This window comes from Eggerthella sp. AM16-19 (assembly GCF_003474385.1).
GTDB lineage: Bacteria > Actinomycetota > Coriobacteriia > Coriobacteriales > Eggerthellaceae > Senegalimassilia.
The window spans coordinates 1,480-87,636 of sequence record NZ_QUCY01000009.1 but is presented as its reverse complement, the minus strand read 5'-3'; the positions used below and the strand labels follow the sequence as shown (position 1 = coordinate 87,636).

Here is an 86,157-nt window from a genome sequence, read left to right as displayed (position 1 = left end):
CTTTCGCTCAAGCGCTTTCGTGCTTGGCGCAAGATTGAATAATACGCTCCTCCCCGGGCCGTGTCTAGGACTATTTCGCGTTCGGCGTCATCTTCACATTCTGCACATATCTGGGGTTCGGGAGGGGTTCGGGAGGGGTTCGAGGGCGCGTTGCGGCCTTTCCTATATATGGACGGCCCACGGCGCCCTGGGCAGGGTACGTTGCACTGTGCATCCGCAAGCCGTGACGGCGGGAGACGGAACGCGAGGCACGCGGCCTTCCCCGCACCTGGACGGCCTATACGCGGATGCGCTGCGGCGCGGCACGCGATCTCGCTGCTCTCCGCGGGCATATCGACGGGCAGTGGAGCTTGGACCAGAAGGTGTTGGGTCGAGCCGCGGCGACGGGAGCGCGGGGCTCTGCCCGACATGGCAGCGTTCGCAGCGGCGGGACACAGAGCGTTGGGCAGCATGGGGGCGGATCCCGGCGAAACGATTTGCCGCTTCGCGCTCTGCCTCCCTGCGATTCGATGGCCTATATATAGATGCGTCGCGGAGCAATCCCCGGACTCCCAGTGCGCCCTTATGGCGAATCGACAGACTGCGGGACTTTAGAGCAGAAAGCGTAGCCAAGCCATCGCGACATCTCATGGCAGCGAAGACGAGCGATTTGACGGGGGCAGAGAGCCCGGCGCTTCCCGCATTTGCGATATGCGTTCTCTTCGACCGTGTCGAGGATGCAAAGGGATATTCGGCCGGGCACAGCAAGGCTTCATAGATCCGAGCATAGAAGGTTGCGCGAACCTTTTCGCCTATACGCACAAAGAATGGAACTGAATCACCGACCCCCGATTCCGCTCGGTTCACGGTATATCGGCAAGCCCCCTTGCTCCATTCCCGAACCGCCTCTTGTTTTTTGAACACAAGAAACAAGAGGCGGTTCAAATGGGCAAGGGGGCGGTTTTAATATGACTAGCTTTAGAGGAGCGCCCTTAAGGCATTGCGAGGCCGAGCTCTTTCGCTCGCGCTGGATTCGCTCGTTCGGCCGAACAGCGTTCGATGCCGCGATATAGATATACAGACATATAGAAGAGGTTCGCCTCATGCTACCGCTGCTCTTGCGCTTGGTTCTCTTCCTATGCCCGTTTATCGCTGCCCGAACGTGCTTGCTTGTCGGCGCTCGAACTATGTTTCCTTACCTGAACGGCTAACCCCCTGAAAAAGAAGAGGCCCGCGAGAAGGGGGCTCGCGGGCCATGGAGGAGATTCGGAAGCGACGCTTAGTGAGGGGGATCGCCTGCGCGTTATGGGGATGCGCTCGACCGGAGGGGGTTGGTCGAGCGGCGTTGCGAGCTTCCGCGGATGTGCTATCGATTGTCAACGCTCCATCTCTTTCGTCGCATGAGCGCAAGCCGCAAACAGTTGGCGAAACGGCCTCGATTGAAATAGCATCCAGCCAAGGCCAAGGTGCAGCTTCGCTCTCGACAACATGGATAGTACGCCGGGTTAGGCAGCAACGCGCCACCCTTTGGTGGTTATCTTCGACTCGCTACACGGTTTTCTTTACTTACCCGAAAGGGGTGTCTCGGGTATTTCCGCTGGTCAGATTGTTATGCTTCTTTTTCTTGGGGAGCAAGCTCATTGTTAACCGCGTATGCTACCATTCCCCTGAGAGAAGGGGCGAAATGAAAACCGCAGCATCAGCGAAACTGGAGTCGAACCATAAACCTGCCGGCGACAAGCCGCGCTTTAGCGCCAAGATGACCGCGTTTGCATCAACGGGCATAGCGTGTCCGCTGGCTTGGGGCTTTTTAATCAACGCATTCGGAGGAGTCAGCCCCTCCGCCCAGCTTCCCTGGACGTTTTCCTATCTTCTGTTGGCAGTGGCCGTTTTGCTGTTCGCCGCCGTTTCACGCAAAGCACCAACGTTTTTCACCTCTGGGATTTCCGCAGCGGTTGTCGGCGCGTCCGGCGCGCTAGGAGCGCTGCTGCTCGCGCTTACGCTTACCGCAATCTCCTCGATTCCGCTCCAATCTGCCGCCATGGCCCTATGCGCATGCGTTCTTGGCTGGCTATACCTGCAGTGGGGCACGTTCTACGCGAAGCTCGATTTGCGCCATGCGGTGGTTTACCTGCTGCTGGCCAACATCGGGGGGGGGTCGACGCTGAAAGCGCTCACGCATTTCGTCCCCGTTGAGGCCCAATGCGTGTTCGCCATGCTGCTACCCGTCGCCTCGGTGTGGATGTGCCGCGTCGCGCTCACCGGCGTGGAGAACGCCAGCGCAGAAAAGGCCGTCATTCGCTTTGACTCCCACAACATGCGAGGGCTTTGGAAGGTAGCTGTGACCATTGCCGCGTTCAGCTTCGTGACCGCGTTCCTGGTGAGCAGATTCTCGGGAAACCAATCCCAAGTGCCTGCTGTCGACTTCTTGCTTGGGCGTCTGCTGGAAATGGTTATCTCGGGCATCGTGCTGTTCGTAGTGGTGAAGTTGAACAAACCGTTTAACTTCTCGCAATTGTGGCGCATCGCCCTTCTGGTGCTGGCGCTGGATATGCTCAGCCAGACTATGTTCCCTGAAATCACCGTGCTGCGTTGCGTGGAAAGCAGCGCTTGGGACCTTATCGTTCTGTTCGCCTGGCTTACCTTGTCCGACGTAGCGCAGCATTCGAAGCTTCCCGCCCCGTGGGTCTTCGGCATAGGCTGGGCCTGCTATACGGCGCCGTTCGCCATCGGATCGATGATGTCCCCTGCGTATTCAGGCGGCGAACACGATGCCGTGATCGTGGTCGCGTTGATGTTCGTGCTGCTGTTGGTGTCCTCGTTCTGCTTGGAAATGCGCGACCAGGATACGAAGTGGCTGTTCGCGGAATTGCGCGGCGAGCCGGTGAGCGCGCCGGCGGATTATCGAAGCCTTGAAGAACGCTGCGATGAGGTTGGCAAGCAGCACAAGCTGACGCCGCGCGAGCTTGAGATCATGCAGCTGCTGTGCAAGGGACGCACGAAGACGTATATCGCCGAGACGCTTTACCTGACCGAGAACACCGTGAAGGGCCACACGAAGCATATCTACTCGAAGCTAGATGTGCACAGCAAGCAAGAGCTGCTTGACCTGGTAGAGCGCTAAGCCCTGCGCCGCTGATGCGGCCGAAGGGCCGATGACGAGAAACGATGACCTCGCATGCAAACGAAGAGCGCCTGCCGAGATAGAACTCGGCAGGCGCTCTTTTTCGTTACACGCTTGCAGCTGCGCCGCGATAACCGCAACGCACGGCAGCTTGGCTAGTCGACCGGTACGGCGTCAAGCTCCAGCGGCGGCTCGACGCGGCACACGTATTCGTCAGTCGCCTCGTCGATGTCGATGAGCACATGGCTGCGATCGGGCAGCTTGCCCTCGACGATCTTCTGCGCGATGCGATCGACGATCTCGCGCTGCACCAAGCGCTTGCAGGGACGCGCGCCATACACCGGATCGAAGCCGTCGATGGACAGATGATCCATGGCAGCGGGCGTGACGTCGAGCGTGACGCGGCGATCGGCCAGGCGCTGCCGCACATCGTTGAGCTGCAGCTCGACGATGGGCTCCATGTTGGCGATGGACAGCGCATGGAACGTGATGACCTCATCGATACGGTTGAGGAACTCGGGGCGGAAGGTGTTGCGAAGCGCATCGTTGATCTTGTTGGACAGCTCCGCCAAGCTCTTCGCCGCCGTTTCCACATCGCCCTTCATGACGTTTTCCATGACGTCGCCCATGGTCTCCTTCTGAGCGTTCGCGCTTTCGTATTCGCGAATTGCCTGGGAGCCGATGTTGCTGGTCATGATGATGATGGCGTTCTTAAACGACACCAAGCGACCCTGGCCGTCTGTCAAGCGGCCGTCATCGAGCACCTGCAGCAAGATATTGAAGACGTCGGGGTGAGCCTTCTCCACCTCATCGAGCAGGATGACGCTGTACGGACGACGACGCACGGCTTCGGTAAGCTGACCGCCCTCGTCGTAACCGACGTATCCCGGAGGGGCGCCGATCAGGCGCTGCACGCTGAACTTCTCCATGTACTCGGACATGTCGATGCGCACCATGGCCTTCTCGCTGTCGAACAGGTATTCCGCCAGCGCCTTCGCCAGCTCGGTTTTGCCCACGCCAGTGGGGCCGAGGAACAGGAAGCTGCCGATGGGCTTGTTCGGGTCGGACAGGCCCGCACGGTTGCGGCGGATGGCGCCGGCAACCGCCGAGACGGCCTCATCCTGACCGATGACGCGCTCATGCAGCTTGTCCTCGAGATCGACGAGCTTCTCCATCTCGCCCTGCATCATCTTGGACACGGGAATGCCGGTCCAGGTGGACACCACCTCGGCGATCTCCTCCTGCGACACCTCCTCCTTAAGGATGGCACCGTCTTCCTGCTTGTCGTTCAGCGCCTGCTCGGCCTGCTCCAGCTTACGCTGCAGCTCGGGGATGCGGCCGTAGCGGATCTCGGAGGCCTTCACCAGGTCGCCTTCGCGGGTTGCGCGCTCCTCTTCGGTTTGCGCAGCTTCGAGGTCGGCCTTGAGCGTTTGGACGTCCTCGATGACGTCCTTTTCGTTCTGCCACTCGGCCTTGCGCTTCGACAAGGAGTCTTTCGCGTCGGCGATTTCCTTGCGCAGATGCTCAAGGCGTTCGCGGCTGACCTCGTCCGTCTCCTTCATAAGCGCCTGCTCCTCGATCTGCATCTGGGTGAGCTTACGCTCCGCCAGATCGACCTCCTCGGGCATGCTGTCGATCTCGATGCGCAGACGGCTGGCGGCCTCGTCCATGAGGTCGATGGCCTTGTCGGGCAGGAAACGATCGGAGATGTAGCGGTTCGACAGCTCCGCGCAGGCGACGATGGCGGCATCGGTGATGCGCACGCCATGATGGATCTCGTACTTCTCCTTCAGGCCGCGAAGGATGGCGATGGTGTCCTCGACCGTGGGCTCGCTGACCATGACCGTCTGGAAACGACGCTCAAGGGCGGCATCCTTTTCGATGTACTTGCGATACTCGTCGAGCGTGGTTGCGCCGATGGCATGCAGCTCGCCACGCGCCAGGGCAGGCTTGAGCATGTTGCCCGCATCCATGGAGCTATCGCCCGTGGAACCGGCGCCAACGATGGTGTGCAGCTCGTCGATGAACAGGATGATCTGGCCGTTCGACTCCTTGACCTCGCGCAGAACCGCCTTCAAGCGGTCCTCGAACTCGCCGCGGTACTTAGCGCCTGCGACCATGGCGCCCAGGTCGAGCGCAATGACGTCGTGATCCTTCAAGCCGGACGGGACATCGCCGGCGACGATGCGCTGCGCCAGGCCTTCGACGATGGCGGTTTTGCCGACGCCGGGCTCGCCGATGAGCACGGGGTTGTTCTTCGTACGGCGGCTGAGCACCTGGATGGTGCGGCGAATCTCCTCGGAACGGCCGATGACCGGGTCGAGCTTGCCTTCACGCGCCTTCTGCGTGAGGTTCTGGCCGTACTGGTTCAAGGCGTCGAGCTCAGGCTTGCTTTGCTGATCGGTGACGCGGGTGGAACCGCGCAGGGAGCTGTACGCCTCCTCAACGGTTTTCCCCGTGATGCCGAGGCCGTTGAGCACGCGGCCGGCGTCGCCCTTGTCCTGAGCCAATGCGATGAGCAGGTGCTCGGTGGTTGCGTAGCTGTCGCCCATGCGCTCCGCCGCCTTCACGGCATTGTCGATGACCTTCATAAGGTTGTTGCTGGGCATGGCCATAGGCATGGTGGAGCCGCTGGCCTTCGGCATGGCGGCGATGGCGGCGTCGACGTTTTGCGACAGCTGCGCCGGATCGGCGCCGATACGCTTGATGATGGCGGACAGATTGTTCTCCGATGCGTCCAGCATGGCCTTGAGCAAGTGAATGGGCTCGATGGTGCTGGATTGCGCATCGCCGGCAACGCCCATCGAAGCCTGGAAGGCCTCTTGAGCGGTAACGGCAAGTTTATCTAATCTCATGCGAACCTCCTTTGAATCGGTTCAACGCATTTGTTTACAAAAGCGAGCTGGGACGACGAACGACGATCGCCGTAGGCGACCGCACGAGGGAGTTCACGCTTTCGCGCGTTTCCAGCTCGTGCACGCGATCGGCAAGGCGGCGAACCCGTTTGTGCAGGTCGTCGATCTCCTGATCGCGATCGACCAGACGGCCCCGCAGATCGAGGATGCGGATGACCCCGGCAAGGTTGATGCCCTCGCCGGTGAGCTCGTTGATAAGGGACAAGCGCTCGATATCCGCCTGCGAGTACATGCGGGTATTGCCGCTGGTGCGCTGGGGCGTAACCAAGCCCTTCTGCTCGTATGCTCGAAGGGTTTGAGGATGCACGCCTGCCAGCTCGGCCGCTACACCGATCATGTACAGGGGCCGGTTGCGATCGTTCCATTCGGGCATGCTTACCAGCTCCTCACGTCATCGGGCGACGCCTCCAAGAACGCCTCCATGGCCTTTTGCTGCTGCGGGTTCATGGACTTGGGAACCTGCACTTTGATAGTGATCTTCAGGTCGCCGTTGCCGGAGCCCTTCACCTTCGGCGCCCCCTTGCCACGAACCGACATGACCGTTTGGTCTTGGGTTCCGGCAGGCACCTTCACGCGCACCTTCGTGCCGTCGGGAGCAGGCACGACCACGCTGGCACCCAACGCGGCTTCCGCCACGTTGACGGGCACATCGATGAGCACATCGGCCCCATCCCGCTTAAAGTACGGATGGTTCTGGATGCGGGTGGTGACCAGCAAATCGCCAGCTTCACCGCCCGACTCGCCGGGCGCGCCCTTGCCGCGGAAGCGCAAACGTCCGCCGTCGACAGCGCCCGCAGGAACCTTGACGGTGAGCATTTCCGAATCGGCGCGACCGGGCACGCGAACGGTGACGCGCTTTTCCGTACCGGAAAACGCCTCTTCGAACGTGACATTCAGCGTGACGTTCATGTCCTGACCCTTGCGCGGACGCGGCTGGCGCCCTGCAAAGCCGCTGGCGCCGGCACCGTTGAAATCCCAGTTCGAGCCGAACGCGCCCTCACCGCGGCGGATGCTTTCGAGGATATCGGCCCAGCTGCCGAAACCGCCTGCACCGGCGCCGCCGAAGATGTCCTCGACGTTCACGGAGCCACCGCCCCATCCTCGGGGAATCTGATTCTCGTTCGCCGTGCCATATTGGTCGTACAGCTTGCGCTTCTTATCGTCTGACAAGACCTCGTAAGCTTCGTTGATCTCCTTGAACTTGGCCTCGCTGCCACCCGCATCGGGGTGGTACTTGCGCGCTAGTTTGCGGAACGCCTTCTTGATCTCGTCGGTGGTCGCCGTGCGCGGAACGCCCAGCGTTTTATAGTAATCCGGAGTAGCCGGCATGCGCTCCACCTTCCTTTCTTAAGTAAGCACGAGGGCGGACCATACCGCCCGCCCTCGCAAAAGCTATCTATTCGTCTTCGCTCTCGGGCTTGGGCCTCTTCGGACCGCCCGTGGTGACGGTGACCATTGCGGCTCGGAGAACCTTCGTCCCCATCTTGTAGCCCTTCTGGTACACCTCATGCACCGTCTCGTCCGGCACGGACGCATCGTCGACCGTGGCGACCGCCTGGCACTCAAGCGCATCGAAAGCCTGGCCGGCAGGGTTGATGACCTGCACGCCACCGGTTTCCAGCACGTTCACGAACTTGCTGTGCACGGCCTTCACGCCGTCGATCAAGCCGGCCTCGCCGTTCTTCTCGGCGTAGTCGATGGTGCGCTCGAAATCGTCGATGACGGGCAGCAGCTTCTCGACCAGCTTCTCACCGGCGCGGAGGCGCTCCTGCTCGCGCTGCTCCGCCGTACGACGACGGTACGTATCCCATTCGGCATGCAGGCGCAAATACTTGTCCTGCCAGTCCTTCGCCTCGGCCTGGGCCTTCTCCACCAGCTCGTCGTTGGTGGGAGCCTCTTCGGCCTGGGCCTCGAGCACTTCCTCGGCCTCCGCGACCGTATCGGATGCGGTGGGATCCGCCTCGGGGGCGGCGCCGCCCTGCTGGGCGGCGCCTTCCTGCTTCACGTCGGACGCTTCGTCCTGGATGGGAATCTGGGTGCCCTGATCCTGCGTTGCGCGCTCAGGCTCGGGCGTGCTCTGCATCGTCATGGCGCTTACTTCCCTTCTTTGTCGTCGACGACCTCGTAGTCGGCCTCGATGGGGCCGTCATCGGACTGAGCGCCCGCTGCGGCACCGGCCGCCTGATCGGCGCCCTGCTGGCTATATGCGACCTCGGCCAGCTTGTAACCCGCCTGCTGCAGCTTCTCGGTGGCAGCCTTGATGGCCTCGATATCGGAGCCGGCCAGAGCCGTCTTCGCCTCGTTGATGGCCTCCTCGGCGGCGGACTTGGAGTCCGCAGGCACCTTGTCGCCCAACTCGTTCAGGGTCTGCTCGGTGGCGTTGACCAGCGCATCGCAGTTGTTGCGGGTCTCGACCTCTTCCTTGTGCTTCTTGTCCTCCTCGGCATGAGCCTCGGCATCCTTGACCATGCGGTCGACTTCCTCGTCGTTCAGAGCCGTGGAGCCGCTGATGGTGATCTGCTGCTGCTTGCCGGTGCCCAGGTCCTTAGCGGAAACGTTCACGATGCCGTTGGCGTCGATGTCGAACGTGACCTCGATCTGCGGCACGCCGCGGCGGGCAGCCGGGATGCCGGTCAGCTGGAACTTGCCCAGCGTCTTGTTATCCTTGGCCATCTGTCGCTCGCCCTGCAGCACGTGGATCTCAACGGAGGTCTGGTTGTCAGCTGCGGTGGAGTACACCTCAGTCTTGCGGGTGGGGATGGTGGTGTTGCGGTCGATCATCTTCGTCATGATGCCGCCCATGGTCTCCACGCCCAGGGACAGGGGCGTGACGTCCAGCAGCAGGATGCCCTCGACGTCGCCGGCGAGCACGCCGCCCTGAACGGCAGCGCCCATGGCCACGACCTCATCGGGGTTCACGGACATGTTCGGCTGCTTGCCGGTCATGCGCTTCACCAGCTCCTGCACGGCGGGCATACGGGTGGAGCCGCCGACGAGGATGACCTCGTCGATGTCGCCCTGGGACATGCCGGCATCGCGCAGCGCCTGCTCAACAGGCTTGCGGCAACGGTCCAGAAGGTCCTTGGTGATGGACTCGAACTCAGCGCGGGTAAGCGTGTAGTCCAGGTGCTTCGGGCCGGTGGCGTCAGCGGTGATGAACGGCAGGTTGATGTTGGCCTGCGTGGTGCTGGACAGCTCCATCTTGGCCTTCTCGGCAGCTTCCTTCAGACGCTGCAGGGCCATCTTGTCCTTGCGCAGGTCGATGCCGCCGTTATCCTTTGCGAACTTGTCAGCCAGCCAATCGATGACGCGATGATCCCAGTCATCGCCGCCCAGCTGGTTGTCACCTGCGGTAGCGGCAACCTCGAAGACGCCGTCGCCGAGCTCCAGGATGGACACGTCGAACGTGCCGCCGCCCAGGTCGAACACGAGGATCTTCTCATCCTTGTTCGTCTTGTCGAGGCCGTATGCCAGAGCAGCTGCCGTAGGCTCGTTGATGATGCGCAGGACCTCGAGGCCGGCGATCTTGCCAGCGTCCTTGGTGGCCTGACGCTGAGCGTCGTTGAAGTATGCCGGGACGGTGATGACGGCCTGCGTGATGGGCGAGCCGACCTGCTTCTCGGCATCGTTCTTCAACTTCTGCAGGACCATTGCGGAGATTTCCTCGGGCGTGTAGTCCTTACCGTCGATGTCGACGACGGTGCGGCCGTCCTTGCCTGCCTGCACCTTGTAGCTGACCTTCGCCTGCTCTGCCTGGGTTTCGGCGAAGGAGCGGCCGATGAAGCGCTTGACGGAGGAGACGGTGTTCTCAGGGTTGGTGACGGCCTGGTTCTTAGCGGCCTTGCCGACCACGCGCTCGCCGTCCTTGCGGAAGCCCTCGACGGACGGAGTGGTGCGGTCGCCCTCGGCGTTCACGAGGATCTCGGGCTCGGATCCCTCCATGACGGCCATGGCGGAGTTGGTGGTGCCAAGGTCGATACCCAGAATCTTGCTCATATGATTGCTTCCTCTCACTTGGAGTTATGTAACCGAAATCAGGTACTGCGGCTAGGCTCTAAGGGCTTAGCCTTTTTCCAACGATTCGTACTATAAAATCTAAGTCTGAGCATGTCAAGTTATTTACGAAATATAACTTTACGTTTTGTCAACACCAAAATGTCAGATGGGTTGATATTTCTCTATCAAGCTTTTGAACTGGGAAAACAATATCCTCTTCCGAAAAATGGCGCCCATACCGGCACAGAATCGCGGCTTGATCGCGAATGTAATGCAACTTGCAAGATCTCAGTCGCTATGCAATAGATTCCCAAAGGGCGTTTGGCACAAGACCCCCACGCCCGCTCAAACGCAGGCGCCGGAGACGCCCTTCCGTCTTCGCAACGCACGTTTCGGCCGTCGGACGCAGAAGGTCGAGCCCGCCTTGCAGCTCGGCCCAACCCTCCCGTATCGAACCCCCATACGCAACGAGGCCCTTGCCTATATATAGGCAAGGGCCTCGTTCAGTGCGATCAACGACAGAGGTTACTCTTCGACGACCTCGGGGATGGCGCCCATGGGGCACTCCTCGACGCAGTCGCCGCAAGCGATGCAGTTCTCCTCGTTCACAGCCTCGACAACGCCACCGTTGACCTCCAGGACCTCCTGCGGGCAGGCGTCAACGCAAATGCCGCAGCCGATGCACTCGTCAGCCACAATAACCGGATGTGCCATGGTAACTCCTTCTCGTCTATAAGCCCCGGCGAAATGCTACCGGGTCATACCCCAATTAAGCAATGCAGGCACAATACCACTACTGCCGATGATTGCAATACGAATCAGGAAAATACCCGGGGAGCGGTTACGACGGCGCTTTCGCAACGACGTTTAACCCGTGCGTCGCATCAAGCTTGACGCCTAATCCGCCAACCGAACACGCAAAAAGCCCCACTTCCCGAGGAGAAGCGGGGCCAAGCCGACCGGTTGTCGTCCAGACGCGTCTAGCAGATGCGCGGCAGCTGCTCGCCCACCAGCATATCCAGGATGCGCGTTCCACCGAAGGCCGTGCGCAGGAAGACCTTCGAGCCGCGCTCAGGCTGCGCTTCGGACACTTCGCCGATGATAGCGGCATCAGCGCCGTACTTGTTCGCGCGCATGGCCGCAAGCGCCGCGTCGGCGTCCTCGGGGGCGACGACGCATACCATCTTGCCCTCGTTGGCCACCTGCAGCACATCATAGCCGAGCATGTCGCACGCGCCTTGCACGGCGGGCTTCACGGGGACGGCATCCTCCTCTACCGTGATGTCGGTACCGGATTGCGCCGCCAACTCGTTGAGCGTGGAGGCAAGGCCGCCGCGCGTGGGATCGCGGAAGCAACGCGCGCCCGGTGCCGCCGCCAGCACCTCGGCGATGAGGTGGTTCAGGGGCGCAGCGTCGCTTTGCAGATCGGCTTTGAACGACAGCGACTCGCGGCAGCTCATGATGGTGATGCCGTGATCGCCCAGCGTGCCGCTGACCAGCACCTTGTCGCCCGGCTTGCACTGCGCACCGCCCAGGTTCACCCCCTCGCGCAGCGTGCCGATGCCCGCGGTGTTGATGTACACGCCGTCGCCATGCCCGCGGTTTACCACCTTGGTATCGCCCGTGACCAGATGCACGCCGGCCTCCTTGGCCACTTCGGCCATGCTAGCGCAAATGCGCTTGAGGTCCTCGATGGGGAAGCCCTCTTCCAACACGAAGCCGCAGCTCAGGTAGCGCGGGGTGGCGCCGCTGGTAGCGACGTCGTTCACCGTGCCGCATACGGCCAAACGGCCGATATCGCCGCCCGGGAAGAAGTGCGGCGTGACCACGAAGCTGTCCGTGGAAAACGCCAGGCGCTCGCCTTGCGCCGGTGCGGGCAGCACTGCCGCGTCATCGCCGCGCAAAAGCTCTTCTCCTGCATAGGCGGCGAAGAACACCTCGTCGATGATGCGCTTCATCATAGTGCCGCCGCTGCCATGGCCGAGCATGACCGTAGTATCCATTGCATTGCTCCTTATAAATGTGAACGGCCGCACGGCGTTCGATCCGCACGGCCGATGATCGCTTAATGGTGTTCGTGGTGATGTTCGGCGACGGTGAGCACGAGCTTGCCGTTTTGCACGCCCTTGGTTCCGAGGATCAAGTTCGCGATGCTCTGGACCAGCTCCGTATGGCCGCGCAGCACGATGACCTCCAAGCACATGTGCTCATCCAGATGCACGTGCATGGACGACACGATGTTGCCGAAGTACTCGTGCTGGATGGCATGCAGCTTTTCCTGCAGGTCGTTTGCGTGGTGGTCGAACACGATGGTCAACGACCCCGCAACCTCGACGCCGGGCATCGAGCACTCGTCCTCGACCAGCGCATCGCGGACCAGGTCGCGCACCACTTCGCTGCGGTTCTTCGCCAGCCCCCGTCGCGATACCAGGCGATCGAAGCTTACCAGCAGGTCCTCAGGCATGGCGACCGAGAACCGCATCAGGTCGTTCGCCATACCGGGCTACACCAGCTCGACCGTAACGCCGCCGGCGGCCTCCGCATCGTCTTCCAGCGCATCCTTCGCCTCGTCGAGCAGCGCGCGCACATCGTCGATGAGCGCCTGCGCCTCGTGCAGCTTCTTGGAAACATTCTCATAGCCGGCGTCGCCCGCCTTGTGACCCAGCGTGTGGGCCCAACGGCGCTCGAGCTTCAAATGGTCGTCGATCTGCTCGATCATCATCTCGAACTGACCGGTGTTGATGCCGTTAGTGCACATAACGTCCTCCTTTGTTTCCGCGACGATGGCTCCACACCGTTCGCGGCTATTTGCGTTCTTGGTATGATTCGGTTATACGGCGAACGCGTTTCAAGGGCAAGAGTGGGTGTGAAAAAAACCATGAGCGGTAACAAATACGAGGTCGCATTGGACGAAACCTGGGAGCTGTTCGGTCAGCACATGAGCGGCACCCGCGCCGGGCTGTGCTGCGTCATCAGCTCCGAACCGCTTTCGGAGGCTGCTGAAAAAGCGCTGAACAGTTCATTGGCAGCTTTGGGGTACGGGCATGACGCGTGCACATTCGTCGCGCCCGGCGACCTTGACCAGCAGGCCCTGTTCGTTCTGATCGAGGGCTTGGACCCGATCTGCATCGTAGCCGCGGACGGCAAAAGCGCCGCGCTCCTCGGGCAAGCGTACCACCTTGTCGTTCCCTCCGGGAAGGCAACCCGCCTGCTTGGCCGCACCGCCGTATCCTTCCTAGACTTCGGGTCCCTTTTACAAACGCCCCAGGATAAGCAAATCGCCTGGGCTTTGCTGAAAAAGCTGCCGAAATTCGGGGACAAGCGGGGATGATCGCGCCAGGTGATTGCGCAAACCGCAAATCAATGGTCGCCTAGCATTTACTTCATCGGAGCCTCGGAACGCAGCCGGCACCCCCCGCTTCGATATCCCCAAGAATGACGAAAGGCCGCGGGGGAGGCGGCCTTTCGTCAGACGAGCGAAACGAGGGGGAGGAGATATCGAGAAGCGTTATCTCCAACTGAGAACAGAATAGCGGCATATTTGTTCTAGGTCAAGAATAATCTTTGAACTCGTTCTGAACGGCGGCTTATCAGCCACGAGCGCTGCCGCTGTCTTCGACACGCTCATACGCGCGTGTTGCTTTCGAACTCTTTACCCGTAAGAGACCGCCGGACTGCTACCATGAAGCACATGAGAACGCGCTTGCGCGTACAGGGAAGACCTGCTCAAAGGATAAGGAGCTTTCATGGCAAACAAAGGACTGGCGAAAGACCAGAAGGACCTGAGCATCCTGGTCACGGGCGGTGCCGGATTCATCGGCAGCCATACCTGCGTCGAACTGATCCAGCGAGGCTACAGCGTGGTCATCGTGGACGACCTGAGCAATTCCAGCCAGATCGCCGTCGACCGCATCCGCAAGATCTGCGGCATCGACGCCGACGACGCCCAGCTGCGTTTCTACAAGCAGAACATCTTGGACCGAGAAGCGCTTGACGCCATCTTCGCCGAAAACGACGTTGACGCCATCATCCACTTCGCCGGCTTCAAGGCGGTTGGCGAAAGCGTGCAGAAGCCGCTGGAGTACTACTGGAACAACATCGCCGGCACGCTGGTTCTGTGCGATGTGGCGCGTAACCACGGCGTGAAGAACATCGTGTTCTCCAGCAGCGCGACGGTGTACGGCGAGCCCGAGTTCATCCCGATCACCGAGGAGTGCCCCAAGCACGACTGCACCAACCCCTACGGATGGACCAAGAGCATGCTCGAGCAGGTGCTCACCGACCTGTACGTGGGCGACAACGAGTGGAACGTCGTGCTGCTGCGTTACTTCAACCCCATCGGCGCGCATGAGAGCGGCCTGATCGGCGAGGACCCGAAGGGCATCCCGAACAACCTGCTGCCCTACGTCGCGCAGGTTGCCGTGGGCAAGCTGGAGTGCGTCGGCGTGTTCGGCGACGACTACGACACCCCGGACGGCACGGGCGTGCGCGACTACATCCACGTGGTCGACCTGGCCCGCGGACATGTGGCAGCGCTTGAATGGATGGGCGGCAAAGTGGGCACCGGCAAGGCGCTGGGCCTTGGGTCGCTGGAAGGTGAAGCAGCCGCCGACGGCAGCCGCCGCGGCGTGGGCATCTTCAACCTTGGCACCGGCAAGGGCTCGAGCGTGCTCGATGTCGTGCACGCGTTCGAGAAAGCCTGCGGCCACGAGATCCCCTACCAGATCAAGCCGCGCCGCGCCGGCGACGTTGCCACCAACTACGCCGCTTGCGACAAGGCGCGCACCGAGCTGGGCTGGGTCGCCGAGTACGACCTTGACCGCATGTGCGCCGACAGCTGGCGTTGGCAGTCCATGAACCCCGACGGATACGCCACCGAGCAGTAACCCGTTATCCATTGTTGAACGCACAAGGGCTCGCAATCCCATTTGGATTGCGAGCCCTTTTCGTTGAGAAGAAAAAGGGACACGGCTTTAAGTCGCGTCCCTTTGAAGATCATAGAAAGCGCTAGTAGGCAGAGCCCACGCCGGTTCCCGCTGCATAGCCGCCGGTTCCTGCACCTGTTGCGTAGCCGCCCGTGCTGGACGAGCCAGCAGAACCGCCGGTGGATGCCGCTCCGGAATAGCCCGTTTCGGCACCGTATGCGTTGGAGGATGCATCGGCATAGCCGCCCGTGGCGCCGCCCGTTGCACCGCCGTAGTAGGACGAAGAGCCGGTTCCACTTGCGGAGTAGCCGCTGCTATAGGCGGATGCGCCGCCCGTATCGTAGTCGTTGCCGGCATACATCCCGCTACCCGTAGCGGTACCGCCCGTGGAGGAGCCGCCCGCAGAGGACCCAGCGCCATATTTCTGCGCAAGCTTGCTGGTGGAGCCGGTGATGCCGCTGGGATCGCCGCCCTGGTCGACGACCTTCATCATCTCGGTGACCTTGTCCTCATCGGCGAACACATAGGAAACGCCGTCGACATAACCGGTGATAGAGGGCAACATGGCGGAATACATGAGCAGATCGCCGTCATCTTTGAACTGCTGCGCCAGCGAGATGATGTCGTTGACCTTCATGTCGGTGGTAACGCACTTCGCCGCAGCCTGGATAACGCCGGGCAGCTCGGTGACGGGCAGGGCCAGCACCTTGTCCACAAGAGCCTGGATAAGCTTGCGCTGGTTAGCCGTACGCGTGAAGTCGCCGTCGACGTAGGCGCGGCTACGCGCGAACACCAGGGCCTGCTCACCGTTAAGGTGCTGCTCGCCAGCCTCGATGATGATGCGCGGGTTCTCGGGATGATCGGTGGTATTGTCGGCATCGGTATCATCGATGCGCTCATCGACCATGACGTCGACGCCTCCAACGGCGTCGACCAGGCTGACCAGCTCCTCGAAGTTAACTTCGGCATAATGCGAGATGCTGACGCCGGTGAGCTGGGTTGCCTCGCGGATGGTCGCTGCAGCGCCGCCGTAGTTGTACGCGGCGTTGAACTTGTTCGTGCCATAGCCATCGATATCGATCATGGTGTCGCGGGGAATGGACACGAGCGTTGCCTGGTTGGAAGTCGGGTCGACGCGCACGACGATATTCGTGTCGGAACGTGCGCCGCCTTCGTCATCGCCCTCGCGCTTATCCGATCCGATCAGCATCATGTAGAACGGCTCGTTGAAGCTGGAGTTAACCAACTGCTCGTTGATGCTCTCCAACTCCTCGGACGTTTTACCGCCCGTATTCAGCTGGCTGTTCACGTTGTTGTACCAAACGGCGAACGCGGTTCCGCATCCGATAAGGGCGACGATCAGCGCGCAGCACACGCCAAGGGCGATCTTCTTGCCCTTGGAAGACTTGCGCGAACGCTGCGCCGAATACTGCGGGTTCGAACGCGAATACTGCGACGCGCCCGCCTGATTGCGAAACGCGTTGTTTGCGCCAGGACCTTGGGAGCCGGGAGTGAACGCCGGACGGTAGCCGGCGGGCACCTGGGAAGCTAGCGGATCGTTCGCTTGGGGACGGCGGTTCTTTTTGAATGCCATGCAAGATCTCCTCACAGCAGTCCGTTCGGGCCTGCGTTACCTTCTTCCGCACCGCACAGATTCCATGCGGCTCCCCACCGGCATGGTGCCTACGCTACCCGATTTCAACTTTCCTTCAGCGGCTTGGCGAACGCTCACAACCGTGCACCAGGCCCCAATTAATCATCGTGCATTGTATCATCCCAGATTGGCAACCATAAAAATGGCATGCGACGGAAACAGGGTGTTCACGGGAGCTCGCCCTATCCCGCTCCTATATTTAGGTTGCAGCGCGGCTTTTCTTGAAAAATACCCCCGGAACGTAACCGCTGGGTTACGGCATTGCGTAATCATGCCGTTACGCTCGATGCATGCAGACTTCCGTCCCACATATCGATGAGCTGGCGACTACACCGAACGACGAGCCGAAGATGGCCGTCACACTCGGACGTAACGTGAAGCGTCTTCGTGAACGGGGCCGAATCAACAAGACCTGCTTCGCGGCCATGGTCGGCATCGGCCGGCCGCAGCTCAACAAGATCGAGAAAGGCACGGCGAACGTTCGCCTTTCGATGGTCGAGGAGCTTGCGGATGCGCTTGAGACCACGCCGGAGAAGCTGCTGTTCGAGCAGTTCGATCCGACAAGCATCGCCATCCCGCGCAAAGCCCCCGATTGGCAGTTCGATCCGTATTCATGAACCAACGCGATCGCATTCATAATGCCTAGGTGTGGGGAATTTCGCATGCGTTCACCATTCCCTACCCCCATTCGCGCGTTTTAGGCTATAATGCCGACACGGTATAGCAGGAGCGCCTACCAAGCATGCGGGTGTCGCCAAGTGGTAAGGCACGAGCTTCCCAAGCTGGTATCACGGTGAAGCATTGCGAAACACGTGAAATGTGCTTTCGCTAAATCCCCAGTTCAGAATATGCTTTTTTGAAACCTCTGAACGTCTTCGATTTCCTTCTCGATTTCTGCAACCCCGAATTTTCCAGTACGCTTCCAGTATTTGCGAAACGTACGACTCATTCGCACATTCATTGAATGGGTTGCCTGACCTCCACGACGTGGCACATGCCACAAGAATGGAGGCGCATCATGACGTGCAAAACAATAGCGGTAGCGAATCAAAAAGGAGGGACAGGAAAGACCGCCACAACGCTCAGTCTCGGCATTGCTTTAGCTAAGCTCGATAAGCGTGTGTTGCTGGTGGACACGGATCCCCAAGGAGATCTGACCAAATCGCTCGGCTGGTCAAACCCCGATTCTTTAGAGATCACCGTCGCCAATCACATCCAGGCGGTTATTGACGGCATAGATCTGCAGGCCAAGGAAGGAATACTCAGCCACAAAGAGGGCATCGACCTAATGCCTGCCAACATCGATCTTGCCAGCATGGAGATGGGCATCTTCATGGCGATGTCGCGTGAGCAGATTCTCAACACCTGGCTTTCCTGCATCAAGGATAGCTACGATTACGTCCTTATCGATTGCGCGCCGACGCTCGGCATCTTGCCCGTGAATGCGTTCGTCGCATCAGACAGCGTGCTCATTCCGGTCTCGGCTGAATTCTTACCGGCATCCGCTATGACCGAGCTCCTGAAGACAATCAACAGGGTGAAGCGGCAGATCAACCCCTCTCTTGATGTCGAAGGGATACTGATCACGCTCTTCGACACCAGAAACAACCTTGCCCGCGAGGTGGAACAGACCATCCGCAGCCAATACGGGGATACCTATCGCGTATTCGATTCAATCATCCCCCGAGCCGTATCAGCCGCAGAAACACCTGCCGTCGGCGTAAGCATCTTCGCTTATGACAAACGAGGCAAAGTTGCTACCGCCTTCACCAGCCTTGCGGATGAGGTGGTCTGCAATGGCTAAGAAGAGAGTGAACATTAGCCTTCCATCAGTAGACGAGCTCTTCACCTCGCAGGTCGAGCGAGACTCGAAGGGAAGCAGCGTCATCCAATTGCTGCCGGTCGCCTCGATCATACCTTTTCCCAACCATCCCTTCGGCGTGCGTGACGATCAGGATATGGAACAGCTCGTCGAGAGCATTCAGGAGCACGGCATCCTATCGCCCCTGACTGTGCGAGCTGCAAGCGATGGGGCGTTCGAACTCATAAGCGGTCACAGAAGAAAGCATGCAGCCGAGATAGCGGGGCTGGTCGATGTGCCGTGCATCGTAAAGGACCTCACCGACGATGAGGCCGTCATCGCAATGGTGGATTCGAATCTGCAAAGGGAGACCATCCTGCCGAGCGAACGGGCATTCGCTTATTCGATGCGCCTTGAGGCTATGAAGCATCAAGGGAAACGCTCCGATTTAACTTCTGCGCAAGTTGCGCAGAAGTTGGACGGCAGGTGGTCACGGGATATCCTCGCTGAAGAGCTGGGCGTTAGCAAGGATATGATCCGGCGCTACATCCGCCTTACCAATCTTATTCCAGAACTGCTTGCTCTCGTAGATGCGGGTCGCATGAAGATGCAGCCCGCGATAGCGATCAGCTACCTCAAAGAAGACGAGCAGCAATGGCTCCTCGAAGCGATAGGCTCTCAAGCCTGCACGCCGTCCCATGCCCAAGCAGTCAAGATGCGCCGCTATTCCGAAGACGGAACCCTAACGGCAGCGCTTGTCCACTCCATTATGGAAGAGGAAAAACCCAATCAGGTCGAGCAGTTCAAGATCCCAAGGAAGAGCATCTCGCGCTTCTTCAAAGAAGGCATGAGCAATATGGAGATGAGCGCGCGCATCATCAAAGCCTTGGAGCTACTTGAAGCAGCCGAGGCAAAGCGCGACTGGCTGGCCGAGGAAGAGGTGCATGATGGGTAACATGATGCACCGTGGGAAAGGATCGTTTACCCACGTCGAGAACACGGTCTTCTTCGATCACGCCCTGAGCCTCAAGGCCAAGGGAATCTACTGTCAGATTCGCTCACTTGAGAACAATCCGGAATGGGTCTTCACCATTCGCGGCTTCGCAACGCTCGTTAAGGATGGAGTGGACGCCGTGACAGCCGGGCTCAAGGAGCTGGAAAGCGCAGGTTACATAATCAGAGCGAGGCGACGAAGCGAGAACGGACGCTTCCTCAAGGCCGAGGAGGCCACATGGATCACGCTCGATGACCCGGCAATGTATGCGAACGTAGCCGCCGAATTGAAGGAGGAAGGATACGCGATCCTCTCTGACTTCAAGCGCGATCCTGCCACCAACGTGGAGTTCGAGTTGGAAAACGATTTTCCTTCTGGAGGTACGGATGGCCCCAAGAATTCCCAGCTCGGCACCAGAACGGGAAAATCCGTATCTGGAAATCCCATATCTGGGAAAACCATATCTGGGAAATCGGACCCAATAAATTACTTATCCGATAAACAGACTGATGAAGATAAACCCCTCTCTTGTCCCCCCGAGACAGAACCAGGATCAGACCGCGAAGAAGAGAAGGGTGATTTTGAAGCTTTCAGAAAGGGAGAGTTCACGGAGCCTTTCGAGGAGCTGTGCAAGATGTCCATCAAGCCGGTCTCCTCGCTCAAGTTCAAGCGCGATTGCTTCGAGGCATGGAAGCGGAAGGTCGCAGACGGCTACACACCAGAACAGATAATCCGCGCTTACGATGCCTATGCAAAGTCCTACTGGATGCGAAACGCAGATGACAAGAAGCTCGCGAAGAACCTCATTCGCTGGCTCGAAGGAGAGGGAGGGCTCGGAGCTTTTGCTGACGAGCCGATACCGCCGAGTCTTCTCGGGCATGACGGCAAGCCGCTCACCATGGAGGAGCTTGCCGATGCCGACCCGGATTTCGCACCTCTCTGGAACAAGCTCAAGAGCGCCCGCTGCGTCGTGCTCTCGCTCATGATCGCCGACACGGAAGAGCGGCCTTCACAAGAGGAGCTGGATGAGGCCTGCGACAAAGACAGACAATTCCAGCGATGCCTGGCAAAGTGCAAGGAGCGATACGAAAGGTACTTGAAGCTCTTCGAGCTATTCAACGAGAAGGGTCAGGATAGTGATTAATCGATGTTTTCGACTTCCATATAGCCATGCTTTCCGTGTCGCTTGGTGCACCCGAAGCGCATCGGCAAGCCAATCGGGAATATAATTGAGGGGTCACGCTAACTGAATACGTACACCAAATACCGGACAGAGGGGCATCTGCCGTATTGGGTATTTGGTGTACATTTCCCAACAGCGTGACAACTGAGGTGGATGCCTCTCTTTTTGAAGACAACGGCTACCATCTTTTCCAATGGTTGGAGGGAAGAAAAGGGTACATCTAGATGGCAACCGAGAAAGACTATTCGATATCCGCCAGTGCGGTCAACGCTGTGGTCGAGTCAGCCGAGAAGATAGAGGGTGCAGCCTCGTTGCTCCTTTTGCTGGAGGAGAAAGCCGGGGATGATGGCACCGTCACATCTTCGGAGCTGGCAGCCATAAGAAGCATCCTTGAAAGCTGCGCCAAAGACCTCAATAGCGCTTTCCAGGAAGTTTGATCGCTCGGCCGATCAGCCCAAACCAAGCTGATCGGCTTCTCTTCTCTTAGAACTTCCTTTTCCAGGCGTCGTATTCCTCCTGGGTGATCTCGCCAGTGATAAGGCGGTGACGGATTTCGCCCCACGCGCTTATGGCCTCAACCGCTTTCCGAAAAACCGAATACAGGAAGACCTGATCTGTTCGCCAGATCTTTCGTTCCAACGAACCCGACGCTATGCTGCGCACGCGTTAACGCAACATAGAATCTTGCCCGGGTTATTGGCTTCAAGTCTTCCGTGCGATTTAGGAGCCATTTTCGGATTGAATCGGTTGGGTATATAAGAACTCTACCGTACGTTCTTCCCTTGGATGCTCCAAAGTTTTGAGTCAAGTACTCCTCAGGAACATGAGTTTGCGCGCTATTGCGCAATACAACGGGTCGCCACCTTTCAACATATCTCCGCACATCTTCGCTCGGCACAATATGAACAGGCGGAAGCACGCTATCCTCGTCACTCAATTCTCTAATCGAACTAGCTTTTGCAAGATTAGGGTACAGACTGTTAGCGATATCAAGTATTTGCTGATTGCACCTATGACATCCTGCTAATGATTGATTATCAATACCGCATAGGCCTATCAGTCTTCGATCCTCAAGAAAACGACCTAATCCTAAATCGCGATATTTACCGTTTTTGCTGGAGTTGTTTGTATGATATGTGGCTTGGCGCTGGTCGGCAGCCATAGTAAGGCTCATGCCAGATCGGAGCATTGCCTCGACCAGCTCAAGATCATAGCCGCTAAGGTCCTGCGCTTCGTCAATGAAAAAGCTATCGTAAATGCTGCCGAGACGCGCAATGACCGCACCATGCGTTCTTTCATTAATATACAGAGCCAGCTCGGCCAATTTATCTGTATACACCCGTCCATCTGGAGTCAGATAGTGCCCAACGCTTTCCTTTTTTGTGCGCGGTGCGGATTGCTTGCTTACCAGATATATTCCAGAAACAGAATCCAATCCGAAACCCGCATGCCAAAGAAATGGCTTAACGCAATGTCGAAGCAGAAACGTAAACCAAGGCATCAGATCGATATTCTTAGGCGGCGATCCATTCATTCGCAGCAACGAAGCGCCTATTTCCTCCGTATTTTCATCCGTGTATGTCGTAAAGAGAGCTCTTCTCCCCAGCGAAGCAAGTGCACGCTTGGCAAGCATTGTGGTTTTGCCGGAACCAGCTGCAGCCTCAAACAATATGCTCTTATTGCCCCGTGTCACCGCAAACCTTCTCAATGAAATCGAGCGCTTCTTCGATATAGGGCGGAATGACAAATTGGCCTCTATACTCGAAAAAGCGCATAGCGCATTCGACTTTGTTGTTTTTCATGTGTCGCAGAGCCTCATCCCTGTCCTTGAAAGACTTGCCAAGAATTTGGTTGACTCCCTCAAGATTGTTCGCATCAAACAGCTCAGGCTCTAAAGTGTTGTAGCTGTAATTGTCGATATCCCCCTTTGGGAGGATATGCCGGGGAAAGCTCACTGCGATATCGCTCGGATATGCGACCGCGCTTTCAGGAGCAATGCTCTTATCGCCAAGGGCACGATAGCCCTCGTATTTTCTCTCGACAGACTCCAGGTCACCGTCGTTGTCGGTTACGGCGACAACTGGCTTGCCCATCGTTTCGGCAAGTTCGAAGAAGCGGAGGAAGGAGGTGCCTACAGAAACCACCTCGATTCCATCTTGTATGGGAAGCCTGCCATCGTGTTTGTCCATATACGCTTTCTGCACAACCAGCTCGTCCGAATCGCCTTCAACGAGGATGGCTCCACGGGAAAAGAGAAGCCTCAACGTGTCATAGCCGGCAATTTTGCTGAAGAACCGAGAGGTATCATCGGAAAGGCTTTTGAGTTCGCTTGTTTCGCCTTCATTGATCCAGATCAACCTATTTAGCATGAGCTTGTTGGCCACATAGCTACTGTGGGTGCTAACCAAGATCTGGTTATTGCCAGTTTTGTCCTCTATGTCCGCCAACAGCATGTTTAACCTAGCATGCGATAGGTGCCCTTCCGGTTCTTCGAGAAGAATGACATTGCTCTTCTCGCTGTCCACCTTACGAAGAGCGAGCTCAATAGCGATAATATTCTGCGAACCTGCACCCGCATTACAGAGAGGGATATCGTCCAAGTGCGCTTCTATGGAGTTTTCCCAGGCGTCTTTAGTGCCTTTGGACGCCGCAAACGAGACGCTCTTCTGCGTCAGGCTTTTCACCTTCTCACCCATTAGCCTATTTGCCTCTACGACATTCTCGTCGGCATTGAACGTACGGCGCGCTTTTCTGTGGGATTGGGCAAGGGCGATCAATTGCTCGTCTGGCAACACCTCACGCGCTGATCTCGAAATGTACGCTCTCGAACCCTGGCGCATTTGCTGGCCAGACGAGTCTATAAATGAAGATCGAAGAGGGATCTTGCGCTGAAAAACAGTGCTTCTATCGAAGCGATATCGAGTTACTTTGAAGTACTCGACTGGAAGTTCGTCCGCCTCGCTAGATCTAACATAAGACCAGAAGTCCTCCGCATACTCATCTGCATTAAGTTCAATGGCGAGACCAAGGCCGCTTTCGTTTGCGTGTAGCAGATTGAAATCACCTTGATACTCTGCAGTAGTTCCTGGTCCATCGAAAACTGCTTCAATCACGATTCTGGGAGGCTCGGGCAACCCGCCTTCACCAACCTCCTTGAAAAATTCTTGGACGCACTCTCTATTGAACAGCTCCTCGCTGATCTCCGCAGCAATTGATCGCCCTCTGTACAACGCAGTCAAGACGAGGTGGATCGCTTCTAGCAAGGTGCTCTTACCAACATCATTGTCCCCTGCGAGGATATTCAAGCCATCCCCTAACTGGAGTTCAAAGCGTCTGAATACCTTGAATTCGCGAATCCTTATCTTTGATACATACATAGCATTACCCTTTCAAAGGCCCATGATTATTGATCTCCGATTCAAGTTCGGATATTCCCAGCATCAAATCACCGAAGTCGGGAGCATCACCGAAGATCATGTTTCGCATGGATGCGTAATCCTGCTCGACCAGGGGCATGGAATCCTTTGGGGGCATGAGTTTCAATGTCCCGAGGACACATAGGTCGTATCGGGCGGCGTTCGACCGCCAGAAGGTCATCTTGAAGTCGACCACGCTCTTGAGGAGGCTCGCGTCGTTTAGCGCTCTCGTCTTGATATCGGAATGCGCCAGCTTGTAAAGATCGTAGTAGTGGCGGGAATACCTAGACGGAAACTTCCCGTTCATGCGGAATGCTTCCTTGTGCAAGATGGTCGCCTTCTCCCAGAACGTCCTCTCGGGAGACACTGTCAGCACGGATGTCTCCGGCTGAGCGAAGGCTTCTGGGAACTCCTCGGCAATGTAGGGGCTGATGTGCGCCACGGTCGTGGGCGTCCATGCTGCGAGCGCTCCAGTCTCCAACCGGATTTCCTGCAGAATGGAATCATCAGAGAAGGATTGCGGGTAGAAGAATCTGAGTGTTTGGGGATCATCCTCGTCGATTCGCAGCGAGGCGTTGGCAATATGCTGGCCGCCGAGATATGCCTGCATTTCCGGCATCAGCTCTTCGCGCAGAAACGACGCGGCATCCTCGTTGATCTGCCTTACGAACGCGTCCTGCTTCGTATTGCTCCTCTTCTCCCAGGGCTTATCGATTCCGTATCCCAAAAGCCTCCAGTCAAAAATGAGGTCGATGTCTTCCGAGAAGCGCTCGATGAGATTGAAACCCTTCGACAGGCTCGTCCCTCCCTTGAATGCGAACGAGTCCTTGAATGCGGATTCACCGAAGAGGTAATCGAGCGTCCAGCAGACCCAGAAATCCTTCTCGACGATAGCCGGGTGCATCCCCTTCTCTCGCGCCGCGACAATCAGCGCATCCGAGCGGTCTTTCTGCGGCAACGTCGCGAATTCACGCATGCTGTACCTTCCTTCTCTGCATATCCCTAACCGCTTCTCTTACCCATGACGTTGAGTTGCGGGTCTCCGACGCGAGCCTCTCCATCTGCGAATCGTCGAGCCGGGAGGAGATGATGTCGAGCGCGTCTTCCGTTACGCCGTCTTTGCCGAGTGCCTTCAACGCCTGGACGACGGTGGCCGCAACGGGGTTCAGCCTCGACAGGTCGCGATTGGCTGTATGCCTGAACTCGATCGTATAGGGGCCGTACTGATAGGTCCGGTACGGCCCGTCGCTCACGTAGCGCACGACCGAAGGAACTTGGGAGTCCACGCCCAGTCGATTGAGGGCCGTGTCCCCGTAGGGCGCGATGCGCCACTCGAATTTGCGGGCAAGGGCCTCCGCAATCTCATCGGGACTCGCGGGAACCGCTTTGTCCAAGAAGGCGCTTCGTCGTGGCTTGCGGTAGAGCCCCCGCATCGGACGTTCCAGCTCCCCGGCTTCCACCATCCGGGACAGCGCCTTGCGAACGGCGTCTGCCGATCCCGCCTCGGCGAAGTCGCTCGGAACGAAGACCGCTCCCGGCTTTGCCTCGGAAACCATTTCCACTATGGCTCTTTGCTCGCTCACCTAGTTGTCCTTTCTTGTCACAAGAACTATATCATTTTTGTGACATAAAGACTAGTGGTTGCTTATATCAGTTTGCATAGCCGGTGAAGAGATGGGCTTCATGCTTGAGAACGGATAACGCCCTTTGCCCAAGGGGCCAGTACTTGGTAAGGTTTAACCGGACATTTCAGAGAATTTGTGTTGCTACACAGACACGCCCCAAGGGGGTTCATTCTTTCCTTTGCCGGACGACCTTTTCTCCCACGAGGCGAACAGAAATTTATCGAACTCGAAAAACTCTGTTTCTCTATAGGGATATTGTCTGTCGTAGTTCCCTATGTTTGTTATCAAAGGATTGTTTGCTGTCCTTAAGTCGTATTCTTTGTATTTCAATGATGGAAGCAGCTGTTTGAATACGAAATAGTTCAAGGGGTCATCCATCTTTATGTGCTTGATAAGTGAAGAATACTCACCATCAAAATTAACGAATAGGGCAAGGTCGATAGCGCAATAAGCAAACGCCTTGTCTGACACTCTTCTGGAAAAATACGCAACGCCATCGTATCCCACCCTTTTGCAAGCCATCATTACCGACTGGGAGATGATGTATTCGGACTTGAATGCTCTCTTATCCTCATTGACCCGATACGACGTAGCGATCATCAGCATGAGCAGCTTGAGCCAGCAATGAACCCTGCTCTCTTCGAACTCATCTAATGAACCGAAATTTCTTATCGAAACCGCTAAGTTGAAAATCTTCTGTGTTCCATCCAGTACGATAGGGGCAACATTGAATTCGATATCAGAAGGACAACCAGTTTCAATCCAGCATCCATATGACGAGTTTGTACAGTAACACGGTTCTCCGCTTTTCGTCTGGCAGGGAGTGCATAGCGTCAGCCAACAGTTTAGCGGTAATTTTCAAGCCGCCCGCGCAAAAGGTTTCTTCGTCCTCGTTGGCAAAATACTTGTCAACGGTATAAAGCTGTTTTTCCTCTTGTGGGGTTAAGGCTGAAAAGCTAACTTCGTTGCGTTCACGCTTTTTGCTTTCCCGTAGAGCGTCAATCAGTTCATTGCGCAAAGTATGTTTACAGTACGCATTAAACTCACATCTCGTTTGCCATTCAAATTGTGCAGGGTTCATTTTCTCACCCCCTTTCGTTCCCGGGGGCGGGTTGGTGTTCCCCTTTCGGCTGCCCTCCACGGAAGCGCCGAAATTTTGCCAACTCAAACAGCAAACTTTTTTCAAATTTTTTTGAGGACAGCAAAATGCGCCCGTCTGCAAAATGCAAACGGACGCAAAGGAATTAAAAAATGTATTTATATGATTATACAGTTCATATTCATGGGTAGAAATTTCCCCGGCGGTGGTCGGGCTTTTTTTGATATGTCAATGACCGTCGGATTTTGTCGATAGGGTATGTGCTTCATGGCGGCTACCTCCTTTTAGCCGCCGCTTTTAACAGTGATACCGCGTCATTTCATTAGAAGATAAAAAGAAACGGCGGCTTTGGTTTTTCAAAGCTGCTGCGGAAATCAAAGAACGACAAGCAACAGTTCTGATTTTGCTCCAATATGGTTATTGGGGGCACAAATTAAATCAAAAAAGAGCCGATAACAGCAGTATTTCAAATTGCATATTATCGGCTCTGCGTCTGTGCGTCTGGCTCTTTTAATTAAATTATTTTTGTTGTTTTTTGGCTTTATTATATGTATTAGCTAACTGTCCACAAGCTGCTTTAATCTCTCTACCATGAGAAACTCTCATGGTAACTTCAAGTCCTGTTTGCTCTAATTGATGTTTGAACGCAACCATTTCTTGTTTTTGTGGTGCTCTAATTTTTGAATTACTCGTCGGGTTGTATTGCAGCACGTTAATCATAACATTTTTGCCCTTAAACCATTTTGCAAGTTGCTTTATATCTGAGGAACGGTCATTTATACCTGGTAAAAGCAAATACGCAAATACCACTTTTCGATTATGCCTTTGTGAATAGGACAATGCTTGCTTAACAACATCTTCAATAGCGTACATGTGCATATGAGGAATGATGCAGTTTCTCGCAGCCTGTGTTGCTGCATGTAAAGATATTGTCAACTGAATTTTTAGATGTTCTTCGCGCAATTTTTTTAATTGATTAACTGGACCAACTGTTGATACGGTAATGCCGTCGGTTGGAAAGTTAAGTCCATTTCTATCTCGAAGAATATGGATTGCTGCAATCAAGTTGTCGTAATTGAATAAAGGTTCTCCCATTCCCATAAAAACGATACGATTTACTTTTTGACGTATCAATATGACCTGCTGCACAATTTCAGATGGTGTTAGATTACGAACGAAACCATTGCGTCCGGACTCACAAAAAATACAGCCAACAGAACAACCAACTTGCGTACTTACGCAAACAGTCCCACCATCTCGCCGTTTAATAAAAACCGTTTCGATATACCTGTTGTCTTTCAATTCATAAACATACTTTTCAGTATCGCTACTTTTATAGACTTTTTTGTTGATATTGATAGATTTTTTTTGTGAAATGGCTGTTTATACAATTCCGCATATAAGGCTCTTGCTTTATCCTCTCCAATTACTTCCGACATTTCTTTGTAAGTAAATCCGTATGGGTCATTCAATATTTCCGTAAGTGTACTTTTAGGTAAGTGTTTCATTTAATATCCTTCCTTTTGTTTTTCAGAGTTTTTGATTATGATTTCTAATTTTTCAACATCAATGATATGTGTTAATTTACATTTAGGGCAGAAAAGAGGAAAATTTCTTAATACCGTATTATAAAATACTTGAACCCTCGTCTTTCCGTTACAAATTGGACATTTTATCCAATATTTTTGGGATTAAAATTTATGGTGAATTTAGATTATCTCTTTAGAAGTTCTTATATGTCGGTATAGCCCGTATTTCCGGGCTTTCCCGGCATTTTAGATATGGGGAGAAGTTCACATATACCTTTATAACTTCTTAGGTTTTCCCTCTCAATGGTAGTAAAAGAAGTAGTAAATCCGTCTGTGGCTATGCTGCAATCAGCCTTTCCATTTCAGCCTTTGCGGAAGCGAAAGTTGCGTGTGCGTAATAGTTCAGCGTCATGGTAATGTTGGAATGTCCCATGATATACTGTAACGCTTTCGGGTTCATGCCCGCATTGGCTAAGTTGGTGCAGAACGTATGGCGCAGGGTGTGGGGTGTCATTACTTTGGGTAAGGCTTCCTCATGGCACTTGTTGTACTTCTTCGCAAGCCCCCGGAACATGGTCGCGTAGTTCACATTTGTTTTCGGGCAGCCGTCCCGGTTGAGGAAAAGGAAATGGCTGTAACCGTCAATGGTGATCTGCTTCGCTCCCTTGCGGTTCTCCAACACGCGCCCCAACGCTTCATACACTTTTTCACTCATTGGAATTTGTCTGATACCGCTCTGCGTTTTGGGCTTCTCTATGTAGTAACCTGTTTCCGCGCTCCGTAAAAGCTGGTGGTCTACATTGATTACCCGGTTTTCAAAGTCAAGGTCGGTTTCAGTCAGTCCGCAGAGTTCGGAAATCCTAAGCCCCGTCCCCAGCAGTATGATAACCTCGTCACGGTATTTCTGATAGACGCTATCACTCTGCATAAAGGATAAAAGGCTTTCTTCCTGTTCTCCTGTGAGGGGTACTTTCGGCTCTGTGTCATCCTCGATCACGGTGTTTAGCTGGAAGTCAAAGGGGTTCTTCCTTATACAGTCGTCCTGTATCGCTGTGTAAAAAGCAGCTTTCAGAGAACGCTTGTCGTTGCTTATGGTCTTATAGGATATTCCCTTTTCTTTCATGCGCAACGCCCATTCTTTCGCGTCGGACAGCTTCACACTGTCAATGGGGCAGGAACCAAGTTTGTCCGCTTCCAGCAGCTTCATCAGCCGTTCGCGCCCCTTTGTGGTGTTGTGCCTTACATTCCCCCGGTGGCGGTTCTGCTTCGCGTAAAGCTCGCAGACGGTCATTTTCTTTCCGATTGTGTCTATCCCGTCGTCAAGGTCTTTCTGTATCTCTTTTTTCTTTTCTCTAAGGGATATGTCGTCACGCTTCCCGGCAGGGGTCTTGTCCGTAGGCACTAACTTCCAAGCATAGACAAATTGCACTTTACCAAAAGTATCGGTATATTTGTAAGCATATCTCCCGTCTTTTCTCTGGCTCTCTCCCGAACGCAAAATGCGGTTTTTATTATCACGTCTTTTCTCCGACATTGTTTTTGCTCCTTTCCGTGTCGGAAAGAGCCTTGATATGCCTACATTTATTATAGCATATTCAAGGCTCTTTTTCACTATCTTTTTCGCTAAATCGCGTCCAGTGTGTCAATGATCTTTTCAAACTGTTTCCTCTTGATCTGAATACGGTTGCCGTTTAGGAATATCCAGCCCGCCGTGGGGTTTTCCTCTGCAAGTTTGCGCAGCTTGTTTTCCCCAATGCGGAAATATTTTGACGCTTCCTCAATGGTAAGCGTGTACTTTTCCCAAATAGGCACATCAGCATTGTTCATTTCTATAAATCCCCCTTTCAAAAATGGGTAAAAGGTTAATGGTGAAAAGGGGCTGTGATCGGACGGTTAATAGCGTAACCTCACGGGAATTTCACCCCTGCATGGTTCTCATGCAGCCCTACCCATTGCCTGCGACGCTTTGAACGCTCGGACTGTGGCGGTAAGGGAGTATCATTATATATTCTGCGCTGTCGTCGCCCGCAAGCTGCTAAACTTGCTCCCCGGCGTGGTGTTGGTCGCTCGGCTGTCCCGGCGGGGAAAAGAAAACCCCGCCGGGATAGTGTCATGGCGCACCCGCCGTGTGGCTCGGCGCAAAAGGGACGTATCCGATCTGCCCTATGCTGCGCCGCCGTTATCTTGCGCCGCTTTCTTTGTCAAGGTTCAAGGACAAGAGCCAATAAGCCGCGCAAAGCAGAAAGGGGAGAATACTTTGCGCCAATGGCTTAATTGATCTTAAAATTAAGGATAGCCCGCATGAGCTTCGCTTGCAGCCGTTCCCGTAAATCCTCGTCTATGCCCCAAAAGGTGTTACCGCTTGTATCGCGGATTTTCCGCATAGACAGGTGGGCTATGTAGCTTTGATAATGCTGCAAGACAACTTTCATAGCGTCGGGGTCGCCCTTTGTCGCGGCTAAAATGACCGGGAAAGGTAATAAGCCGCGCTCGTCGTCATTAAAATTCTTCCCATTCATCAGCGCGTTCCTCCAAAAATCTTTTTAGCAGTTCAAAAGAGCTTGTCCGTCGATACCGTACTGTGCTTCGCGGTATCTTCATCAGCTCCGCGATTTCAGCGTCAGTCATTTCAAAGAAATAGCAAGGTAAAAGCTTGGATTGCCGGGAATACTGAACCTATAATTGCCGGTTTTTGCCCTTTGGCTTTTCGGCAAATGAAGCATGCTCTTTTTCGAATAAGCACAGGATGGATTACCAACCCTTCCCCTGAAGAATTGGACCTCGCTGCCAAGCGTTCCGGGGAAAGCCCTTGATCGATTTACTTTATCGACTGCAAGGGGGTTATCGCCAATATCTTGGATTAGCTCTTCTATTATTGCGTTGCATTGCGCGATATCTGCCTCGTAGTATTTTTCAAGCGCCCCAAGAATCATCTCCCTGTATTCATCTATTATGTCGATGCTCTTCTTATCTGCTCCAGCCCCTTGCGCCTGTTTAAAAAGGATGTCATACCGGCTGGATAGATCCTGCAGGTACTCGCTGTCTTTTTCAACGGCAAACGGTGCGTAAAGCTTTTTTGTGATGAAGCCGCTGTTATTAAGCCAATTCAATTTCATGCTCATATCCTTATTCTTTTGCGTCTAGAACTTCATCTTCCAGGCATCGTATTCCTCCTGGGTGATCTCGCCCGTGATGAGGCGGTGGCGCATCGCACCCCAGGCCTTTATCACGGCATCCGTCTTCTGGGCGTTCTTCGCCTTCGGGTCGATCCATAGGCCGCCGTCGCACATGTCTGGGACGAGCCCGAACTCGTCTTCGAGCTGGAGTAGTGTTCCCACCAAGTCTCTGGCGCTCTCGATCTTATGGTCTTCGAGCATCTTCGGTGACACGTCGAGGGCTCGGGCGATCTTCTTCAGCTGCTCTTCACCGGGCGTGCGTATCCCGCTCTCGTAGTGGCGGATCGCGCCCTCGGTCATGCCGACCTTCTCCGCGAGCCCCACGATGCTCAGGCCCTGCGCCTTTCGGTGCTTCCTTATGTTCTCGCCGACAGTCGCCATGCGCATCCGTCCCCTTCAAGTCTTGCCGTATCTGCCCATTATCGTACAAATCCGTACCGAACGCTGTCACAAAAGGCAGCGCGTCTCCAGCACTCGCCGAACCGCCATAATGGCTGCCCGCTCCTTCTTCCTCGTTTTCGATAGCCTACTTCCCATGCCTCCTCGCCTTGCACGATCGCCCCGCCCCGCCTCTCATCCAGGCACTCTCGCACGGAACCCGCCGTGTGCGCCGCAAGGCGCGTCCTTCCTGCGCAAAACCCGCACAAGCAGATTTCCCTTCGCAAACCTCTCGTGCAGGTTGCGGGCATGCGCCCTTTGCGAAGAAGCCCGCTTTACTCCTTGCACCGCAGGCGGAACCCGCGCACGACCCCGGATCACGAGGCGGTGGCACAGGGCGACCGCCGAAAGATTAGGAGGTCATCATGGGAAATCGGGCAGTCATCACCACGAAGGAGCGAAAGATCGGGCTGTACCTGCACTGGAACGGCGGTCGGGATACCGTCGAACCGCTTCTCAAGTACTGCGAGCTTCAAGGCTACCGTCCCCCGAGCCAGGACTGCTACGGCTGGGCGCGCATGTGCCAGGTGATGGGGAACTTCTTCGGTGGCTCCTTGTCCCTCGGCATCGGTGCCTACACCACGGATCGGCAGATGGATCCCGGAGACAACGGCGTCTACGTCATCGAGGACTGGCGCATCGCCGACCACCTGCGAACGGAGTACGACGCAGACTGGAACCCCATCGGGATGCGCTCCTTCGAGCCTTCCGAAGAGGAGGACTGGCACAAGTTCAACGAGATGCTCCACGCCTTCGACGAGGCGATGCCCGAGGGCCTGAGGCTCGGCGACTTCCTCGATGCGCCCGAGATCCCCACGTCCGAGGTTCGTTTGGGCGATAAGGTCTGGATGCGCGAGTACGAATCCGGATACGAGCTCTTCGAGGTCGTCGGCTCCGGCGCGGACGACGCGCCCAGGGGACTTGTGGGCGCTCCCTTCGTGAACCGCTACGAGCACGACGGCGATTACTCCTGGAACGGCAACAACTACATCGACTCGGACACCTGCCGGATCGCTCCCCGCGAGTGACCGGCCTTTTCGCTGCCAGCCCTGCGTGGGCTGGCAGCCGCCGCTCCGCATACAACACCACCAGAAAGGATCGCGAACATGGGATACAGAAGCGAAGTGAAGATAGTCACGACCCGCGAGGGCTACGACCAGATGTGCGAGCGCGTGGATACGCTCAGCGAGGGCTTGGGGACATCTCCCCTCATGGGCTCTTGCCGCAAGCCGGATTTCTTCGAGGAAAGCGACGGATGCGTGGTCTTCGGCTGGGACTACATCAAGTGGTACGAGGGCCTTTTCGCCGACGTGAGCAATGTCGCAGACGCGCTCAGCGAGATCGACGAGTGCGGGCTTCCCTACGAGTTCTGCCGCATCGGCGAGAGCTGGGACGACATTGAATTCCGGACGTCTTGCAACAACGACGAGCTCGCGCTGCATGTCGAGCCGTCGGTCGCCATCGAAATCGTGTGAGCGCATCGCTGGTGAGGCGTGCATGGCCCGATCGAGATTTCCCCGATGCCCTCCTGCGCGCCTCGCCCTTTCCTGCCTTATCACACGCACGCTCGCACGGAACCGCTCAGGGCTTTGGCAAGGGCCGCGATACTTTTCCCATTTCTTTTCTCGGTAGAGGCATTCTCCCAATCCTCCGAAAACAAATGCGAAAACTAGTGCGGCGAAGAACAGCCTTCGACGTGCCGCTTCGCTTTCCCCCTTGCAAAGCGCGCGAACCCGTGCGCCTCCCGTGTCACAAGGCAAGGCAAAGGGCCGAGCCTAAGACAATCAGGAGGTCATCATGAAAGAATTCATCGAGAAGTCGAACCAGGCAGCGGCAGCGTACCTTAACCGTCGTGGCTACGAGATCGTCGAGCAGCCTTGGGAGGACGACATCGACTCGCCCGTAAGCATCGTGGCGCAAGACGAAGACGCCCTCGTTTTCGTATCCGTCGCAGCCCGCAGGGACTCGGACTCGTTCCCGCCGGAGCACGTAAACGAAGAGGCACTCGAAGGGTTCGCCATCAGCTGGCTGAAGGACAGCCGTGACCACGCCACCTGCACCATCCGCTTCGACCACATCGGCCTGCTCCTCATCAGCCCGGACAGGGCGCTCATCAAGCACCACATCAACGTGATGTCCTGCAGCGATATCCCGGAGGAGGAATAGCCGACCTCCTTTCCTCCTCTTGAGGAGTCCCGCATGCGTCGCCGGGCCGATGGGCTCGGCGGCCTTCGGGGAACAATCCGCCAACCATCAGAAAGGATCACCACCATGGGACTCGATATGTATCTGACGAAGCGCAGCGCCGCCGCGAAAAACGAGCAAGACGAAATGGTCGCCTGCTGGCGCAAGGCCAACCACATCCACGGCTGGTTCGAGCGCAACGTTGCCTACGGCGAGCTTGAGAACTGCGAGCTCTACCCCGTGAGCTTCGAACAGCTGATGTCGCTCGGGATCACGTGCCAGCTCGTGAAGGCGAACCCAGAGAGCGCACCGGTGCTGCTGCCGCGCCAGGAGGGCTTCTTCTTCGGGAGCAGCGAGTACGATGACGACTACTTCATGGATGTTGACGACACTCTCGAAATCATCCGCAAAGTCTACGATGCGCTCCAGGACGGCGACGAGCTCTTCTACCACGCCTGGTGGTAGAAGAGCGTTTCCTGCCTATTCTACAGGTACGCTGTCTTACAATTTTTCTATCAGATGGTTCAAAGGGAACGGAAGACGATGATCATCTTAATCACGGGCGCAAGCCACACGGGCAAGACGCTTTTGGCCCAGAAGCTAATGGAGCGCTACCGCTACCCCGTGCTTTCGATCGACTTGCTGAAAATGGGGCTCATTCGCAGCGGTCAGACGCAGCTGACGCCCGAGGATGACGAGCTGCTCACTCCCTATCTATGGGGAATCGTCAGCGAGATGATAAAGACAGCCATCGAGAACAAGCAGAATCTCATCGTTGAAGGATGCTACATCCCCTTCGATTGGAGAGCGGACTTTGAGTCCGAATACCTTGCGGAAATCGAATTCTGCTGCCTTGTCATGACGAGCAATTACTTGAAAAATCACGTTGATGACATCCGGCACTTCTCAAATGTAATCGAGAATCGGCTATCAGATGAGATAGACGTCGATGCCCTCGTCGAGGAGAACGAAGGCAATCTGACGACATGTCGCGAACAAGGGCTCCACTGCCATTTGATAGATGCGGCTTACGATTCCGAAGGCTACGAAATTGGACCTTTGCTCAACGAAGACTTCACTAGGGCAGCCAAGCTCTTCTTTGACACAGTTCATACGATCAACATTCACGACTACACCCAAGAACAACTCGACGCATGGGCTCCTCACTGCGATGAGCATCGTGAAGGAATCGTCCGAAAACTATCCGGTCAACAGACGGTTGGCATCAAAGAATGCGGAATCCTAATTGGATTCGGAAGTCTTGACAATAAGGGCAATGTCGACATGCTCTATGTTCATAAGGATCGCCAAAGCCAAGGTATAGGTAAGATTATCCTAATGGAGCTGGAGCGTCTTGCGAGCGAACGCGGATCTCGGTCTATAGCCCTTTTTTCTTCGATCACCGCAAGATCATTTTTCGAAAGTGCGGGATACGTAGCAGACCGCAAAAACACAGTTGTCAGGAATGGGATTCCGCTGACCAACTATCATATGAGCAAGCAGATCTCATAGTCGTAATAAGTTTTACCTCGCGCAGCTGTCTTTTCCTTCCTTCTCAGGAATGTGCGAAGGACTTGAGATTCACGTTTTAACGTCTTAGCTCTTCTTTCGAAACAATTTCTCTCATGCAAAACCGTACATATCTGTACGGTTTTGGTATATAATGGGAATGTAATACAAACCAAGCCGCATCTCATTCCACCATTCGGAGGTGCAGCGAAGACGCAAGAAACGAGGCGATTTCATGCTCGCACATGAATCCCAACGCCCTTCCTCCAGCACGGCGGCTAAGCGCCCCGAATGCAATTCCCAGGATAAATACCCAACTTGGATGTCATAGGCGCTTAGACGCCGAATCCAGCAAGTATCGCATGGCGTATTACATCTTCGATTCCTTGCGCCATGCAACTTGTCCCCGGGAGGCGTTCGAACGGTTATGTCGCCGAGCAGTTTGCGGGCTCGGCTCCGGTGAGTCCCGGGGAGCGCAGCTTGGCGACATCCGGCTCAGAGCCGAATGGGCACAAGCTGGCGGGGGATCCCCCGCGCCCCTAGGGAAAAGCAAACACGTCAGGAGGAAACGATGAGCAAAACCAACAAAGTTCGGACACTGAGCTTCCGCCTTGCCGAAGACGATTACCAGAAACTAGTGAAGCGCTGCTGCAAGGCCGAGCTCTCCAAGTCAATGTACCTTCGCTACCTCATCCGCATTCCGATCGTCTGCGATGAGGTAACCGAGGAATCCGCGCCCTGCATTGTCCTGGACAAGAAATCGATCCGTGACATCTCACGCGAGCTCACTCGCTGGGGCTACCACTACAACCAGGCGGTGCATGCGATGAACTCCATCAACTATTACATCGCTCACGGGAAGAGCGACTCGCGCCTGTTGGACGAGAAGGCAGAGTGCATCGAGGTCGAGCTCGCCACCGTGAACCGCAATGCGGAGCGCATCGTCTACGAGATCGCGAAGCTTCAGGACAAGATGATCGTCGAGGCCCGATGATGCCGATCCTGAAGGCCATAGCGGGGCACGGAGGAACGGCTGGCATACGCCGATATCTTGAGAAGGGGAACCGGGCGCTCGCACGGGACGTGATGAATCTTCCCATGGAGGAATGGGTCGGCGAAGCGCCTGGCGAGCATTCGATCTTCGTTGATTGGGACGTCGAGATGGACAGGACGCGCGAAGCCTACGGGACGAACACCCCCTGGCGCGGCCTGGATGCCAGGACGTTCGAGCATTTCGTCATCTCGCCCGACCCCGAAGACGGCATCGACCTGAATGCGCTGCGCCGACTATCCCGCGCTTGGACAGAGAGACACTTCAAGGACTTTGAGGTGGCGATCGTCTACCACGACGACAACGAGAGGGGAATCCCGCATGCGCACGTCGTCGTCAACAACGCGAATCTCAAGACCGGATACCGCTGCCACATAAGCAAGCCAGAGACCCTCAACCAAGAACTTCAGGACATGGCTCGGGAAATGGGGTTGTCGGGTCTTTCCAACGTCATGCCGAAGCGGGGCAGCAAGGAGCGGAAGCTAGAGCCGAGAAGCCGCCAGGCAGTTTACTTCGGACGCGCAGAAAGGGAGATCATGCGCTCAGGCGGCTATTCGTGGGTTGGAGATATCAGGGCGCGAGTCGCCCTTGCTAAGAACACCTGCAGAACCGAAGGCGAGTTCAGGACTGCCCTCGCGAAGCTCGGCATCTCGATTGAGGACAACTCCGAGAAGGCGCGCCGCGAAGATTGGATATTCGCGCTGGCCGACGATCCGACCAAGCGCGTGTCAGGAGAGCGTCTCGGCTTCACCTACGGGAAACAGATGCTGCGCAACCGCTTCGAGCGCCAAGGGGCGTACATCCCCGAAGCCCGCACTGCTTCACAGATTCGCCAGAGAGCTGCAAGCGCAGTGGCGCTAAACGACCTCGCCGACCTGTCAAGGCTCTCCGCCGTGCTGGAAACGTGCGCGAAGTTCAACGTGAAGAATCTGGACGATTTCGATCGGAGGCTCTCGACCCTGCAGCGTCGCGGAAACGAGGGCGGCGAGGGCTACAGGAGGCTGATAGAGGCGCGGTCGTACGTAACGGAGAAAGGCCCTCATGCAGCGCGATAGCGATCCGGCTGCCGTTGCGACGAGGATGCGCGGGAACCAGGGTTCCAGCCAGCGAGTCCGCGAGCAGGAAGCGGAACGCGCAAGGGCGAGGGAAAGGGGTGGCAGATGATAGTGAAGATCACCTACGACGACCAGAGGCTCGACGTGTTCGACACATCCGCGTTCACGGCAGGACTTCCCCTCGGCAAAGCCAACATGCTCACGAACTTCGAGGTTCGCTTCGATCGCTTGGGAGAGGGAGGACTCTGGCTTGCCGCCCACAGCTATCAGGCATGCGGCGAACACGAGGATGAAGGCGACGAGATTCCGGTCGCAAGGCGGACGAAAGGATGGCGTTTTCTCCTTTCCTCGGCCGAGGAGCTTGAGCATGTTGAGCTCGTGGTGGTCGATGGCGAGGCGATCATCAAGCGGGTGCTCGGCCACCTGATAGACCTCCAGAGCTTTGACGAGGCAGCTTACGAATGCACGGGAACGTCATCTGCCGGGCTGCATGCTCGGATAGCAGAGCTCTACGAATACATGCAGGTTATAAGCGGGGAAGAATCGCCGGACATTCCGGGCGTGGATAGGGAGACGGTTTCCGCGTGCGTGAGCGCGCATGCGAAAGCGCAGGCCGAAAGCGATAAAGAGTGCGAGCAGGATTGGGGAGATATCGATGAAGTTGGTTGGTAGCTTCGTGCGTTGGCTTATCAAAGCGGTATTCCGCTTCATGTAGGAAGGTGATGCAGATGAAGGTCAAAGAGATGGTTAGAGACAATAAGGTCAAGTGGGCGATAGCATGCGTCATTATCGGCTTGGTGTTTGCTGTCGGCATCACGCTCGTGTCATGCTCGGGCATCGCCAGCGTTGGAGGAATAGGCGCGAACCAGGCGGTCGCCGATGCGGCTGACGGCGTGGTCGAGAACGTTGACTTGCCAGAAGCCGAAACAGAGTCTATTGGGCAAGAGGCGGATGACGAGACGGGGACAGAGAAGGCCGAGAGCATATCCGGCGACGAAGCAACAGCCCAGGGTAAAGCTGCGCCTTCCCAGGGTTCTGCCGAGGATGCACAACATCAAAGGTCTACGGGCGAACCAAAAGGAAACTCAGCAGTTCCGTCCCAGAGCGCCTCACAGAAGAAATGGGTGGAGGACACAGAGCGCGTATGGGTCGTTGACAGGGAAGCCTGGACTGAAAGCGTTCCCATTTATAGCACGGTGGAGGTCTCCATCTGCAACATCTGCGGAACCGACATTACCGGCAACACCTCCGCCCATGCGAAAGAGCACATGAAGGCCGGTGAAGGATCAGGGCATCATAGCGAAATCCGTCAAATAGTCACCGGCTACAACACAGTTAGCCATAAGGAAGAGGGACATTGGGAAACGAAAGTCGTTGGTGGTCATTGGGAGTGAATTAGAGAGCTTGCTATGAGCGATGCTGCCTGTTCAAATAACCATACGGGCAGCATCGCCTTATTATCCGTCAGGCTACCTGGTGTTTGCTGAAGCAACGCCTAGATAGCAGAGTTCCTATCACGAACAGCGCCGCGTAGAAGATCGCCAGCACAACGGGGTATTCAATGACCAGAGGTCCGATTGAATAGGAAACCATGTCGAAGAAGTTATTCGCATCGAGCGCCAGGAACGGGAATAGGAACAGCACATGGTTCGCGATGTTGTTGTGCAAGTTGGACATCATCATCGGCACGATCACGATGGCGGCGATGATGGCAAGTATCCCCATGGAAGAGCGCATCTTAGAGGAGAGCAGCAGGGTGATCCCGAGCAACCCCAGCATAACGAGGTAGCCGACAACGCATAAGGCCAGCACCGCAGCGCCTAAGCTTAAGTCGTAGGTATTGCAAAGCTCTCGCAGTTGCAGGGGGAGGCCCGCGCCCTCTGCTCCGAAGAATACGAGCGGCACTCCGAGCAAGACCGCGAGCATAATGATGTACACAACGCTTGCCACAATGATCGAAGCGATCGCCTTGGCGGCACCCAGCTTCGATTTACCGAGCTTCGTCGAAAGCAGAACCGCATCTGTCTTCTCGCGATATTCAATGTTGAACACGCTCGCACAGGCGATGGCGCACACGATGAGCGCGAAGATAAGGAAAGCCGAAATGTCGAAGAAATCGAGCCAGCCGCCCGCATATCCGTACTCAACGGGAGTCTGAACATTACTTGCCTTCTCCTTCCAAAAGGCCCGTTCTGCCTCCGAGTAAGCGAAGGCTTGGTTTCCGCCTGCCAGCTCCGAGGCCGCTTTTTGGCGCGCTTGTCCGTATAGGTCAAGCGTTACGTTCGTGTCGATGCGCGAGGCCACGGATACCGGCATCTCGAAACCCTGCATCCAGGGACCTACGATGAGCGAGAGGTAGTTCGTACGCGGCGCGTAAAAGTCCCAATAGGCCTCTGCATCCGTCCCCATGGTCGAGCCGCCCCATTGGTATTGCGCAGCTATCTCGTCTCCCTCCATGAAGGTCTTCCATTCTCGTATGGCATCGGTTGCTGCCTCGTTGGTGATGGGTCCTGTGAGCGCGTCCGCATTCTCCTTCTGTTGAGCGATGGCGGAAGTGCCCTCGAATTCTGATCCGACAGCATTGGGATCAAGGGCGAACTGCGAGGTGATATTAAACGTGGTGACCCACGCAAGAAGGGCTGCGATGGCTAAGACCGCCACCTGCGTTACGCGCTGCGAACATATCTTCTTGAGCTCGAATCTGATAAGGCTACCCACGGCGTCCTCCTCTTCTCGCGCTGCGTGGATTTGTGTGGCTTCTGGGTCGGGCGAAATCGCCGGATGCGTCTTCTGAACCTTCTTGGAAGATGTAGAGATACACATCCTCTAGCGTCGGCTCGACGAGGCGGCCGCTTTCATGTGGCGGCACATCCGAGACGATCCGCACGACCGCCATGCCGTTGTGGTCGTACCTTACGTTGCCGACGGCCATGCGGGCAGACATGGCATCCGCCTCGCGCGGAGTGACTGCGCATTCCCACACAACGCCGGATACCTGCGCGAGTATCTCTTCGACGGTTCCCGTTGCGACGATCTGCCCTGCGCGCATGATGAGGATTTCATCTGCTATGTACTCGACATCGGAGACGATGTGTGTGGAAAGGATGACCACCTTGTCCTGAGCGAGCGCCGATATTAGGTTTCGAAAACGAACGCGCTCCTTAGGATCAAGCCCCGCAGTGGGTTCGTCAAGAACGAGCACTTGCGGGTCGTTTATGACCGCCTGCGCGATGCCGAGGCGCTGCTTCATCCCTCCGGAAAACGTCTTCACCTTGCGCTTAGCCACCCCTGCAAGTCCGACGAGATCAAGTAATTCCATCGACCTTCGCTTAGCGGCTTTCGAATCCAATCCTTTCAGCGCGGAGAGGTACAGCATGAAGTCGAGCGCCGTGAAATCAGGGTAGTATCCGAAGTCCTGGGGAAGGTATCCAAGCACGCTGCGGTAGCGCTCGCCCAATCGCTCGATGGGCACGCCGTTCCAGACGACGCTTCCAGAAGTCGGCTTCAATACATCGCATATCATGCGCATGAGCGTGGTCTTGCCTGCCCCGTTCGCGCCTAGAAGACCGTAAACGCCCGGCGTGAGGGTCGCGCTCAAACGGTCGACAGCGATTGCTGAGCCGAACTGTTTGGTCAGTCGGTCAAGTTTCAGTTCCATATGATCCCTTTCGATTGTTGTTTGTGTTTACTTGCAGAAATGTGGATGTTGAGGTCATCGAACGCTATGAGCGCAGCTCGGAGCTATGGCGAAGCTCATATCGCCAATGAGTCGGCGAAGCTCGAACGCGGCAAGGGCAATGGAGAGGACGAGGGCTATCATCCAGGTGCCCCATGAGAGCTCGCTATACCAGTGCGGGAACAAGCCTATTGACTGCCAGAGCACGACAACCAAGACCGTTGCTGCAGCAATTGCCGCTCTTGTCACGTGTCTGTTTGCAATGCGTGCTAAGTAGAAGCACAGAGCACAGAACAAGAAGAACGGCGTAGATGCGTAGAGGAAGATGCTGAAGGGATCGCTTGTCGCAAACGATGGCATTGCCGCGATGATGATTGAGAACCAAAGCACGTCTGCGAGCCCGAAGATGATGAGCCTCGACGCGAGCACTTGAGCGCTATTGAATCTACAAGCGAGCTCCAGTTCCGCAGTTTTGCTTTCGAAGCTCTTGAATGCAGATGGGATGGCTATCACAACTGTGAGCATCGCGAATGTCATGACGAGAGGAGCCTGGATCTCTGAGGCCTTGTAAATGTCACCTGTGATCAGCACGCATGCGATAAGCGCGATCTGCAAGATCCAGCATATGGGATTGATGAAACGGACCTGCGTGAGCACGAACCTCCGAAAAGAAATCGATTCAGCGGTTGGCGCGCTGCTGTCTTTCTGCGACGCTCGTGCCACCATCTCCACGACCCGATGCTTTTCATCAGGATCGATAGGCGGTGTGTTCTCTGCGTAGAATCTTTTGAGCTCGTCTTCTATATTCGTCATGTCAATCATCTCCAATTGCAAGCCTCAGCGACCGCAAGGCTCGCTTGCAGCTTCGATAGACCGTAAACCGTGACACGCCTAGAACCTGGGCGATATCCGCCACGCTCAGGTCTTGCCCGTAGCGAAGCTCGATGACTTCCCTCTCCTCCGGCGCAAGGCTCGCAACGGCTTCCGCTAGGCTCATGCATTGAGAACCGTCCTTAGTGGATGGGTCAGGCACGTCTTCCCATTCGATATCCGTTCGAAGATCGCCGGGGACGCCTTTTCGGTAGAAATCGGCACAAACGTTACGTGCGCACGTGTAGAGGTAAGCGAGTGGCTTGTCATTGCTCTCGTAAAGAGCACGGCTCCTCACAAGGCGGAGGAATACCTCCTGCGTTGCATCCTGGGCATCCTCTTTGGTGGGAAGACGCCTTGCGCAATAGCGGAATACCTCGTCGTAATGATCTTCCGCGAACTTTTCCGCCAAAATAGATGCATTTGTTTTGACGTTGACTTGGTTAGCGCTGCTGCAATCTTCGTTATCTTGCTGAGTTTCGCCTTGTGACATTCCCCGAATCTCACCTCCTATTACGCATAACGTGAAAAGCGCACTCTATGTGCGACTCTTTTCAAATTATTTTAGGCAAGGTGACTTTTTCGAGAACATAGAGTAGAAACGCAGGCGAAAGTTCTATGCGTTTACTCGAACTTCTATACGTGGAACAGAAGGCTCATCCGCCGAGGGCAAGCAATAATCCTGCAAGAAGCAGCCCAATCGCCGCGCCACCGAGGAGCTTTACCACAACGCCAAGAGCCGGATGCTTGCGCGCAAGCCCTTCCGAATCTGGCTCTTCTCCAATCTCCCCCTTGAGGAACCTGTCTATCTCACGATAAGTGACGATGTCGTGCTTCTTCTTCAGGCGGTCGATGGCGATGGCCATGCCGAACCCGATGGCGTAGAGCACGATGAATGTGACCCCGCCTGCGATATTGCCCTTGCTCATGCGGGCAAAGCTGGAAGGTTCCGGCCAAGCGAGCGAGAAACCTAGCAGGAAAAGGAAGGCCAGCAAAGAAAAGCCGATCATCCCGTACGACAGAAGCCTCATCTTGCGTGAATCCCGTTCGACGACCTGCTGGATCCTCCCAGCGTCCCCTCTCACAAGCTCGTCTATGGAGGTGTCGTACAGCTGGCTTAGCAGAAGCAGACTTTGCACGTCTGGGTAGGTCTTGTCTGTCTCCCAATTCGAAATGGTCTGGCGCGATACGAATATCGCCTTCGCCACCTCGTCTTGGGAAAGCCCCTGCTCTTCTCTCCTGGTTTTCAGTTGTCGTGATAGTTCCATCTGTCCATGTCTCTCAATGCTCTTTGCAGCGCCGTTAAGCATGCGCTGATTCAAATGATAGTCCACGTGTCAGTAGAAAGGTTTTAACACGCTTGTCAAAAGGCTTTGACAAGGCCTCTGAACAGGCGTTCTGTGAAACCGTCGTGCTTGCATGCGAATGTGTGGTCTAGGAAGATTATTCAAGCCGCTCATACGCAGGCAAGTCTTGCGGGCCAATGTGGCAGCGAACAATCCCCGTCATTTCAACTATAGAGAGAAAGGTTTTCCCATGAAGGCAACCAACGACCGTTTCATCGAGACCTACAAGCAGCAGGATGCTCAGAATCGCACCTATGTCCTTGTCGATCGCGAGACAGGCGTCAACTACCTGCTCACAGGATTCATGGCATCCTCCGGCGTCAGCTGTACAGGCATGACCGTGCTTCAAGACGCGGACGGCAATCCCATTGTCACTCCCGTTGAAGAATAGATAAAGCGCTTCTGATGAAAGGAGAATAGTTATGGCGCGTGAGGAAAAGGTTTGGGAATATGCGATAGAAGCAGGATATGAACCCCTGGAAGATAGGTGCATCATCGTCAAAGGCGCAGCGGGGGATCTGAGCGAAAAGATCGTCCGCTTTTTCGAAACATGGGATGTGGCGGTTCTCCAGATGTGCGAGAACGAGCTCATCCTGCTTCCATTCGAGTCCTTTTGGGGAACGTTGGAACGGGACGTCTCACTCGTTGTTCCCTATGCAGACATTGAATCCGTGAAGCTTACCAACGACCTGCTCAATGTGATCATCGACATCGAAACGAGCGGCGGCAGCGTCCGTCTTACCTCACAGCAGAAGGGGCTGAGCGACAGCCGTCTTTCTGGTATTTATGCCTCGCAGTATGCAGGTGGGTACAAGAACTGGCATGCCGAGAACGTGGACGCGACCCTAAAGGCGCTCAGCGAGCTCGGAAGTGCAGCATAAGGTTATGCGTGAGAAACGACGGTATTAAGGAATGCTTGCTTGAATACCCAAACGCATCACAGGTGCTTCAGGTTCGTGCGATAGAGGCGCAGCTTGTCCTCTCCGATTTCTTCTATCACACGGTCGAGGGTTGCAACGATTTGCGCACGTTGCTTGAGCAATCTGCCTTGTAACATCACGGGATTCGATGCACCGAGCATGGCGAATTCCACGGGAATTTCCAGACCTTCGACGAGAGCTTTGATTTCCTGATACTTCTCGATCTCCGTTTCTTCCTCCCAGTTGCCAGCCAGAATCTCCTGGTAAAGCTCGGAGTTTTTGTAGATGGTGAGCATGTTCGCTCCGATGAGGGAGGGGCGCGTTTGATTGCAGACTGCCGCCGTGAGCCGCGCGCCCTCGATACCACGTCCTTTCCCTGAGATTCCCGCGAGATAAAAGAAGGCATAGGCGATGTCCGCCGCATCCAGGCGTGCACACTGCGCAATGATGTCTTGCGCTGCGTAACCTTTGTTCATGAAGGCAAGGGCGGCATCATCTCCCGTCTCTATCCCGATGGTGAGGCCGGTGTATCCCGCTTCGCGAAGGGCTGCAAGCTCCTCGCCTGTTTTCGAGGCGACATCTGTCACGCGCGCGAAACAGCCGATTGTCCTACACCACGGAAAATACTTGCGAACGAGATCGGCAATCTCGAGCAGACGCTTCGCCTTAAGGGCAAACGGGTTAGCACCTGCAAGAAAGACGCGGCAACGTTTGGATGTTGGAAGGCTGAAAAGGCGCGTCTCAATCTTCGACAGCGGATCGTGGAACCATGTCTGCGCCTCAAGGAGGTCGGATTCTATCGTGGATAGTTCCGATGCTTTAAATTTGAAGGGAAGCTCGTCGTAGAGCGTGCAGAATTTGCAAGCACGATGTGTGCATCCCGCAGTCGCTTCCAAGATGAGGGAATCGGCCTCATAGGGCGGCCTCCAGATTGTTCCCGTGTAATGCATGATGTGCTCCTTGCTTCGGATCCTCATATGAGGATTAGGCTTGTCGCATCCATCATGCAAATGAAGCTCTAGAATTGGAAGTACTGATATTTTTTGTAGTACATAGGAGTTGGGTTTATGGCAAGGAGGCAGGGCGAGGAGATAGAGCGCTGCAAGTCGGTTTCCATGCTTCAACGCATGATTGGCGGCAAATGGAAGATCGAGATACTCTTCTACATTGCGCTCAAAGATGTGAGGCATTTCGGGCAGCTTAGGCGTTGCATCGGCAACATATCCGAATCCACGCTCTCAAAGCAGCTCAAGGAACTCGTGGATGATGGTTTCCTCGTGCGCACCGACTTCGGCGAGGTGCCTCCACGCGTCGAGTACACGCTAACGGAGCAGGGCGAGAGCTTCATTCCCATCCTGCTCGCCATGAAGCAATGGGGAGAAGAGGAGTTGGGACTCTAAGATGGCGGCTGAACCAAGAGAATTCGACGAGCTCGAAAACGTCGATATCGCGCATACGCGGGAAGAATTTCGTTGCTGGCTCGAAAACAATCATGGCAGCGAGCGCGAATGCTGGCTCAAGCTGAAGCGCGGTAGACCCACAGAGGATGCCTTCGCCTATTTGGATGCTGTGGAAGAGGCTCTCTGCTTCGGATGGATAGATGGACATCTGAAGTCCTTCGAAGGCTGCGGCGCGCTTCAGCGCTTTACGCCACGCTCGCGAGGAAGCTCGTGGTCGGAGCTCAACAAGGAGCGGGTACGGCGTCTTGAGCGATTAGGCAAGATGACAGATGTTGGGCGCGCCTGCCTTCCCGCGATGGGCCCGCGCAGCTTCCGCATCTACGAAGGCATAGAAGGGGAGCTCAAGAAAGCCCGTTTGTGGACGCGCTTCAAGAGCTTTCCGCCACTTTATCAGCGCGTCCGGGCCGACAATATCCAACGAGTACGATCACGGCCCGATGAATACCGAAAACGACTCGATCGTCTCATCGAAGCAACGCGCCAAGGAAAGCTTTACGGCGAGTGGGACGATTTCGGGCGTTTGAGCATGCAATAGGAAGGATGATCCATGACCATCGAAAGAGCCAAAGAGCACCTGCGCAAATATGAGTGAGCAAAAAAAAGGGGGGGGGTGAGCAAAAGGGGCGTTCAAGAGGCAATGAGCATTTTGGAACGCCCCTTTTGCTCACTCAATACACAACTTCACGAATGAGCCATTGTCTATCTTGCCTAGCGCATCCAGTCTTTCTGGCTCGATGACGAACAGCATCGTTTTAATAAGGAAGGCATGGGTCACGACCAATATGTTCGAGTCGCTCCCATGTAGCTCAGCGGCATCTTTCAGGAACCCCATTGCCCTATTGGCTATTGATTGAAACGATTCGGCAGTGCGGGTTTCGTCATGCGCCCTTAACGCCTCGGCGATCTCCGGCAGTCTTCGGTTCATGTCGTCCATAGAGTTCGGAGGTCCGATCCATTCCGAAACCCGTCTTGCGAATACGTCGTTGGATTCGGCCTCCATCGAGCCCAAGCACCATTCCCTCAGGCGGGCGTCTTCGACGACGGGGCAAAACCCCTGACCAGCAGCTTCAAGGCAAATCCGTGCCGTCTGGACCGCCCGCATAGTGTCGCTTGCATAAGCGGCATGCAGCGGAACAGTTTTGAGCGAGCTGCCTAAGCCCGCTGCGGCATCTTCGCCTTCCGTAGTTAATGGAGAGTCACACCAACCTTGCGCTCTTCCAAGCACGTTCAGCAACGTCTGTCCATGTCGCGCGACATAGAATGTGGCCATGATCACCTACCTATTTGCTGGATGCATTATTCTATGCCAAGAAAACGCCTAATGGCATGCCAGAAGCTCTCCAACAGGTATTCTCTCGGTCGCGTGTCGGTCGGGAGATTTTGCGGGCTCGTCACTGTAGCCGATGGCAAGCACGTTTATCGGCTCAAAGGTTTCGGGAAGGCCGAACTCGTGGGCGACGACTTCGGGGTCGAACCAGCATATCCACACGCTCCCAAGCCCGAGGCTTGTTGCCTCCATCATCATGTGGTCGGTGGCGATTGACGCATCGATGTCAACAGTGCTCTTGCCGTCAGCTGGGCGCTTCCAAGCTTTCGCGTGGTCCGCGCACACGATGATGGCGAGAGGCGCGCTGTAGACATTTGCCGCACGGCTGAGCTTTTCCATTCCCTCCGCGTTGTCGATGACGACAAGGCGTGTCGGCTGTAGGTTGGCAGCCGACGGGGCCACCCGCGCTGCTTCCAAGATGCAGGCGACCTTCTCCTCTTCTACAGGCGTTTTCTTATATGACCGTACCGAATACCGTTTCTTTGCTAGATCTAGGAAATCCATGGAAAGCTCCTCTCTTCGACAGGTTTCTGCATCCAAGGATAGCTTCCGATTTCACGTTGGGAAGAATGTACTATTTGGGTATATACTTCCCAAATAGATAGTAAGGAGGATGCATGGGCGTTCATGCGAAGCGGGAGTTCAACTGCCCGGTGGATGCGACCATCTCGCTCATCGGCGGGAAGTACAAGGCCGTGATACTCTGGCACCTCAAGGGGAACACGCTGAGATACAGCGAGCTGCATCGGCGCATCCCGAAGGCGACCGACAAGATGCTGGCTCAGCAGCTTCGCGAGCTTGAGCAAGACGGCCTCATAAAGCGTGTGGTCTACCCCGTTGTACCGCCGAAGACCGAATACTCCCTCACGCCGGAAGGCGAGACGCTCTATCCAGTGCTTGATGCCATGTGCGATTGGGGCGCGAAGCACATGGATCAATGAGTCAAGAGAACCGACCCCTTGACTCCTGATTCTTTGCATTAATATCTGTTCAATGAAATGTTTTCCGATTCGGGCAGTTTCGCGCTTCGATTGAATTAACCAGCACGGCGGCAAATACCTACATCGAGAGATGCTTTTTAGCATCCGAAGCACCGCTTCTCTTCTTGCATCTTAATTATACCGTGATTTATCCCCGAAAAAACAGGCTGCATTTTTCGAGATTGCTTGTATATCCTCGACGATGGTCTTTTATTCGCCGATGGGTTTTTCTTTCGTTTAAACGAAAGCTTTTGGGCCAAGAGCGCATACGAGGCCGATTTGTCGTTCGTGCGAGAGGAGAGCAATGGTGCGTTCAAGCGATCCCGTATTCGATTCCGAGCAGAAGCACTTGAGGGAGGTGCATTCCGATCTCTCGAAGACCAATGAGGCAATTACGCATAGGATCGAAAAGATCGAATCCAATGCGAGGTCAGATAGGTCTTCCATGATGGAAGACATCAGGCCAGATTTCACCGACGCATCGGCCACCATTGAGACGCTTGCCGCATACGAGGCCGCCAACTCCATAATCAAGCAACATGAAAACGAACGGCGGATAAACATCGAAAAAGCCAAAGCCATTTCCCTTCTGCTGAAAAGGCCATACTTCGCGAAGCTGATCTTGCGGTTTCCCAACCGAAGCAAGCCTCGGGAGATATATCTTGGAGCCGTCGGCTTTTCGGACAAGGAGAAAGGGCAGCTGGTCTACGACTGGAGATCTCCCGTTGCCGAGGTGTATTACAGCCAGTCGCAGGGAAGGGTTTCCTATGAGGCCAACGGGAAGACGATCGAGGCGGATCTTGACCTTCGGCGGCAATTCAAGATAGACGGCAGCGAGCTCATCGCGTACTTCGACACAGACATCGCCTTGCAGGATGACCTGCTCATTGAGTCGTTGTCACGGGCCCGCTCTTCGCGCATGGAAGAAATCACGGCGACAATCCAGAAGGAGCAGAACGCGATCGTGCGCGCTCCCGACGCGTCTGCGATCCTGGTGTCGGGCGTTGCCGGCAGCGGAAAGACCTCGGTTATGCTTCAACGCTTGGCGTACCTGTTCTTCCAGAACCGCGGCAGCCTGAAACCAGAGAACGTGGTGCTTATAACACCGAATGTCATGTTTCAGGAATACATCGAGAACGTGCTCCCGGAGCTTGGCGAGAAGAACCCGCGCATGCATACGTGGAATAGCTTGAAGGAAGAGATATCGGGGCTTTCGGCAGTCGAAGGCGCATCGCTTATGCCTGACGAGATGCTTGATCTTGTCAAGAGCGAGTTGGGAAAGGAGGAACCGGCCGAGGCGTGCCTGGAAGCCGAGAACATAAGGTACGTGCTCATAGACGAGGTTCAAGATTACACCCTTGAACAGCTTAACGTCATCGCCTCGTACTATTGTCGCGCTCGCTTTCTGCTCTTAGGGGATCCGAATCAGGCTCTTTCCGAAGGATTGGCTTCCTTCGATGAGATACGGGAACTGTTCGCAAAGCACAAGGGGTCAGTCAGCGAGGCGCATCTCGCTATAAGCTATCGGTCAACAGTGGAGATTACGCGACTGTTCGCATCATTTGCCGATCTCAACGAACATCTTCGCATCGAATCGATCCAAAGAAATGGCTCTGAGCCACGAATCTTGGAATGCAAGGATAACGACTCCTACAGAGAAGCACTCGCATCTGAGATCGAGAGAATCGTTGCGGGTGAATACGCCACAGAGTCAGCGGCTATCATCACGCTTCAAACAGAAGAATTGGAGCGCGTCCAGTTGAAAATTGCTGAGTATCGCGAATACGCAAGCGTGAAGCCTTTGGATGATATCAGGGTACTGACGCTTGAAGAGGCTAAAGGGCTCGAATTCGACCATGTGATTTTAGTCGACGTCTCGAAGACGGCTCTTGGTGAAACAGATTTGTGGAGAAGGCGGCTTTACACCGCAATATCGCGTGCAACCAAGTCATTCGTAGCGCTGAGTCGAGGCCCTGTGTCGCCACTTCTTGCACAACAGCAATGTGCTCTCTGCTCATTCGAGAGTTAGGTTGCAAAGCTTTTTTCGGCTTTGTATTCAGTAGGGCTGTTTGCGCGCTCCATCGCATTGTCATGAAATCATCTTGAACGTTGACGTGCGCTCCGATGACATCTCGATTCAGTTGATTCTAATATGAGCGGGGATGAAGCGTGACCTTGGCATCGAGCTGCCACGCATCGCTCAGCGACATCCCATGAACGCGTCGGAAGGCCTTCGAGAACGCCCTCGGTGACTCGTAGCCATAGCGCAGGGCGATGTCGATCACCTTCTCGTGGGTTCCGAGAAGGTCCTGGGCGACACGAGTCATGGCACGACATCGGACGTATTCCGAGAGCGTGATTTCCGCAAGACAGGGAAACATCCGCTTCAGCTGGTAAGCAGAGCAAGCTGCAATGCGGGCTGCCTCGTCCGTATCGAGAGTTCCGTCCAGATGGTCCTCGATGTACGCAAGCGCGTCGTTCAGGTGTTCCAGTTGGTTCAATTCGCGCTTCCTTACGAAATGTAAAATACAAAGAAAAAGAGCTGCCGTCCTCGTAGTAAAGGTGCAAGTTCTGCATAGTCGTATTTTGCCATCTCCATATGCCGTCTTGGTCTGACATATGGAGATGGCGCGGGACGGGATGACGGGATGCAAAGGAGTCAAGGGACGTTCTAGGCCGGGCAGGATTGGAGTAGAGGTCGTGCTCGTCGTCAACGTGCTACGCTAGATGTGCATGCGTAAACAACGGTTCTGCTGTTCCAGGTTTGATAAGAGCAGGTTGCGAATGCGAAGAGTTGTCCATCGCTGCTTGCTTCTGCTAGCTTTAGATCCACTGATTTAAGAAGAGATGCAACCTCCGTTTCTTGGTCTATTACAAGGCTCTCCTGGCTAGCGCTCACGATATTCACCGCAATGGGCTTGAGATTAAGAATCTCCCCTGAGCGTTTGTAGACGATGATTTCATCATGCTCTTGCGCATAACCTTCATCTATGAAGCTCGCGAAGCCTGCGAACACGGAACCATCGGACATGTGGTGGCCGTAGACCATGACGAAGCGAGAATCTATCGAGCATTCGCAGTCAATGTAAGGCGTGCCGTATGCCCCCTCGCCGAACACGTCTTTGTAGAGGTATGCGTCCGGAGAGTTGGGAGATGCTTGGACGATGGGCTCGTCTATGCTCGTGCCAGGCACCTCGACCCAAGCGACTACCTCTTTCGGGAGATTATCCCAATCAATCTGTCTTTCCAGGTCACTTTGACCATCCAGGCTTTCCATCATCTCAGCCAGTTCTGTCCAATCTTCCTCTGGTGAGCATAGTGCGGTGACAACAAGCGCTGTGAGTATGGCGATGACGATTACACTCGTGGCCTTCGCCGCCTTTCGTATTCTCTCCATCTTTTGCTCCTTGTATCGAAAAAGGGTGGGACGCATGTCGAGCGCCCCACCCTGTCGCTCAATTGCCATCAGCTATTGCTTCTCTGCACGGGCAAAGAGTCGGATTTAATCCTCGTCGGCTCCAGCCAATACTCCCTCTTCCATCTCGGCGATGGCGTCGGTCTGCTTGCGGGAGCGGCGTACAAAGGCGTAGGTCGCACCTGCGATGCCGCAGAGCAGGATCACTGCGACACTGGCCGTGACGGGATCGACCTCGGCTAAAGCGCCGGTCTTCGGGTATCCCTTGCCTGGGTTTTCGGGTTCGGTGAGGGGTTCAGGGAAGCTCACTGTCTGCCCCTCGTCCTCGATGTCCTCATGCGTTGCGATGATATTCTCTTCCGCATCGGAGAGCTTCTCGAAGAACACAATGTCGTGCCCCGTTAACTCGCGCGAATCAGTCTCAACCTCTACGTCGATGGTGCCATCGAGCGTTTCGGGCACGAACTCGGTCGTTCCCACGATGGGCAGGCCGTCATCGCCCGTAAGCGGGTTTCCGGTAGCCTTGTCCATGAGCATGGTGAACAGCTTGTAGGAGCTGCCCGGCGCGAGTCCGGTGTAGGCAACCGCGTCGATGAGCTTCACGCGCTCACCGATGGTGCCAACATTCGTGCCGGTCTCGGCATCGCGCGCATTGGTGGCGATGTCCACGATGGCGACCGCTTGTTCCACGTCGTCGATGTCCGCGTGCACCATGTACTCCGCGCCACCGAACTCCATGGTCTCAAATGCGACGAGCGACTTGCCTGCGAGATTCACTCCCGCGAAGGTGAAGGTCACGTCTACCGTGCCGCAGGATTCCTCTGCGGTGAAGGTGGTGGACGCCGTGATCTCGTCGCCCTCGTCATCGAGCGCGGGCTCGCCGGTGGCCTTGTCCATGAGGGTTCCGCTCACGGTGTACTCATTGCCGGGGATGAGGCCGGTGTATTCGATGGTGTCCACGATAGTGAGCTCATCGCGCGCCTGGCCCTCGTGCGTCCCGCTCTCTGAGTCGGTCGCTGTGGTCTTCATGGTCTTGGGCATGTTCTCAAGCGTGAACTCGTGTTGGGCGGCCATGGCGCCAGTCTCGTCCCACTCGATCATGCCCTGGTCGTTGACTACAAAGTCGGTCACGGTCGGCTTGCCCTCGTCGTCGAGGTCTGCGATAACGTAGCCTTCAGGTGCTTCGACCTCTTGGATGTGGTAGGTTCCGTGCTTCGCGTAGGCGAGGGATATGACGCCGTTCTCGTCGGTGGCCATCTCCTCGTCGAAGGCGCCCTCGTCGTTCCAGACGTGGAACTTGGCACCTGCTACTGCCTTCTCAGGGTCGAGCGCGTCCATCTTCTTGATCGAAGGGGTCGTGGGCTCGTCGGTCACGGCCTCCTCGTGGTCATACAACGCCACGTCCTGCCCCGCGTATTCGAGCGTGACAGTCTTCTCGGCAATGTCGAGCGCGTAGCCGTCTTTTGCCTTGGCCTCGTATACCGTGTAGGTGCCGAGGTAGAGCTCAGGCGTCGTCGCCTTGCCGTCCTCGCCCGTTGTGAGCGTTGCCACGATCTCGCCCTCATGGGCGCGTATCGTGCCGTCAGGCGTCTGGATCGTCTCTGCCGCCTTCACGATGTAGACGGATTCATCGACCGGATCTCCCGTTAACGCATCAGTCTTCGCCACGGTGATGGTCGCCTTCTGGGGCATGTTCGAAAACTCGATCACGAGTGGGTCGTCCCAGCCGTTGTAGTCGGCGTCCACATGGAAGGCCTTGCCCTCAAGCTCCTTCACGTAACCGTAGGGCGCCTCTACCTCTTTGAGCGTGTAGTCGCCCTCTTCCAACAGCATCGGAAGCGTGAGCTCCCCGCGCTCGTTGGCCGTCCAGGTGTCGATGGTATCGGTTGCGGGGTAGTGGGAGGTATAGGTGACGAGGTTGCCGCTCGCGTCCTCAAGCTGGAAGCTCACGGGAAGCGGGACCTGCCTGCCGGTCTCGGTGTCGACCTTGACCACCTTGAGAGGGGTCTGCGGGATGTGGTCGTTCACGAGCTGCGGCGGGTCGTATTGCCCCTCCTCGCGGATCGTGGTTTTCCAGTCCTCCACGGGAAGGAGCGTCTTTCCCCACTTGGCCTTGAAGGCGTCTGCTACGTCTTGCGGAATCACCTCATGGATGCGGTAGGTGCCGTACGCAAGCGCGCCTGTCCAGTCGGAAGGCTTGCTCCAGCCGTTTACGTTGGCGTTGTCGTCTTTCGTGGTGGCAAGTCCGTTCTCATTGACGGTGATGGTGCACACGCGGTTGCCGGGTTCGACGAGCTTGCCCGACTCGGGCGAGAGCACGGCGCTCTCCGAGTCGTTGTAGAGCTCGAACTTGACCCCTGGGACGAGCACGCGCACGACCTCCTGTGGCATGTCGCCGCTAGGAGAGTCGTAGATTTCCACGGGCACTTCCTTCACGAGGCGGAAGTCGCCGCGTTTCACAGTGTCGGGCACCTTGGGCGAGTTGTAGGTGTAGACGGACTCGCCGACCGCGCCGCCTTGCGTGATCCGCACGCAGAACACCTTCGGATCCCTGCCGTGCCCATCGTCGAGGTTGTAGCCCTGGGGCGCGCGGGTCTCCTGGATCAGCACCGTTCCCAGGGGAATCGATGCGTCGCCGTTGGTTTGGTAGTAGAGGGGATCTCCCGAGTGCTTGTACTCGTCAGCCAGGTAGGCGAATCCATCGGCATCCGTCTCGAACACCCAGGTGCGCGCAGGCGCGCCGGACGCCTCGGCCGATGCCGCGTCGGCGTAGTCGCCCGCGTAGTAGCGGGCGGTGAAGAGTGCGCCTTCGAGCGTCGCATCGCCTTCGGGCTCGCTCTCGTTGGTATCGGCGTCAACCTTGCCGACGAGCATGCCCACGGGGTCTGACTGCGGGATGTCGGATACGGTCTTGCCGTTCACCCGCGTGGTCTCGTCCGACCTCACCTCGACCGGATACACGGTCGGGTCGAGCGCATGCCCCGGTGCCTGCTTGGTCTCCTTTACCCAGTAGCTGCCCGGCTCAAGCTCCTCCAATATGCCGTAGCCGTCCCTGTCGGTTGTGATGGAGCCCGCGACATCCGTGAGCCCCGAGTTGCTGTACACGGTGTAGACCGCGCCTTCCACGGAGTAGAGCGGATTACCCTCGCACATCTCCTCGTTGGCGGTGACCTTCTTAAGGTCGATCTTTCCGTAGGGAGTGTACTTGAACGAGAGGATCAGCTGGTTTCCCGCGCCCGTGTAGAGCATGAAAGCCTCGAAGTTCGAGGGAACCTCGCCCTGCATGCGCGAGATCTTTCGACCAGTCGCATCGTCGTTGCACATCGTGCCCGACGAGTCGAAGCCGATGACGTAGTAGCGGCACCACTCCTTGAAGGACTCGTTACATCCGTAGAGCGCGTAGCTGCCATTGCTGGAGAACGTGTCCGAGAGCAGGATGTGCGCGAGCGCCGCATAGCGCGCATCCGTCATGGCCGTACCGTCATACCACGTGCCTGGCCAGAGACTCGCATCGAACCCCGGACTCCCATAGCTGAACCAGAGGTCCGCTATGGTCTCCGCATCGCGCCCCGAGGTCGAGTTGATGGCGCTCTTGGTGTAGGTGCCTGCAGGTGGCGTTGCCGCAGAGGGGTTCCCGCAATAGGCCATCTCTCCGTCGGCGTACATCCATGTGGTCGTGTAGCCCGCATAAGGAATCTTGCCCCCGATGCTCAACGAGGCGGTCTCTGCGGCGAATGCGCTTTGCCCCGAGACCGCAAGAGAGCCTATGACCGAGCTCAGGGCGATAAGCGCTGCGAGCAGGCAGCGCAGGGCCTTCGAGCCGGAAGCGCCAATCGTTGTAACTTCCATGTCGCACCGCCTATCGGGAGACGGGCTCGGCCTGTCGGGCCTCGCGGGTCTGGTTGGCCGATGCCTCACGGGCCTCCTTGGCCTTGTCGTCGAGCGATGCGAGGTAGGCCGCCCTTCCCTTGTCGATGCCCTCCTTGAGCGCAGCGGGCATCACCTTGATGACCTCGCGCACCTGCTTGCCATCCTCGTCGAGGGTGGGGCTGCCGTCCGGCTCAAGCACGCTCTTCTTCAGCCATACCTCCTTCTCGGTCAGAAGGGGGATGTCTCGGTAGTTCTCGCCCTTGAATCGGGACGGGTTCACGAAGAGGGGGCTGAACTGGCTGTAGCTCACATCCTGTCCGTTGACCACGGTGCCCTTGGGCAGCGTCACCGAGTTGAAGGTCTTGGTCTCGCCGGTCTTCCTGTCCTCGTACTCGATGCCCTCGTGCACGAAGTTCTTGTGCAGGGTGATGTAGACGTTTTTCTTGTCGTCCATTTTGCTTTCTCCTTTGCGTCTTGTGTCTTCTTGGGGTCGATTGGTGGAATGCCCCTGTGGGTGCCTCGTCAGCCCATAGGCACCACCTCCTCTCTTGCTGGCATGCACCTAGAACCCGCTCACGATGTCTCGTGCCCAGGCTCCGCTCTTCACGAGCGACAGCACGAGCAGGATGCACATGGCGAGGTACTGGAGCGCGTAGGTGAGTCCGTTGGCGATCGCGTCTATGGGCGTTCCGGTTCCCGGGTTCACGGCGACGATGCCGCCCAGGATCACGGGGAAGCTGATGAGCAGGATCAGGATGATGAGGCCTGCTATGCATACGGCCCCGAAGCTCTTCAGGTACCCGAGCCCGATTTGGCGCGTCTGGTCGAATCCGAGGAACGCCAGCGGTATCGGGGAGAAAGCCGCCATGACGTAGAGCTGTATCGCTCGCGCCCAGCAGACGACGAGCGCCACGATGTATGCGACGAGCACGACGAGCCAGCTGATGACCGCGACGACGAGCAGCGCGAGCAGTGCTGAGAGATCGTCATCGCCCGTTACGATGGATACCGCCGTCATGTCCAGCGCGCCGCCAGTGCCGAAAAGTCCCTCCACACGGTCTATCGCAAGGCCTATGACCTCGTAGATGGCCGCCATGAGGTCGAAGGAGTGCTGGATCAGGAAAAGGAATACCGCGAAGAACACGAGGAGGAACACCACTTCCTTCACGCCCGGGAAGGATTGGTTGCCGTCCATGCGCTGTGATATCTCGATGAGCTTCAAGGTGAAGACGAGCCCGAGCACGCCGCAACCGATGGGCAGCACCGCGACCTGCCAGACACCGCGCGCGATGGCGTACATGGAGACATCTCCCGCGCTTGCGAGCATGGTCTCGAACGGTGCCGATAGCACGCCGTTAGCGCCAAGCGAGCGCATCACGTCGGTCTGAGCCGCAAAGATCCAGTTGCACCAGTCGCGGAGCACTCCGCAAAGCCATGCATTGATGTCGTCCGCAATCGAGCCCCAAGCGAACTGCGAGGGAATGAACAGCGTGGCGAGAAGCGCGAATGTAGCAGCGAACGCCACTATGAATCGTCTGTTTGAGACGAGGCTTTTGACTTTGCCCATCCTTATCAGAGCGCCTCGATTGTGCCGTCGGATGAGCGCGTGACCGAGATCATGGTAGATGCCCCATCGTCGAGCGTGAAAGTTGTCGTAGCCGCGTTGTTGGCATAATCTATCCACGCCTCCGCATCCCAGATGGCACGGGTCGCACTCGGGGACACGGCAGCTGCACGCGTCGAAACAGCGGCCTCGATCTTCGCGGCATCGATCCCCATAGCCTCTTCGAGCTTGGAAGTGACGCCGGTGAAGTGAAGCGACCTGTCCCCGACCTGTACCTGCCTGTATGCGCAGGCGAGGGCGTCCGATCGAAGCACGGTGTCCGCGCCCTCGCTGCTCACGGAGACGAGAATGGGGTTCGCGGCATCGGTCATCGACTTCGAGGCGAGCACGGTGGCCTCTATGCCGGATGAGAGCGGCTCCTCGCTGTCAAGTGTCCAGTAGGTCACCTCCGTGCTGCCGTCCTTGGTCTCGACGAAAGCTCCCTTGACGATGGACAGCGAGCGCGTTGCGTCGTCCACGCCCACCCACGAGGTTCCGATGAGCGATTCGATGTCAGAGTTCGCTTCGCCGTTTGCAGCGTCGGTCTCGGACTGAGGGTTTTCAACTGCTGCCTCCTCTGCCGATTCGACAGCAGCTCGACCTTCAATCGTCCCGTTTTGGACGATCGTGCATCTGGCTACGCCCGAGCCCACGAGGAGCACTGCTGCCACGATAGCCGCAGCGAGCATGATCTTGTTCTTTCTGGTCATGTTTCCGTCCTTCCTATCTGATCTTGATGGCGCTCGCGAAGTGCGACGCGCCGCTTGCAATCGTGCAGGCCGCACCCGAATGCGGCTCATGAATGTAGCGATCGTCCCCGATGTAGATGGCCACGTGCCCGGGCCTCCAGAGGATGTCGCCGGGCGAAGCCTCAGACACCGGCACTTTTCTCCCGAATGCGGCCTGATCTTCGGAGTTTCGTGGGATGGCGATGCCCGCCTGTCGGTAGCAGTACTGTGTGAGTCCCGAGCAGTCGAGGCCCACGCCTGGCGTGTTGCCGCCCCACACGTAGGGCACGCCGAGCTGACTGTAGGCGGCGGCGATGATCGCGTCGGCCGAGAGCGCCCCGCTCTCAAGGTCCTCGACCGTCATCGAGTCGAAGCGGCGCAGGTTGTAGGTATCCATGGCGGACTTGAGTGAGTCCACATAGGCCGAGCTCGTTGCCCATCCCGCATCCTTGAGACCCTCCGCCATCTTGTCAGAGGAGTGCTCTGCGATGGCCTGTTTGATGAGGGAGTTGTTGCGGTAGTGGGATGCCTGCAGGAACACGCGGCTTCGGAAGCGAATGCACTCCACATCCCCCTTGAACACCGTGAAATACGCCGTGATGGTCGTGAATGTGCCAGGTGTGTACTCCTCCTGCGTGCTCCATCCCGCCTTTCCGACGACTTCCGGAGCCGAGGCGAAAGACGACGCCCATTTCATCCCGAACAGGTTGTGGTCGCGCGTGGCGAGCTGACTCATGGAATCTCCCTGTCCCGACTCGCAGATGATCTGCGCGATGGTGCACCCGGCGGGATGCCCGTACTCCTGCTGGCAGCGGACGGCCTCTTCGACCATCTCGTAGGTGATGTAGGGGGGAAGCCCCTCCATGGAGCGTTTCTTGTCCTCTGCGTCCCAGAACCCGAACAAGGCCGAGATTATCTGGCCTATGACGAGCGCAACTAGCACGAAGGCGATGACCCCGCAGAGCACCCCACCGCCTGCCGCAAGCCCGCTTCCGCCGACCGTGCCAGCGAGGGCCGCGTTGCCGGACGACGAGGCAGCCGTCTTCGCGGCGGTTCCCGCCGCCTGGGCGGCGTGGCTCGCTTGCGCCTGGCTGACTCCTCGGGCGCTTGTTGTCTTCGCCTTCTTCGCGCCCTGCGCGCTCGTGCTCTTGGTGGCCTTTGCGTTCGCGCTCGATCCCTTGTAGCCGCCCGATGCGGAGTGGGCTCCTTTTGCTTTCCTGTCCCGCACGGTAGCAATCGCTCGCTTGGTGCCCTGCCCGGCGTCATAGGCGCTACCCGCGCCCTCGAACTCGTCAGTGTCGTCGAGCTCGGAGATGGCCTCGCGCTCCAGGAACTGGCGAACCTTGAGCCGCTCGCTCGGGGCGTTTGCCTTCTCGGTTCCCGCAGATGCATCCCCGGCACCCGATGCGCCATCAGAATCGGCATTCACCGCACCCACACCTTGCGACTTGCGCATGCGTTCCTTGGAAGGGCTTGCATTGTGCGTTGTCCTCTTGCCGAGCGCGGATTCCTTCTCGCTTAGGGCAGAGAGGCTTTGGCTCTCGTCGTCCTTCACGATCCCCGCGCTCACAGCATCGAGCTTATCGGCGGTGACGATGTCCGCGATCGAGGCGCTCGTGTTGTCGAGGCTTCTCGGGTCCATCTAGCCCTGGCTCCTCTTCGCGTTCTTCTCGAAGGCATGGGCTCGCTTCAGTTGCGCGATCTCCTCGGGCTTGGTGTTCCAGAGGTCGTAGAGCGCGCCCTTGGGGAAGTCGTCCCGGATGGGCACGCGTGCCCCTCCCGCGACGAGTAGGCCCTCTCCGGCCTTGATGGACTCGTCGATGTACTCGCGCTCGGCACCGGAGAGCGAGAGCATCTCCGACCACGCGGCGAGGTCCTGGCTCGCCTGCTTGTGGAGCAGCATGAAGTCCGAGTTCAGGACCATGGTGCGGGCGCGCTCGTGAGTGAGCATGTGCGAGGTGTTCTGGGAGATGCCGGTGCAAATCAAGTTAAACTTCCTTCCTTCCGCCCAGAACTTCGCGAAGTAATCGATGATGGTGGGGTGGCCGAAGAGCGACTGGACCTCATCGATGTAGAGCCAGGTGGTAACGCCCCGATCGAAGTTTGCATACATCCGGTTGCGCACGGCCTCTAACGCGATGAGCATGCCGAACACGCGCATGTTGGTGGAGAGGTCGTGAAGGTCTATGTTGGTGATGCGGTTGTCGAAGCCGACGTTGGACTGTCGGTTGAAGAACGACAGCGCACCGGTGACGTATCGCTCGTAGCGAAGAGCTATGTCGCGCGCCTCCGCCTCAGGCTGCTCGACGAGTATCTCGTGGAAATCGGAAAGCGTCGGCATTCCCTCGCCACGCGAGCATCTCGCGTAGGCCGCCTCGACGCATCTTGTGATGATCGACTTGTCCGCCTCGGGAAGGCCTTCGGAGGACTCCGCCATCATCGCGCTCGAAAGGGCCAGGAAGGCATCGATCTTGAAGGCGAGCTGCGCGGCGTCGGCGCGCCCCTCCACATCGGCCAAATCGAAGGGGTTGAGCGCGGTGTCCGCATCGGGCGCGAGCCGGACGTTCACGCCGCCGAGGGCCTCGATGAGATTTCCGTACTCGCCAGCGGGGTCGAAGATGATGATCTCGTCCTCCGGATAGGCGAGCACTGTATTGGTGATCTCGCGTTTCACAGAGAAGGACTTCCCGGAACCGGGCTTGCCGCAGACGAACCCCATGGGACTTGCGAGCTTCTTGCGGTTGCAGATAACGAGGTTGCCCGACTGCTTCGACTGCCCGTAATAGCCCCCGCCCTCCTGGTTGAGCTCTAACGATGCGAAGGGCATCTGCATGGCTATCTGGCCTGTAGTGAGGTAGCGGGTGACATCGACGTGGTTCATGCCGAGCGGCAACACCGAGTTCAGAGCCTGGCGCTGGCGGTAGTAGAGCGGCTCGATGCCGAGCGAGTTTCCCTGCCCGACGGAGATGATCTGCTCGACCTGGCGCTCAAGCGCATCAACAGTATCGGCGTAGGTGTAGATGAGGCCGGTGTAGGTGAAGAGGCGCTCGTTCTTGTTTCGAAGGAAGTCGAGGAGCTCCTCCGCCTCCTCCTTGGAGTAGCGCAGCTCCGGAGGCAGGATCGTATAGTCGTAGCCCTTCTTCATGGCGCTCATCTGCTCGTCGATTATCTCCTTGTCCATCCAGTCGAGCTGTCGCTTCACGAGCGCGAGGGCGTCCGATTGCGCGATGGGCTGGATGTGCAGGTTCACCGACAGGGGCATGGGAAGGTCGATGATGTTCGCTAGGTAGTAGTCCTCAAGCATCGATCCGAACGTGCGGATGGAGAGCACGCAGCCGTACATTTCGTCGATCCTGAAGATGTCTGAGCGTCCGCTGGGCTTGAAGTCCACGAGCGCGGGGGCGATCAGGTCGCGTGTCCTCGTGTTCGAGCAGGGATTCACCTTGTCCCATGTGAACGTGAACGCTGCCTTCGGACGAAGCTGGGAGCGGATCGCGCTCAAGCGCTCGATGCCGTTTAGGGCATGCGCCTCGCAGCGGATGCGCGAGAGCGTGTCGATTACGTCGCCCTTGATGCGGGAGAGCTTCGGCACGGCCTCCCATACGTCGCTTGCACCGACCATATAAGTGAGATAGCGATGGCGCGTGAGGTTGGAGACGCCCTCTCGCATCTTGTCGTTCAAGATCTGGTTGTATTCCTTGGCGTACTTCTCCGTGTCGGGGTCGGACGCCTTGAAGAAGCGCTTCTTTCCGATCTCCTCTTCAGGGATGGGGACGTTCGCAATGGTGAGCTGCACGCACGAGTCCGCGCCGAAGTAGTTATAGAGCGAGGAGAGCACCGTGAAGATGTTCTGCTGGTTCTCGCGACGTGCCGACTGGTAGGAGATGTCCGAGAACTCGATCGTCTGCGAGAAGAGCCCTTCCTCGACCTGCGCGATGCCGTCCTTGTAGACGGCGTCGTAGCCGATGAAGGAAGCTATGTCGCCCGCTGATGCCCTTGCCTTCTTCTGGCGTTTCAGCTTCTCCTCATGAGCCTTCTTCGAACGATCGGACTTTGAGGACATGCCAGTGAGTTGCCGCAAGAGGCTCGATTGAGAGCCGCCCCGCTCTCGCTCAGCTCTGATTCGGGCCTTTGCGATCTTCTTCTCATCCTTTAGCCTCTTCTTGTCCCCTTGCATCTCTTTCCTTGACTTCTTCGTATTCTCTGGTTGGCTCATTGGCCTCCGCTCCTTTGCGTCTGGACATCCTCTTCGCCCTGCGGCTTGGCGCTCCGCGCTCGATGAGCGTCAGATGCTTCGGTGCCAGGCTTTCGTAGAGGAGCCTTTGGTCTTTCATGTGGTGTGAAAACAGAAGGGGTGCGAACTTCTCCGCGCGCATCCCGAAGGGACGCCAGAAACCGGCGAGCCAGAACGGGATCGATGCGCACATGACGGGGAAAGCGGCGTCGGCGACCTCAATGCCGATCCAGAAATGGCATATCGCTGCCACGAGGATCGCCGATCCGAAGCCTCCCGCCACGCAGACGAGCGTGCGAAAGGAGAGCTTCCCGACGATCTTCTCCTCGTATTCGCCGATGTCCTTCTGAATGGGGATCTGTAGCGACATGGCTCACCGCCTCACTAGGCAGGGAGCCAGGACGTGTCGAGCATCCCGAAGTAGACTGCTGCGGCGATGATGATCGCGCCGCCAGCTATAGTGGATATGGCGGAGGCAATCTGTGAGCCTCCCTGCTGCTCCCTGATGGCGAGTCCGAGCGACACCGCGCCCCAGACGACCAGAAAGCCGCCGAGGAAGGTGACGCAGCCAGAGACAAGGCTGATGATGTTTGCGAGCATTTGCCCTCCTTTGCCGTCTTTCGCGCTGCCGCCCTGAATGTGGAATGGGTCGGTTGCGCGCCGATGATAGAATTGGGTTCGCAGGGGCGCTTGCGCGCTCCTTTGCGTCTTTCGGCTGCGGCAGCGTCCGGGTGCGTGGAATCACCCAGGCGTCTTGGGGATCCGCCGATCCTTGCCGCAGCCGCACGTTTCAGGTCTCCATCAGCTCTCCTTCCCGTCGGGCGCGGTACCGCCTGAAGTCGAAGGGCCCGGATTTCTCAGCCCTTGCCAGCAGTGATGCGCGGGGGTGCGACGAAAGCACGTACTTCTTGTCCTTGAACGCTTGCGCCCCGTTTATGAGCACGAGCGCCTCGTCCTTGGGCATGCGTGAGATCTCGGAGCCCTGCATGAGGTCTCGCTCTATGAGGCCGTAGTTGTGCGTGTAGGTGGGGTTGTTCCCGCGAGAGTCGTTCACGGAGACGTTCGCGACCGTCTGCTTGCCGATCATCTCCGCGATCTTCTGGTTGGTATCCGCCGACTTGCCGCCCAGGTAGAGCATCGTGTCGCAGGCGTTCACGATCGTCGCCGCGTTGTTCTCGCCGTAGTTCTCGTCGAGCTGCGAGAGGGATTGGCAGATCATGGACACGGCGATGTTGCGGCTCCGGGTGACCGTGATCATCCGCTCGAAGTCGGGGATGGTGCCGATGTTCGCGAACTCGTCGAAAACAAAGTGCACGCATCTCGGAAGCCGCCCCGCGAAGCGCTTGAGCGCGCACTCGCAGAGGGTGTCGAGCGCTTGTTGCATGAGGAGCGCGAACACGAAGTCGAAGGTGGAGTCTGTGTCCGACATCGACGCGAACACGGCGACCTTCGCATTCGCGTCACCCATGTGGTCGAGGGCCATCTCGTCAAAGCGGAGAAGCTCGCGCATCTCGGCGATGTCGAAGGGCTTCATGCGAACGTTGCACGAGATCATGATGGATTTGAGGGTCTTGCCCGCAGCCACCTTGAACTGTTTGTAGCTCGATAAGGCGAAGTCGTCCTCGGGTCGCACGGGCTCCGCCACCTTGACCCACGCCCAATCGCCCGCATCCGTGGTGAATGCCCGGGAGCTCGGATCGAATGTGCTACCTTCGGACACCTTCATGAGGCGACGCCCTGTTTCGAGCTCTTTAAAAAGCATGTCGAGCGGACTCAGGTAACCTTCGTCATCCTCACGGGCATCCGCCAATGCGAGAAGGGAGAGAAGGCCAGGTATGTTCCTGTCCTCCTCGGGACAATGGTCGAGGAGGTATGTCACAAGGGCCGTATAGAGGAGCTTCTCGGCGTTCACCCAGAAAGGGTCTGTCGCGCTCTTGCCCTCTGCTGTGGTGTTCCTGATGAGGCATTCAACGAAGCGCAGGAGTCCCGCCTCGTCCTTGATATAGGCGATGGGGTTGAAGTGCATGGAGCGCGAGAAGTCCACAGTGTCGAACGTCTTGATCTCGTATCCCAGCCATTCGAGGACCCATCCCATATCGTGGATCAGCGTTCCTTTGGGATCCGTTATGAAGAAGCTCGCGTTGGCCTGCATGAGGTTGGGTTTCACGTAGTAGCGCGTCTTTCCGGTGCCGGGCCCTCCGACGACGAGGACGTTGTTGTTCGTCTCCGTCCTCTGGTCGTGAGCGGTGTCCTCCAGGCGCTTGCGCGCGGATGCCGTGAGGATGATGTTGTTGTCGGGGTTCCCCTTATCGGAGAAGGCCACCATCTCGCTGGCCGTGGCCCAGCGGGCGCTACCATGCTCCTCGCCCTTGCGGTAGCTTCCGCGCCGTTCCCACCATCGCACCCATACGAGCCATACGGCGCACGCGCACGCCGCACCGACGCTCAAGGGGAGGGGTTCAAAATAGAGCACCCGAGCTTGCGATAACCGACCGATGAAGGCGTGGGTAAGATCCAACTGAGTATTTCCCGCCTCCATGACGAGCCCCGTGCAGATGTTGCCAAGAACGAACAGTGCGAGGGATATGAGCCCGATGGCGAGAAGCTCTCGCCTCATCGGGCCTTCACCTCGATGCGCTCCATCTCGTGCTCGGCCTTGCCCGCTGCCTGATGCGCCTGGCTGGCCTCGCGGGCCGCAGCTGCCTTCTGCTCAAGGGGCTCTGCGTCGCGCTCCGCGTTCAGGTCGCGCCCGCGTTCCTTCACGGCGCGCTCGCATGCCGCGTCGGCATCGCATTCGAGCTCCTTGAAGGCCTCGTCCACCTCGGGGGCATCTTCCACCCTGAAGATGAGGTGGTCGTGCCCATCGATGCTCGCGATGTCGTGCTCGATCGCGGCAGTGTCGAGCCGGGTTTCGATGATCTCGCGCAGGCTCGCGTAGTCGGGCAGCTCCTCGAATTCGGAGAGGTTCAGCCGCGCGTATTCACGCACGCCCTCGCGCTCCGCTTCTGCTAGGGGCTCATCGATCTGGCCTCTAAGGTTTCTGATGGCGCTTTTGAGCCTCTCGGCGCTCGCCCGGATAGCGTCCTGGCTTGCGTCTTGGCCCATCCTGAGCATCCAGTCGAAGAGCTTCTCTCCCGCCTCGTCGCCATAGTCACTTGCCATGATGTTCGCCCCCTGATCTATCTTTCGTTTTCATGCGTCTGCTCCGCATGCCCAGTTCGCGCTTGGTTCTCAGATGCGATGACGGCATGCCTTGCTTTGTCAGACAGCCCTTGGGCGTCCGGGACCATCGCGTCCTTCTCGTACTGATCTGCCTTCTCGACCGCTGCTCTTAGCTGCTCTATCAATGTGTCGAAGTTCTCTGAATCGAGGCCTTCGAGCAGATCCTCCTGGGCCGTCATCGAGACGCCGCGCCCTATTCGGCTTGCAACGACTTCTAGCTCGAAATTCTCGCCTCGTGCCCTGACGTAGCCGCTCGAATCGTTGGGAAAGGCCTCTCCGTCCCAAACGAGAGAGGTCTTCGGCAGCGAGTATTCGAGGCGCTTGCACTCGTCCGGCGTTGCCAGCTGCATGCTCGCGATCGCTTGCGTGAAACGGCTCATGTCGGGCAGGATGTAGCTCATGGTATAGCTCTCGAAAGCAAGCCATGACCCATCAGGGCATCTCTTCAGCGTCCACCATTCGTCGCCCCCGTTGACCTGCTGGATGAAAGCAAGGTCACCGAAGAGCACGCCTTGGCGTATCGCCCAGTTGCCGTTTGAGAAGAAGTCGGCGAGGTCTTTGATCGTTGAAGCGCGGGAGAACTCGTATGGATACTCTTCGAGCCACGGATCATCTTGCCAATCGAATCCGCCTCGCTTGAGCCATCCGTTCTTCTGGCACTTCTCGACGAGCGAGTCGTGCTCCTCTTGGGTTGCCGGTGTGAGGTTGAACATACGATGCGCTCCTTGTTTGCCATTTGATGGCGGCGGGGCGCATGTCTTTCGAGCCAAGCCCTGAGGGGGTCCGAGTTAGTTGTGTTTCGGGCGACCTGCATCTCCCCGCCGCTTATTTGCTTTATAGCGGGGAGGCAAAGCGATTACTTACGAGAACGGCGTGCGTAGGTTCTGGGAAGTTCTGCAAGGTTTGTTGTGGGACGGTCTGCTTTTTCATTTATAATCAATATCCATGGATATAAAATATCTATGATAATGCAAGCAACGGGAGGTCAATCAGTGCGCATCAACCAGAGTTTCGAGCAGGGGGTGGTGTGCCTGCTCATGCTGTCACTCCAAAAGGATGGACGCGCTGTGGGCAGCGAGACCTTGAGCGAGCTCATGGGCGTATCGGACTCTTACTTGAAAAAGACGCTGCGGAAGCTCGTCTTGGCAGGATTGGTCGAGTCGCGCGCGGGTCGCGATGGGGGCTTCGCGCTTGCCCGCCCAATCGATCGTATCTCTTTAGGCGACGCCTTTCGTGCCCTCGATCCCGATGCCTTCGCCTTCAGTGGCTCAAAGATCGCAGAGGATGTATTCGTAGGCTGCTCGCAGCTGGACGACAGCGAGTGGCGCATAACGAGGATATTGGATGAGGCGGGAAAAGCTTTCATGGATAAGCTCGATGCGCACCCGCTCACGGAACTGCTGAGGACGGATGCTTGGGTAGAGAAGCCTCGGGATTGGGCGAGCGAAGCTTTGAAGCGGAAGGACGGGTGATGCTCATGGGTATGCAAGAGGCGATAGCGACGCGCCACTCGGTGAGGGAATATATTGACAAGCCTTTGTCGGATGATGTGGTACGCAGTTTGGAAGAAGAGATTGCGGTATGCAATGCGGAAGGTTGTCTGTCAATCAAGCTGATCACAGACGAGCCACAGGCGTTTGATTCCACGCTTGCGCACTACGGGAAGTTCAAGGGCGTGAAATACTACATCGTGCTGGCAGGCGCTCCTGCAGAGGATTTGAACGAGCGTTGCGGCTACTTCGGCGAGCGCCTGGTTTTGCATGCGCAGGAAGAAGGTCTCAACACCTGCTGGGTCGCGCTCACATTCAAGAAGCGCTTCGTGAGGAAGATGCTGGAACCTGGCGAGAAGCTGGCGCTCGTCATCGCGCTCGGCTATGGCGAAGACCAAGGCCGTTCTCATAAAACGAAATCCATTGAGGAGGTGAGTACCGTTCCTCAAAACGAGGAAATACCCACATGGTTCAGAGCAGGTGTGGAAGCGGCGCTCCTCGCCCCAACTGCTATGAACCAGCAGAAGTTCAGGATAGATCTTACAGGAGAAAAGAGTTCGGATGGCAAGGCCCTTGTTCGGATATCCTCCCTTGGAGGAGCCTATTCGGATGTCGATCTGGGCATCGTACGGCTCCATTTCGAGCTTGGCGCAGGGAAAGATAGCTTCGCATGGGAATAGAGGCGCTCAACATCACGTGCCAAGGAATCGACTCTTCTGGTAAGTTCAAAGACAAGCACACAGGTCGCGGAGAGGATGTATCACCTGAGCTTGTCATAGGGGGTCTTTCGCCCAAAGCCCAAACGCTTGTGGTTACGCTGGAGGATATGAGCCATCCGATAGAGGGATTCACCCACTGGATCATCTGGAACATACCAGCCGCATCCGTTATTCCCGAAGGCATCCCGGCGGCTAAGGTGGTGTCTTCGTTCGGCGATGCCTTTCAAGGGAAAGCTTATGGCATACACCGCTATGCCGGACCCAAGCCGCCAAGGGGCAAAAGCCACGCGTACGCCTTCACGGTTTACGCGCTTGATTGCAAGCTCGATCTGCCCTCGTCAGCTCGAAAGAGGAAGGTTCTCAAAGCCGCGGAAGGCCACGTTCTCCAGTGTTGTACTGTGTGTGGACGGTACGAATAGCGAACAGGAGTGAAGTTTATGGAGTATCGCAAGGCCACCGAAACAGATGCGGAATCCATCCAGGATATTCTGCAAACTACTATACAAACAATTTATCCCAAGTACTATCCGCAAGAGGTCGCCGATTTCTTCTGCGATTTACATAACCTAAACCACGTAATTGAAGGTATTGCTTCAGGTAATATGGGCGTTCTTGTTGCGGGTGATCGGATAGTCGGAACCGGCTGCTATGACGATAATCACATTACAAGCGTGTACGTTTCGCCCGATTGCCAAGGAAAAGGCTATGGCACATACATCCTTGACTGCCTAGAAGATCAAATCTCTGAGAATCACGACAATGCTGTTTTGGATGCATCGCTCCCTGCAGTCATCCTTTACGAGCGCAGAGGATACGAGACGATTGGACATGGGACCATTGATGTCGGAAACGATGCCAAACTGGTTTATGAAATCATGCGAAAGCCTTTGAGTTGATGTTTTAGGTGTTGTCTCTGATTGCCGGGGGTGTGCCCGCCAAAGCCACTCTTGGCGTTTTTTGTGCAGATTAGACAAGCTCTCCAATAATGAGAAGCTTTTTGACAGATGAAACGACATCATCCCACTTCGCTTTGACAGCGAAGGGATTGCCTGCGAGATACCTCTGCCATTGACCCGACAGCTCTCTGCTTCTCTCGATCCGTTCCATGGCATCTCCTGCGCGCAGGAGATGCTCATTGTGTCCTCTATTCGCGGCAGTGGCGCGAATAGCATCATGGAAGACTGGGGCATCGATGGGGTCATACACGGTCGTTAGCATGAAGATGTCGTAGAAATCGCGCATGCGGGTGTTGAGGACGCCTCGGACTATGACGGTCTCGGCCTTCTCGGCGAGCACGGTCTCCAAGTTGTACGCCCAGATGTCGATCTTCCTGTCCTCAAGCATGAGGGGGAACTGGAAAGCGATCTTGGACGGCGTGATGGCATCGCCTGTCGAGATGTCGATTTTGAGCTTTATCTCCATTCGCCCGAGGTATGCGCGTATGGGAATCTGAACTCCTTCGTATTCCGCGTCCTTCATGATCTCTCGTGGATCGCCGACCTCGAACGTCATGTCGTCATCCAGCTCGATGGCGGCGATCTCGCCGACAATCCTTAGCGCATTCGCGGGTGAAAGGGTCTGGCCCGTCATCGTGGCATCCACGTCCATGGTCGAGCGCTGGTCTATGCCGATCATGGACGAGACGAGCATTCCTCCCTTGAGTATGAAGTTGTCGCGGTAGCGAGACACGGATATGCGCTCCAGGAAGCGCTCCATCGCATAATGCCTTTGGAGAGTCTGCGCCTTCGTGCTATCCCCCTGCGCCTTGTTCCTGATGAGGTCCTTGACCCGTCTCGGGTTCTTAATCACAGAAGCACCTCCATCGCCTGCGCCACCTGGCGCTCGATCCCCATCCTCTGCGAGTATTCGCTCAGGTTCAGAAGGTTCTTATCGGGCGATCCGGCATAGCGCCGAAGCGCGTACCTGTAGGCAGCTGGATCCGTCGCTTTCCGCCGTCGAATCATGTCGCAGAGGGTGCGCTCTCTGTCATACGCCCTGACAAGATGGCCGCCTGGAGACTTCGCCTCGCATGATCCCATGTCATACCAATCGGGTTTGACGTAGTAGATCTTCACCCCCTGGTCGGAGAGAGACCCTGCGTTGTAATTTGAATCGACGGTTAGCGAGATGGGGAGCGGCTCGCGCTCCGCGAGGTCGTGAAGCCACAATGCCGTCTGGTGCGAGAAGATGATCTTGGGATAACGTTGCTGCAGCAGATACAGTTCGTCAGGAATCTCGTCTGGGCTCACGTAGACCCCGTGCGAGGCCTTCTCAAGCTCGTTTTCCTGAATGAAGCGGTAAAGGACCTTCTTCGGAATGTTGGCATCCGAGGCATCTCGCGCGGTGAGAACGCCGCCTTTTCGCTCCAGCATGTCGCTCAACAGCTCTTCGTATGTCAAATAAGAAACTTTCATGCTGATATTGTAGCATGTTTTCAGAGTGAAAGTTTCTATTGGAATCGTATTTGTCAAAACAGGAAGTTAGTTCTTTCCGCGTCTCTTGCTATCGCGTGCCAAGCGCGTATTCCGCTTGAACCATGCCATGAGCTCGCCGCGCTCCGCAAGTGCTCCTCTTGTAGACCATCCATACATCCGCATCGGCAACGGGTCCTCTTCTCTCTCGACAAGCTCGTAATATTTTTGCTTGCTCAGTTTCAACAGCGCCATGACTTGCCTTGAGTCGTAATAATCCTGGGGCAGGATTTGCCTCTTTTCTTGTTTGGGGCTGCCTTCGCTCATAGAACCATCCCGAATAGATTTGTGTATCGACAGGAGAATCAACGCTCGAAGCTATGCGGATTCGTGCTCAGATCCCGAATCGCCTTCCAGCATCTGGCATCGAGGTCTTCCTGAATCTTCTCGTTGATGAAATGGTTGAAGTCGAGCTTGAGGACGTAGCAGAGAGCGACAAGCTCATCTGCCTTCATCTCTCGGTTCCCGTGAAGGGTCTTCCAGAGGGTCTTGTTCTTGATGCCCGCGCGCCTCGCCAGCTCGGTGATGTCTTGGCCACATTGCGAGCGGACTTCATCAATCCTTATCGATATTAGCTCGATTAGCTCCATCCTCGTCTACCTAACGCATCCTTCTCATAAATCCAATAGGTACATTTATTAGGCTAAAGGCGATATAGATGCTCTTGCGATTGTTTCCCCTTCAGGGTGATTTATTTCACCGGCATGGTGAATATTTCCAGTTCCTGGCCCTTTTCTTACTAGTGTTCGAGAGGCGACACAGCGCTTCGTTTTCGCAATCTGGGAAACGTGCGCCTAGCCATGCACCTTGACACTCGAATACGCATCCGCCTCGCAGGCGCGAGGCATATCTACCCCGAGACGTCAACGATGCGAGCGGCGCTTTCGCATCGTTGTCTCAAATTTCAGCAAAGGAAAAGATTGTGGCAGGAAGCCACCTTGGCGAGAGGAGGCTGATATGGAACATGAGATAGAGGAAGTCCCCTTCGACGAGCAGCGCTTAAGAGATGCCGACCCCGACGGCCTGTACCTTTTCATGTTGGAGCCTTACCCATACATGATGACCCCGGATCAGGTCGCGGACTTCACCGGCTCGACCGGGCAAGAGATCAGGAAGCTCCTGAACAGGGGCGATATCCAGGGCTGCAGGATCGGTATCAAGTGGTGCGTCCCGAAACTCGGGCTTCTCAACTACCTCAACAAGAACCGGAAGGCGGTCGATGAAATTGGGGACGAAGAAGCTAAGGTGCGACAAACCATATGACTTGGACGAAGCGCGAAAGCAGAAGGGCCTGCCGCGCCGTCGCCGCAAGGATTCGCGGACGACGGCCTACCAGTTGACCATTCGCGTCCCCGAGGAATACCGCACCTATTTCGACGGAAAGAAGAAGCTCACGCACGTCGTTTTCGCGCTCAACAAAAAGGAGGATCTGAAAGACCAGATGGACGCGTTCGAGGATGAAAAGAACGCAGAGCTTGAACGAGCCCTTGAATTGCGTGGCTGGACTCGAAGCGGTGATGGGAAGAGCAAGCCCGGCGAATGCGTAACGCCTTTAGGGAGCTACATCGACCGCTACATAGAGATCCGCAGCAACGGGTCGATTACCGATGGCGTAGTGAGACATGAGCGCCTGTTCCTGAAGTACATCGACGAGGTCATCGGCGATATCCCTATGTGCAAGGTGACGGCAGAAGACATCGAAAGATGCTTGCTCAAAGTCCCCGAGCTCTCCAGGAAATGGGCGCTTGAGCGCAGGGCGAAGCAAGAGGAGAACCGAAAGACGGTCAGGTGGGCAAAGAAGCACGGCACCTTGAAGAAGCCGTACAAGCCCATAAAAGTGGCAGGCCCCGACATGCAGTCGAAGATACTCAAGTTTCTCCGCGAGGTCATGAACTACGCGCTGGAAAAAGATGACATCACGAAGAACGTCGCGAAGGCGAAGTTCCTCACCCGCGTGTTCAAGAAGAGCAAGCCTTTGATCGACCCACTTATGGCAGATGATGCCGGACGCTTCTTAGGCGAGGTCGAGAAGCTCCCCTTGGACTACTTCAAGGTGAGCGTGCTCCTGCTCTTGAACACGGGCATGCGCCCGGAAGAGATGCTCGCCATCCATGTCGGAGACATTGCCTTTGATGGCTCTGAAGCTTCAATCAACATCGTCAGCGTCCTAGACCGCGACGGCAAGACGATAAGGAGCTACCCCAAGTCGGATGCCGGGCGAAGGTCGGTGCCGATCGATGCTTACACGGCAGGCGAGGTCAAGGCATGGATCGACATCAAGTCGAACCAGATGAAGGCGCTGGGACTCAAGCCCTCGATGTCCATGCTGGTGTGCGGCCCAGACGTCATCCCGCGCACCTATCAGTCCTGGCTAAGGGATTGGCGCAGCTTCATAGGCGCAGCTGGCTTCGAAGGGATCAGACCCTATGCACTCAGGCACACATTCGCCACTTTGAACCTTGCCAACGGAGAGAACATCAAGACGGTCTCTGTACTCATGGGGCACGCAAGCTCGGCCTACACCCTCGATCTATATGCCGGTTATGTTCCGAACACGGGCATCGGGATCGGATCTAGGTATATGAGCTTTCTGCGTGCCGCCGTTTAAGCTGAGACTCGTGGGGTTTCGTTGAATTGACCGGTGGGATGTACGGCGGCAGAGTTATAATGATTTGCCAATGCGGGCGTCGTATAATGGTTATTACCGATGCTTCCCAAGCATCTGACGCGAGTTCGATTCTCGTCGCCCGCTCCAGAAATAACGTGTCGAAAGTCGCCATTTTGGCGACTTTCGTGTTTCAGAGTAGAATTGTTTGTTGGTTGGAAAACTAATCGTTTTTCCAGTATTTCGTCCAGTACGTTTGCTAGAATTACAGTGTTGGTTTTAAGAACAGCGAGGTCAGACGGATAATTCAGGTCGCGGAAGATCGGGTAAGGAATCAGCTTCCCAAGCTCGCATTCGCGGGTTCGAATCCCGTCACCCGCTCCATCGATCATCAACGACGGCCCAGTGCCGTCGTTTTCGTTTTCAGGAGGCAACGATGACCGAATCGCATCCGATATTCGACACGTTCATCTTCGACTTGGACGGAACCATCCTGGACACTATGCCCGACCTCATCCACGTCACCAACGAGACCCTGGCGCACTTCGGCTACCCCACGCACACCGATGCCGCTATCCACAGCTTCGTAGGCGACGGCGCGCAACGCCTGATTTACCGCGCTCTTCCCGAGGGAACCTCCGAAACCGTTTGCGCAGAAGCGCTTGAATACTGGAAGGCGCTGTACCCCAAAACCGGGCATGCTCGCACGCGCCATTACGCGCACATGCCCGAGACGCTTGCCGAGTTGAAAGCGCGAGGATGCAAGCTTGCGGTGCTTTCGAACAAATACGAGGGCGGCGTGAAGGACGTCATCCCGCGATTCCTCCCCGATACGTTTGAAGTGTTGCACGGCGAATGCGAAGATATTCCCCGCAAGCCCGACCCTACCGGCTTGCTGCGAACCATCCGCGAGCTGAACAGCACCCCCGAACGCACCGCCTATGTGGGCGATTCTGCCGGCGACATGCGCGTTGCCCATAACGCCGGGGCGTATGCGATCGGCGTCGACTGGGGCTACAATCCCGTAAGCACCCTGCAAGAGGCACAGGCAGGCGTTATCATCTCCGACCCCACGCAGTTGCTTGAGTTTGCGAGGGCGTAGCTGCGATCGCCATCGCCGAGCGCAGCTGTGCGAAAGCCACCATGAAGCTTTACCCGTGATATTGGCATGTGCGAGCATCGAGTCAAAAGGTTTAATGCTACAATGATGTGCGCGCCTCAGTAGCTCAGGGGATAGAGCACCGCTCTCCTAAAGCGGGTGTCGTACGTTCGAATCGTATCTGGGGCACCATGAAGCACCAGGCCATCGGCTCAAGTCGATGGCCTTTTCGTTTCCTGGAGACAAGATTTCGCGCCTGCTGCCCCGCTACCCGCGCGCTATATGCCGGGGATACCGCTTCTGGAACCAGGCGGTGAATACGCCCACCAGCAACGCGATGGAGCGCGCTGCAACTGCCAGAGCGGAAATCTGGTCGTACGCGGTCGCCTTCGTCCGCTGCATCAGAACAGACAGCAAGACGCATACCGCTATGCTGACCAGGCTTCCCCAGAAGCCATCGATCGCAGCCGCAATCCAACGATGAAAAGGGCCTGCCGGACTTTCGTCCGACAGGCCCTTGCACATGCTTTCCGTTGCCGAAGCCGCTATGCGCCGATAAGCGTTTGCAGCGTGGTCAGGAAGCTGGACATGTTGCGCCAGCACATGAACAGCGTGATGCAGATGAAGATGACGCCGCAGATGTTGGAGAACGCATGGTTGCGCCACTTGCCAAGGCTCTTGCCGTTGGCGACGTACATCACGAAGAACGCCATGATGGGTAGCAGAATGGCGTTTGCCGCCTGCGCCACCAGGATCAGCTCCGTGGGGCTCTTGCCCAGCAGCACGGCCATCAGACAGCCAGCCACCAGCACGATGATCCAAACGATCTTGAACTTCAGGTCCTTCAAGGTCTTGCCCCAGCCGAGCACGCCGTTGACGGCGTAAGCAGCGGAAAGCGGAGCGGTGATGGCGCTGGAGAAACCGGCGGCCAGCAGGCCGATGCCGATGAGCACCGTGGCCCAGTTGCCCAGCAGCGGCTGCAGGGCGACGGCCATGTCCTTGCCGTTGGTGACGGTGATGCCGGCGGCATGCATGTTCGCCGCGGCGCAGACGAGAATGGCCATGGAGATGATGCCGCCCAGACCGATGGACAGAATGCAGTCGAAACGTGCGTCGGCGATCTGCTCAGGGTCCTTGAAGCGCTCGGATGCGCCGGAAGCGTGCAAGAACAGGTTGTACGGCACGATGGTGGTGCCGATCAAACCCACGGCGGTCAGGATGCCCTTGGCGCCGGCCTGGCCCTCGGGCAGGGAAGGCGTGAACAGGCCGGCCACGACCGCGCCCCAATCAACGGGAGAGGCGAACGCGGTGATCAGGAACACCAGGCCCATGAAGATGACGATGCCCGTGAGAATCTTCTCGACCAGCTTGTAAGAACCCACCCACATGACGGCAAAGGCCAGAACGCCCAGCACGATGACGATGGGGATCATGGGAGCATTGACTACCGCCTGGATGCCCAGGATGCCGCCCGTGATGTTGCCCGTCTCGTACGCGGTGTTGCCGATGAAGATGGCGATGATAACAATCACGATTGCAATCCACTTCAGCACCGGATGCGAAATGCGATCGCGGATGTTCTCACCCAGGCCCTCCTGCGTGACGATGCCGACGCGAGCCGCCATCTCCTGGAAGATAATGGTTGCAACGGTGGCGAACAGCAACGCCCACAGCATGGTGTAACCATAGCTTGCGCCGGAGACCGTGCACGTGGTGACCGTGCCAGGACCGACGAAACCAGCTGCGACCAAAGCACCGGGGCCGATGTTCTTCAGCTTCTCGGTAATCGAGCTTGCCATCGTTCCCTCCTTTCCTATCGGGGCATCCCCGCCCCTCCTTGTGGTATATGAGGGACATTTTGGCATGCGAAAGCGTTTGTGACGCCGTTTCGACACACGACCGTAACACAGCGCGCGGTCCAGCGGCGGTGGGGGGTAGATTTTCAGGGACGGACGGCAAAACCGGCGCGCGCCTTACGACATCTTCCAGAAGCCCTGGATCAATTCCTGTCGGCTGGCATCGCCCGTTTTCTTCAGGATGTTGTGCACGTGCACCTTCACCGTGGAAAGCGCCAGAGACATCTCGGATGCGATGTTCTGATTATCCTTGCCCAGCAAGATAAGGTAGAGAACCTCACGTTCGCGCTGGGAGAGCTTATGACGCGTGGCGAACACGTTAAGATTCTCGATGATCTGCTGCTCCTGCTGCTTGCTACCGCCCTGCGCAGGAGGGCGCTCGAAACGAAGCGACAGCATGCGGACCGCGTTACGCACCGCAGCCACGCCGATGACCAACATCAGCAGATTCTCTGCATAGTTGTGCTCGGCGCTGAAGACAAGCGCATCCAAGTTGACCGACGCCAGGTCCATCACCAAGAAGGTGGCGTAATCCTCCGCCAAAACAAGCAGGCCTATCGCCCACGTCACCGCATACAAAGCTCGATGCCGCCACATGCGGGCACGCTCGGCCTCACCTTGCTGACGCAAGAAGCTATACCCCGCATACAGCAGAATCCAATACATGTAGAACTGGCGTATGGACCAAAACCAAAAACGCTGCAGATCGCCATCAGGGATCATCACCAACATAGCAACGCTGGCAATCGTGAAAATCGCCGGCGGCATCACGAACGCGGTGCGGCGCGTTTCGTTTAGGTAATCGCAAAGCAAAACCCAGAACGCCGTGACGAACCCACCTCCGGTCACCACCGAAGCAAGCGAGCGCACGACAAGATATCCCGATGTGAGCGCATCCCCGCAAGATCGAACGATGAATTCGTCCTGGAACACTAAGGAGATGTCGAAGAAGTAGAACGCGAAGGCAACCGACAGGAACAGCATGGTCTTCTTGCGCGAAACCAAGTACGCGGACAAGCACACAGCCGCTACCAAAATGGATACGAGCAGCATCAGCAGCGTGTAGTAGAACAGAACAAGCTCCATAGGCCCCTCCGTAGAACGCTTTGCCGCCAGCCTCCCGTAGCCGGCCAAGGCAATCCTCGGTATTGTAACTACTTACCCGTACCTATTTTACCCTCAACCCCGATTCGCCACCCTGTTTACAGAAACAATGAGCGCCGAAGTCAACTAAACCGATGAGGGCCAACTCTGCTTACCAGCATTTCCCCATACCATACCACAAGCCTCCCATCAGGGGTTTACCGAGGGTTTAGGAAGTTTTGCCCGGCGTTAATCCTTGGTTCCACCTCTAAACGAGGGTCGTTAAATCCGCGTTACACCTTCCGGATTTTACGTGGAGGTTGCAAAGTGGAGTCAACGGAACGGGGCACCGAAAACGCCCCACTCGCAAGCCCAAAGCGTTAGGCCAAGAAGCGCTGGAAGGCTTGCACGGCGAAGATAGTCTTCATCCCACGAGACGAAAGAAGGTTTGCAATGGCTGGCGTGAACGTCAAAAGCGAGATCAAGCCGCTCAAGAAGGTGCTGCTGCACCGTCCCGGCAAGGAGCTGCTGAACCTCACCCCGAACACGCTCGAGGAGCTGCTGTTCGACGACATCCCGTTCTTGAAAGTTGCCCAGGAGGAGCACGACGCCTTCGCAGAGGCCCTGCGCGACAACGGCGTGGAGGTCGTGTACCTGGAGGACCTGACGGCCGAGGTCCTGGCCGCCGACTCCGAGCTGCGCGAGAAGTTCCTGCTGCAGTGGATCGACGAAGCCGGTATCAAGACCGAGCGCTATCGCAAGATCATCTTCGATTACATGCAGGAGAACTACCCCGACGCCAAGGACTTCGTCCTGAAGACCATGGAGGGCATCAACCTCACCGAGCTGCACACCGACAAGTCCAACTCCCTGGTCGACCTGGTGTCCGAGGCCTCCAAGATGGTCGTCGCCCCGATGCCGAACCTGTACTTCACCCGTGACCCCTTCGCGATGATCGGCAACGGCGTTTCCATCAACCGCATGTACTCCGTCACCCGCAACCGTGAGACCATCTACGGCGAGTACATCTTCAACTACCACCCGGATTTCAAGGGCACCCCGCAGTACTACAGCCGCTACAACACCTTCCACATCGAGGGCGGCGACATCCTCAACATCAACGAGCACGTGCTGGCCATCGGCATCTCCCAGCGCACCGAGCCCGACGCCATCGACGGCATCGCCCACAACATCTTCAACGACCCCACCTCCCCGGTCGACACCATCCTGGCGTTCAACATCCCGAACAACCGCGCCATGATGCACCTGGACACCGTGTTCACCCAGATCGACGTGGACAAGTTCACCATCCATCCCGGCATCATGGGCCCGCTGTCCGTGTTCGAGATTACGCCCGAGGGCGACGGCATCAAGGTGCATGAGATCAACGCCCCGCTCGAGCAGATCCTGGAGAAGTACATCGGCATGCCGGTGACGCTGATTCCCTGCGGCGGTGGCGACCGCATCGCCGCCGAGCGCGAACAGTGGAACGACGGCTCCAACACGCTGTGCATCGCTCCTGGACGCGTGGTTGTTTACGAGCGCAACGACGTCACGAACGCCGTTCTGCGCAAGAACAACATCGACGTCATCGAGATTCCCTCGGCCGAGCTGTCCCGCGGCCGTGGCGGCCCGCGCTGCATGAGCATGCCGATCGTGCGCGAGGACTAATCGCTTTCATCGGGGGAGGCCGCCGGATCGATCGGCCTCCCCTTTGGGCAGCTTGAGAAGCAACGCGCTGCCCGCAGTTTTCCATCGGTTTCGCCTCTGCGTTCCGTTTGAGCCTGTAAACGGGATTCGCCACCGTAAGCAGGTTCGGTATGTCCGGCTAAACAAGCGGAGTCCAGGGGCGAAACCAAACAGTTGATTTCTACTAAGGAGGGAAATCATGAGCGAGAAAGCTAAAGGTATCGGCCTGTTCGGGCTGATCGGCATGGTCGTCAGTTCCTGCATCGGCTCCGGCGTGTTCGCCATCACCGGACAGCTTGCAGGCGTCGCCAGCCCCGGCGCCGTGCTGGTGGCCTGGGCCGTCGTCGGTATCGGCTTCGCCGCGCTTGCCCTGTCGCTGAACAACCTGGGCGCTAAGAAGCCCGAGCTCAAGGGCATTTTCCAGTACGCCGAGGAGGGCTTCGGCCCGCTTGCCGGCTTCGTTTCCGGCTGGGGTTACTGGCTGTCCGCATGGCTGGGCAACATCGCGTTCGCCACGATGATGATGTCCACACTGGGATACTTCTTCCCCACCTTCCTCCCTGGCAACACCCTGCCGTGCGTGATCGTCGCCTCGCTGTTCATGTGGGCGCTGACCTTCCTGGTCATCCGTGGCGTTGAGAGCGCCTCGTTCCTGAACGCTATCGTCATGGTGGCGAAGGTTGCCTCCCTGGGCATCTTCCTGATCTTCGCCATCTTCATGTTCAACGCCGGCATTTTCACCGCCGACTTCTGGGGTAACGTGTACAACAACGCCGTCGCCGCTGGCGAGATGGGCGCTGACGCCGCCAGCATGGGCGGCCTGTTCGAGCAGGTCATGAACTGCATGATCATCATGATGTGGGTGTTCATCGGCATCGAGGGCGCTGCGGTCATGAGCTCCCGCGCCCGCAACAAGCATGAGGTAGGCAAGGCTACCGTCATCGGCCTGATCTGCCTGCTGCTCATTTACGTCGGCTGCTCCGTGCTCCCCTACGGCTACATGAGCTACACCGAGATTGCTCAGCTCGACTACCCCGCAATGCTCTACGTGTTCGATTCCATGGCTCCCGGCTGGGGCGGCGCGTTCATCAGCATCGCCATCATCGTCGGTGTTGCAGGCGCCTGGCTGTCCTTCACCATGCTGCCCGCTGAAACCACCTCTGAAATGGCCGAGCGCCACCTGCTCCCCGAGTCCTGGGGCAAGCTGAACAGCAAGGGCGCTCCGCAGATGAGCCTGCTGCTCGTAGGCGCTTGCATCCAGGTGTTCCTGATCGTGCTGATGTTCAGCGAGGATGCGTACAACTTCGCCTTCAGCATGTGCACCGTCTCCATCGTGATTACTTGGGCGTTCATCGCACTGTACCAGATCAAGTTCTCCGCCAAGGAGGACAAGAACGCGGCTCAGATCGCCATCGGCGTCATCGCCTTGGCCTTCCAGGTGGTCGGCGTGCTGTACAACGGCTGGTCGTTCCTGCTGCTCACCTGCGTTGGCTACATCCCCGGCTTCTTCGTGTACGCCAAGGCTCGCAAGGACCGCGGCTACGCTCTGACGAAGGGCGAGAAGGTCGGCATGGGCGTTGTGAGCGCACTTGGCGTCGCAGCCCTGGTGCTGGTCGGCATGGGTGTGATCGGCATCTAGGCGAAACCCCCCCTCCTTCGCAAGATGCAAAAAGGCTCGGACCATATGGTCCGAGCCTTTTTTCGTGTTTCGACATCAAAAGTCTAGCAGCAAACCAACTGAGTCAACGTTTCGCGCCAATCTAGAGCGGCAGCCTGACTAAACCAACGTTTCACGCCAATCTAACGGCAAGCCGACTGAACCAACGTTTCGGGCCAAAACGGTAAACGCACCTTAACCCTCAAACGCTGAGACAAGGCTCTCCAAGAGCTCGGCTGCGATCCCCCTAACTTCACGGCCTTCGGAGATTGCCGCGACGGCCGCTCCGTCAACGACGATCCCCACCACATGCGCAGGCAGCTTCACGCCCGCATGTTTCAAAATCCGCCCGACCGCCTGATCAAGCTGCACACGACCGTTGCGATAAGCCTCGGTAACGTCCTCGGACTCGGATGCGGCAAGCAACTGCATGTAGTGAGCAGCGGGATTGACGGAATCATCGGGCAGGCTGGCGCTGATGAGCAAATTAATCAGATGCTTGCGACAGTCAGCCTGATCCATGGACTCGGCAGTTGCAGCGGCGTTTTCAGCGCGCTCAGCCCAAAGCTGGATGTTGTAACGACCGGCTTCATACAGAAGCTGGTTGGTGGATTCGAAATAATATCCGACCGATGATGAAGCGGTCCCCGCCCATTGCGCTACCTTGCGATACGTGACCGCCTTCGGGCCCTGTTCGCGCAAAAGCGCCGCGGCGGCAAGCACAAGCGACGTGCGCGTGATCTGAGCCTTCAACGATTTAGGGGTTTGATTCGCCTCACTCACATCGGTCTCCTTTACGCAAAAACCCAATGAACCCATTGTAAAGGAAATGCCGCTCGAGTACAGACACTCGAGCGGCATTCATCAGGCAAATCGCGGGATTGCCGATATGCGAATACGCGTTACACCTCGGACAGGTCCTTGCCGGTGTGCTCGTGCGATGCGATCATGGCGCCCAGGGCCAGAACGGCGATGAAGACCATGTAGTACGCAGGAGCGATCGGGTCGCCCGTGACATTGATCAGGGCGAAGGAGATGTAGGAAGCGGAACCACCGAAGATGGCGTTAGCCAGGTTGAAGCTCAGAGCGAAGCCAGAGTAACGCACGTCGGTCGGGAACGTCTCGCACAGGTAGCTGGAAAGCGTACCGTCGTTGATGGTGAGCATCAAGCACATGACCAGCTCGACCACTAGGATGGTGAAGAAGTCCAGCGTGTTCAGCAGCCAGAACGCAGGGATAGTGAAGACCACGAAGCCTGCAGCAGCCGTGATGAGCATCTTCTTGCGACCGAACTTGTCGGAGATGCGGCCGGAAAGGAAGATGAAGCCGATGTAGACGACCAGCACGATGGTGGTGATGATGGACGCCTGACCCGGATCGTAGTTCAGCGTAGCCTCAAGGTAATTCGGCAGGTAGGTCAGAACAGCGTAGAAGCCCACAGCGTTCAACACGCATGCGCCGAAGGAGATGACCAGCACGCGGAAATGCTTCTTGAACAGGGTGCGGATCGGCTTGTCTTCGCTCTTCATGCCCTTCTCGGCAAGCTCGGCCTGCATCTGCGCATACACCGGGGAGTCTTCCAGATGCTCGCGGATGTAGTGCGTGATATAGCCAAGAGGACCAGCCAGCCAGAACGGGATACGCCAGCCCCAGTTCACCACGAAGTCGGACGAAGCGCCGAACGTGTTGAACATCCAGGTAGCGAACAGAGAGCCCACCAGCAGGCCAACGGCCGTGGAGGCGGGAACCATGGAGCAGTAGAAACCGCGATGGTTCTTCGGCGAATACTCGGCGATGAACGTGGCGGCGCCGGCATATTCACCGGAAGCAGAGAAGCTCTGCACCATACGCATGAGCAGGAGCAGCAGCGGAGCACCAACGCCGATGACGGCGTAGCCCGGCAAGCAGCCGATAAGGAAGGTGGCGCCGGACATCATGAGGATGGAGATGGACAGAGCCCACTTACGACCCTTCTTATCTCCCATGTTGCCCCAGAAAATGGCACCGAGAGGACGGACCAAGAACGCCAGCGCGAACACGCCGAACGTCATCATGGTTGAGACCATTTTGTCTTCGCCCGGGAAGAACACCAAAGCGATGACGGTGGCAAGGTAGGAGTAGCTGGCATAGTCGAACCACTCGATGAAGTTGCCCAGGAACGAAGAGAACACAACCTTCTTCAGCGTTTTATGCTTTTCAGCCTCGGTAAGCTCAGCTTCGTTGTGAATCGGTCTCGGTTGGTCAGCATTCATGATTTTCCCCTAAGAACAGTGCAGCGGCTTTGAGACTGAAACCGACTGCAGCACACGGCAGTTCATCGCCTCCCCTTGAAGCGATGTTGTTTCGCATTTCAACCTCCTTACCCTCAAGGCAGGGCCCAAAAGGCCCGCCTATGCACTGGCGGATAAGAAGATGATACCGTGCGCTTATCAATGTTAGCCATTTGCAGGCAAGTTGTTACCTTTCAGCAACGTAGCCCGATGAAGAATCGTCTCAAGTAAACGCGTCGGCAAAATGCGATCCCCAAATAAAAATTCTTCAACAACTTGCCTGCCATGACCAGGCAATCGCGGTAGGAGGGGCCCGCAATCGCCCAATCGAACCTCTAAATCTCGGACAAATCCTTGTTCGAGTGCTCGTGCGACATGATCATGGCCACCAGCGCAACGCAGGAAACCGCAACCATATAGAACGCAGGAGCAAGGGTGGAGCCCGTCGCCGTGATCAGCGACGTGCAGATGAACGATGCCGTGCCACCGAACAGCGCGTTAGCCATATTGAAGCTAAGGGCGAAGCCCGAGTAACGCACCTGAGTGGGGAACGTCTCGCTCAAGTAGCTGGAAAGGGTACCGTCGTTGATGGTGAGGATCAAGCACATGATCAACTCGACCACGAGGACGGTCACGAAATTCGCAGTGCTCATCAGGATGAACGCCGGAATGGTGAAGACGATGAAGCACACACATGCAGTGATCAGCATCTTCTTGCGACCGAACTTGTCGGACAGATGCCCGCTCGCGAAAATGAAAGCGACGTAGGTTACCAGCGCGATGGTGGTGATCAACGACGCCTCGTTCTTCGGCATCAAGACGGCCGTTTCCAGGTATACCGGAAGGTAGGTAAGCACAACATAGAAGCCGACGGCGTTCAGCATTGCAGCGCCGATGGAGATGATGAGCTTACGCAGATGCTTCGTGAACAAGCAGTGAATCGGACGCTCCGGAGCACCGGCGACGCCAGATGCCTCAGCGTCTTTGAGCGCACGCTGCATCGCCTGATACGTAGGAGAATCCTCAAGCTGGATGTTCACGAAATACGCGCCGATGCCCAAAGGACCGGCAAGGACGAACGGGATACGCCAGCCCCACTCGTTAACCGCGGCTTCCGGCATGATGGTGTACATGACGGTCGCAAAAGCGCTGCCAACCAACAGGCCGATGGCCGTAGAAGCAGGAACGATAGAGCAATACATACCGCGCTTGTCCGTGGGCGCATACTCGGCCAAGAACGTTGCCGCACCCGCATATTCGCCAGAAGCCGAGAAGCCCTGGATCATGCGGAGCAGAAGCAGCAAAGCCGGAGCGCAAATGCCCAAGGCAGCATACCCGGGAAGCAAGCCGATGCAGAACGTGGCACCAGCCATCATGAAAACCGAAACGGTCAACGACCATTTACGGCCCTTCTTGTCGCCCATGTTGCCCCAGAAAATAGCACCAATGGGACGAAGCAAGAACGACAAAGCGAACACTGCAAACGTTTGAATCAACGCTAACGCAGGATCATCGTTCGGAAAGAACACTTGCGCGATAACAACCGCGAAGTACGAATACGTGGCATAGTCGAACCATTCGATGAAGTTGCAGAAAAAGGACGCCGTTGCCACCTTACGTACGGTCTTGCTCTTTTCCGCGTCGAAGCGAGCGTTATCTTTCATGGAAATCACCCTGGAACCACTTCAGATCGCTCGTACATGAACCCAATCCAATAGTATTGAATCTCCCCATCACAATCTCCTCTTCGAGGGCTCCCCTCCTATGATTTCGCCGTTTCATAGAGGCCCTCATCAGGCGAAACGCTATCCCTCATGACTTACGTTCCGCAACCGACAAAAAAATGGTGGACTGCACCTTCCCTTATATAAGCACAGTCCACCATAATTAGCTATTACCGCATAACAACGTCCGTAGGAATGTCGTCCTCGTCCATCAGGTCAACCTGAGCACGGCTGGCGCGCATGATGAAATCATGCTTTGCCTTCTGGCCGCCACGGGCGAGCTTCTGAAGCACAACACCCTTCAGGCGAGGATAGTCGTTCAGGCCATACCACGCGAAAGCCGTACCGTTGACATAGCACTCAACGATGCTATGGACGGGAACCGCCACATCACGCTTGGCATCAAGATCCAGGTACTCCTGAATCTCGGTTGCACACACGTCCTTAATGACGTCAGCGCTGATTTCCAGGTCGTGACCGAGCTGCTTGAGCTGGCGCTCAACTTCGCCCTGATCAGCGTGCGGGAAATACGTAACGTCATACGTAACGGCAGCAACGCCGGAAGCCTTGGCAAACGCCAGCAGATCATCAAGCGAGACGAACTGGACATGCTCCTCCGTGCGTTCTTTGATGTCCAGCATTGCAGGGAACCCGGCGATGCCCTTTGCCTCGAACGCAGCTTTCAGCTGGTCCTCGGTCTTTGCGGTTTCGAAGTTTACCTTCGTTGCGATGTGCGTTAAGCGATTCGTAACCTTCATGACGCAGCCTCCTTTCAAAGGCTCCTACGTCTAGCGCTGGCGGATGCTAGCGCTCCTCCTCCTTGGCAGCCTCTTCATCAAGACGTTCAGACAGATTCTCAGCAACTTGCTGCTGCTTCTCCATCTTAGAACCCTGAATCATAGCCTTGACAGTCGGGAATGCGCCGCCACCAACGATCAGGATGATGCCGATAGCAGTGTTAAGCGTAACCGGCTCGCCGAAAACGACCAGGCCGATGAACAGGGCAACGGGAACCTCCCAGTAGGCGATGGTGCTATAGTCCATTGCCGGCAGGTTGCGGCCAGCGACCAGCAGGCAGCCCAAAGCGATAGGGCCGCATACGATCCACAGCAGCACTGCGCCAAGCCAGTTGAAACCAGTGAAGTGAACCTCGGTGATCCAGTTGGTCTGGCCGGTGGCCATGCCAACGACGTTCATCAGGATAGCAATAACACCTGCGCCGATAACAGCGAAGATGAAGTTGTACACACCACGGGCGGTGGTGTCAGCATCCTTGCGGTAGCCGTTGAAGAACATGGAAGCGCCGTAGAACACGCCGGACAGCAAGCCGAAGATGTCGCCAACCATCTTCTGCGGGAATTCCGGAGTGGAGGGAATCAGGTTGAAGTCCAGGCCGAAGACGTTGCCGCCGACGCCGAAGCCGAGGAGGCTCTCGCCGAACAGCATGCCAACGAACACGACGCAGAGGCATACCCACTGCAGCGGGCTCATCGGCTCTTTACGGAAGATACGAGCGAGCAGCACGCAGATAACCGGGCCAGTGTAAATGAACATAACGGCATTGGCAACGGTGGTCATCAGCGTAGAGGTGACGTAGCATGCCAAGGACATGCCGATCATCAAGCCACCCAATGCGATTGCGGGACTAAGCTTAAGCTTCTTGAAAGTGGTTACCTTATGGGTGGCAACCATGAGAATCACGAAGAAAATCACGCCCATGGACATGCGGCCAAGCGCCATGATTGCGCCAATGGAATCGGAGCCGTTCAAGCCCTGAGTAGCATCGAACATGTTGGTACGCGTAGCCCAACGGCTGAACAGCGGCACCAAACCCATGCCCGTTGCGGAAATGAGCATGAAGATAGTGCCCAATTTGCGATTCATCTGATAATTCTGGGAGCCATCCCCCTGGCCCGCAGTGTTGATTTCGTCTGCCATTGGTTCCTCCTTAAAAAACCAGTAGCATGTACAGGTGCCTCCAATTCACCCAATTTCGGTTCTGACCAAACTAGGTCGTGCTTGTATCGATACCCCTATCTAAGCTCGATCCTGTCCGGTCGAATCGAAAACCCTTGTTGACTGGATTGGAAGGCGAACTAACAAAAGGGGACCTGGCTGAACTTGTCTTGCCAGGCCCCCTTTCTATTGCTTGTTCAGAACTCTACCGAAATAGATTCTGATTTAGGCCGA

General features: G+C 56.7%; 88 protein-coding genes and 2 tRNA genes. 34 read left to right on the top strand and 56 right to left on the bottom strand.

What is annotated here, in order from left to right; translation table 11 throughout:
• Positions 1-1,663: 1,663 nt before the first annotated feature.
• Entirely contained in the window at positions 1,664-3,103 is a 1,440-nt protein-coding gene (locus DW178_RS05100; protein WP_158574071.1) for a helix-turn-helix transcriptional regulator, read from the top strand.
• Positions 3,104-3,258: 155 nt separating this feature from the next.
• Here the strand turns inward: DW178_RS05100 and clpB are convergent, their stop codons facing one another.
• The 9 genes from clpB to DW178_RS05055 form a co-directional block, all read right to left on the bottom strand.
• Entirely contained in the window at positions 3,259-5,958 is a 2,700-nt protein-coding gene (clpB, locus tag DW178_RS05095; protein WP_118350016.1) for an ATP-dependent chaperone ClpB, read from the bottom strand.
• Positions 5,959-5,992: 34 nt separating this feature from the next.
• Entirely contained in the window at positions 5,993-6,391 is a 399-nt protein-coding gene (locus tag DW178_RS05090) for a heat shock protein transcriptional repressor HspR (protein WP_118350015.1), read from the bottom strand.
• 2 nt (positions 6,392-6,393) lie between these two features.
• A complete protein-coding gene (locus tag DW178_RS05085; protein WP_118350014.1) occupies positions 6,394-7,347 on the bottom strand; it encodes a DnaJ C-terminal domain-containing protein in 954 nt (317 codons plus the stop codon).
• A 67-nt stretch (positions 7,348-7,414) separates the two neighbouring features.
• On the bottom strand, positions 7,415-8,107 hold the full coding sequence (locus DW178_RS05080; protein ID WP_118350013.1) for a nucleotide exchange factor GrpE: 693 nt from the start codon (positions 8,105-8,107) through the stop codon (positions 7,415-7,417).
• A 5-nt stretch (positions 8,108-8,112) separates the two neighbouring features.
• A complete protein-coding gene (gene dnaK, locus DW178_RS05075; RefSeq protein WP_118350012.1) occupies positions 8,113-10,014 on the bottom strand; it encodes a molecular chaperone DnaK in 1,902 nt (633 codons plus the stop codon).
• A gap of 525 nt (positions 10,015-10,539) precedes the next feature.
• Entirely contained in the window at positions 10,540-10,728 is a 189-nt protein-coding gene (locus tag DW178_RS05070) for a 4Fe-4S binding protein (protein ID WP_042432023.1), read from the bottom strand.
• A 266-nt stretch (positions 10,729-10,994) separates the two neighbouring features.
• Positions 10,995-12,017, bottom strand: coding sequence for a hydrogenase expression/formation protein HypE (gene hypE / locus DW178_RS05065; RefSeq protein ID WP_118350011.1), 1,023 nt, complete (start codon positions 12,015-12,017; stop codon positions 10,995-10,997).
• A 62-nt stretch (positions 12,018-12,079) separates the two neighbouring features.
• Complete coding sequence (nikR, locus tag DW178_RS05060) at positions 12,080-12,511, bottom strand: nickel-responsive transcriptional regulator NikR (RefSeq protein ID WP_118350010.1); 432 nt, start codon at positions 12,509-12,511, stop codon at positions 12,080-12,082.
• A 6-nt stretch (positions 12,512-12,517) separates the two neighbouring features.
• Complete coding sequence (locus tag DW178_RS05055) at positions 12,518-12,772, bottom strand: hypothetical protein (protein ID WP_042432031.1); 255 nt, start codon at positions 12,770-12,772, stop codon at positions 12,518-12,520.
• Between the two features lie 63 nt (positions 12,773-12,835).
• On the opposite strand from DW178_RS05055, the gene DW178_RS05050 reads away from it, so the two are divergent.
• A complete protein-coding gene (locus tag DW178_RS05050; RefSeq protein ID WP_286168520.1) occupies positions 12,836-13,345 on the top strand; it encodes a hypothetical protein in 510 nt (169 codons plus the stop codon).
• Positions 13,346-13,760: 415 nt separating this feature from the next.
• Entirely contained in the window at positions 13,761-14,900 is a 1,140-nt protein-coding gene (gene galE, locus DW178_RS05045; RefSeq protein ID WP_114620587.1) for a UDP-glucose 4-epimerase GalE, read from the top strand.
• Positions 14,901-15,021: 121 nt separating this feature from the next.
• Here the strand turns inward: galE and DW178_RS05040 are convergent, their stop codons facing one another.
• Positions 15,022-16,533 carry an LCP family protein gene (locus DW178_RS05040; protein ID WP_118350009.1) on the bottom strand — a complete coding sequence of 504 codons (1,512 nt, stop codon included), beginning with the start codon at positions 16,531-16,533 and terminating at the stop codon, positions 15,022-15,024.
• A gap of 350 nt (positions 16,534-16,883) precedes the next feature.
• On the opposite strand from DW178_RS05040, the gene DW178_RS05035 reads away from it, so the two are divergent.
• The 5 genes from DW178_RS05035 to DW178_RS05015 all read left to right on the top strand — a co-directional run bounded on the left by DW178_RS05035 (position 16,884) and on the right by DW178_RS05015 (position 21,008).
• The gene (locus DW178_RS05035; RefSeq protein WP_286168519.1) at positions 16,884-17,210 is read left to right on the top strand and encodes a helix-turn-helix transcriptional regulator; all 327 of its coding nucleotides are present in this window, start codon (positions 16,884-16,886) and stop codon (positions 17,208-17,210) included.
• Between the two features lie 401 nt (positions 17,211-17,611).
• Complete coding sequence (locus DW178_RS05030; RefSeq protein WP_118350007.1) at positions 17,612-18,397, top strand: ParA family protein; 786 nt, start codon at positions 17,612-17,614, stop codon at positions 18,395-18,397.
• Positions 18,390-19,349, top strand: a complete 960-nt coding sequence (locus tag DW178_RS05025) for a ParB/RepB/Spo0J family partition protein (RefSeq protein ID WP_118350022.1) — start codon at positions 18,390-18,392, stop codon at positions 19,347-19,349. Before DW178_RS05030 ends, DW178_RS05025 begins: the two co-directional genes overlap by 8 nt.
• Positions 19,339-20,532: a helix-turn-helix domain-containing protein gene (locus DW178_RS05020; RefSeq protein ID WP_118350006.1), complete on the top strand. Its 1,194-nt coding sequence runs from the start codon at positions 19,339-19,341 to the stop codon at positions 20,530-20,532. The genes DW178_RS05025 and DW178_RS05020 overlap by 11 nt, the downstream gene beginning before the upstream one ends.
• A gap of 263 nt (positions 20,533-20,795) precedes the next feature.
• Positions 20,796-21,008 carry a hypothetical protein gene (locus DW178_RS05015; protein ID WP_118350005.1) on the top strand — a complete coding sequence of 71 codons (213 nt, stop codon included), beginning with the start codon at positions 20,796-20,798 and terminating at the stop codon, positions 21,006-21,008.
• A gap of 137 nt (positions 21,009-21,145) precedes the next feature.
• Here DW178_RS05015 and DW178_RS05010 read toward each other — a convergent pair whose 3' ends face one another.
• From DW178_RS05010 to DW178_RS04940, 13 genes are all read right to left on the bottom strand, one after another.
• Positions 21,146-22,264 carry a DEAD/DEAH box helicase gene (locus DW178_RS05010; RefSeq protein WP_195631325.1) on the bottom strand — a complete coding sequence of 373 codons (1,119 nt, stop codon included), beginning with the start codon at positions 22,262-22,264 and terminating at the stop codon, positions 21,146-21,148.
• Positions 22,248-23,948 (bottom strand): ATP-dependent nuclease, encoded by a 1,701-nt coding sequence (locus tag DW178_RS05005; protein WP_118350003.1) that lies wholly within the window; start codon positions 23,946-23,948, stop codon positions 22,248-22,250. Before DW178_RS05005 ends, DW178_RS05010 begins: the two co-directional genes overlap by 17 nt.
• A gap of 4 nt (positions 23,949-23,952) precedes the next feature.
• Entirely contained in the window at positions 23,953-24,963 is a 1,011-nt protein-coding gene (locus DW178_RS05000) for a nucleotidyl transferase AbiEii/AbiGii toxin family protein (protein WP_118350002.1), read from the bottom strand.
• Positions 24,956-25,570 carry a DUF6088 family protein gene (locus tag DW178_RS04995; RefSeq protein ID WP_147363817.1) on the bottom strand — a complete coding sequence of 205 codons (615 nt, stop codon included), beginning with the start codon at positions 25,568-25,570 and terminating at the stop codon, positions 24,956-24,958. The genes DW178_RS05000 and DW178_RS04995 overlap by 8 nt, the downstream gene beginning before the upstream one ends.
• Before the next feature lie 183 nt (positions 25,571-25,753).
• Positions 25,754-26,218 (bottom strand): hypothetical protein, encoded by a 465-nt coding sequence (locus DW178_RS04990; RefSeq protein WP_118350000.1) that lies wholly within the window; start codon positions 26,216-26,218, stop codon positions 25,754-25,756.
• Positions 26,219-26,369: 151 nt separating this feature from the next.
• Positions 26,370-26,693, bottom strand: a complete 324-nt coding sequence (locus tag DW178_RS04985; protein WP_199669247.1) for a hypothetical protein — start codon at positions 26,691-26,693, stop codon at positions 26,370-26,372.
• A 537-nt stretch (positions 26,694-27,230) separates the two neighbouring features.
• Complete coding sequence (locus tag DW178_RS04980) at positions 27,231-28,013, bottom strand: radical SAM protein (RefSeq protein WP_438503427.1); 783 nt, start codon at positions 28,011-28,013, stop codon at positions 27,231-27,233.
• Between the two features lie 206 nt (positions 28,014-28,219).
• Positions 28,220-28,387 carry a cysteine-rich KTR domain-containing protein gene (locus DW178_RS04975; protein ID WP_118350021.1) on the bottom strand — a complete coding sequence of 56 codons (168 nt, stop codon included), beginning with the start codon at positions 28,385-28,387 and terminating at the stop codon, positions 28,220-28,222.
• A gap of 190 nt (positions 28,388-28,577) precedes the next feature.
• Entirely contained in the window at positions 28,578-29,774 is a 1,197-nt protein-coding gene (locus DW178_RS04970; RefSeq protein WP_118349999.1) for a site-specific integrase, read from the bottom strand.
• An 89-nt stretch (positions 29,775-29,863) separates the two neighbouring features.
• Positions 29,864-30,067: an excisionase gene (locus DW178_RS04965; protein WP_118349998.1), complete on the bottom strand. Its 204-nt coding sequence runs from the start codon at positions 30,065-30,067 to the stop codon at positions 29,864-29,866.
• A 443-nt stretch (positions 30,068-30,510) separates the two neighbouring features.
• The gene (locus DW178_RS04955) at positions 30,511-30,759 is read right to left on the bottom strand and encodes a helix-turn-helix domain-containing protein (protein WP_118349997.1); all 249 of its coding nucleotides are present in this window, start codon (positions 30,757-30,759) and stop codon (positions 30,511-30,513) included.
• A 105-nt stretch (positions 30,760-30,864) separates the two neighbouring features.
• Entirely contained in the window at positions 30,865-31,356 is a 492-nt protein-coding gene (locus DW178_RS04945; RefSeq protein WP_147363816.1) for a hypothetical protein, read from the bottom strand.
• Between the two features lie 24 nt (positions 31,357-31,380).
• Positions 31,381-31,797, bottom strand: a complete 417-nt coding sequence (locus DW178_RS04940) for a helix-turn-helix domain-containing protein (protein ID WP_118350020.1) — start codon at positions 31,795-31,797, stop codon at positions 31,381-31,383.
• Between the two features lie 422 nt (positions 31,798-32,219).
• Between DW178_RS04940 and DW178_RS04935 the strand changes: the two genes are divergently transcribed.
• The 9 genes from DW178_RS04935 (at position 32,220) to DW178_RS04895 (ending at position 39,047) form a co-directional block, all read left to right on the top strand.
• The gene (locus DW178_RS04935) at positions 32,220-32,882 is read left to right on the top strand and encodes a hypothetical protein (RefSeq protein WP_118349995.1); all 663 of its coding nucleotides are present in this window, start codon (positions 32,220-32,222) and stop codon (positions 32,880-32,882) included.
• Positions 32,883-32,960: 78 nt separating this feature from the next.
• Positions 32,961-33,329, top strand: a complete 369-nt coding sequence (locus DW178_RS04930) for a hypothetical protein (protein WP_118349994.1) — start codon at positions 32,961-32,963, stop codon at positions 33,327-33,329.
• 322 nt (positions 33,330-33,651) lie between these two features.
• Positions 33,652-34,020: a YraN family protein gene (locus DW178_RS04925; RefSeq protein WP_118349993.1), complete on the top strand. Its 369-nt coding sequence runs from the start codon at positions 33,652-33,654 to the stop codon at positions 34,018-34,020.
• Positions 34,021-34,125: 105 nt separating this feature from the next.
• Positions 34,126-34,503: a hypothetical protein gene (locus tag DW178_RS04920; protein ID WP_118349992.1), complete on the top strand. Its 378-nt coding sequence runs from the start codon at positions 34,126-34,128 to the stop codon at positions 34,501-34,503.
• A 78-nt stretch (positions 34,504-34,581) separates the two neighbouring features.
• Complete coding sequence (locus tag DW178_RS04915; RefSeq protein ID WP_118349991.1) at positions 34,582-35,550, top strand: GNAT family N-acetyltransferase; 969 nt, start codon at positions 34,582-34,584, stop codon at positions 35,548-35,550.
• A 568-nt stretch (positions 35,551-36,118) separates the two neighbouring features.
• Entirely contained in the window at positions 36,119-36,541 is a 423-nt protein-coding gene (locus DW178_RS04910; RefSeq protein ID WP_118349990.1) for a CopG family transcriptional regulator, read from the top strand.
• Entirely contained in the window at positions 36,541-37,653 is a 1,113-nt protein-coding gene (locus DW178_RS04905) for a relaxase/mobilization nuclease domain-containing protein (RefSeq protein ID WP_118350019.1), read from the top strand. The genes DW178_RS04910 and DW178_RS04905 overlap by 1 nt, the downstream gene beginning before the upstream one ends.
• A 105-nt stretch (positions 37,654-37,758) precedes the next feature.
• Positions 37,759-38,325 (top strand): hypothetical protein, encoded by a 567-nt coding sequence (locus tag DW178_RS04900; protein ID WP_118349989.1) that lies wholly within the window; start codon positions 37,759-37,761, stop codon positions 38,323-38,325.
• A gap of 56 nt (positions 38,326-38,381) precedes the next feature.
• On the top strand, positions 38,382-39,047 hold the full coding sequence (locus tag DW178_RS04895; RefSeq protein WP_147363815.1) for a hypothetical protein: 666 nt from the start codon (positions 38,382-38,384) through the stop codon (positions 39,045-39,047).
• Positions 39,048-39,117: 70 nt separating this feature from the next.
• Here DW178_RS04895 and DW178_RS04890 read toward each other — a convergent pair whose 3' ends face one another.
• From DW178_RS04890 to DW178_RS04870, 5 genes are all read right to left on the bottom strand, one after another.
• Positions 39,118-40,371: an ABC transporter permease subunit gene (locus DW178_RS04890; RefSeq protein WP_158574067.1), complete on the bottom strand. Its 1,254-nt coding sequence runs from the start codon at positions 40,369-40,371 to the stop codon at positions 39,118-39,120.
• A complete protein-coding gene (locus tag DW178_RS04885) occupies positions 40,364-41,311 on the bottom strand; it encodes an ABC transporter ATP-binding protein (protein WP_118349986.1) in 948 nt (315 codons plus the stop codon). The genes DW178_RS04890 and DW178_RS04885 overlap by 8 nt, the downstream gene beginning before the upstream one ends.
• Positions 41,312-41,365: 54 nt before the next feature.
• The gene (locus DW178_RS04880) at positions 41,366-42,142 is read right to left on the bottom strand and encodes a hypothetical protein (protein WP_118349985.1); all 777 of its coding nucleotides are present in this window, start codon (positions 42,140-42,142) and stop codon (positions 41,366-41,368) included.
• Position 42,143: 1 nt separating this feature from the next.
• Positions 42,144-42,692, bottom strand: a complete 549-nt coding sequence (locus DW178_RS04875) for an RNA polymerase sigma factor (protein ID WP_118349984.1) — start codon at positions 42,690-42,692, stop codon at positions 42,144-42,146.
• Positions 42,693-42,855: 163 nt separating this feature from the next.
• Positions 42,856-43,521, bottom strand: coding sequence for a helix-turn-helix transcriptional regulator (locus DW178_RS04870; RefSeq protein ID WP_158574065.1), 666 nt, complete (start codon positions 43,519-43,521; stop codon positions 42,856-42,858).
• A 214-nt stretch (positions 43,522-43,735) separates the two neighbouring features.
• On the opposite strand from DW178_RS04870, the gene DW178_RS04865 reads away from it, so the two are divergent.
• Positions 43,736-43,936 carry a DUF6440 family protein gene (locus tag DW178_RS04865; RefSeq protein ID WP_118349982.1) on the top strand — a complete coding sequence of 67 codons (201 nt, stop codon included), beginning with the start codon at positions 43,736-43,738 and terminating at the stop codon, positions 43,934-43,936.
• Between the two features lie 31 nt (positions 43,937-43,967).
• Positions 43,968-44,426 (top strand): hypothetical protein, encoded by a 459-nt coding sequence (locus DW178_RS04860; RefSeq protein ID WP_118349981.1) that lies wholly within the window; start codon positions 43,968-43,970, stop codon positions 44,424-44,426.
• 56 nt (positions 44,427-44,482) lie between these two features.
• Here the strand turns inward: DW178_RS04860 and DW178_RS04855 are convergent, their stop codons facing one another.
• Positions 44,483-45,415 carry a radical SAM protein gene (locus tag DW178_RS04855; protein WP_118349980.1) on the bottom strand — a complete coding sequence of 311 codons (933 nt, stop codon included), beginning with the start codon at positions 45,413-45,415 and terminating at the stop codon, positions 44,483-44,485.
• Between the two features lie 117 nt (positions 45,416-45,532).
• Here DW178_RS04855 and DW178_RS04850 point away from each other — a divergent pair, with 117 nt between their 5' ends.
• Together DW178_RS04850 and DW178_RS04845 are read left to right on the top strand one after the other, a co-directional pair.
• Complete coding sequence (locus DW178_RS04850; RefSeq protein ID WP_118349979.1) at positions 45,533-45,865, top strand: winged helix-turn-helix transcriptional regulator; 333 nt, start codon at positions 45,533-45,535, stop codon at positions 45,863-45,865.
• A gap of 1 nt (position 45,866) precedes the next feature.
• Complete coding sequence (locus DW178_RS04845; protein WP_118349978.1) at positions 45,867-46,460, top strand: YdeI/OmpD-associated family protein; 594 nt, start codon at positions 45,867-45,869, stop codon at positions 46,458-46,460.
• Positions 46,461-46,589: 129 nt separating this feature from the next.
• Here DW178_RS04845 and DW178_RS04840 read toward each other — a convergent pair whose 3' ends face one another.
• Together DW178_RS04840 and DW178_RS04835 are read right to left on the bottom strand one after the other, a co-directional pair.
• Positions 46,590-47,195, bottom strand: a complete 606-nt coding sequence (locus DW178_RS04840; protein ID WP_118349977.1) for a histidine phosphatase family protein — start codon at positions 47,193-47,195, stop codon at positions 46,590-46,592.
• A gap of 48 nt (positions 47,196-47,243) precedes the next feature.
• A complete protein-coding gene (locus tag DW178_RS04835; protein ID WP_118349976.1) occupies positions 47,244-47,756 on the bottom strand; it encodes a nitroreductase family protein in 513 nt (170 codons plus the stop codon).
• Positions 47,757-47,869: 113 nt separating this feature from the next.
• Between DW178_RS04835 and DW178_RS04830 the strand changes: the two genes are divergently transcribed.
• Together DW178_RS04830 and DW178_RS04825 are read left to right on the top strand one after the other, a co-directional pair.
• Positions 47,870-48,193 (top strand): winged helix-turn-helix transcriptional regulator, encoded by a 324-nt coding sequence (locus DW178_RS04830; RefSeq protein WP_118349975.1) that lies wholly within the window; start codon positions 47,870-47,872, stop codon positions 48,191-48,193.
• Between the two features lie 343 nt (positions 48,194-48,536).
• On the top strand, positions 48,537-50,261 hold the full coding sequence (locus DW178_RS04825; RefSeq protein WP_118349974.1) for a UvrD-helicase domain-containing protein: 1,725 nt from the start codon (positions 48,537-48,539) through the stop codon (positions 50,259-50,261).
• A 118-nt stretch (positions 50,262-50,379) separates the two neighbouring features.
• Here the strand turns inward: DW178_RS04825 and DW178_RS04820 are convergent, their stop codons facing one another.
• From DW178_RS04820 to DW178_RS04760, 13 genes are all read right to left on the bottom strand, one after another.
• Positions 50,380-50,733, bottom strand: coding sequence for a helix-turn-helix domain-containing protein (locus DW178_RS04820; protein ID WP_118349973.1), 354 nt, complete (start codon positions 50,731-50,733; stop codon positions 50,380-50,382).
• 209 nt (positions 50,734-50,942) lie between these two features.
• On the bottom strand, positions 50,943-51,629 hold the full coding sequence (locus tag DW178_RS04815) for a class B sortase (protein WP_158574064.1): 687 nt from the start codon (positions 51,627-51,629) through the stop codon (positions 50,943-50,945).
• 105 nt (positions 51,630-51,734) lie between these two features.
• Positions 51,735-55,496 (bottom strand): VaFE repeat-containing surface-anchored protein, encoded by a 3,762-nt coding sequence (locus DW178_RS04810; RefSeq protein WP_118349971.1) that lies wholly within the window; start codon positions 55,494-55,496, stop codon positions 51,735-51,737.
• Positions 55,497-55,506: 10 nt separating this feature from the next.
• Positions 55,507-55,971, bottom strand: coding sequence for a DNA gyrase (locus DW178_RS04805; RefSeq protein WP_118349970.1), 465 nt, complete (start codon positions 55,969-55,971; stop codon positions 55,507-55,509).
• A gap of 108 nt (positions 55,972-56,079) precedes the next feature.
• Positions 56,080-57,084, bottom strand: a complete 1,005-nt coding sequence (locus tag DW178_RS04800) for a VirB6/TrbL-like conjugal transfer protein, CD1112 family (RefSeq protein WP_118349968.1) — start codon at positions 57,082-57,084, stop codon at positions 56,080-56,082.
• A gap of 5 nt (positions 57,085-57,089) precedes the next feature.
• Complete coding sequence (locus DW178_RS04795) at positions 57,090-57,830, bottom strand: hypothetical protein (RefSeq protein ID WP_118349966.1); 741 nt, start codon at positions 57,828-57,830, stop codon at positions 57,090-57,092.
• A 13-nt stretch (positions 57,831-57,843) separates the two neighbouring features.
• Positions 57,844-59,490 (bottom strand): NlpC/P60 family protein, encoded by a 1,647-nt coding sequence (locus DW178_RS04790; RefSeq protein ID WP_118349964.1) that lies wholly within the window; start codon positions 59,488-59,490, stop codon positions 57,844-57,846.
• Positions 59,491-61,911 carry a VirB4-like conjugal transfer ATPase, CD1110 family gene (locus DW178_RS04785; RefSeq protein ID WP_118349962.1) on the bottom strand — a complete coding sequence of 807 codons (2,421 nt, stop codon included), beginning with the start codon at positions 61,909-61,911 and terminating at the stop codon, positions 59,491-59,493.
• A gap of 82 nt (positions 61,912-61,993) precedes the next feature.
• On the bottom strand, positions 61,994-62,452 hold the full coding sequence (locus DW178_RS04780; RefSeq protein ID WP_118349960.1) for a PrgI family protein: 459 nt from the start codon (positions 62,450-62,452) through the stop codon (positions 61,994-61,996).
• Positions 62,453-62,466: 14 nt separating this feature from the next.
• A complete protein-coding gene (locus DW178_RS04775) occupies positions 62,467-62,682 on the bottom strand; it encodes a hypothetical protein (RefSeq protein WP_079535874.1) in 216 nt (71 codons plus the stop codon).
• 190 nt (positions 62,683-62,872) lie between these two features.
• Positions 62,873-64,699: a VirD4-like conjugal transfer protein, CD1115 family gene (locus DW178_RS04770; protein WP_118349958.1), complete on the bottom strand. Its 1,827-nt coding sequence runs from the start codon at positions 64,697-64,699 to the stop codon at positions 62,873-62,875.
• Entirely contained in the window at positions 64,696-65,244 is a 549-nt protein-coding gene (locus DW178_RS04765; protein WP_118349955.1) for a hypothetical protein, read from the bottom strand. Before DW178_RS04765 ends, DW178_RS04770 begins: the two co-directional genes overlap by 4 nt.
• A gap of 17 nt (positions 65,245-65,261) precedes the next feature.
• On the bottom strand, positions 65,262-66,017 hold the full coding sequence (locus DW178_RS04760) for a hypothetical protein (RefSeq protein WP_118349952.1): 756 nt from the start codon (positions 66,015-66,017) through the stop codon (positions 65,262-65,264).
• A 279-nt stretch (positions 66,018-66,296) separates the two neighbouring features.
• On the opposite strand from DW178_RS04760, the gene DW178_RS04755 reads away from it, so the two are divergent.
• From DW178_RS04755 to DW178_RS04740, 4 genes are read left to right on the top strand one after another with little or no spacing between them, the layout of a single operon-like run.
• Positions 66,297-66,776, top strand: coding sequence for an RrF2 family transcriptional regulator (locus tag DW178_RS04755; protein WP_158574062.1), 480 nt, complete (start codon positions 66,297-66,299; stop codon positions 66,774-66,776).
• Between the two features lie 5 nt (positions 66,777-66,781).
• The gene (locus DW178_RS04750) at positions 66,782-67,474 is read left to right on the top strand and encodes a nitroreductase family protein (RefSeq protein ID WP_118350018.1); all 693 of its coding nucleotides are present in this window, start codon (positions 66,782-66,784) and stop codon (positions 67,472-67,474) included.
• Entirely contained in the window at positions 67,465-67,932 is a 468-nt protein-coding gene (locus DW178_RS04745; RefSeq protein ID WP_118349947.1) for a YbhB/YbcL family Raf kinase inhibitor-like protein, read from the top strand. Before DW178_RS04750 ends, DW178_RS04745 begins: the two co-directional genes overlap by 10 nt.
• An 18-nt stretch (positions 67,933-67,950) precedes the next feature.
• Positions 67,951-68,409 (top strand): GNAT family N-acetyltransferase, encoded by a 459-nt coding sequence (locus DW178_RS04740; protein ID WP_118349945.1) that lies wholly within the window; start codon positions 67,951-67,953, stop codon positions 68,407-68,409.
• A 70-nt stretch (positions 68,410-68,479) separates the two neighbouring features.
• On the opposite strand, the gene DW178_RS04735 is transcribed toward DW178_RS04740, so the two are convergent.
• The 4 genes from DW178_RS04735 to DW178_RS04720 all read right to left on the bottom strand — a co-directional run bounded on the left by DW178_RS04735 (position 68,480) and on the right by DW178_RS04720 (position 70,574).
• Positions 68,480-69,322, bottom strand: coding sequence for a nucleotidyl transferase AbiEii/AbiGii toxin family protein (locus DW178_RS04735; protein WP_118349942.1), 843 nt, complete (start codon positions 69,320-69,322; stop codon positions 68,480-68,482).
• Complete coding sequence (locus DW178_RS04730) at positions 69,319-69,885, bottom strand: type IV toxin-antitoxin system AbiEi family antitoxin domain-containing protein (protein WP_223901147.1); 567 nt, start codon at positions 69,883-69,885, stop codon at positions 69,319-69,321. The genes DW178_RS04735 and DW178_RS04730 overlap by 4 nt, the downstream gene beginning before the upstream one ends.
• A 108-nt stretch (positions 69,886-69,993) precedes the next feature.
• On the bottom strand, positions 69,994-70,251 hold the full coding sequence (locus DW178_RS04725) for a helix-turn-helix domain-containing protein (protein ID WP_147363813.1): 258 nt from the start codon (positions 70,249-70,251) through the stop codon (positions 69,994-69,996).
• Positions 70,252-70,289: 38 nt separating this feature from the next.
• Complete coding sequence (locus tag DW178_RS04720; protein WP_118349937.1) at positions 70,290-70,574, bottom strand: helix-turn-helix domain-containing protein; 285 nt, start codon at positions 70,572-70,574, stop codon at positions 70,290-70,292.
• A 367-nt stretch (positions 70,575-70,941) separates the two neighbouring features.
• On the opposite strand from DW178_RS04720, the gene DW178_RS04715 reads away from it, so the two are divergent.
• The 5 genes from DW178_RS04715 (at position 70,942) to DW178_RS04695 (ending at position 73,880) form a co-directional block, all read left to right on the top strand.
• Positions 70,942-71,247, top strand: a complete 306-nt coding sequence (locus tag DW178_RS04715) for a helix-turn-helix domain-containing protein (RefSeq protein WP_118349935.1) — start codon at positions 70,942-70,944, stop codon at positions 71,245-71,247.
• Positions 71,204-72,592 carry a tyrosine-type recombinase/integrase gene (locus DW178_RS04710; protein WP_118349934.1) on the top strand — a complete coding sequence of 463 codons (1,389 nt, stop codon included), beginning with the start codon at positions 71,204-71,206 and terminating at the stop codon, positions 72,590-72,592. Before DW178_RS04715 ends, DW178_RS04710 begins: the two co-directional genes overlap by 44 nt.
• Positions 72,593-72,664: 72 nt before the next feature.
• Positions 72,665-72,739, top strand: a tRNA-Gly gene (locus DW178_RS04705).
• A gap of 286 nt (positions 72,740-73,025) precedes the next feature.
• Positions 73,026-73,691, top strand: coding sequence for an HAD family hydrolase (locus tag DW178_RS04700; protein WP_118349931.1), 666 nt, complete (start codon positions 73,026-73,028; stop codon positions 73,689-73,691).
• Between the two features lie 113 nt (positions 73,692-73,804).
• Positions 73,805-73,880, top strand: a tRNA-Arg gene (locus tag DW178_RS04695).
• 75 nt (positions 73,881-73,955) lie between these two features.
• Here DW178_RS04695 and DW178_RS11515 read toward each other — a convergent pair.
• The 3 genes from DW178_RS11515 to DW178_RS04680 all read right to left on the bottom strand — a co-directional run bounded on the left by DW178_RS11515 (position 73,956) and on the right by DW178_RS04680 (position 76,630).
• Complete coding sequence (locus DW178_RS11515) at positions 73,956-74,213, bottom strand: hypothetical protein (protein ID WP_118349929.1); 258 nt, start codon at positions 74,211-74,213, stop codon at positions 73,956-73,958.
• 20 nt (positions 74,214-74,233) lie between these two features.
• Positions 74,234-75,487 (bottom strand): Nramp family divalent metal transporter, encoded by a 1,254-nt coding sequence (locus DW178_RS04685; RefSeq protein ID WP_118349927.1) that lies wholly within the window; start codon positions 75,485-75,487, stop codon positions 74,234-74,236.
• Between the two features lie 174 nt (positions 75,488-75,661).
• Positions 75,662-76,630 (bottom strand): helix-turn-helix transcriptional regulator, encoded by a 969-nt coding sequence (locus DW178_RS04680; protein ID WP_118349925.1) that lies wholly within the window; start codon positions 76,628-76,630, stop codon positions 75,662-75,664.
• A 450-nt stretch (positions 76,631-77,080) separates the two neighbouring features.
• On the opposite strand from DW178_RS04680, the gene arcA reads away from it, so the two are divergent.
• Both arcA and DW178_RS04670 read left to right on the top strand, forming a co-directional pair.
• Positions 77,081-78,298 carry an arginine deiminase gene (gene arcA / locus DW178_RS04675; protein ID WP_118349923.1) on the top strand — a complete coding sequence of 406 codons (1,218 nt, stop codon included), beginning with the start codon at positions 77,081-77,083 and terminating at the stop codon, positions 78,296-78,298.
• Between the two features lie 217 nt (positions 78,299-78,515).
• On the top strand, positions 78,516-79,955 hold the full coding sequence (locus tag DW178_RS04670; protein ID WP_118349921.1) for a basic amino acid/polyamine antiporter: 1,440 nt from the start codon (positions 78,516-78,518) through the stop codon (positions 79,953-79,955).
• A 213-nt stretch (positions 79,956-80,168) separates the two neighbouring features.
• Here DW178_RS04670 and DW178_RS04665 read toward each other — a convergent pair whose 3' ends face one another.
• From DW178_RS04665 to DW178_RS04645, 5 genes are all read right to left on the bottom strand, one after another.
• On the bottom strand, positions 80,169-80,756 hold the full coding sequence (locus DW178_RS04665) for a TetR/AcrR family transcriptional regulator (RefSeq protein WP_118349919.1): 588 nt from the start codon (positions 80,754-80,756) through the stop codon (positions 80,169-80,171).
• Positions 80,757-80,875: 119 nt separating this feature from the next.
• Complete coding sequence (locus tag DW178_RS04660; protein ID WP_118349917.1) at positions 80,876-82,225, bottom strand: MFS transporter; 1,350 nt, start codon at positions 82,223-82,225, stop codon at positions 80,876-80,878.
• 353 nt (positions 82,226-82,578) lie between these two features.
• A complete protein-coding gene (locus tag DW178_RS04655) occupies positions 82,579-83,907 on the bottom strand; it encodes an MFS transporter (protein WP_118349916.1) in 1,329 nt (442 codons plus the stop codon).
• A 230-nt stretch (positions 83,908-84,137) separates the two neighbouring features.
• The gene (locus DW178_RS04650) at positions 84,138-84,725 is read right to left on the bottom strand and encodes a hypothetical protein (RefSeq protein WP_118349915.1); all 588 of its coding nucleotides are present in this window, start codon (positions 84,723-84,725) and stop codon (positions 84,138-84,140) included.
• Positions 84,726-84,771: 46 nt separating this feature from the next.
• Positions 84,772-85,905, bottom strand: coding sequence for a DMT family transporter (locus tag DW178_RS04645; protein WP_118349914.1), 1,134 nt, complete (start codon positions 85,903-85,905; stop codon positions 84,772-84,774).
• Positions 85,906-86,157: the final 252 nt, after the last annotated feature.

Excerpts from the sequence above, each read along its gene's own strand:
- DW178_RS05100 (WP_158574071.1), top strand. The coding sequence starts at position 1,664 with ATGAAAACCGCAGCATCAGCGAAACTGGAGTCGAACCATAAACCTGCC.
- clpB (WP_118350016.1), bottom strand. The coding sequence starts at position 5,958 with ATGAGATTAGATAAACTTGCCGTTACCGCTCAAGAGGCCTTCCAGGCT.
- DW178_RS05090 (WP_118350015.1), bottom strand. The coding sequence starts at position 6,391 with ATGCCCGAATGGAACGATCGCAACCGGCCCCTGTACATGATCGGTGTA.
- DW178_RS05085 (WP_118350014.1), bottom strand. The coding sequence starts at position 7,347 with ATGCCGGCTACTCCGGATTACTATAAAACGCTGGGCGTTCCGCGCACG.
- DW178_RS05080 (WP_118350013.1), bottom strand. The coding sequence starts at position 8,107 with ATGACGATGCAGAGCACGCCCGAGCCTGAGCGCGCAACGCAGGATCAG.
- dnaK (WP_118350012.1), bottom strand. The coding sequence starts at position 10,014 with ATGAGCAAGATTCTGGGTATCGACCTTGGCACCACCAACTCCGCCATG.
- DW178_RS05070 (WP_042432023.1), bottom strand. The coding sequence starts at position 10,728 with ATGGCACATCCGGTTATTGTGGCTGACGAGTGCATCGGCTGCGGCATT.
- hypE (WP_118350011.1), bottom strand. The coding sequence starts at position 12,017 with ATGGATACTACGGTCATGCTCGGCCATGGCAGCGGCGGCACTATGATG.
- nikR (WP_118350010.1), bottom strand. The coding sequence starts at position 12,511 with ATGGCGAACGACCTGATGCGGTTCTCGGTCGCCATGCCTGAGGACCTG.
- DW178_RS05055 (WP_042432031.1), bottom strand. The coding sequence starts at position 12,772 with ATGTGCACTAACGGCATCAACACCGGTCAGTTCGAGATGATGATCGAG.
- DW178_RS05050 (WP_286168520.1), top strand. The coding sequence starts at position 12,836 with ATGATTCGGTTATACGGCGAACGCGTTTCAAGGGCAAGAGTGGGTGTG.
- galE (WP_114620587.1), top strand. The coding sequence starts at position 13,761 with ATGGCAAACAAAGGACTGGCGAAAGACCAGAAGGACCTGAGCATCCTG.
- DW178_RS05040 (WP_118350009.1), bottom strand. The coding sequence starts at position 16,533 with ATGGCATTCAAAAAGAACCGCCGTCCCCAAGCGAACGATCCGCTAGCT.
- DW178_RS05035 (WP_286168519.1), top strand. The coding sequence starts at position 16,884 with ATGCAGACTTCCGTCCCACATATCGATGAGCTGGCGACTACACCGAAC.
- DW178_RS05030 (WP_118350007.1), top strand. The coding sequence starts at position 17,612 with ATGACGTGCAAAACAATAGCGGTAGCGAATCAAAAAGGAGGGACAGGA.
- DW178_RS05025 (WP_118350022.1), top strand. The coding sequence starts at position 18,390 with ATGGCTAAGAAGAGAGTGAACATTAGCCTTCCATCAGTAGACGAGCTC.
- DW178_RS05020 (WP_118350006.1), top strand. The coding sequence starts at position 19,339 with ATGATGGGTAACATGATGCACCGTGGGAAAGGATCGTTTACCCACGTC.
- DW178_RS05015 (WP_118350005.1), top strand. The coding sequence starts at position 20,796 with ATGGCAACCGAGAAAGACTATTCGATATCCGCCAGTGCGGTCAACGCT.
- DW178_RS05005 (WP_118350003.1), bottom strand. The coding sequence starts at position 23,948 with ATGTATGTATCAAAGATAAGGATTCGCGAATTCAAGGTATTCAGACGC.
- DW178_RS05000 (WP_118350002.1), bottom strand. The coding sequence starts at position 24,963 with ATGCGTGAATTCGCGACGTTGCCGCAGAAAGACCGCTCGGATGCGCTG.
- DW178_RS04990 (WP_118350000.1), bottom strand. The coding sequence starts at position 26,218 with ATGCTGATGATCGCTACGTCGTATCGGGTCAATGAGGATAAGAGAGCA.
- DW178_RS04985 (WP_199669247.1), bottom strand. The coding sequence starts at position 26,693 with ATGAACCCTGCACAATTTGAATGGCAAACGAGATGTGAGTTTAATGCG.
- DW178_RS04970 (WP_118349999.1), bottom strand. The coding sequence starts at position 29,774 with ATGTCGGAGAAAAGACGTGATAATAAAAACCGCATTTTGCGTTCGGGA.
- DW178_RS04965 (WP_118349998.1), bottom strand. The coding sequence starts at position 30,067 with ATGAACAATGCTGATGTGCCTATTTGGGAAAAGTACACGCTTACCATT.
- DW178_RS04955 (WP_118349997.1), bottom strand. The coding sequence starts at position 30,759 with ATGAATGGGAAGAATTTTAATGACGACGAGCGCGGCTTATTACCTTTC.
- DW178_RS04945 (WP_147363816.1), bottom strand. The coding sequence starts at position 31,356 with ATGAAATTGAATTGGCTTAATAACAGCGGCTTCATCACAAAAAAGCTT.
- DW178_RS04940 (WP_118350020.1), bottom strand. The coding sequence starts at position 31,797 with ATGGCGACTGTCGGCGAGAACATAAGGAAGCACCGAAAGGCGCAGGGC.
- DW178_RS04935 (WP_118349995.1), top strand. The coding sequence starts at position 32,220 with ATGGGAAATCGGGCAGTCATCACCACGAAGGAGCGAAAGATCGGGCTG.
- DW178_RS04930 (WP_118349994.1), top strand. The coding sequence starts at position 32,961 with ATGGGATACAGAAGCGAAGTGAAGATAGTCACGACCCGCGAGGGCTAC.
- DW178_RS04925 (WP_118349993.1), top strand. The coding sequence starts at position 33,652 with ATGAAAGAATTCATCGAGAAGTCGAACCAGGCAGCGGCAGCGTACCTT.
- DW178_RS04920 (WP_118349992.1), top strand. The coding sequence starts at position 34,126 with ATGGGACTCGATATGTATCTGACGAAGCGCAGCGCCGCCGCGAAAAAC.
- DW178_RS04915 (WP_118349991.1), top strand. The coding sequence starts at position 34,582 with ATGATCATCTTAATCACGGGCGCAAGCCACACGGGCAAGACGCTTTTG.
- DW178_RS04910 (WP_118349990.1), top strand. The coding sequence starts at position 36,119 with ATGAGCAAAACCAACAAAGTTCGGACACTGAGCTTCCGCCTTGCCGAA.
- DW178_RS04905 (WP_118350019.1), top strand. The coding sequence starts at position 36,541 with ATGCCGATCCTGAAGGCCATAGCGGGGCACGGAGGAACGGCTGGCATA.
- DW178_RS04900 (WP_118349989.1), top strand. The coding sequence starts at position 37,759 with ATGATAGTGAAGATCACCTACGACGACCAGAGGCTCGACGTGTTCGAC.
- DW178_RS04895 (WP_147363815.1), top strand. The coding sequence starts at position 38,382 with ATGAAGGTCAAAGAGATGGTTAGAGACAATAAGGTCAAGTGGGCGATA.
- DW178_RS04885 (WP_118349986.1), bottom strand. The coding sequence starts at position 41,311 with ATGGAACTGAAACTTGACCGACTGACCAAACAGTTCGGCTCAGCAATC.
- DW178_RS04880 (WP_118349985.1), bottom strand. The coding sequence starts at position 42,142 with ATGACGAATATAGAAGACGAGCTCAAAAGATTCTACGCAGAGAACACA.
- DW178_RS04875 (WP_118349984.1), bottom strand. The coding sequence starts at position 42,692 with ATGTCACAAGGCGAAACTCAGCAAGATAACGAAGATTGCAGCAGCGCT.
- DW178_RS04865 (WP_118349982.1), top strand. The coding sequence starts at position 43,736 with ATGAAGGCAACCAACGACCGTTTCATCGAGACCTACAAGCAGCAGGAT.
- DW178_RS04860 (WP_118349981.1), top strand. The coding sequence starts at position 43,968 with ATGGCGCGTGAGGAAAAGGTTTGGGAATATGCGATAGAAGCAGGATAT.
- DW178_RS04855 (WP_118349980.1), bottom strand. The coding sequence starts at position 45,415 with ATGCATTACACGGGAACAATCTGGAGGCCGCCCTATGAGGCCGATTCC.
- DW178_RS04850 (WP_118349979.1), top strand. The coding sequence starts at position 45,533 with ATGGCAAGGAGGCAGGGCGAGGAGATAGAGCGCTGCAAGTCGGTTTCC.
- DW178_RS04845 (WP_118349978.1), top strand. The coding sequence starts at position 45,867 with ATGGCGGCTGAACCAAGAGAATTCGACGAGCTCGAAAACGTCGATATC.
- DW178_RS04840 (WP_118349977.1), bottom strand. The coding sequence starts at position 47,195 with ATGGCCACATTCTATGTCGCGCGACATGGACAGACGTTGCTGAACGTG.
- DW178_RS04835 (WP_118349976.1), bottom strand. The coding sequence starts at position 47,756 with ATGGATTTCCTAGATCTAGCAAAGAAACGGTATTCGGTACGGTCATAT.
- DW178_RS04830 (WP_118349975.1), top strand. The coding sequence starts at position 47,870 with ATGGGCGTTCATGCGAAGCGGGAGTTCAACTGCCCGGTGGATGCGACC.
- DW178_RS04825 (WP_118349974.1), top strand. The coding sequence starts at position 48,537 with ATGGTGCGTTCAAGCGATCCCGTATTCGATTCCGAGCAGAAGCACTTG.
- DW178_RS04815 (WP_158574064.1), bottom strand. The coding sequence starts at position 51,629 with ATGGAGAGAATACGAAAGGCGGCGAAGGCCACGAGTGTAATCGTCATC.
- DW178_RS04810 (WP_118349971.1), bottom strand. The coding sequence starts at position 55,496 with ATGGAAGTTACAACGATTGGCGCTTCCGGCTCGAAGGCCCTGCGCTGC.
- DW178_RS04805 (WP_118349970.1), bottom strand. The coding sequence starts at position 55,971 with ATGGACGACAAGAAAAACGTCTACATCACCCTGCACAAGAACTTCGTG.
- DW178_RS04800 (WP_118349968.1), bottom strand. The coding sequence starts at position 57,084 with ATGGGCAAAGTCAAAAGCCTCGTCTCAAACAGACGATTCATAGTGGCG.
- DW178_RS04795 (WP_118349966.1), bottom strand. The coding sequence starts at position 57,830 with ATGACCAGAAAGAACAAGATCATGCTCGCTGCGGCTATCGTGGCAGCA.
- DW178_RS04790 (WP_118349964.1), bottom strand. The coding sequence starts at position 59,490 with ATGGACCCGAGAAGCCTCGACAACACGAGCGCCTCGATCGCGGACATC.
- DW178_RS04785 (WP_118349962.1), bottom strand. The coding sequence starts at position 61,911 with ATGTCCTCAAAGTCCGATCGTTCGAAGAAGGCTCATGAGGAGAAGCTG.
- DW178_RS04780 (WP_118349960.1), bottom strand. The coding sequence starts at position 62,452 with ATGTCGCTACAGATCCCCATTCAGAAGGACATCGGCGAATACGAGGAG.
- DW178_RS04775 (WP_079535874.1), bottom strand. The coding sequence starts at position 62,682 with ATGCTCGCAAACATCATCAGCCTTGTCTCTGGCTGCGTCACCTTCCTC.
- DW178_RS04770 (WP_118349958.1), bottom strand. The coding sequence starts at position 64,699 with ATGAGGCGAGAGCTTCTCGCCATCGGGCTCATATCCCTCGCACTGTTC.
- DW178_RS04765 (WP_118349955.1), bottom strand. The coding sequence starts at position 65,244 with ATGGCAAGTGACTATGGCGACGAGGCGGGAGAGAAGCTCTTCGACTGG.
- DW178_RS04760 (WP_118349952.1), bottom strand. The coding sequence starts at position 66,017 with ATGTTCAACCTCACACCGGCAACCCAAGAGGAGCACGACTCGCTCGTC.
- DW178_RS04750 (WP_118350018.1), top strand. The coding sequence starts at position 66,782 with ATGGGTATGCAAGAGGCGATAGCGACGCGCCACTCGGTGAGGGAATAT.
- DW178_RS04745 (WP_118349947.1), top strand. The coding sequence starts at position 67,465 with ATGGGAATAGAGGCGCTCAACATCACGTGCCAAGGAATCGACTCTTCT.
- DW178_RS04740 (WP_118349945.1), top strand. The coding sequence starts at position 67,951 with ATGGAGTATCGCAAGGCCACCGAAACAGATGCGGAATCCATCCAGGAT.
- DW178_RS04730 (WP_223901147.1), bottom strand. The coding sequence starts at position 69,885 with ATGCTGGAGCGAAAAGGCGGCGTTCTCACCGCGCGAGATGCCTCGGAT.
- DW178_RS04725 (WP_147363813.1), bottom strand. The coding sequence starts at position 70,251 with ATGAGCGAAGGCAGCCCCAAACAAGAAAAGAGGCAAATCCTGCCCCAG.
- DW178_RS04720 (WP_118349937.1), bottom strand. The coding sequence starts at position 70,574 with ATGGAGCTAATCGAGCTAATATCGATAAGGATTGATGAAGTCCGCTCG.
- DW178_RS04715 (WP_118349935.1), top strand. The coding sequence starts at position 70,942 with ATGGAACATGAGATAGAGGAAGTCCCCTTCGACGAGCAGCGCTTAAGA.
- DW178_RS04710 (WP_118349934.1), top strand. The coding sequence starts at position 71,204 with ATGAAATTGGGGACGAAGAAGCTAAGGTGCGACAAACCATATGACTTG.
- DW178_RS04700 (WP_118349931.1), top strand. The coding sequence starts at position 73,026 with ATGACCGAATCGCATCCGATATTCGACACGTTCATCTTCGACTTGGAC.
- DW178_RS11515 (WP_118349929.1), bottom strand. The coding sequence starts at position 74,213 with ATGTGCAAGGGCCTGTCGGACGAAAGTCCGGCAGGCCCTTTTCATCGT.
- DW178_RS04685 (WP_118349927.1), bottom strand. The coding sequence starts at position 75,487 with ATGGCAAGCTCGATTACCGAGAAGCTGAAGAACATCGGCCCCGGTGCT.
- DW178_RS04680 (WP_118349925.1), bottom strand. The coding sequence starts at position 76,630 with ATGGAGCTTGTTCTGTTCTACTACACGCTGCTGATGCTGCTCGTATCC.
- arcA (WP_118349923.1), top strand. The coding sequence starts at position 77,081 with ATGGCTGGCGTGAACGTCAAAAGCGAGATCAAGCCGCTCAAGAAGGTG.
- DW178_RS04670 (WP_118349921.1), top strand. The coding sequence starts at position 78,516 with ATGAGCGAGAAAGCTAAAGGTATCGGCCTGTTCGGGCTGATCGGCATG.
- DW178_RS04660 (WP_118349917.1), bottom strand. The coding sequence starts at position 82,225 with ATGAATGCTGACCAACCGAGACCGATTCACAACGAAGCTGAGCTTACC.
- DW178_RS04655 (WP_118349916.1), bottom strand. The coding sequence starts at position 83,907 with ATGAAAGATAACGCTCGCTTCGACGCGGAAAAGAGCAAGACCGTACGT.
- DW178_RS04650 (WP_118349915.1), bottom strand. The coding sequence starts at position 84,725 with ATGAAGGTTACGAATCGCTTAACGCACATCGCAACGAAGGTAAACTTC.
- DW178_RS04645 (WP_118349914.1), bottom strand. The coding sequence starts at position 85,905 with ATGGCAGACGAAATCAACACTGCGGGCCAGGGGGATGGCTCCCAGAAT.